The organism is Bosea sp. Tri-49, assembly GCF_003952665.1.
In the GTDB taxonomy this organism is placed as follows: Bacteria; Pseudomonadota; Alphaproteobacteria; order Rhizobiales; family Beijerinckiaceae; genus Allobosea.
Genome location: NZ_CP017946.1, coordinates 5,673,169 through 5,783,627, shown reverse-complemented (window position 1 = coordinate 5,783,627; position 110,459 = coordinate 5,673,169). Strand labels below are relative to the sequence as shown.

The 110,459-nt window shown below is 66.6% G+C and carries 115 protein-coding genes (2 of these 115 only partly in view); 53 read left to right on the top strand and 62 right to left on the bottom strand.

What is annotated here, in order from left to right; all coding sequences use genetic code 11:
• From BLM15_RS27915 to BLM15_RS27890, 6 genes are all read left to right on the top strand, one after another.
• Positions 1-152: the 3' portion of a DUF1902 domain-containing protein gene (locus BLM15_RS27915; RefSeq protein WP_126115801.1), read on the top strand. The gene continues 61 nt to the left of window position 1, outside the view; the window shows 152 of its 213 coding nt (coding positions 62-213); its start codon lies off the left edge, out of view; it ends in the stop codon at positions 150-152.
• Positions 152-346, top strand: coding sequence for a type II toxin-antitoxin system HicA family toxin (locus BLM15_RS27910; RefSeq protein WP_126115800.1), 195 nt, complete (start codon positions 152-154; stop codon positions 344-346). The genes BLM15_RS27915 and BLM15_RS27910 overlap by 1 nt, the downstream gene beginning before the upstream one ends.
• Before the next feature lie 58 nt (positions 347-404).
• Positions 405-1,409, top strand: a complete 1,005-nt coding sequence (gene bla, locus BLM15_RS27905; protein WP_126115799.1) for a class A beta-lactamase — start codon at positions 405-407, stop codon at positions 1,407-1,409.
• 226 nt (positions 1,410-1,635) lie between these two features.
• Entirely contained in the window at positions 1,636-1,845 is a 210-nt protein-coding gene (locus BLM15_RS27900) for a cold-shock protein (RefSeq protein ID WP_057191831.1), read from the top strand.
• A gap of 147 nt (positions 1,846-1,992) precedes the next feature.
• Positions 1,993-2,253, top strand: a complete 261-nt coding sequence (gene rpsU, locus BLM15_RS27895; RefSeq protein ID WP_126115798.1) for a 30S ribosomal protein S21 — start codon at positions 1,993-1,995, stop codon at positions 2,251-2,253.
• 23 nt (positions 2,254-2,276) lie between these two features.
• The gene (locus BLM15_RS27890) at positions 2,277-2,525 is read left to right on the top strand and encodes a hypothetical protein (RefSeq protein WP_126115797.1); all 249 of its coding nucleotides are present in this window, start codon (positions 2,277-2,279) and stop codon (positions 2,523-2,525) included.
• Between the two features lie 137 nt (positions 2,526-2,662).
• Here BLM15_RS27890 and BLM15_RS27885 read toward each other — a convergent pair whose 3' ends face one another.
• Positions 2,663-3,571 carry a DMT family transporter gene (locus BLM15_RS27885; RefSeq protein WP_126115796.1) on the bottom strand — a complete coding sequence of 303 codons (909 nt, stop codon included), beginning with the start codon at positions 3,569-3,571 and terminating at the stop codon, positions 2,663-2,665.
• Between the two features lie 113 nt (positions 3,572-3,684).
• On the opposite strand from BLM15_RS27885, the gene BLM15_RS27880 reads away from it, so the two are divergent.
• Positions 3,685-4,566, top strand: coding sequence for a type 1 glutamine amidotransferase (locus BLM15_RS27880; RefSeq protein ID WP_126115795.1), 882 nt, complete (start codon positions 3,685-3,687; stop codon positions 4,564-4,566).
• A gap of 127 nt (positions 4,567-4,693) precedes the next feature.
• Here BLM15_RS27880 and BLM15_RS27875 read toward each other — a convergent pair whose 3' ends face one another.
• Complete coding sequence (locus BLM15_RS27875; protein ID WP_126115794.1) at positions 4,694-5,299, bottom strand: NAD(P)H-dependent oxidoreductase; 606 nt, start codon at positions 5,297-5,299, stop codon at positions 4,694-4,696.
• 77 nt (positions 5,300-5,376) lie between these two features.
• Here BLM15_RS27875 and BLM15_RS27870 point away from each other — a divergent pair, with 77 nt between their 5' ends.
• Complete coding sequence (locus BLM15_RS27870; protein ID WP_126115793.1) at positions 5,377-6,033, top strand: TetR/AcrR family transcriptional regulator; 657 nt, start codon at positions 5,377-5,379, stop codon at positions 6,031-6,033.
• A gap of 194 nt (positions 6,034-6,227) precedes the next feature.
• Here BLM15_RS27870 and BLM15_RS27865 read toward each other — a convergent pair whose 3' ends face one another.
• Together BLM15_RS27865 and BLM15_RS27860 are read right to left on the bottom strand one after the other, a co-directional pair.
• Positions 6,228-6,686 (bottom strand): SRPBCC family protein, encoded by a 459-nt coding sequence (locus BLM15_RS27865; protein ID WP_126115792.1) that lies wholly within the window; start codon positions 6,684-6,686, stop codon positions 6,228-6,230.
• Positions 6,683-7,045: an ArsR/SmtB family transcription factor gene (locus BLM15_RS27860; protein WP_126115791.1), complete on the bottom strand. Its 363-nt coding sequence runs from the start codon at positions 7,043-7,045 to the stop codon at positions 6,683-6,685. Before BLM15_RS27860 ends, BLM15_RS27865 begins: the two co-directional genes overlap by 4 nt.
• A 307-nt stretch (positions 7,046-7,352) precedes the next feature.
• On the opposite strand from BLM15_RS27860, the gene BLM15_RS27855 reads away from it, so the two are divergent.
• Together BLM15_RS27855 and BLM15_RS27850 are read left to right on the top strand one after the other, a co-directional pair.
• Positions 7,353-8,975 (top strand): ABC-F family ATP-binding cassette domain-containing protein, encoded by a 1,623-nt coding sequence (locus tag BLM15_RS27855; protein WP_126115790.1) that lies wholly within the window; start codon positions 7,353-7,355, stop codon positions 8,973-8,975.
• Between the two features lie 234 nt (positions 8,976-9,209).
• Positions 9,210-10,892 (top strand): mucoidy inhibitor MuiA family protein, encoded by a 1,683-nt coding sequence (locus BLM15_RS27850; RefSeq protein WP_126115789.1) that lies wholly within the window; start codon positions 9,210-9,212, stop codon positions 10,890-10,892.
• Between the two features lie 110 nt (positions 10,893-11,002).
• Here the strand turns inward: BLM15_RS27850 and BLM15_RS27845 are convergent, their stop codons facing one another.
• The 3 genes from BLM15_RS27845 to BLM15_RS27835 all read right to left on the bottom strand — a co-directional run bounded on the left by BLM15_RS27845 (position 11,003) and on the right by BLM15_RS27835 (position 13,636).
• The gene (locus tag BLM15_RS27845; RefSeq protein WP_126115788.1) at positions 11,003-12,214 is read right to left on the bottom strand and encodes an amidohydrolase; all 1,212 of its coding nucleotides are present in this window, start codon (positions 12,212-12,214) and stop codon (positions 11,003-11,005) included.
• Between the two features lie 188 nt (positions 12,215-12,402).
• Positions 12,403-12,981, bottom strand: coding sequence for a tyrosine phosphatase family protein (locus tag BLM15_RS27840; RefSeq protein ID WP_126115787.1), 579 nt, complete (start codon positions 12,979-12,981; stop codon positions 12,403-12,405).
• A gap of 88 nt (positions 12,982-13,069) precedes the next feature.
• Positions 13,070-13,636 carry a dihydrofolate reductase family protein gene (locus tag BLM15_RS27835; protein WP_126115786.1) on the bottom strand — a complete coding sequence of 189 codons (567 nt, stop codon included), beginning with the start codon at positions 13,634-13,636 and terminating at the stop codon, positions 13,070-13,072.
• A 305-nt stretch (positions 13,637-13,941) separates the two neighbouring features.
• Between BLM15_RS27835 and BLM15_RS27830 the strand changes: the two genes are divergently transcribed.
• The gene (locus tag BLM15_RS27830; RefSeq protein WP_126115785.1) at positions 13,942-15,234 is read left to right on the top strand and encodes an adenylosuccinate synthase; all 1,293 of its coding nucleotides are present in this window, start codon (positions 13,942-13,944) and stop codon (positions 15,232-15,234) included.
• Between the two features lie 31 nt (positions 15,235-15,265).
• On the top strand, positions 15,266-16,489 hold the full coding sequence (locus BLM15_RS27825; RefSeq protein WP_126115784.1) for a histidine kinase: 1,224 nt from the start codon (positions 15,266-15,268) through the stop codon (positions 16,487-16,489).
• Between the two features lie 17 nt (positions 16,490-16,506).
• On the opposite strand, the gene BLM15_RS27820 is transcribed toward BLM15_RS27825, so the two are convergent.
• Both BLM15_RS27820 and BLM15_RS27815 read right to left on the bottom strand, forming a co-directional pair.
• Positions 16,507-17,883: a S41 family peptidase gene (locus BLM15_RS27820; protein WP_126115783.1), complete on the bottom strand. Its 1,377-nt coding sequence runs from the start codon at positions 17,881-17,883 to the stop codon at positions 16,507-16,509.
• 161 nt (positions 17,884-18,044) lie between these two features.
• The gene (locus BLM15_RS27815; RefSeq protein ID WP_126115782.1) at positions 18,045-19,667 is read right to left on the bottom strand and encodes a peptide chain release factor 3; all 1,623 of its coding nucleotides are present in this window, start codon (positions 19,665-19,667) and stop codon (positions 18,045-18,047) included.
• A 176-nt stretch (positions 19,668-19,843) separates the two neighbouring features.
• On the opposite strand from BLM15_RS27815, the gene BLM15_RS27810 reads away from it, so the two are divergent.
• Positions 19,844-21,526, top strand: coding sequence for a methyl-accepting chemotaxis protein (locus tag BLM15_RS27810; protein ID WP_126115781.1), 1,683 nt, complete (start codon positions 19,844-19,846; stop codon positions 21,524-21,526).
• A 17-nt stretch (positions 21,527-21,543) separates the two neighbouring features.
• On the opposite strand, the gene BLM15_RS27805 is transcribed toward BLM15_RS27810, so the two are convergent.
• The 4 genes from BLM15_RS27805 to BLM15_RS27790 all read right to left on the bottom strand — a co-directional run bounded on the left by BLM15_RS27805 (position 21,544) and on the right by BLM15_RS27790 (position 24,742).
• Positions 21,544-22,305, bottom strand: coding sequence for an ABC transporter permease (locus tag BLM15_RS27805; protein WP_126115780.1), 762 nt, complete (start codon positions 22,303-22,305; stop codon positions 21,544-21,546).
• Positions 22,302-23,228, bottom strand: coding sequence for an ABC transporter ATP-binding protein (locus tag BLM15_RS27800; protein WP_126115779.1), 927 nt, complete (start codon positions 23,226-23,228; stop codon positions 22,302-22,304). The genes BLM15_RS27805 and BLM15_RS27800 overlap by 4 nt, the downstream gene beginning before the upstream one ends.
• A 296-nt stretch (positions 23,229-23,524) precedes the next feature.
• Complete coding sequence (locus BLM15_RS27795) at positions 23,525-24,022, bottom strand: hypothetical protein (RefSeq protein WP_126115778.1); 498 nt, start codon at positions 24,020-24,022, stop codon at positions 23,525-23,527.
• A gap of 93 nt (positions 24,023-24,115) precedes the next feature.
• On the bottom strand, positions 24,116-24,742 hold the full coding sequence (locus BLM15_RS27790; protein WP_126115777.1) for a hypothetical protein: 627 nt from the start codon (positions 24,740-24,742) through the stop codon (positions 24,116-24,118).
• 151 nt (positions 24,743-24,893) lie between these two features.
• On the opposite strand from BLM15_RS27790, the gene BLM15_RS27785 reads away from it, so the two are divergent.
• Positions 24,894-26,189, top strand: a complete 1,296-nt coding sequence (locus BLM15_RS27785) for a DUF3422 family protein (protein ID WP_126115776.1) — start codon at positions 24,894-24,896, stop codon at positions 26,187-26,189.
• Here BLM15_RS27785 and BLM15_RS27780 read toward each other — a convergent pair.
• The 5 genes from BLM15_RS27780 to BLM15_RS27760 all read right to left on the bottom strand — a co-directional run bounded on the left by BLM15_RS27780 (position 26,186) and on the right by BLM15_RS27760 (position 30,962).
• Positions 26,186-26,743 carry a L,D-transpeptidase gene (locus BLM15_RS27780; RefSeq protein WP_126115775.1) on the bottom strand — a complete coding sequence of 186 codons (558 nt, stop codon included), beginning with the start codon at positions 26,741-26,743 and terminating at the stop codon, positions 26,186-26,188. The genes BLM15_RS27785 and BLM15_RS27780 overlap by 4 nt on opposite strands.
• Before the next feature lie 65 nt (positions 26,744-26,808).
• Positions 26,809-28,044 (bottom strand): FtsX-like permease family protein, encoded by a 1,236-nt coding sequence (locus tag BLM15_RS27775; protein WP_126115774.1) that lies wholly within the window; start codon positions 28,042-28,044, stop codon positions 26,809-26,811.
• Complete coding sequence (locus BLM15_RS27770) at positions 28,041-28,751, bottom strand: ABC transporter ATP-binding protein (protein WP_164547664.1); 711 nt, start codon at positions 28,749-28,751, stop codon at positions 28,041-28,043. The genes BLM15_RS27775 and BLM15_RS27770 overlap by 4 nt, the downstream gene beginning before the upstream one ends.
• Positions 28,744-29,160, bottom strand: coding sequence for a hypothetical protein (locus tag BLM15_RS27765; RefSeq protein ID WP_126115772.1), 417 nt, complete (start codon positions 29,158-29,160; stop codon positions 28,744-28,746). Before BLM15_RS27765 ends, BLM15_RS27770 begins: the two co-directional genes overlap by 8 nt.
• Positions 29,161-29,222: 62 nt before the next feature.
• Positions 29,223-30,962, bottom strand: coding sequence for an alkaline phosphatase (locus BLM15_RS27760; RefSeq protein WP_126115771.1), 1,740 nt, complete (start codon positions 30,960-30,962; stop codon positions 29,223-29,225).
• 212 nt (positions 30,963-31,174) lie between these two features.
• Here BLM15_RS27760 and BLM15_RS27755 point away from each other — a divergent pair, with 212 nt between their 5' ends.
• Positions 31,175-31,810: a class I SAM-dependent methyltransferase gene (locus BLM15_RS27755; protein ID WP_126115770.1), complete on the top strand. Its 636-nt coding sequence runs from the start codon at positions 31,175-31,177 to the stop codon at positions 31,808-31,810.
• Positions 31,811-31,963: 153 nt separating this feature from the next.
• Entirely contained in the window at positions 31,964-32,581 is a 618-nt protein-coding gene (locus BLM15_RS27750; RefSeq protein WP_126115769.1) for a glutathione S-transferase family protein, read from the top strand.
• Positions 32,582-32,587: 6 nt separating this feature from the next.
• Here the strand turns inward: BLM15_RS27750 and cynS are convergent, their stop codons facing one another.
• Both cynS and BLM15_RS27740 read right to left on the bottom strand, forming a co-directional pair.
• Positions 32,588-33,076: a cyanase gene (gene cynS / locus BLM15_RS27745; RefSeq protein ID WP_126115768.1), complete on the bottom strand. Its 489-nt coding sequence runs from the start codon at positions 33,074-33,076 to the stop codon at positions 32,588-32,590.
• Between the two features lie 101 nt (positions 33,077-33,177).
• The gene (locus BLM15_RS27740; protein WP_126115767.1) at positions 33,178-34,119 is read right to left on the bottom strand and encodes a pentapeptide repeat-containing protein; all 942 of its coding nucleotides are present in this window, start codon (positions 34,117-34,119) and stop codon (positions 33,178-33,180) included.
• A 243-nt stretch (positions 34,120-34,362) separates the two neighbouring features.
• Between BLM15_RS27740 and BLM15_RS27735 the strand changes: the two genes are divergently transcribed.
• The 4 genes from BLM15_RS27735 (at position 34,363) to rnk (ending at position 38,044) form a co-directional block, all read left to right on the top strand.
• Positions 34,363-34,731, top strand: coding sequence for a DMT family transporter (locus BLM15_RS27735; RefSeq protein ID WP_110488518.1), 369 nt, complete (start codon positions 34,363-34,365; stop codon positions 34,729-34,731).
• 122 nt (positions 34,732-34,853) lie between these two features.
• Positions 34,854-35,846, top strand: coding sequence for an NAD-dependent epimerase/dehydratase family protein (locus tag BLM15_RS27730; RefSeq protein ID WP_126115766.1), 993 nt, complete (start codon positions 34,854-34,856; stop codon positions 35,844-35,846).
• Positions 35,843-37,291, top strand: coding sequence for an aspartate aminotransferase family protein (locus BLM15_RS27725; protein WP_126115765.1), 1,449 nt, complete (start codon positions 35,843-35,845; stop codon positions 37,289-37,291). Before BLM15_RS27730 ends, BLM15_RS27725 begins: the two co-directional genes overlap by 4 nt.
• A 327-nt stretch (positions 37,292-37,618) precedes the next feature.
• Positions 37,619-38,044, top strand: a complete 426-nt coding sequence (gene rnk, locus BLM15_RS27720; protein WP_126115764.1) for a nucleoside diphosphate kinase regulator — start codon at positions 37,619-37,621, stop codon at positions 38,042-38,044.
• A 6-nt stretch (positions 38,045-38,050) separates the two neighbouring features.
• Here rnk and BLM15_RS27715 read toward each other — a convergent pair whose 3' ends face one another.
• From BLM15_RS27715 to BLM15_RS27705, 3 genes are all read right to left on the bottom strand, one after another.
• Positions 38,051-39,361, bottom strand: a complete 1,311-nt coding sequence (locus BLM15_RS27715; RefSeq protein WP_164547663.1) for an FAD-binding oxidoreductase — start codon at positions 39,359-39,361, stop codon at positions 38,051-38,053.
• Positions 39,358-40,248, bottom strand: a complete 891-nt coding sequence (locus BLM15_RS27710) for a UbiA family prenyltransferase (RefSeq protein WP_164547662.1) — start codon at positions 40,246-40,248, stop codon at positions 39,358-39,360. Before BLM15_RS27710 ends, BLM15_RS27715 begins: the two co-directional genes overlap by 4 nt.
• 172 nt (positions 40,249-40,420) lie before the next feature.
• A complete protein-coding gene (locus tag BLM15_RS27705) occupies positions 40,421-41,467 on the bottom strand; it encodes an MBL fold metallo-hydrolase (RefSeq protein WP_206438581.1) in 1,047 nt (348 codons plus the stop codon).
• A 93-nt stretch (positions 41,468-41,560) separates the two neighbouring features.
• Here BLM15_RS27705 and BLM15_RS27700 point away from each other — a divergent pair, with 93 nt between their 5' ends.
• Positions 41,561-42,487, top strand: coding sequence for a tyrosine recombinase XerC (locus BLM15_RS27700; RefSeq protein WP_126115761.1), 927 nt, complete (start codon positions 41,561-41,563; stop codon positions 42,485-42,487).
• Positions 42,488-42,568: 81 nt separating this feature from the next.
• Positions 42,569-43,150 (top strand): DUF4337 domain-containing protein, encoded by a 582-nt coding sequence (locus BLM15_RS27695; protein ID WP_126115760.1) that lies wholly within the window; start codon positions 42,569-42,571, stop codon positions 43,148-43,150.
• Between the two features lie 22 nt (positions 43,151-43,172).
• Here BLM15_RS27695 and BLM15_RS27690 read toward each other — a convergent pair whose 3' ends face one another.
• Positions 43,173-43,973: an SDR family NAD(P)-dependent oxidoreductase gene (locus BLM15_RS27690; protein WP_126115759.1), complete on the bottom strand. Its 801-nt coding sequence runs from the start codon at positions 43,971-43,973 to the stop codon at positions 43,173-43,175.
• 200 nt (positions 43,974-44,173) lie between these two features.
• Here BLM15_RS27690 and BLM15_RS27685 point away from each other — a divergent pair, with 200 nt between their 5' ends.
• From BLM15_RS27685 to BLM15_RS27665, 5 genes are read left to right on the top strand one after another with little or no spacing between them, the layout of a single operon-like run.
• Positions 44,174-44,497, top strand: coding sequence for an ArsR/SmtB family transcription factor (locus BLM15_RS27685; protein ID WP_126115758.1), 324 nt, complete (start codon positions 44,174-44,176; stop codon positions 44,495-44,497).
• Positions 44,494-44,925, top strand: a complete 432-nt coding sequence (locus BLM15_RS27680) for an SRPBCC family protein (RefSeq protein ID WP_126115757.1) — start codon at positions 44,494-44,496, stop codon at positions 44,923-44,925. Before BLM15_RS27685 ends, BLM15_RS27680 begins: the two co-directional genes overlap by 4 nt.
• 34 nt (positions 44,926-44,959) lie before the next feature.
• The gene (locus BLM15_RS27675) at positions 44,960-45,181 is read left to right on the top strand and encodes a hypothetical protein (RefSeq protein WP_126115756.1); all 222 of its coding nucleotides are present in this window, start codon (positions 44,960-44,962) and stop codon (positions 45,179-45,181) included.
• Between the two features lie 29 nt (positions 45,182-45,210).
• Complete coding sequence (locus BLM15_RS27670) at positions 45,211-45,675, top strand: DUF1801 domain-containing protein (RefSeq protein WP_126115755.1); 465 nt, start codon at positions 45,211-45,213, stop codon at positions 45,673-45,675.
• A 25-nt stretch (positions 45,676-45,700) separates the two neighbouring features.
• A complete protein-coding gene (locus tag BLM15_RS27665; protein WP_126115754.1) occupies positions 45,701-46,114 on the top strand; it encodes a DUF1801 domain-containing protein in 414 nt (137 codons plus the stop codon).
• Here BLM15_RS27665 and BLM15_RS27660 read toward each other — a convergent pair whose 3' ends face one another.
• The 5 genes from BLM15_RS27660 to BLM15_RS27640 all read right to left on the bottom strand — a co-directional run bounded on the left by BLM15_RS27660 (position 46,115) and on the right by BLM15_RS27640 (position 51,984).
• Positions 46,115-47,512, bottom strand: a complete 1,398-nt coding sequence (locus tag BLM15_RS27660; protein WP_126115753.1) for an amidase — start codon at positions 47,510-47,512, stop codon at positions 46,115-46,117. It abuts the gene before it with no gap.
• 28 nt (positions 47,513-47,540) lie between these two features.
• A complete protein-coding gene (locus BLM15_RS27655; RefSeq protein WP_126115752.1) occupies positions 47,541-48,398 on the bottom strand; it encodes an ABC transporter permease in 858 nt (285 codons plus the stop codon).
• Positions 48,395-49,342: an ABC transporter permease gene (locus BLM15_RS27650; protein WP_126115751.1), complete on the bottom strand. Its 948-nt coding sequence runs from the start codon at positions 49,340-49,342 to the stop codon at positions 48,395-48,397. Before BLM15_RS27650 ends, BLM15_RS27655 begins: the two co-directional genes overlap by 4 nt.
• 172 nt (positions 49,343-49,514) lie before the next feature.
• Entirely contained in the window at positions 49,515-51,005 is a 1,491-nt protein-coding gene (locus BLM15_RS27645) for an ABC transporter substrate-binding protein (RefSeq protein WP_126116392.1), read from the bottom strand.
• A 241-nt stretch (positions 51,006-51,246) separates the two neighbouring features.
• Positions 51,247-51,984 carry a GntR family transcriptional regulator gene (locus tag BLM15_RS27640; protein WP_126115750.1) on the bottom strand — a complete coding sequence of 246 codons (738 nt, stop codon included), beginning with the start codon at positions 51,982-51,984 and terminating at the stop codon, positions 51,247-51,249.
• 159 nt (positions 51,985-52,143) lie between these two features.
• On the opposite strand from BLM15_RS27640, the gene uxaC reads away from it, so the two are divergent.
• The 9 genes from uxaC to BLM15_RS27595 all read left to right on the top strand — a co-directional run bounded on the left by uxaC (position 52,144) and on the right by BLM15_RS27595 (position 61,001).
• A complete protein-coding gene (gene uxaC / locus BLM15_RS27635) occupies positions 52,144-53,547 on the top strand; it encodes a glucuronate isomerase (RefSeq protein ID WP_126115749.1) in 1,404 nt (467 codons plus the stop codon).
• Positions 53,544-54,395 (top strand): 5-dehydro-4-deoxy-D-glucuronate isomerase, encoded by an 852-nt coding sequence (kduI, locus tag BLM15_RS27630; protein WP_236846452.1) that lies wholly within the window; start codon positions 53,544-53,546, stop codon positions 54,393-54,395. Before uxaC ends, kduI begins: the two co-directional genes overlap by 4 nt.
• Positions 54,395-55,159 (top strand): 2-dehydro-3-deoxy-D-gluconate 5-dehydrogenase KduD, encoded by a 765-nt coding sequence (gene kduD, locus BLM15_RS27625; protein ID WP_126115748.1) that lies wholly within the window; start codon positions 54,395-54,397, stop codon positions 55,157-55,159. Before kduI ends, kduD begins: the two co-directional genes overlap by 1 nt.
• The gene (locus BLM15_RS27620) at positions 55,156-55,497 is read left to right on the top strand and encodes a cupin domain-containing protein (protein WP_126115747.1); all 342 of its coding nucleotides are present in this window, start codon (positions 55,156-55,158) and stop codon (positions 55,495-55,497) included. Before kduD ends, BLM15_RS27620 begins: the two co-directional genes overlap by 4 nt.
• 94 nt (positions 55,498-55,591) lie before the next feature.
• Positions 55,592-56,575: a TRAP transporter substrate-binding protein gene (locus tag BLM15_RS27615; protein WP_126115746.1), complete on the top strand. Its 984-nt coding sequence runs from the start codon at positions 55,592-55,594 to the stop codon at positions 56,573-56,575.
• Positions 56,576-56,748: 173 nt separating this feature from the next.
• On the top strand, positions 56,749-57,285 hold the full coding sequence (locus tag BLM15_RS27610; RefSeq protein WP_126115745.1) for a TRAP transporter small permease: 537 nt from the start codon (positions 56,749-56,751) through the stop codon (positions 57,283-57,285).
• Between the two features lie 3 nt (positions 57,286-57,288).
• Positions 57,289-58,569, top strand: a complete 1,281-nt coding sequence (locus BLM15_RS27605; RefSeq protein ID WP_126115744.1) for a TRAP transporter large permease — start codon at positions 57,289-57,291, stop codon at positions 58,567-58,569.
• A 13-nt stretch (positions 58,570-58,582) separates the two neighbouring features.
• The gene (locus BLM15_RS27600; protein ID WP_126115743.1) at positions 58,583-60,052 is read left to right on the top strand and encodes a mannitol dehydrogenase family protein; all 1,470 of its coding nucleotides are present in this window, start codon (positions 58,583-58,585) and stop codon (positions 60,050-60,052) included.
• Positions 60,053-60,104: 52 nt separating this feature from the next.
• Entirely contained in the window at positions 60,105-61,001 is an 897-nt protein-coding gene (locus BLM15_RS27595; protein ID WP_236846451.1) for a transporter substrate-binding domain-containing protein, read from the top strand.
• On the opposite strand, the gene BLM15_RS27590 is transcribed toward BLM15_RS27595, so the two are convergent.
• The 8 genes from BLM15_RS27590 to BLM15_RS27555 form a co-directional block, all read right to left on the bottom strand.
• Positions 60,956-61,399 carry a DUF983 domain-containing protein gene (locus BLM15_RS27590; protein ID WP_126115742.1) on the bottom strand — a complete coding sequence of 148 codons (444 nt, stop codon included), beginning with the start codon at positions 61,397-61,399 and terminating at the stop codon, positions 60,956-60,958. The two genes, BLM15_RS27595 and BLM15_RS27590, sit on opposite strands and share 46 nt — an antisense overlap.
• Before the next feature lie 152 nt (positions 61,400-61,551).
• A complete protein-coding gene (locus BLM15_RS27585) occupies positions 61,552-62,931 on the bottom strand; it encodes an aminotransferase-like domain-containing protein (protein ID WP_126115741.1) in 1,380 nt (459 codons plus the stop codon).
• Between the two features lie 97 nt (positions 62,932-63,028).
• Positions 63,029-64,015 carry a biotin synthase BioB gene (bioB, locus tag BLM15_RS27580; RefSeq protein ID WP_126115740.1) on the bottom strand — a complete coding sequence of 329 codons (987 nt, stop codon included), beginning with the start codon at positions 64,013-64,015 and terminating at the stop codon, positions 63,029-63,031.
• The gene (locus BLM15_RS27575; RefSeq protein WP_126115739.1) at positions 64,012-64,590 is read right to left on the bottom strand and encodes a biotin transporter BioY; all 579 of its coding nucleotides are present in this window, start codon (positions 64,588-64,590) and stop codon (positions 64,012-64,014) included. Before BLM15_RS27575 ends, bioB begins: the two co-directional genes overlap by 4 nt.
• A 387-nt stretch (positions 64,591-64,977) precedes the next feature.
• Complete coding sequence (locus tag BLM15_RS27570; RefSeq protein WP_126115738.1) at positions 64,978-65,754, bottom strand: ABC transporter permease; 777 nt, start codon at positions 65,752-65,754, stop codon at positions 64,978-64,980.
• Between the two features lie 25 nt (positions 65,755-65,779).
• Entirely contained in the window at positions 65,780-66,592 is an 813-nt protein-coding gene (locus BLM15_RS27565) for an ABC transporter ATP-binding protein (protein ID WP_126115737.1), read from the bottom strand.
• Between the two features lie 80 nt (positions 66,593-66,672).
• A complete protein-coding gene (locus BLM15_RS27560; RefSeq protein WP_126115736.1) occupies positions 66,673-67,728 on the bottom strand; it encodes an ABC transporter substrate-binding protein in 1,056 nt (351 codons plus the stop codon).
• 157 nt (positions 67,729-67,885) lie between these two features.
• Complete coding sequence (locus BLM15_RS27555; protein WP_126115735.1) at positions 67,886-68,272, bottom strand: hypothetical protein; 387 nt, start codon at positions 68,270-68,272, stop codon at positions 67,886-67,888.
• A gap of 187 nt (positions 68,273-68,459) precedes the next feature.
• On the opposite strand from BLM15_RS27555, the gene BLM15_RS27550 reads away from it, so the two are divergent.
• Both BLM15_RS27550 and BLM15_RS27545 read left to right on the top strand, forming a co-directional pair.
• On the top strand, positions 68,460-70,175 hold the full coding sequence (locus BLM15_RS27550; protein ID WP_126115734.1) for a lysine--tRNA ligase: 1,716 nt from the start codon (positions 68,460-68,462) through the stop codon (positions 70,173-70,175).
• A complete protein-coding gene (locus tag BLM15_RS27545; RefSeq protein WP_126115733.1) occupies positions 70,172-70,852 on the top strand; it encodes a nitroreductase in 681 nt (226 codons plus the stop codon). Before BLM15_RS27550 ends, BLM15_RS27545 begins: the two co-directional genes overlap by 4 nt.
• A 16-nt stretch (positions 70,853-70,868) precedes the next feature.
• On the opposite strand, the gene BLM15_RS27540 is transcribed toward BLM15_RS27545, so the two are convergent.
• Positions 70,869-71,729 (bottom strand): calcium-binding protein, encoded by an 861-nt coding sequence (locus tag BLM15_RS27540; RefSeq protein ID WP_126115732.1) that lies wholly within the window; start codon positions 71,727-71,729, stop codon positions 70,869-70,871.
• Between the two features lie 170 nt (positions 71,730-71,899).
• Entirely contained in the window at positions 71,900-72,421 is a 522-nt protein-coding gene (locus BLM15_RS27535) for a cysteine dioxygenase (RefSeq protein WP_126115731.1), read from the bottom strand.
• Positions 72,422-72,608: 187 nt separating this feature from the next.
• Here BLM15_RS27535 and BLM15_RS27530 point away from each other — a divergent pair, with 187 nt between their 5' ends.
• On the top strand, positions 72,609-73,085 hold the full coding sequence (locus BLM15_RS27530) for an Lrp/AsnC family transcriptional regulator (RefSeq protein WP_126115730.1): 477 nt from the start codon (positions 72,609-72,611) through the stop codon (positions 73,083-73,085).
• Here BLM15_RS27530 and BLM15_RS27525 read toward each other — a convergent pair whose 3' ends face one another.
• Positions 73,086-74,270, bottom strand: coding sequence for an acetyl-CoA C-acyltransferase (locus tag BLM15_RS27525; protein ID WP_126115729.1), 1,185 nt, complete (start codon positions 74,268-74,270; stop codon positions 73,086-73,088). It lies immediately after the preceding gene.
• A 71-nt stretch (positions 74,271-74,341) separates the two neighbouring features.
• Entirely contained in the window at positions 74,342-76,423 is a 2,082-nt protein-coding gene (locus BLM15_RS27520) for a 3-hydroxyacyl-CoA dehydrogenase NAD-binding domain-containing protein (protein WP_126115728.1), read from the bottom strand.
• A gap of 157 nt (positions 76,424-76,580) precedes the next feature.
• On the opposite strand from BLM15_RS27520, the gene BLM15_RS27515 reads away from it, so the two are divergent.
• Together BLM15_RS27515 and BLM15_RS31985 are read left to right on the top strand one after the other, a co-directional pair.
• The gene (locus tag BLM15_RS27515) at positions 76,581-77,333 is read left to right on the top strand and encodes an enoyl-CoA hydratase-related protein (RefSeq protein WP_126115727.1); all 753 of its coding nucleotides are present in this window, start codon (positions 76,581-76,583) and stop codon (positions 77,331-77,333) included.
• 107 nt (positions 77,334-77,440) lie between these two features.
• Entirely contained in the window at positions 77,441-78,247 is an 807-nt protein-coding gene (locus BLM15_RS31985; protein ID WP_126115726.1) for a transglutaminase-like domain-containing protein, read from the top strand.
• 33 nt (positions 78,248-78,280) lie between these two features.
• Here BLM15_RS31985 and BLM15_RS27505 read toward each other — a convergent pair whose 3' ends face one another.
• From BLM15_RS27505 to BLM15_RS27485, 5 genes are all read right to left on the bottom strand, one after another.
• The gene (locus tag BLM15_RS27505) at positions 78,281-78,532 is read right to left on the bottom strand and encodes a hypothetical protein (RefSeq protein WP_126115725.1); all 252 of its coding nucleotides are present in this window, start codon (positions 78,530-78,532) and stop codon (positions 78,281-78,283) included.
• 113 nt (positions 78,533-78,645) lie between these two features.
• Positions 78,646-79,494 (bottom strand): metal ABC transporter permease, encoded by an 849-nt coding sequence (locus BLM15_RS27500; protein WP_126115724.1) that lies wholly within the window; start codon positions 79,492-79,494, stop codon positions 78,646-78,648.
• Positions 79,491-80,345: a metal ABC transporter permease gene (locus BLM15_RS27495; protein ID WP_126115723.1), complete on the bottom strand. Its 855-nt coding sequence runs from the start codon at positions 80,343-80,345 to the stop codon at positions 79,491-79,493. Before BLM15_RS27495 ends, BLM15_RS27500 begins: the two co-directional genes overlap by 4 nt.
• Positions 80,342-81,235 (bottom strand): manganese/iron ABC transporter ATP-binding protein, encoded by an 894-nt coding sequence (locus BLM15_RS27490; RefSeq protein ID WP_269467521.1) that lies wholly within the window; start codon positions 81,233-81,235, stop codon positions 80,342-80,344. The genes BLM15_RS27495 and BLM15_RS27490 overlap by 4 nt, the downstream gene beginning before the upstream one ends.
• An 11-nt stretch (positions 81,236-81,246) precedes the next feature.
• A complete protein-coding gene (locus tag BLM15_RS27485; protein WP_126115721.1) occupies positions 81,247-82,158 on the bottom strand; it encodes a metal ABC transporter substrate-binding protein in 912 nt (303 codons plus the stop codon).
• 131 nt (positions 82,159-82,289) lie between these two features.
• Here BLM15_RS27485 and BLM15_RS27480 point away from each other — a divergent pair, with 131 nt between their 5' ends.
• Positions 82,290-82,748, top strand: coding sequence for a Fur family transcriptional regulator (locus BLM15_RS27480; protein ID WP_126115720.1), 459 nt, complete (start codon positions 82,290-82,292; stop codon positions 82,746-82,748).
• Positions 82,749-82,872: 124 nt separating this feature from the next.
• Here the strand turns inward: BLM15_RS27480 and acs are convergent, their stop codons facing one another.
• From acs to tsaD, 7 genes are all read right to left on the bottom strand, one after another.
• Positions 82,873-84,822: an acetate--CoA ligase gene (gene acs / locus BLM15_RS27475; RefSeq protein ID WP_126115719.1), complete on the bottom strand. Its 1,950-nt coding sequence runs from the start codon at positions 84,820-84,822 to the stop codon at positions 82,873-82,875.
• A 202-nt stretch (positions 84,823-85,024) separates the two neighbouring features.
• Complete coding sequence (locus BLM15_RS27470; RefSeq protein WP_126115718.1) at positions 85,025-86,209, bottom strand: DUF418 domain-containing protein; 1,185 nt, start codon at positions 86,207-86,209, stop codon at positions 85,025-85,027.
• Positions 86,209-86,733, bottom strand: a complete 525-nt coding sequence (locus BLM15_RS27465) for a TetR/AcrR family transcriptional regulator (RefSeq protein WP_164547661.1) — start codon at positions 86,731-86,733, stop codon at positions 86,209-86,211. The genes BLM15_RS27470 and BLM15_RS27465 overlap by 1 nt, the downstream gene beginning before the upstream one ends.
• Before the next feature lie 77 nt (positions 86,734-86,810).
• Positions 86,811-87,221 carry an EVE domain-containing protein gene (locus tag BLM15_RS27460; protein WP_126115716.1) on the bottom strand — a complete coding sequence of 137 codons (411 nt, stop codon included), beginning with the start codon at positions 87,219-87,221 and terminating at the stop codon, positions 86,811-86,813.
• Positions 87,221-87,550 carry a hypothetical protein gene (locus BLM15_RS27455; RefSeq protein ID WP_126115715.1) on the bottom strand — a complete coding sequence of 110 codons (330 nt, stop codon included), beginning with the start codon at positions 87,548-87,550 and terminating at the stop codon, positions 87,221-87,223. Before BLM15_RS27455 ends, BLM15_RS27460 begins: the two co-directional genes overlap by 1 nt.
• Positions 87,551-87,563: 13 nt before the next feature.
• Positions 87,564-88,562 (bottom strand): NAD(P)H-dependent glycerol-3-phosphate dehydrogenase, encoded by a 999-nt coding sequence (locus tag BLM15_RS27450; protein WP_126115714.1) that lies wholly within the window; start codon positions 88,560-88,562, stop codon positions 87,564-87,566.
• On the bottom strand, positions 88,559-89,602 hold the full coding sequence (tsaD, locus tag BLM15_RS27445; protein WP_126116389.1) for a tRNA (adenosine(37)-N6)-threonylcarbamoyltransferase complex transferase subunit TsaD: 1,044 nt from the start codon (positions 89,600-89,602) through the stop codon (positions 88,559-88,561). Before tsaD ends, BLM15_RS27450 begins: the two co-directional genes overlap by 4 nt.
• 165 nt (positions 89,603-89,767) lie before the next feature.
• On the opposite strand from tsaD, the gene hemC reads away from it, so the two are divergent.
• The 5 genes from hemC to rpoH all read left to right on the top strand — a co-directional run bounded on the left by hemC (position 89,768) and on the right by rpoH (position 96,644).
• Positions 89,768-90,718: a hydroxymethylbilane synthase gene (hemC, locus tag BLM15_RS27440; protein ID WP_126116388.1), complete on the top strand. Its 951-nt coding sequence runs from the start codon at positions 89,768-89,770 to the stop codon at positions 90,716-90,718.
• Between the two features lie 24 nt (positions 90,719-90,742).
• On the top strand, positions 90,743-92,707 hold the full coding sequence (locus BLM15_RS27435) for a uroporphyrinogen-III synthase (RefSeq protein WP_126115713.1): 1,965 nt from the start codon (positions 90,743-90,745) through the stop codon (positions 92,705-92,707).
• A 15-nt stretch (positions 92,708-92,722) separates the two neighbouring features.
• Positions 92,723-94,390 carry a heme biosynthesis HemY N-terminal domain-containing protein gene (locus tag BLM15_RS27430; RefSeq protein ID WP_126115712.1) on the top strand — a complete coding sequence of 556 codons (1,668 nt, stop codon included), beginning with the start codon at positions 92,723-92,725 and terminating at the stop codon, positions 94,388-94,390.
• 113 nt (positions 94,391-94,503) lie between these two features.
• A complete protein-coding gene (locus BLM15_RS27425; RefSeq protein ID WP_126115711.1) occupies positions 94,504-95,541 on the top strand; it encodes an RluA family pseudouridine synthase in 1,038 nt (345 codons plus the stop codon).
• 206 nt (positions 95,542-95,747) lie between these two features.
• Complete coding sequence (rpoH, locus tag BLM15_RS27420) at positions 95,748-96,644, top strand: RNA polymerase sigma factor RpoH (RefSeq protein ID WP_110491463.1); 897 nt, start codon at positions 95,748-95,750, stop codon at positions 96,642-96,644.
• Here rpoH and BLM15_RS27415 read toward each other — a convergent pair whose 3' ends face one another.
• A complete protein-coding gene (locus BLM15_RS27415; protein WP_164547660.1) occupies positions 96,645-97,700 on the bottom strand; it encodes a DUF2125 domain-containing protein in 1,056 nt (351 codons plus the stop codon). It abuts the gene before it with no gap.
• 140 nt (positions 97,701-97,840) lie between these two features.
• On the opposite strand from BLM15_RS27415, the gene BLM15_RS27410 reads away from it, so the two are divergent.
• The gene (locus tag BLM15_RS27410; RefSeq protein WP_126115709.1) at positions 97,841-98,398 is read left to right on the top strand and encodes a gamma-glutamylcyclotransferase; all 558 of its coding nucleotides are present in this window, start codon (positions 97,841-97,843) and stop codon (positions 98,396-98,398) included.
• A 4-nt stretch (positions 98,399-98,402) separates the two neighbouring features.
• Here BLM15_RS27410 and BLM15_RS27405 read toward each other — a convergent pair whose 3' ends face one another.
• The 5 genes from BLM15_RS27405 to BLM15_RS27385 form a co-directional block, all read right to left on the bottom strand.
• On the bottom strand, positions 98,403-98,888 hold the full coding sequence (locus tag BLM15_RS27405; protein WP_126115708.1) for a hypothetical protein: 486 nt from the start codon (positions 98,886-98,888) through the stop codon (positions 98,403-98,405).
• Positions 98,889-98,947: 59 nt separating this feature from the next.
• Positions 98,948-99,730, bottom strand: a complete 783-nt coding sequence (locus BLM15_RS27400) for a lysophospholipid acyltransferase family protein (protein WP_126115707.1) — start codon at positions 99,728-99,730, stop codon at positions 98,948-98,950.
• Positions 99,731-99,783: 53 nt separating this feature from the next.
• Positions 99,784-100,536 (bottom strand): YdcF family protein, encoded by a 753-nt coding sequence (locus BLM15_RS27395; protein WP_236846450.1) that lies wholly within the window; start codon positions 100,534-100,536, stop codon positions 99,784-99,786.
• A gap of 119 nt (positions 100,537-100,655) precedes the next feature.
• Complete coding sequence (locus tag BLM15_RS27390; RefSeq protein ID WP_236846449.1) at positions 100,656-101,633, bottom strand: cell division protein FtsX; 978 nt, start codon at positions 101,631-101,633, stop codon at positions 100,656-100,658.
• Complete coding sequence (locus tag BLM15_RS27385) at positions 101,620-102,243, bottom strand: cell division ATP-binding protein FtsE (protein WP_236846812.1); 624 nt, start codon at positions 102,241-102,243, stop codon at positions 101,620-101,622. The genes BLM15_RS27390 and BLM15_RS27385 overlap by 14 nt, the downstream gene beginning before the upstream one ends.
• 335 nt (positions 102,244-102,578) lie before the next feature.
• Between BLM15_RS27385 and BLM15_RS27380 the strand changes: the two genes are divergently transcribed.
• From BLM15_RS27380 to BLM15_RS27370, 3 genes are all read left to right on the top strand, one after another.
• Entirely contained in the window at positions 102,579-103,406 is an 828-nt protein-coding gene (locus BLM15_RS27380) for a zinc-ribbon domain-containing protein (protein WP_164547659.1), read from the top strand.
• Positions 103,407-103,550: 144 nt separating this feature from the next.
• Entirely contained in the window at positions 103,551-104,111 is a 561-nt protein-coding gene (hpt, locus tag BLM15_RS27375; RefSeq protein WP_110491471.1) for a hypoxanthine phosphoribosyltransferase, read from the top strand.
• 3 nt (positions 104,112-104,114) lie between these two features.
• Complete coding sequence (locus BLM15_RS27370) at positions 104,115-104,489, top strand: response regulator (RefSeq protein ID WP_057191730.1); 375 nt, start codon at positions 104,115-104,117, stop codon at positions 104,487-104,489.
• Between the two features lie 6 nt (positions 104,490-104,495).
• Here the strand turns inward: BLM15_RS27370 and BLM15_RS27365 are convergent, their stop codons facing one another.
• On the bottom strand, positions 104,496-105,005 hold the full coding sequence (locus tag BLM15_RS27365) for a TspO/MBR family protein (RefSeq protein WP_126115705.1): 510 nt from the start codon (positions 105,003-105,005) through the stop codon (positions 104,496-104,498).
• Positions 105,006-105,111: 106 nt separating this feature from the next.
• On the opposite strand from BLM15_RS27365, the gene BLM15_RS27360 reads away from it, so the two are divergent.
• Positions 105,112-106,266, top strand: coding sequence for a trans-sulfuration enzyme family protein (locus BLM15_RS27360; protein ID WP_126115704.1), 1,155 nt, complete (start codon positions 105,112-105,114; stop codon positions 106,264-106,266).
• A gap of 3 nt (positions 106,267-106,269) precedes the next feature.
• Here the strand turns inward: BLM15_RS27360 and BLM15_RS27355 are convergent, their stop codons facing one another.
• Positions 106,270-106,872: a glycoside hydrolase family 19 protein gene (locus BLM15_RS27355; RefSeq protein ID WP_164547658.1), complete on the bottom strand. Its 603-nt coding sequence runs from the start codon at positions 106,870-106,872 to the stop codon at positions 106,270-106,272.
• 131 nt (positions 106,873-107,003) lie between these two features.
• Here BLM15_RS27355 and BLM15_RS27350 point away from each other — a divergent pair, with 131 nt between their 5' ends.
• Entirely contained in the window at positions 107,004-108,296 is a 1,293-nt protein-coding gene (locus BLM15_RS27350) for an aminotransferase class V-fold PLP-dependent enzyme (protein ID WP_126115702.1), read from the top strand.
• Positions 108,297-108,414: 118 nt separating this feature from the next.
• On the opposite strand, the gene BLM15_RS27345 is transcribed toward BLM15_RS27350, so the two are convergent.
• Positions 108,415-110,459: the 3' portion of a TIGR02302 family protein gene (locus BLM15_RS27345; protein ID WP_126115701.1), read on the bottom strand. 655 nt of this gene lie beyond the right edge of the window; only the last 2,045 of its 2,700 coding nucleotides appear in the window; its start codon lies beyond the right edge, outside the window — the gene reads right to left on this strand; it ends in the stop codon at positions 108,415-108,417.

Genomic DNA, 110,459 nt, shown 5'->3' with positions numbered 1-110,459 from the left:
CGACCAGCGATGCCGGTATCGTCACCGAGGCCGAGACGATCGAAGCCCTGCGCGAGCGGCTGAAGCTGCTCGTGCCGGATTTCCTGGAAACCGAGGAAGAGCTTCGGCTCGATCTCGACATCAAGGTCTCGGACATCGTCCAGGCGGCCTGATGGTCGAGATCGGCCCGCGTCTCAAACGTATCCTGCGCAAGGCGGGCTACGAGTATTATCGACCGGCCAAGGGCGACCACGAGATATGGCGCCATCCGGAGACCCAGAAACAGGTCTCGCTCGACGCCGGCACGAAGTCCCGGCACACTGCCAATGAGATCCTGAAACAGGCAGGTCTGCCGAAAGCCTTTTAAGCGCCCAAACCGCGCCGCAATCACCCTCCCCTGTGGCGTCCGCCACAGGGGATTTTTCATGCCGACCCGCCTAGCCTGCGCCCTCGCCTTCACTCTCGCCGGACTTGCCGCCTCCCCCGCCTTCGCCGACTGGGACAAGGCCAGGCTCGACAGCGGCATCAGAACGATCGAGCAGGGCACGAAGGGCCGCCTCGGCGTCGGCCTGATCGATCTCAAGGACCGCAAGAGCTGGTCGCATCGCGGGAGCGAACCCTTCCCGCTGCAGAGCGTGTTCAAGCTGCCGCTGGCAATCGGCGTGCTGCAGGCGGTCGAGGCCGGAAAACTAAAGCTCGACCAGACAATCACCGTTACCCGCAACGATCTCTCGCTCTATCACAGCCCGCTCGCCAAGGCCTTCAAGGGCGAGCGCAACGACTATCCGCTGCGCGAGCTCCTGACCCGCTCGACCGCCGAGAGCGACAACACCGCCGCCGACCTCTTGCTGCGCCTGATCGGCGGGCCGCAGGCGCTGACGGCCATCCTCAAGGATGGCGGCGTCAGCGGCATCTCGGTCGACCGCTATGAGCGCGTCTTCCAGCCCGAGATCCTGGGGCTTCCCGGCTATGGCTGGGACCAGGCGATCGACACCGCCAGGTTCTATGCGGCGATCGGTGCAATTCCCGCGGCCGAGCGCAAGAAGCGGCTCGCGGCGACGCTGACCGACAAGCGCGATGCTGCGTCGCCCGAGGCCTCGATCGCCTTCCTCGAAGGCCTCGCCAAGGGCACCTGGCTGCGCGATCCCGCCCATGCCGCTCTGCTCGACAAGATCATGCTCGAAGCTAAGACCGGCCCGAACCGTATCAAGGCCGGCCTGCCGAAAGGCGCGCGCTTCGCTCACAAGACGGGCCTCGGACCGAGCGCCGACGGGCTCAACCACGCCACCAACGATATCGGCATCGTCACCCTGCCAGATGGCCGCCGCTTCGCCATCGCGGTCTATCTCGCCGGCGCTCAAGTCGGCGAGATAGACCGCGAGGCGGCCCATGCCGCAGTGGCGCGGCTGGCGGTGGAGAGTTTGCGCTAGCACCATTGAATCGGCAGGAGCCGCGGCGAGCAGCCGTTGCACTCCGATGATGCACGACAAAGTTGCATTGACAAATCAGGGACAAACCCCCATTTGTAGCATTCGATGTAGGCCGAACGAATTGGCCCGCGCTTCTGCGCACCGCTGACGACCTTCCTGCTCAAATCGAAAACATGCGCGGCATGCGGCTGCGTGTGAATTACCACTCGCAAGAAGGAATATGACTATGGCCAGTGGCACAGTGAAATGGTTCAACGGGACCAAGGGTTTCGGCTTCATTCAGCCGGATGATGGCGGTCAGGACGTGTTCGTTCACATCAGCGCCGTCGAGCGCGCTGGCATGCGCGACCTCCGCGACGGTCAGAAGATCTCGTACGAGCTCGTCCAGGACAAGCGTTCGGGCAAGATGTCGGCCGACAATCTCCGCGCCGAGTGAGCTGACGCGCTGTCCAGCATAAGAGATCAGGGGCAGGCGACCGCGGATGTACCGGCGCCAGACCCGCTCCGCGCAGGATAGCTGAGGAAGGGTCGGGATCACCCGGCCCTTTTTTGTTTCAAGAGACATTTACACGAGGAAGTCCGAATGCAGGTTCTCGTCCGCGACAACAATGTCGAACAGGCGTTGCGCGTCCTGAAGAAGAAGATGCAGCGCGAGGGCGTGTTTCGCGAGATGAAGCGGCGTTCGGCCTATGAGAAGCCGTCCGAGAAGCGCGTGCGCGAGAAGGCTGACGCCATCCGGCGCGCGCGCAAGCTCGCCCGCAAGCAGGCCCAGCGCGAGGGTCTGATCGCCGCGCCCAAGCCGAAGCCGCGTCCGGTTCGGCCGCCGCGCCCGGCCGTCGCCTGATTTAGATCAGAGGAGCCGCAGCCATGGCAACCAAGGGACTCTCCGCCGAGGACGCCAAGCTTCGGGCGGAACGGAACTTCGCCAAGGTCGAGAAGCGGCGGGAAGAAGCGGAGAGCGCGCTCGAATCCGTGCGCGCCGAGCAGCGCGCCGTCGCCGAGAAGACCGTAAGGCTGCGCGCTCTGCGGCTCGCCAAGGAGGCGGCCGATGCCGCAGCCGCGGCGTTGCTCCCAAGCGAGCCGGCGAAGAAGCCGCGGGTCCGGCGCGCCAAGTAAAACTCTGTCCGATCGGCAGCGTCGGGCTGCCAGCGCCCATCGATGCCGGCGAGACCGGCGCGCCTAGCGCACGGCTCTATCACCGACGCGCCCGCCCCTCTCCTGAACTCGCGCTTGCCGCGGTCGCCGCACCGGCCTCAGCGTAGCTTGCGCTCGGCGATCCAGATGCCGCCGAGCACCAGCGCCAGCGCGAGGCCGTGATAGAGCGCGATCTGCTCGCTGAGGATCGCGACGGCGAGCAGCGGCGCGAACACCGGCACAAGGTTGACGAAGACGCCGGCGCGGCCGGGGCCGATCAGTTCGATCGCCCGCATGAAGAAGAGCTGCGACAGGATCGACGGACCGATCACGACATAGATCAGGATGAGCCAGCCCTTCACCGTCGGCCAGAAGGCCTTGCCCGTCGCGATCTCGACGCCGAGCAGCGGAAGCGAGACCGCGCAGGCGACAATCGCCATGGCGGTGAAGAAGATCAGCCCCGGCATCGGTGGGCGCGTGCGGATGCCAACCGTGTAGCCGGCATAGAACACGCAGGCGATGATCATCCAGAGATCGCCGGGCACGAAGCTGAGCTGCGCGAGGATGTGCCAGTCGCCGCGGCTCGCCGTGACCAGAACGCCGAGGATGGTGACGGTGACGCCGAGCGCCTGCAGGCCGCCGATCGGCGTGCGGAAGGCGAGGAAGGCGCCGAGCAGCACGAAGACCGGGATCGAGCCCTGAAGAATGCCGATGTTGATCGCCGTGGTCGAATAGGCGGCGATGTACATCAGCGTGTTGAAGGCGGTGAAGCCGAAGGCGCCGAGCAGGATCACCTTGAGCCAGTTCGCCCTCAGTGCCGGCCAGTGCTCGCGCAAGCCCTGGCGGAACAAATAGGGCATGACGGCGCAGACCAGGACCCAGCGCAGCGCGGTCAGCGTCATCGGCGCGATCTCGCCGACGGCGAGCCGGCTGGCGACGGCGTTACCCGCCCACATCAGGGTCGTCAGCGTCAGCAGGACATAGGCATTGGCCCAGATTCGCTGCGGGAGGGAGGCGGCCGGCTGCAAGATGCATGATCCTCATGTCAGCGAAGCGCTTGCATAGCCTTGCACGCCGCGCTTCTCCTATGAGAGGAGGCGCAATGCAGCCCGTCGCCGCACGCAAACGTGCCGAGGACCCCATGAACGTGTTCAGCCCCAAGCCGCTGCGTGTCCTCGTCATCGACGGCTACAAGCGCGAGCAGCGCGAGGAATATGCCCGCGACTGGAACGCAACTCCGTCTGAAGCCTATGCGGCGGAATTGCGCCGGATCGAGCCATCGCTGGTGACAGATATCTGCCTGCCGGCCGACGAGGGCGCCAATCTGCCCGATGGGGCCGGCCTTTCCTCCTATGACGGCATCGCCCTGACCGGCTCCTCGTTGCACATCCACAGCCCCGAGCCGGCGGTAACGCGCCAGATCGAGCTGATGCGGGCGATCTACAAGAGCGGCACGCCCTGCTTTGGCTCGTGCTGGGGCATCCAGATCGGCGCCGTCGCTGCCGGCGGGACGGTTGCGCTCAATCCGAACGGGCTCGAGATCGGCTTTGCCCGCCGGATCAGCCTGACGGAAGCCGGTGCCCGGCATCCGCTGCTCGCCGGCCGGCCCGCCGCCTTCGATGCGCCGGCGATCCATTTTGACAGCATCGTCGCGCCGCCTACGGATGCGACCATCCTCGCCTCGAACGCGATGAGCCCGATCCAGGCCGCCGAGTTCCGCCAGGACGGCGGCAGCTTCTGGGGCGTGCAGTACCATCCGGAATTCTCGCTCAGCCTCGTCGCCACGATCCTGCGGCGGCACAGCAAGATCCTGATCGAGCGCGGCTTCCGCAAGGACGAGGCCGATACAGAGGCCTGGCTCGCCGATCTCGACGCGCTCGACGCCGATCCTTCTCGCCGTGATCTCGCCTGGGCTCATGGCCTCGACGAGGAGGTGCTCGATCCGGTCAGGCGCGTGACCGAGCTGCACAACTTCATCGAAATGCGGGTGAAGCCGCAGGCGAGCGTGCGCGGACGGGCTTGAGCTTTCCCGTCATGCTCGCCCTTGTGGCGAGCATCCACGTCTTGAACTCAGGTCTCGACCAGCGAAGACGTGGATGGTCGGGACAAGCCCGACCATGACGGACATCGCGGCGTCTGGAACGACAGAACTACGCCGCCTCGGCTGTCTTGCTCGCCGCCAGACCAAACACCTTGCCGCCGAGCGCCCGCGCCGTGTCGAGATGGTCAGACATGTCCGGAACCGGCACCAGGAATTCCGAGGTCACGACCGGCGCGCCGCAATAGCCGAAGATGCCGTGGTCGATCTGCGTCTTCATCGCGCCGTAATAGCCGTGGCGGGCGAACGTACGCATGTCGGCGCCGGCGAGCGCGACGAGATGGACCGGCAGATGCCCGAGCTTCTTGATCGTCTTCATGTCCTTGAGCTCGTCATAAGCCCAGCCATTGGCGAAGACGCGGTCAATCCAGCCCTTCATCAGCGCCGGCATCGACCACCAGTAGATCGGATAGACCAGCACCAGCGCATCGGCTCGGTCGATCCGCGCCTGCTCGGCAGCGATGTCGGCGGGCTGCGCAATCTCGCGGCGATGGACGGAAAGATCGTTTAGCGAAAAGCGCGGGTCGAAGCCTTCCCTGGCGAGATCGGCGATCTCGACGGTATGGCCGGCGCCGGAGACGCCGTCGGCCAGCGCCTGCGCAACGGCATGGCTGAGCGAGGCTGGATCGGGATGAGCGACGACGACGAGGGCATGCATGGGATGTCTCCTGTGGTGATTGCGATCGGCCAGCAATCGCTATATACTCGTAGTAAGTTACTTTTGGTACATAAGATATGTCAAGCCTTGAAACCGATCGGCCGCGCCGTCAGCGCCTGACGCGCGAGGATCGCCAGCGCCAGCTCATCGCGACCGCCTGGCGGATCGTCGGGGAGGAAGGCACCGATGCCTTGACGCTCGGCCGCCTCGCCGAGCGGGCCGGCGTCACCAAGCCGGTGGTCTACGACCACTTCACCACTCGCAGCGGCCTGCTGATCGCGCTCTATCGCGACTTCGACCTGCGGGAGTACGCGGTCATGGGTGCGGCGCTCGACAGCAGCGAGGCGAGCCTTGCCGGCAAGGCCGGGGCGATCGCCTCCTCCTATGTCGACTGCGTGCTGACCCAGGGGCGCGAGATCCCCGGCGTCGTCGCCGCCTTGGCGGGCTCGCCCGAGCTCGCTGCGGTCAAGCGCGACTGCGACGTGATCTTTCTGGAGCGCTGCCGCGCCCTGCTCGCACCCTTCGCCGAAGGCCGGACGATCCCGACCGCGGGCTTGCGCGCCATGCTCGGCGCCGCCGAGGCGTTGTCGCATGCCGCCGCGACCGGCGAGGTCGGCGCCGACGAGGCCAAGCGGGAGCTGTTCGAGACGATCACCGCCATGGTCGCGCGCAGCGCAAAGAACCAGATTCTGGACCTACAAACAGCCAGTCACCCCAACGATTGCTTCGAGTAGCAGACGTTGACGGAATACGGAGAATGACCGCAGCGCAGACGGAGTGGTCATTCAATGATTTTAGGCCGCCAGCGAAGCAGCACGTTCAGCGGGGTCAAGTTCTTCGAGCACGGACACCTCTGGCGGTGCAGCACCCAGGCGCGATGCGCAATGCCCCTGTGACAGGCACTCGACGGCTTTAAGGCGAAAAGCCGTCATTCCGCGGTCAGCAACACCTCGAGCTTGCCATAAACGTCGTCCAGGCCGTCGGTCATGCCGATCGCAATCGCGGCGGCCCGCGCCTCGGCATTTGCATAGCGCATCACCTGGGTCATGCGAGTCCCGGTTCCACGCGCGACCAGATCGGTAATGATTGTGGCACCCGAAGCCGTGTCGCCGTTGAAGTATTCGACATGGGTCATATGGTGCGGGGCATCAACGGCCAGGATCGGCCCCGAGAAAAAGAACTCTTCCCATTCATAGTGAAAAGCCCCGCCCGGACGCAGGTCCATCTCGCAGCTTTTCATCGCGCCCATCCACTGGGGGATCAACGCTGGCTCGGTCAAACCCCGCCAGACGCGGGCGGGGGAATGGCTGAAATCACGACGGACGATGATATCGGTTTCGCCGTCCAGTACGAGCTGCAGCTTAGCCAGGTCCGGGGTCATGTTCATGATGTGTTCCTTTCAGGGTTGTCGGAAGGTGTTTGGTCCGTTTCGTCTGACAAGCCGTCGAGAACCGCATCCAGCTTCAGGAACTGAGTCTCCCAAAGCGCGCGGTATTGGCCGAGCCAGTCCCAGAGCGCCTCGACTGCGTCCGGTTTCAGGCGGCGGGGGCGGGCGGTGCCTTCGATGCGGGTTTCGATCAGTCCCGCCTCCTCCAGCACCTTCAGATGGTGGCTGATCGCGGGCTGGCTGATGGAAAATGGGCGGGCGAGGTCCTGCACCGTCGCCTCACCCTCCGCCAGCCGCGCGATGATGGCGCGGCGAGTGGGGTCGGCCAGAGCGGCGAAGGACTGATCGAGGGTGGTCATGGCGGGCGCCTAATATGTAATCAACCATTTATATAATTTAATACTTATCCAAATAAACCCCAAATTGCACCGGGATGGTGGGCCAGTCTGAACGGCCGCTCTGCGGACATTTCGCTGCTGTCCTCATCCTTCGTCATCCGTGGCAGCACCAGCTAAGCGCACGCAGACATGACCCGCTCGACCGATCTTGCGGTTTTTCGCAGGTCGCAGACTGTTGCTACGAACCGTTTGCGGGCACCGGGCTTTCGCCCGCGCCGTCGGCCCTGTAAGTCCGCGGCAACTCCAGCCTCTCAGCGCCCCGGACACCATGATTCGCCTCGAAAGCATCAGCAAGCAGAACGGTCAGCAGATCATCTTCATCGAAGCCTCGGCGGCGCTGCAGAAGGGCGAGAAGGTCGGCCTCGTCGGCCCCAACGGCGCCGGCAAGACTACGCTGTTCCGGCTGATCACCGGCGAGGAAGCGCCGGATGAGGGCCAGGTCTCGGTCGATCGCGGCATCACCATCGGCTATTTCAGCCAGGATGTCGGCGACATGGCCGGGCGCAGCGCCGTCGCCGAGGTCATGGATGGCATCGGCCCGGTCAGCGCCATCGCCGCCGAGCTGAAAGAGCTAGAGGTCGCACTGGGCGATCCGGGTCGCGCCGACGAGATGGATGATCTGATCACCCGCTATGGCGAGGTGCAGGGCCGCTTCGAGGAGCTCGACGGCTATGCGCTCGACGGCCGCGCCCGCGAGGTTCTGGGCGGCCTCGGCTTCAGCCAGGAGATGATGGAGGGCGATGTCGGCGCGCTCTCCGGCGGTTGGAAGATGCGTGTCGCGCTCGCCCGCATCCTGCTGATGCGGCCCGACGCCATGCTGCTCGACGAGCCGAGCAACCATCTCGACCTCGAAAGCCTGATCTGGCTGGAAAGCTTCCTCAAGGGCTATGACGGCGCCCTGCTGATGACCTCGCACGATCGCGAGTTCATGAACCGCATCGTCGGCAAGATCGTCGAGATCGATGGCGGCACGCTGACCAGCTATTCCGGCGACTATGAGTTCTACCAGCAGCAACGGGCGCTCGCCGAGAAGCAGCAGCAGGCGCAGTTCGAGCGCCAGCAGGCCATGCTCGCCAAGGAGGTCGCCTTCATCGAGCGTTTCAAGGCCCGCGCCTCGCATGCCGCGCAGGTGCAAAGCCGGGTCAAGAAACTCGACAAGATCGAGCGCGTCGAGCCGCCCAAGCGCCGCCAGACCGTCCAGTTCGAGTTTCAGCCGGCGCCGCGTTCGGGCGAGGATGTCGCCACCCTGAAGGGCGTGCATGTCCGCTACGGCAGCAAGACGATCTATGAGGGGCTCGACTTCCAGGTCCGGCGCAAGGAGCGCTGGTGCGTGATGGGCGTCAACGGCGCCGGCAAGTCGACGCTGCTGAAGCTCATCGCCGGTGTCACGCAGCCGAACGAGGGCACGGTCGTTGTCGGTGGCACCGTCAAGATGGGCTATTTCGCCCAGCACGCCATGGAGCTGCTCGACGGCGACGAGACCATCTTCGAATCGCTCGAAGGCTCGTTCCCGCAGGCCGGCCAAGGCTCGCTGCGTGCGCTCGCCGGCTGCTTCGGCTTCTCCGGCGACGATGTCGAAAAGCGCTGCCGCTTCCTCTCGGGCGGCGAGAAGGCGCGGCTGGTGATGGCCAAGATGCTCTACGACCCGCCGAACTTCCTCGTGCTCGACGAGCCGACCAACCATCTCGACATCGCCACCAAGGAGATGCTGATCACGGCGCTCGCGCAATATGAGGGCACCATGCTGTTCGTCAGCCACGACCGCCATTTCCTGGCGGCGCTCTCCAATCGCGTGCTCGAGCTGACGCCGGACGGCGTGCACAATTACGGCGGCGGCTACACCGAATACGTCGCCAGTACCGGCCAGGAGGCGCCGGGATTGCGGAGCTGAGGAGGAGCCAGGCACCGCTTGCAAGCTGATTCCGTCCCGGCTGCCACCAATTTTTACGACACTGGCCGGCCGCTGACGTAGCGAAAACCGCTCTGGTACCGGCAATGGGCAGCCATCGTCGCCGGGCGGTGACTGCGCCCTCGCGGCGCCTTTCCACCTTCCGGCCCAATTCCGCCCTCGCCGCGCCGAAATCCACCGGGCAAATCGCGGCCATGTGATTTGTCGGGGGACAGCATGATGAAGACCGGACTGGCCGCAGCCTTGATTTTCGCGCCGAGCCTCGCTGGCGCCGCCGAGATCGAGTTCGCCTCTAAGATCGATCGCGTCACCGTCTATCCGGATGGCGCGGTGGTGACCCGGCTCGGCAAGGCCGCGCTGCTGCAAGGCGCCTCGCAGATCGTGTTGCGCGGCCTGCCCGCCAGCGTCGATCCGGCCTCGATCCGCGTCGAGGCGCAGGGCGACGGCGCCTTCGCGATCGGCGCGGTCGATGTCCGCCAGGTTCCGGGAGACGCCCGCCCTGCCCTCGACCAGGTCCTCGAAGGCAAGATCCGCACGCTTCAGGGCGAGAAAGCCAAGCTTACTGGCGAGATCAGCGCGATCGAGGCCAAGCGCGCCACCATCGAGAATTTCGGCAAGGTCGGCCCGGACAAGCTCGGCGAGGGCGGCAAGGTCCTCCCCGTCAGCGACTGGCCGGCAGTGTTCGACGCGATCGGCACCGCACTGGTCAAGGTCCAGGGCGAACTGCTCGCGCTGCGCAATCGCATTTCCGATCTCGACGCCGAGATCGCCGCGCTGGAGAAGGCAAGGCCGTTGGCGCCGCGCGCCAGCCAGCCCAAGCGCGACGTCGCCATCGCCGTCGAGGCGAAGGCGCCGGTCGCGGCCGATATCTCCGTCAGCTACCGCGTCTCCGGTGCGAGTTGGTTGCCGGTTTACGAGGCGCGGCTGACCACCGGCAGTGCCAATGACGCCGCCGAGATCGCCTTCACCCGCCGCGCCGACCTGCGCCAGCGCACCGGCGAGGACTGGAGCGAGGTTGCAGTCGAGCTCTCGACCACGCGTTCGGCCCAGGGCACCCGTGCACCGGAGCTCAACCCGTTGCGCATCGCCTTCTATGAGCCGCCAGTGGTCTATGAGGAGCGGCTCCGCCGTAGCGCCCCCGCGACAGCGCGACCGATAGCGCCTCTGGGCGCAGCGCCGGAAGTCGATGCGGTCATCGCCCCCGCCCCCAAGGAAGCCGAACAGCAGCGCGCCGAGGTCCAGACCGCGACCGTGACGGCCGGCGCCTATCAGGCGAGCTTCAAGGTGCCCGGCCGGGTCAGCATCCCGCTGGACGGCTCCAGCAAGGCGGTGGTACTGACGCAAGCCAAGATGAAGCCGGAGCTCTCAGCCCGCGCCACGCCCGAGCTCGAGGAAAAGGCCTATCTCGAGGCGAGCTTCAGCCATGAGGACGAGGCACCGCTGCTCGCCGGCGAGGTCTATCTCCACCGCGACGGCGCTTACATCGGCAAAGGTCGGCTCGGGCAGGTCGCGCCCGGCGACAAGGTCGAGCTCGGCTTCGGCGCTGATGACCGCCTCAAGGTGACGCGCGTGCCGGTCCGCCGGCGCGAGAACGATTCCGGCTGGCTCGGCTCGACACGAACCGACCAGCGCGAGTTCAGGACGGTGGTGAAGAGCCTGCACGCCCAGCCGGTCAAGCTCACCGTGATCGAGCGCGTGCCGTTCTCGGAGAACAGCGCGATCACGGTCGAGCTCCTGTCGCAGAGCACGCCGCCGACCGAGAAGCAGGTCGGCGACAAGCGCGGCGTCTCGGCCTGGAGCTTCGAGCTCGCGCCCGGCGCGCAGAAGGAAATCCGCCTCGCCTACCGGATCAAGTATCCGGGCGACCGCGAGGTGGTTTTCGACCAGACGCGGCGGTAATCCCTGTCATTGCGAGCGCAAGCGAAGCAATCCAGGGGCATAGAGCTCTGCTGCCCTAGATTGCTTCGTCGCTGCGCTCCCCGCAATGACGGGTTAGCCCGTCACCGGCTCTACTCGGCCGCGATCGCTTGCCAGCCCTGGCCGAGCTCCTGATCGACCAGTCCGACCCAGTAGCGCACGCCGGCCGGGATGATCTCGTCGTTGAAGTCGTAGAGCGGCGTGTGCAGCCCCTTGAACGAGCCGTCCGCCTCTACACCGTTGCCAATGCGCATGAAGGCGCCGGGGCAAACCAGCATCATCTCGGCGAAATCCTCGCCGCCCGTGCCACGCCGCATCTCGCCATCGACATGCGCAGCCCCGGCCGCGGCGGACGCCGCTGCGACAGCGACCTTTACCTGCTCGGCCGCATTCACCAACGGGCTGGTGCCGCGATGATAATGAGCCTGCGCCTCGCAACCCCAGGCCTGCGCCGTCGCCGCCGCCAGCTCGGCGATGCGCCGCTCGATGAGATCGCGCACCTCCTTCGAATAGGTCCGCGCGGTGCCGCCGATGACGAGTTCGGAGGGGATGACGTTCGAGGCGTTCACGTCGCCGCCATGGATAAAGCCGACGCTGATCACGGCTGTGTCGAGCGGCGCGACATTGCGGCCGACGATGCCCTGCAGCCCAAGCACGAAATGCGCCTGCGCATAGGTGATGTCGGTCGAGCGATGCGGCTGCGAGCCGCCATGGCCACCGACACCATGGAAGGTCACGCGCCAGGAGTCAGCCGACGCCAGGAAGGGACCGACCGCCGTGCCAAAATGCGAGGCGGGCACGCCCGGCGTATTGTGCAGCCCGTAGATCGCATCGCAGGGGAAGCGCTCGAACAGCCCGTCGGCGAGCATGGCATTGGCGCCGCCGCGGCCTTCCTCAGCCGGCTGGAAAATCAGGTTGACGGTCCCGCCGAAATCCCGGTTTTCGGCGAGATAGCGCGCCGCCGCGAGCAGCATGGTGGTGTGTCCATCATGGCCGCAGGCATGCATGCGGCCGGGGAACTTCGAGGCATGCGGCAGCTCCGTCAGCTCCTCCAGCGCAAGGCAGTCCATGTCGGCGCGCAGGCCGATGGCGCGCTGGCCGGGCCCATTGCCGCGGATGACGCCGACGACGCCGGTCTGGCCGACGCCTTCAGTGACCTCGACGCCCCATTCGCGCAGCTTGTCGGCGACGAGTTTGGCGGTGCGATGTTCCTCGAGGCCGAGCTCGGGATGGGCGTGGATGTCGCGGCGGATCGCCGTGAACTCGGCGTGGTGCGCGCCGAGCCAGTCATCGAGCTTCGTCATGATTGTCGTTCCCCAGCCTGCGGCGTTCTTTTGCAAGCATGGCTCATGCCAGTGCCGTTCGCCGCCCCCTCGACTTCATAAGGCCAATCATCACCAAGGTACTCTGCAAACATAGCAAAACAGCCATGCTTCGGGCGATTGGCCACAGGAAAAAGGCCCTGCTGACAAGAAGGCTGAGGGCAGAGACCTCAGCCTGCCATCGCGACTTCGGCGCCACGGCCGAGATCGGCCATCCACTGGCGATAGCGCGGCTGGGCCTCAAGCTGATGGGCATAGTGTCGGCCGAGCGCAGCGCTAAGCCGGCCGCCACGCTTCAATTGCGTATCGGCGAAGCCGATCATCACCGAATTCGGCCAGGCCTGCGGCCGGATGATGCGCAGGCGCGCGAACAGAGCGTCCTCGCTTTCGTCGGCATGGACCTGCGCCATCAAGGACAGCATCGCCGCGGTCGAGCGCGAGATGCCCATATGGCAATGGACGAGCAGGTGCCCTTCCTGCCGCTTCAGCGCCGTCTCGCGCAAGCTGGCGCCGAAGTCGAGGATCTCGGCGACATGTGCCTCCGTCGGATGCACGCGGCCTTCTTGCGGCGTGATGATGTCGTGGAAGCGCAGCGTCACGCGCTCATGAGCGTTGTAGGCCGAGAAGGATTCAAGCTCCGGCAGGTCGGGATCGAGCAGCGAGAGGACATGGCTGACCTTGCGCGCGCTCTGCGCCGGCAGTTCCTCGATCCCGCAGATGGTGAGGATGGAAATGGCGATCGGCTGCATCGGCTTCGGTCCCGCAGGTTGATGGCGCCGGGTTAAGCCTCCCGGCGCTCGCCTGCAACCGCCGCGGCCGCAAGGCTGCCCTGCCCCGTCAGCGCCTGACCTCGTAGCGCAGCCACTGGATGCCGTCGCCCAGGGTCTTTGCCTCGGCAAGCGCAAGATTGCTGCGCGCGCCATCGGCAAAGAGCCGCCCGCCGGCCCCGAGGGCGACTGGATAGACCATCAGGTTGTAGGCATCGACCAGCCCGGCGCGCTGCAGGCCATGAACGAGCTTCAGGCTGCCATAGACCAGGATGTCGCCGCCCGGCTGCTCCTTCAGCGCCGCGATCGCGGCTAGCGCATCGCCCGCCAGGATCGAGGTGCCCTGCCACTCGGCGGTCGTCAGTGTGGTCGAGGCGACGTGCTTCGGCAGCGCGTTGATCTGGTCGGCGAAGGGGCTATCGGTGACGTGCGGCCAGACCGCGGCAAAGGCGTCATAGGTCCGGCGGCCGAGCAGCAGTGAATCCGCGGCATCGAGCTCTTCCTGCTTCAGCCGCTCGCCTTCCGGCCCGCGCGAGAACGGCCCGGTCCAGTCGCCGAGGCCGGAATTCTCCATGCCGACCGGGTCCTCGATGACGCCGTCGAGCGAGATGTACTGGGTAACGACGAGCTTGCGCATGCTGCTTCTCCGGTGATCCGCCGAGCAGCGCTGCGCTGCCCCTTCTGCCCAGACGTCGAAGGAGAAACGGCGGAATCGACAGCGGTCCGAAAAATTCTTTCTCCGGCTTTGCCGCCGTCAGCCTTGACCTTGCCATGCTCTTGGCCGAAGAGGGCTTGCAAGGACCCACCCGAAACCCCGGCCTTGCGCCGGGGTTTTTGTTCGTGCGGGCGCTTGCGTCAGTGTGGTTTCCGACATCGACCGATCCCGATCGGGCGATTGGAGTTCGCGCTGGCCCTGTAAGTCAGCGAGAGGGAATCACCACCATGGCGAACGTGGTCGTGGTCGGCGCCCAGTGGGGCGACGAGGGCAAGGGCAAGATCGTCGACTGGCTGTCGAGCCAGGCCGATGTGGTGGTGCGCTTCCAGGGCGGCCATAATGCCGGCCATACTCTCGTCATCGACGGCACCGTCTACAAGCTCTCGCTGCTGCCCTCCGGTATCGTGCGCCCGGGCAAGCTCTCGGTGATCGGCAACGGCGTCGTCGTCGATCCCTGGCACCTGGTCGAGGAGATCGCTCGGCTGCGCACCCAGGGCGTTGCCATCTCGCCTGAGAACCTCCGCATCGCCGACAATGCGACGCTGATCCTGCCGCTGCACCGCGAGCTCGACCATTTCCGCGAGACCTCGAACTCAGCGCTGAAGATCGGCACCACCAAGCGCGGCATCGGCCCGGCCTATGAGGACAAGGCCGGCCGCCGCGCCATCCGCGTCATCGACCTCAAGGACGAGACGATCCTGAAGGCCAAGATCGAGCGCCTGCTCGCGCACCACAACGCGCTGCGCCGCGGGCTCGGCATCGCCGAAGTCGACGGCGGCGAACTGCTGAAGCAGCTGACCGAGATCGCGCCGCAGGTGCTGCCCTATGCCGACACCGTCTGGGCCCTGCTCGATGCGCAGCGCCGCGCCGGCAAGCGCATCTTGTTTGAGGGCGCGCAGGGCGCGCTACTCGACGTCGACCACGGCACCTACCCTTTCGTGACCTCGTCCAACATCGTCGCCGGCCAGGCCGCGACCGGCTCGGGGCTTGGCCCCTCCGCCGTCGGCTATGTGCTCGGCATCGCCAAGGCCTACACCACCCGTGTCGGCGAAGGTCCGTTCCCGACCGAGCTCTTCGACGAGATCGGCGAATTGATCGGCCAGAAGGGCAAGGAATTCGGCGTCGTCACCGGCCGCAAGCGCCGCTGCGGCTGGTTCGATGCCTGCCTGGTGCGCCAGACAGTCAAGACATCCGGCATCGACGGCATCGCGCTGACCAAGCTCGACATCCTCGACGGTTTCAAGGAGATCAAGGTCTGCACCGGCTACAGGCTCGATGGCGAGATCATCGAGCACCTGCCCGCCGGCCAGAGCGACCAGGCCCGGGTCGAGCCGATCTACGAGGTGATCGAGGGCTGGGAAGGCTCGACTGCCGGCGCCCGCTCCTGGGCGCAGCTTCCGGCGCAGGCGATCAAATACGTCCGGCGCATCGAGGAACTGATCGGCGCTTCCGTGTCGGTGCTCTCCACCAGCCCGGAGCGCGACGATACGATCCTGGTCCAGAACCCGTTCGAGGGTTGACGGACCCGTACAACGCGGACATGTGAGGCCAATGGCCGATTTCCACCCCATTCTGGCGCGTGCGATCGCTGGACTGACCGACAAGTCTCCGGAAGCGCGCCGCTCCGTCTACGACCGGGCGCGCACGGCGCTGCTCGGCCAATTGCGCAGCCTCGATCCGCCGCTGTCGGAAGCCGACATCACCCGCGAGCGGCTTTCGCTCGACGAAGCCGTGTCGCGCATCGAGGCCGAGATCGCGCTCGCTGAGGCGATCGAGCCGAGCCTGCCGCCTTTGGCCACCGACGAGCCGGTGTCCGCGCCTGCGTCTCCCATTACCCGCCCACAACCCGAACCGAAGCCGCGCCAGGCCCTCCCGCAGGAGACACCGCGCTTCGACGAGCGGGCAGCATCCCAAGATGATACGCAGCCGATCCGACCGCGCGTCGCGCCGCCGCGCAAGCGCAGCGTCGACCCAGGCCATGTCCGCACCGCCATCGTCGGCGGTGGCGTCGCACTCGCCGTCGCGGTGATCGCCGGCTCGGCCTATTACGTCAACAAGATCGCACCGCAGGACCAGCCGGTGCGGCAACGGGTCGAGGCTCAAGCGCCGCCGGCGCAGCAGGACCAGGCCGGAAAGATCAGCGAGCGCGCAGGCGGCGAACCGACACCGACGCCGACGCCACAGACCGGCCAGCGCCCGAACCAACAGGCCGGCGCCCAGCCTGGCAGCGACATCGCCGTGGCTCAGCGCGCCATCCTGTATATCGAGGTGCCGGACGCGCAGCCGCGCATTGTCCAGGGTCGCGTCCTCTGGCGGCTCGACAGCGATATCACCGGCCCCGGCCAGCCGGTCGAAACCATCGTCCGCAGCACCATCGAGGTCGCCGATGCCGGGCTGGCGCTCGACTTCACCATCCGGCGCAACACAGATCCGGCCTTCCCGGCCTCGCACATCATCGGCATGCGCTTCACCACCACCGGCGAGGCTGCGAACGACGCGATCCGCGAGGTCGGCGTGCCGCAGTTCAAGCTCGAAGAGGGCGAGCGTGGCGCCCCGCTCTCGGCCATCTCCTCGGCGCTGGGCGAGAACCTGTTCGTCGCAGCCCTCTCGAATGTCCCGGTCGAGGCCGAACGCAATCTCGACCTGCTGCGCAACCGCAACTGGATCGACCTGCCGGTGCGCTTTGCCTCTGGCCGGCGCGGCATCATCACCTTCGAGAAGGGCGGTGCCGGCAACCGGACCATCGCCGAGGCGCTGAGCCGCTGGCAGGGCTAAGGCGCGAGTACGACGCCTCAGCGCCCCTGGCCTGTTGCCAGCTGGCGCATGACTTCGACCATCACGGGATCCTTGCCGGCGGCATAGTCGGCGAAGTTCGGCGCTGATGTCACCGCAGGCTGAAGCGACCCTGCCGGCACACCATACAGGTAGTTCAGCAGGAAGCAGGTCGTGATCTGGGACAGGCCGCAACCGTGTTCCCAATCGTGGAAGGCGGTCGTGTAGCGGATCGCAATCTTCGCGTTAGGCAGCAAGGTGAGCCCGCCCTCGCCCCAGAACTGCGAGCGGTCGCCCACCGGCTCGCCAACGAGAACGGCACGCGTGCCGGCGAAATGCTTCAGCATCGCCGCCGTGCTGATCGCGGCCGAGAAGGTGTTGGCGCTGGTCAAGATGAAAAGCTTGCCGTTCGTAGGCAGAAGCTGCGGCAGCCGGCGGGCGAAATCAGCCGTCAAGGTATAGTCGCCGCCGCGATTGAGGCGCAGGTCGACGATCGCGTTGCGAATGGGCTTCTTCGCAGCTTCATCGAGTATGTCGGAGAGATAGCGGGATGCACCAATCGGCGCCTGATCAGCCACGCGGTTGATCTGGAGATAGAGCAGATCGGCCGCCGGATAGTCGTGCCAATAGTTCGTGTCAGGGCGTGAGAGATAGGCCGGGAGGGCGACCCCGTCGAGGACATGCCGCCACCGGACCGGGCGGGCAGCTTCTGCAGCCGGGCTGAGATTGCGCTTGGGCCAGAGCTGGGCGGCCAAGGGCGGGTGCTTGGCAGCCTCGGCAGCGAGGTCGACTGAAACTGCACTCCCCTCTGCGAGGCGAATTTCAAAGGCGCCGCCGTCTGCTGTTTCGCCAAGACTAGCTGCATGGAGAAGCGCGGGCGAGATCAGAAAGTTCGGCACGAACTCCCGAGAGAGATTGGCGGGGCCGCCGACATAGGAGCGCAGCGCCTCCACCAGCGCCGCAATCGCACGCCCGTTCACGCCGAGCACCTGGCCCCCGAGGAGAGCGCGTCGCTCCTCGTCAGCGGCGATCACGAAGAGCCCATCGGCAAACCAGCCAAGACGGATCGGCACTGCGTTGAAGCCGTAGTCGCCGGCGAGCCCGAGTACGTTGGTATGGCCATTGTCTGCCAGGGCCACCGCCATCGCCGCCGCCATGGCCAGGCCGGCCCGGTCGAGACCACCAGCCCGCGGCTCGATCGCGGCCACCGCCCGCTCGAATGCCGCCCGGTTCTCGGCCGTGAAGCTGCGCTCGACCTCCGGCAGACGCCGCAAATGCGCGAGGTCCTGCAGGTTCCTGTCCCGCGGCGATGCAGCGACAGAGACACTCGCCTTCGGGTAAGACTTCAGCGTCGGGTAGAGAATGACGGCAAGCGGCGCCGCGATGAGAACAAGCAATGCCGCGGCGATCACCAGGAGCCCGAGCCCGCGTCGGCGCCACGATCGCCTGGGAACGTCACCATCTCGTCGCATGGGCCTGACCGAACTCCGCCAGCTTCACGCTTACAATCGGTCCGGACAGGTAATGGCAGCACGAAACCGCACTGCGGCCCGGCGGCTCAGCCCCCAGCGACCTTCTGATAGTCCTTCACATCGGAGAAACTGATCTCCGGGGCGCGCTCGGCATCGTATTTCAGGGTGAACTGCGACGAGGCCATGAAGACCGGGTCGCCGTCGAGATCATCCGCCATGGACGAGGGCTTGGCGCCGACGAACTTCTGCAGGGCAAGCTTGTCGTCGCTCGATATCCAGCGCGCGATCGCGAACTGACAGGGCTCGAAATCGACCGGCAGCGAATACTCCGCCTCCATGCGCTCCTTCAGCACGTCGAGCTGCAGCGCGCCGACGACCCCGACGATAGCCGGGGCGCCGTCATGCGGCAGGAAGAGCTGGACCACGCCCTCCTCCGCCATCTGCTGCAAGGCCTCGCGCAGCTTCTTGGCCTTCATCGCGTCCTTGAGCTTGACGCGGCGCAGGATTTCCGGCGCGAAGCTCGGCACGCCGCGGAAGACGATGTCCTCGCCCTCGGTCAGCGTGTCGCCGATGCGCAGCGTGCCATGGTTCGGCAGGCCGACGATGTCTCCGGCATAAGCTTCCTCGGCGATCGAGCGGTCACGGGCAAAGAAGAATTGCGGCGCATTCAACGGCAGCGGCTTGCCGGTGCGCACCAGCCTGGCCTTCATCCCACGCGAGAGCTTGCCCGAGCACACCCGCATAAAGGCGATGCGGTCGCGATGGTTCGGGTCCATGTTCGCCTGGATCTTGAAGACGAAGCCGGTCATCTTCGGCTCGTCCGCCTCGATCGCCCGCTTGTCGGCCTGCTGCGCGCGCGGGCTCGGCGCCAGGCGCCCGAGCGCGTCGATCAGGTCGCGCACGCCGTAATCGCGCAGCGCCGCACCGAAATAGACCGGCGTCAGATGGCCCTCGCGGAAGGCCTCGAGATCGAAGGGCTTGCAGCCTTCGCGCGCCAGGAAGACCTCCTCGCGGAAGGTATCGACCGCGCCATTGGGCAGGAGCTCGTCGAAGAGCTTGTCGTCCTCGCCTGCGACCGCTTGCCCGGCATCGCTCTCGTCGCCCTTCTGGTTGCGGCGCAGCGTATTGGAGGCAAGGTCGAGCGTGCCGACGAACTCGCGCCCGCGCCCGACCGGCCAGGTCATCGGCGCGACGTCGAGCGCCAGCGTCGTCTCGATCTCGTTGAGAAGGTCGAAGGGATCGCGCGTCTCGCGGTCGACCTTGTTGATGAAGGTGACGATCGGGATGTCTCTGAGACGGCAGACCTCGAACAGCTTCTTGGTGCGCGCCTCGATGCCCTTGGCGGCGTCGATCACCATCACGGCCGAGTCGACGGCGGTCAGGGTGCGATAGGTGTCTTCCGAGAAGTCCTCGTGGCCGGGCGTGTCGAGCAGGTTGAAGACGTGCCCGTCATATTCGAAGGTCATCACCGAGGTGACGACCGAGATGCCGCGCTGGCGCTCGATCTTCATCCAGTCGGACGAGGTCTGGCGCCGGCCGGCCTTGGCGCGGACCTCGCCGGCGAGCTGGATGGCGCCGCCGAAATAGAGCAGCTTTTCGGTCAGCGTGGTCTTGCCCGCGTCTGGGTGCGAGATGATGGCGAAGGTGCGTCGGCGCGCATGGGGTGCCGCGGCCTCGGCCGGGATGTCGAGGGTCGAGAGATCGGTCATGGCGTGGTGAAGACAGGATGCGCCGCGCAAGTCAATCGGGCGAAGCGTCATCGCGGTATCGCCGCCCGCGCATCACGAACCCTCCAACGCTAATTTAACCAAGCTGCGCGTAGATCGGTGCCGGGTTCCCTGCCGCGCACCGTGACGAAGCCGTGGCCTCCTGACGCGCGACACAGATGGCCACCCTGCGCACGATCTCGAGCCAGATTCTCGGTGCGATCTCGCTTCTCGTCATCGCGGCTGCGATCGCTATCAGCCTCGGAGTCTACAGCCTCAGCCGTTATGCGACGATGACGGACGAGATGCAGTCGATCACCCATCGCTCGGCCCTCGCCGAGCGGATCAATGGGCTGGTGAACGCGGTCGTGATGGAATCGCGTGGCATCTATATGAGCGAAGGCGCCATCGGAGCAGAGCGCTTTGCGCCGCCGCTGCTGCAGAACCTCGTCGAGATCGAATTGCTGATGGCCGAATGGCAACCGCTGGTCGAGGACCAGGAGCGGGCCGATTTCGACAACCTCAAAACGCGCGTTCAGGAATTTCTCCACTTCCGGCGCGACATCGTCCGGCTTGGCCGGCAAGGCGCCACGATGGCGGCGCGAGCAGCCGGCAATGACGACGCCAATCGCGACAATCGCAAGGCGCTCAACGAAACGCTGAAGCGCATCGCAGGCAGCTATGACGGGCGCAGTACTGCGCTCGACGCCAGGCTCGAAGCGATGCAGCGCGACAGCGTCAACCTGCAGATCGGTTTCGGCGTCCTCTCGATCCTGACCGGCCTCGGCCTCACGGTCCTGGTCGTGTATCGCCGGGTCTCTCGCCCACTGCGCCGGCTCGCGACGACCATGCGCAGCCTGGCAGCCGCCGAACCCGTCACGAACATTCCGCTCCTGCGCCGCCAGGATGAGATCGGCGACATGGCGCGAGCGGTCGAGGTCTTCCGCGACAACGCCCTCGCCCGCGAGGCCCTGGAAGCCGCCGCCGCGCATAACGAAGCTGGACGGACCGCGCGCCAACAGCGGATCGCCGAAATCGTCGCCGCCTTCGATGCCAGGCTCGCCGATGCGCTCGAAACCGTCGAGATCGGTGCCCATACACTCGAGGGCGCCGCGCGGGCGGTGAGCGAGATCGCAAGTGCCCGGACCGTCCAGATCGGCGGAGCGCAGAACGCCTCGCAGGATGCATCCGGCAAGGTCCAGCACGTCGCAGCTGCAGCCGAGGAGCTGTCGAGCTCGATTGCCGAAATCGCCGAGCGCGTGACGCAGGCAAGCGCCATGGTCGGCAGCGCCGCCACAGACGCTCAAGGCGTGAGCCGACGTGTCGACGGGCTCGCGCGTGCCTCCGAGCGCATCGTCAGCGTCATCGACCTGATCCGCGACATTGCCGAGCAGACCAATCTACTGGCGCTCAACGCCACGATCGAAGCCGCTCGTGCCGGCGAGGCCGGGCGCGGCTTTGCCGTGGTTGCCGCCGAGGTCAAGACATTGGCGAGCCGCACCGCCGAGGCGACGAACGGCATCGCCAGCCAGATCGAGGCCTTCCGGGGCGAAGCGAGGGACGCGGTCGCGGCTATCGGCGCGATCGCTGCGACGATCACCGAGGTATCGCAGCACACCAGCGCCATCGCCGCCGCGACCGAGCAGCAGAAGAGCACGACTTGGGAGATCGCCCGCAACGCCCAGGCGACCGCCGACGGCGCCGCGACCGCGGCCATGGCGCTGGACAGCCTCGCCGCGGCCTCAGGGGAGGCGACCGGCGCCGCGTCCGACACGCTGCGTACCGCCGAGAACCTGGCGCGCGAGGCCGAAGCCTTGCGCGGCGCGGTCGCGACCTTCTTCGGCCAGATCAAGGCCGCCTGACGCCCCTCCGCCGGAGCTCAGTTCTTCAGCCGGTAGCCGGTCTTGAAGATCCAGGCGATCACCGCGATGCAGGCGGCGAGGAAGACCAGCGTCATCGCCAGGCTGACGGCGATGCCGACATCAGCGACGCCGTTGAAGCTCCAGCGGAAGCCGCTGATCAGGTAGACGACCGGGTTGACCAGCGTCACCGCCCGCCAGAACGGCGGCAGCATGTCTATCGAGTAGAACGAGCCACCAAGGAACGTCAGCGGCGTGATGATCAGGAGCGGAATCGCCTGCAGCTTCTCGAAACCATCGGCCCAGACGCCGATGATGAAGCCGAACAGACTGAAGGTCGCGGCCGTCAGGATCAGGAAGAGCAGCATCCAGATCGGATGCTCGATTTTCAGCGGCACGAACAGGAAGGCGGTGGCGAGGATGATCAATCCCAGGATCACCGATTTCGTCGCTGCCGCCGCGACATAGGCGAACACGGCCTCCCACCAGGCGACCGGCGCCGAGAGCAGTTCGAAGATCGTGCCGACGAATTTCGGGAAATAGATCGCAAAGGAGGCGTTGGCGATGCTCTGGGTCAAGAGCGAGAGCATGATCAGGCCGGGGACGATGAAGGCGCCATAAGGGACGCCGTCGATCGCGCCCATATGCGAGCCGATCGCCGCGCCGAAGACGACGAAATAGAGCGAGGTCGAGATCACCGGCGAGAGGATGCTCTGCAGCGGCGTACGCCAGGTGCGGGCCATCTCGAAGCGGTAGATCGCCTTGATTGCGTGCAGGTTCATGCGTTCGCCCTCAGAAGGCCGACGAAGATGTCCTCGAGCGAGGATTGGCTGGTGCGCAGGTCGCTGAAGCGGATCCCTGCGTCGGCGAGGCCCTTCATCAGGGCAGTGATGCCGGTGCGCTCGGCCTTGGTGTCGTAGGTGTAGACGAGCTCCTCGCCCTCAGCCTGGAGGGTCAGGCCGTAGCCGGAAAGGGCCTCCGGGACCGCCGCGAGCGGCGCCTGCAGGTGCAAGGTAAGCTGCTTCTGGCCGAGCTTACGCATCAGCTCGGCCTTCTCCTCGACCAGGATGATCTCGCCCTTGCTGATCACGCCGACCCGGTCGGCCATCTCCTCGGCCTCCTCGATATAGTGCGTGGTCAGGATGATGGTGACGCCGCTGTCGCGCAGGCGGCGCACCAGCTTCCACATGTCCTGCCTGAGCTCGACGTCGACGCCGGCGGTCGGCTCGTCGAGAAAGAGGATCTGCGGCTCGTGCGCCAGCGCCTTGGCAATCAGCACGCGCCGCTTCATGCCGCCGGACAGCGTCATGATCTTGCTGTCGCGCTTGTCCCAGAGCGAGAGGTCACGCAGCACCTGCTCGACGATTGCCGGGTTCTTCGGCTTGCCGAACAGGCCGCGGCTGAACGACACCGTCGCCCAGACCGTCTCGAAGGCGTCGGTGGTCAGCTCCTGCGGCACGAGGCCGATCTGGCTGCGCGCGGCGCGGTAGTCGCGGATGATGTCGTGGCCATCGGCGAGGACCGTGCCGGTGCTCGGGTTGACGATGCCGCAGACGATGCTGATCAGCGTCGTCTTGCCAGCGCCGTTCGGCCCGAGCAGGGCGAAAATCTCGCCGCGCCTGATGTCGAGCGTGACGCTCTTCAAGGCCTGGAAGCCCGAAGCATAAGTCTTCGACAGGCCGGATATCTGGATGATGGGTTGCATGGGCGAAAGCTATACTCGCAGCACGGCAAAGGGGTGAAGGCGGGATGGTGCCGTTTCGCCCTGCCGGCACGACATCCCGCGGAACAAGAATGGCCGGGCAAGCCCGGCCATAGCAAGTCCTTCTACCAGTTCCTGTCAGCGCATGAAGAACCAGAGCAGGATGATGATCGGGATCGGAACGCCGACCAGCCACAGAATGATTGAACGCATCGACGCTAACCCTTTGATTGTCATCGGATGAAGATGACGGGACAACGTCGCGAGCCGGCCGGCGGTTCCCTCGCGCGAAGCGGATCTTATTTGTAGGCGATGCTGTCGATGATCGCCTTCATCGCCGCGTCATGCGTCTTGTGACCGTCGAGCGAGGCCCAATAGGTCATCATGATGATCTTGCCGCTCGCAACGTTCGGGTTGATCGCGACATAGCGGATGAGCGAATCGCCATCCTTGCTCTTGGCCTTGAGCTCGGTGAACGACCAGGCCTTGCCCTTGACCTCCTGCTTGATCGTCTCGGAAGCGCCGGTGATGGTGACGCCTTCCTTGTCGAAATAGCCGTTGTGCTCCTTCTGCAACGTGTCAATCTGGTCCGGTGCCACGAGCTCGAACCAGAGATAGATCTCGTCGTCCGGCGTCTTGATCTCGACGCCGCGCTTGATCTTCGCAGTCGTCCAGGCGTCAGGCACCGTGACCACGGCGACCGGGTCCTCATCGGTGATCTGGAGCGCTCCGGCAAAGGCCGGCAAGCCGCTGAAACCGACCAGCGCGACAGCGAGCGCAAAAACAATCTTCAGCATCGAAACTCCCCCAGGATCTGCTCGGCCCGCGAGCCCACAGGGCGGGACGTTGCGCTGTCGCCCTTGAGGCTGACAAGCCGCGCAAACCGCGTTTCAGGCCAGTTCGGCGGCCGTAGGGTGCCAGAGCGGTTGATAGCCGTTCACAAGCGCGGCCAGCGATGACGGCGGGGTGACGGCAGTCACCAAACCGGCCGGCCGCTTCCGCGTCGCGACATAGCCGGAAGGCGACCAAAGCAGGGCGTTGTCCCCGCGCAAGACGAGGAACTCGCCCTCGCCCGCGGCGATCATCGCCCCGTCAGGAAGGCTCTCCGCCGCAAACCGGTGCAGGCGCTTCGCCTTGCCGTCGCGCCGTTCGCGATCGAGCCGCTCGTCGATCACGGGGAAAAGCGGCACCTCGGCCAGCCCGAGCCCCGCGACCAGCGCCGCCCGGTAGGCATGGGCATCGGCGCGCCGGCATTCAACGCAAGGGCGATGTCCGGCGGCGAGCGCCGTCACCTCGTCGCAAAAGAACAGCTCGGTGTAATAGCGGCCCCAGACATTGCGCTGGCGGCCCTTGAACGAAAGCACACAGCAGATCCACTGGTTCGTCGCATAGAGGCGTGCCGGCAGCGCTTTCGTCGCAGGATCGTGGAACTTGCCGCCGCGGTTGCCGAACAGCAGGCCGCGAGCCGGATCGGCGAAGAGCGAGCCATCGGGGCGGATGCGGTTGGGTAGTGGCATGAGACGAGCCTAGGCGGCGGCGACGCCGGATCATGTCACCAGCGCGCTGCCCTTGCGACACCGTGCCCGACTCGTAGCGCTCTTCGCTTTCCGGCAAGCTTCCCGATGCGCGGACAAGCCGAAGGGCGAGCGTGCAAAGGGGCAGGACGGTATGGACCAGACGACCGAGAGCGTTGTTGCGCCGCTCGTCGCGCACCCGTCGCGCGGCACGATCCTCGGCGAGATCCATGCCCGCCCCTTCGCGCCGCTGGCAACGCCGCAGCGGCTGCTGCACTTCGCCTTCATGACCGACCAGGCGCAGGCCACCGCCGATCGCGAGGCACTCGCCCGCTTCTGCGCCGAGCGCGGCGTGCCCGGCCCGGCCGAGGGCGCCAAGCATCATCGTGCCCGGCTCGGCGATGTCAGCCTGCGCTGGGAGCAGCACAGCGAGTTCACCACCTATACTTGGGAACTGCCCTCACCCGGCGCAGACCCGTTCCTGCCGGCAAGCACCGTCCTGCCGCACGGCATGCACGCTCTGCCGCAGCCGGGAGCGCATCTGGTGGCGGTCGACCTGCATCTGCTGCCCGAAAAGGCCGCCCCCGATCTGGGGGCGCTCTTCGATGCGGCGAGCCTTGCCGCATCGCTGGTCGACGGCGAGGCCGGCGTAGCGGCGACCGATTTTCGGGCCGGCGCCGATGGTTTCGTGCGCATCCTCGTCCTCGACCGCGAACTCACCCCGGCGCGAGCCGGCGCACTGGCCCAGCGACTGCTCGAGGTCGAGACCTATCGCATCCTGGCTCTGCTCGGCCTGCCGGAGGCGCACCGCCTCGCGCCCTCCGTGCGCCGCACCGAGGAGGTGCTGGTGCGCATCGCCGGGACGATGACCCAAACCGACGGGCTCGCCGCCGACAATGCGCTCCTCGACGAGATGACCGCCATCGCTGCGACGATGGAATCGGAAGCCGCCTCGTCGAACTATCGCTTCGGCGCCAGCCGCGCCTATGACAGCATCGTCGGCCAGCGCCTGGAGGCGATCGGCGAAGCGCCGTTCGGTGGCTGGCCGACCATCGCCGCCTTCCTGTCACGACGCATGGCGCCGGCGATGCGCACCTGCCAGATGCTGCAGCAACGCCAGCTCGACCTGTCGCGCCGGCTCGCCCGTGCCGCCAATCTTCTGCGCACCCGCGTCGACATCGCGCTCGAACAGCAGAACGGGGACCTGCTCGCGGCGATGAACGACCGCACCCGCCTGCAATTGCGCCTGCAGCAGACGGTCGAGGGGCTCTCGGTCGCGGCGATCGGCTACTATGTCGTCAGCCTGTTCGGCTATCTCGCCAAGGGCGCCAAGGATGCCGGCTTCCTGCCGATCGATATCGGCATCGCGACCGCCCTGTTCGTACCGGTCGCGATCCTCGGTGTCTGGCTGATGGTCCGGCGCATCAGGCGCGGCCACAGCGACAGCTAGCGCTGCACGATGACCTTGGTGCCTGGCCTGACGCGGTCATAGAGATCCGTCACGTCGCGATTGGTCATCCGGATGCAGCCCGACGAGACTGCCGCTCCGATCGTGTCGGGCTCGTTCGAGCCGTGGATGCGGTAGAGGCTCGATCCCAGATAGATCGCCCGCGCACCGAGCGGGTTCTCCATGCCACCCTCCATATGGCGCGGCAGATCGGGCCGACGCTTCAGCATTGCCGCGGGCGGGCGCCAGTCCGGCCATTCGCGCTTGCGCGTGACGGTCTTGGTGCCGGACCAGCTGAAGCCCTGCCGGCCGACGCCGACGCCGTAGCGGATCGCCTGCCCTCGTCCGAGCACGTAGTAGAGCCGCCTTTGGCTGGTCGAGACCACGACCGTGCCGGGCGCCTGCTTGCCGCTCCAGGCCACGGTCTGGCGCGGCACCGGCTGTTCGCTGAAGATGTTGAGGAAGTCCGCGAGCCCGCGGCTGATCGGGTTGGAATAGGCCGATGCAGGCGTAGCGAAGGCGAGAACCGTGGCAGTCAGTATAATGGCGCGCAGCATGATGATCCCTGCAACGCCCCCCACCGGGATTTAACCGGAAGAGGCAAAGCGGGGTCAACCCCGGCTCAGCCGCGCAAGCCGGCGGTGATCGAACGGCGATAGGACAGCGCTGCCGGAATCAGCGCTGCCAGCGAGCCGAGCAGCAGGATCAGCCCGACCTGGGCCAGCTCCGGCCGACCAAGCGCGAGCGAGAGCCGTAGGCCAGTCTGCGCCTCGAACAGGCCGGAGACCGCGAGCGTCGCGACGGCGCCGAGCCCGAGGCCGAGGGCACACCCCGCCGCAACCAGCCCGGCCATGCCGAGCCAAACCACCAGCAGCACATAGGCCCGCGGCGCGCCGAGGGCGCGCAGCACGGCATAACGCCGCCGCCTCAAACCAGTGACCGCAACGAGCAGCAGGAAGATCGCCGCCAGGATCAACACTGCATTCAGCACCGAGGCGACGCTCAGCACCTGACCGACATCGCCGAGCGTGCGATAGAGCCCGACCAGCACCTCCGCCGGGAAGAAGGCCATGGTGCCGCCCTGCCGGTAGCGCGCCCTGAGCGTATAGGCGTCGGCGACGGCTCTCGGCTTCACCACCAGCGCCGGCACGCCGGGAATGCGCTGGCCGTCGAAGGGCGGGCCGAGCGCGGCGCCATCGCCGGCATGGCCATTGCCGAGCCCATGCACCTCCCAGACGCTCTCGATCGGCACCAGAATGGCGCGGTCGAAGGGCGAGCCGAGCCGCGGCAGGCGGCCGACCGCGATATAGGCATGGCCCTCATGGCGATGGCTCGCCTCTTCGGCATCGGCGACGCCGCGCTTCGGCCAATGCCCGGCGATTGCATGCGACGGTTCGATCTTGTCGCCTAATTTGTAGGTGACGTCGGCGCCAAGCACGGCCTCGCCCTCGCGCCCGAACAGGCGGCCCTCGCTCGGCTGCAGGCGGCCCCAGCGGCCGGCGAAGGCGAGCGTGGTGCCGATCACCGGATGGCCGCGGGCGATGTCGCCGAAGGCGAGCGGCGCGACGGCCGCGACGCGCGGATCGCGGGCGAGCTCGTTGATCAGGCGCCCGTCGATCAATGGCAGCGCCTCGGGCTGCAGGTAGATCGCCGACATCAGCAATTGCATCTGGCTGCCGGGCGCGCCGACCAGCAGGTCGAAATCATCGGCCGCCCGGGCCGAGGACTGGCGCAGCGCCCGCTCCTGCGCGCCGATGGAAACGCCGATCGCCACTGCCAGCGCGACCAGCGCCACGATCGCCGCAGCGGTCCAGCGCAGCGCCCGGAGATCGGCGATGACCATCGGCAGCGGGTTCATGCGGCAGCTTTCAGATGAAGCGGCCCATCGCCGATCGCTACGACATGCTGCATCCGCGCCAGCAGTGCCGAGTCATGCGAGGCGCAGAGCAGCGTCGCGCCGCTCTCTTTGGCCACTTCGACCAGCAACGATCCGACCTCGGCCGCATGGGCTGGATCGAGGCTCGCTGTCGGCTCGTCGGCGAGGATCAGCGCCGGCGCGTTGAACAGAGCCCGGGCGATCGCGACGCGCTGCTGTTCGCCGCGCGAGAGCACGGCGGCACGCCGGCGCAGATCGGTCAGCCCCATGCGCCCCGCGAGCGCAGTCGCTCGCGAAACCTGGCTTTCCGTCCGCCGCCAGCGCGAAAAACTCGCCGGCAGCGTGATGTTGGCGAGCACGTCGAGCTCGGGCACGAGATGGAAATCCTGGAAGACGAAGCCGACCGTCTCGCGCCGCCAGCGGTCGCGCTTCGCACCCGGCAGCGTGGAGACCGCGACATCGCCCCAACCGACGCTCCCAGCATCGGGCGAGAATAGCCCGGCAGCAAGGTGCAGCAGCGAGGTCTTGCCCGAGCCGGACGGACCGCGCAGGCCGATCAAAGTGCCGGGCGGCGCGACGAATTCGGGGATGTCGAGCACGCGAAAGGGCCGCCCGTCGCCATCGCGATGGTCGACCTGGACGCCGGAGAAATGTAGGGACCGAACCGCGCCGGCCGCTCGCTCAGACACTGTGGAAGCCGGCATCGACCAGCCTGACCTGGCTGACGAAGCCGGTTTCGGCATCGGTCGACGAACCGATCTCGAGTCGGCCGCTGACCGCAACCTTCTGGCCGGCGCTGACCATCGGCGTCGCCGCGCGCATGAAGACCACGACAATGTCGACCGGCCAGTCGGCATCCGACTGGCAGAACGGGCAGATCGCCAGTGGCTCGCGCGTCAGCACGAAGAAATGGCTCTCCGGCTTCAGTGGCGGTGCCATATAGCCGAGCATCCTGACCGGCTTGCCGCGCAGCGAGGTCGCCCGGTCGGAGAACTGGAAGCCGAGCACGCCGAAGGATTTGTAGAGCCCGTCGAAGGTCAGCATCTCCGCCTCGGTCGCGAACGCGCGCAGCGAGACGGGCAACGCCGCGAGCCCCATGAGGAGCCCGCGGCGGGAGAGCGTGCGGCGCCCGATGGGGCGCCGATCGGACGAGCGATCGCTCACTTGCCGCCGAGGGCCAGCGCCTCCGCCATGACGCGGAAGACGAAGACGTTCGGCTTGTGGCCACGGAAGCGCTCCGAGCCCGGGCCCATGGCGGTGAGCAGCACGTCGTCGGCCGCGTGGACGCCGGAGTTGGCGTCGAAGGGCAGGTTGCCCTGCTTGCGGGTGGCGAGCGGACCAGTGCAGTCCTTCTCGTTGGCGATGTTGGTCTTGCCGTCCGGGCCCTTCACGGCCGGGACGCGCTCGCCGTCGAGATAAGGCCGGCCGGTGTCGCAGGTGTCGGGATAGCTGCCGAAAGCGACGGCGAGACGGCGCGAGGTGTCGACCTTGGTCGGGTAGCCGTCGGCATCGCGCGGGCCGTAATTCGGCGGCAGCGACTCGTGGTAGGTGCCGAGCTTGTCGCGCAGCAGCTGGCCCGGGCGATCGTCGTCATAGGTGCCGATGATCGAGATCGGATGGGCGTGGTCGGGCACGACGATGATCAGCGTGTCGTTGCGATCGCCAGCGAACTCCTTGGCGGCCTTGACGGCGTTGTCGAGCATGATCGTGTCGAACACCGCGCGCTCCCAGTCGAGCGAGTGGCTGTACTTGTCGATGCGGGCCGATTCCACCATCAGGAAGAAGCCGTCCTGCGCGCCCTTGAGCATCTCGATCGCAGCCTTGGTCTGCTCGACCACGTCGGGCTGATCGGGGAACTTCGAGATCGAGCCCTTCTTGGCGAGGCGCAGGTCGAAGGCGCCGTCGATGTTCGAGGTGTTGTAGAGGCCGAGCAGCTTCTTGGAGCCGCCGGCGACCGCAGCGTTCATCTCGGTCTTGGTGGTGGCGAGCGTGTAGCCGGCCTCCTTGAACTTGGCGATGAAGTCGAGATCGTCGGTGCGCTTGGTGCCCGGGGTCGACTTCGGCAGGAAGTTCGGCGAGCCGCCGCCCATGATCACGTCGGGCTGCACGTCGAAGAACATCTTGACGATGTCGTTGTAGTCGGAGCGGCGGCGGGTGTGGGCGACCATCGCGGCCGGGGTCGCATCCTCGATCTCGGCGTTGGTAACGACACCGATCGCCATGCCGGCGCGCTTGCGCTTGATCACCTCGGAAATGGTCTCGACCTTGGGGTGGTCGAGCGTCAGGGCGTTCTTGGCGCAGTAGATGCCGAGCGCGTTGACGCAGGACTTGTGGCCGGTGGTGTAGGCGCTGGCGGAGTTGGCGCTGTCGGTCACGACCGAGTCGGTGCCCGAGGTCGAGATCAACGCCATGTTCGGCATGTCGTCGATGGCGAGCTCGCCGCCGTAGAGACCCTGCTCCCAGCCCTTCGACAGGATCCGCGCCGCGGTGCGATGCGCGATCGACATGCCGTCGCCGACGAAGAGGATGACGTTCTTGGCCTTGCGCTCAGCCGTCGGGTAGACGGTCCAGTTGACGGTGGCCTTGTCGCTGCCCTGCGTCGCCTCGACGACGTACTGGCCGGCCGGCAGCTGCGCGCCACGCAGCCAGAGGGCCGAATGCTTCTGGCCTTCCTCGTTCTGGACGAACTGGACTTCGCGGCCGAAGGCTTCGGCGACGGGCTTGCCGTTGATCGTGACCTTGACGTCGGCCGAGGTCGGCGCGTTGGGGAACTCGACCTTGAAGTCGAAGCGCGAGCCTTCGAGTATCTCGGCGCGGGTCAGCGGGTAGATGGTCTGCGCCGTCGCCGGCGCCGCGCTGGCGAGCATCGCCGCCGCCATCAGCCAGGTTCGCTTCTGCATGATCTTCTCCGCCCCATGGGAAAGCCAGGTCGGCGGAGCGTTAGGAGCGTCAGATGACACTATGATTACTGCGCTCGGGGCAATAATGTTACGTTATAACACTCAATTTATTGTGGCCTGTGAACTTGGATTTCGGACCAACTGCCCCTGCAGCGGGCAACGAACTGTTGCAGGGCCTGTGCTAAGCCCGCATCGCGCAGGAGAGACGCAGCATGAGCACGGCAAGCGATGCCCGCTTCTGGGACCGGTCCTCGAAGAGCTACGCCAGATCGCGGATCTCGGACCAGGCCGGATATGAGCGCACCCTGGAACGGACGAGCGCCCTGCTGAAGCCGGACGACGGCGTGCTCGAAGTCGGCTGCGGCACCGGGACAACGGCGCTCCGGCTCGCGAGCGGGGTCAAGAGCTATCTCGCAGCGGATCTCTCCGCCGGCATGATCGCCATCGCGCAGGAGAAGCACACTGCAAACCCGATTGCGGGTCTTACCTTCCGCACCGCGACCGCCGAGGCGCTCGCTTCCGAAGCTGCTCGGTTCGATGCGGTTCTCGGCTTCAGCTATCTGCATCTGGTCCGCGACCTCACCAGCACGTTGCGCAGCATTCACTCTGTGCTCGCGCCCAGCGGCCTGCTCATCACCAAGACACCCTGCCTCGGCGACATGAACCCGCTGATCAGGCTTGCCCTGCCGCTCATGCAGATGATCGGAAAGGCACCCTATGCCGGCGTCTTCAGTGCGCAGGAACTGAGCGATCTCATCGCCGCCGCGGGCTTCGAGATCCTGGGCACGGAACGCCATGCGAGCAAAGGCAAGGACAGCCGGCCTTTCATCGTGGCGCGCAAGATATAGCGCTGGAAGCTTGGGCTGAGTGGAGCAATCCTCACTCAGCGACGTTTCGTTCCAAACGATCGGGCAAGTACAGGCCGCTCCTGACAGCTGCTGACACACAACACCCCTATCAGCCCGTCCATCGCTTGAGGAAACGCCAAAAGGGACATCGCTATGCTGACCTTCTATCATTCGCCGCAGTCGCGCTCCTTCTCGATCCTCTGGTTGCTCGAGGAGCTCGGCCAGCCCTATGAGATGAAGCTCGTCGACATTCGTGCCGAGGACGGCCCACCGGAGAGCTATCGCGCCATCCAGCCGCACAAGAAGGTTCCAGCGATCGTCCATGACGGCACCACCGTCACCGAGCGCGCCGCGATCTGCCTCTATCTCACCGAGCAGTTTCCGGAAGCCGGGCTGGCGCCGGCCGTCGGCGATGCCGATCGCCCGACCTTCCTGACCTCGCTGGTCTATACCGACGCCGTGCTCGACCCGATCATCGCCACCTCCATGCACAAGTTCCAGTACGAGGCGCGCGGCTTCTCCTTCGGCTCTCATGCCGACACGGTCGCCAATCTCGCGAAGAAACTCGGCGAGCACCCCTATGCCGCCGGCGAGCGTTTCACCGCCGCCGACACCCAGCTCGGCGCCGGCATCCATTTCGGCATGAACATCGTCGGTGTGCTGCCGCGCCTGCCGGTGTTCGAGGCCTATATGGGGCGGATGATGGAGCGGCCGGGGCTGCAGCAGACCCTGCAGAAGGATGGCACGCTCGAGCCCGGCCAAGTGCCCTGAGCCGGATCACTCCTCCTTGAAGCCGTAGTCGGGAATGCCCTGCTCGTTGCCGTAATATTTGTACGGCAGGAACTTGCCGGACATGGCGATCCTGACCCGATCGCCCTTGGGGTTCGGCTCGCGTTCGAAGGCGATGTTGAAGTCGATCGCCGACATGATGCCGTCGCCGAACTCCTCCTCGATCAAGGCCTTCCAGGCCGGTCCGTTGACCATCACCATCTCGTAGAAGCGGTAGATCAGCGGATCGGTCGGCGGCATCGGCGTACCGGTGCCGCGATAGGGCACCTCGTTGAGCATGCGCTTCTCGGTCTCCGACAGGCCGAACAGCGTCGCCGCCTTCTCGGCGAGCGGCTTCACCAGCTTCATCTGGCCGAGCAGGGCGCCGATCACCAGCACCTCCGACATGCCGCCGATCTCGTCGGTGATGTGTTTCCAGCTCCAACCTTTCTCGCGCTTGATGTCGAGAATCTTCTCGGTGAGCTCTTCGCGCTTCATCTCGTCCTCGCTGACCGTAACCGCTCATGGCGGTCGTCAGAGGAAGAGCTAGCAAGGCGCGGGCCAGAAGCGGCCGGGGCGATGAAGCGGCGACCGCTCGGTCAGCGTCGGCCGAATTGCAGGCGCTCCAGCGCCGCGATCTGCTGCGCGACCGGGGAGACCTGGGTCGCCAGCGAAATCCCCTCGAAGTGCCGGCGGCCGCGGAAGCGGGCACGCTCGAAATTCGAGCGGCCGTCGAAGGCGGCGTTGCTGAACCAGGCGCCGCGGTCGAAGCGGGCGCCGGCGAACGTTACCAGCTGCCCGAAACGGGCCTCCTCGAAGCCGGCATTGCCGGCGAACTCGACCTCGCCGAAATCGGCGGCTCCGGCGAACCGACACTCTCCGAAGCCGGCCTCACCGGCATGGCGCACGCCGCGGAACTGCGTCACGCCGTCAAAGCGCGAGCCACGGAACCAGGCGTCGCCGGTGAACTCAGCCTCGACGAAACAGGCCGTGCCCTCGCAGCGCATGTCGCGGAACTCGGCGGTGCCGTGAAGGGTCGCCGCACCGAAATCGGCATCTCCGGCAAAGTGCGCCCGATCGAAGAAGGCGTCGCTGCGGAAGCTCGCATCGCGGAAGCTGGCGGGGCCGTGAAAATGCGCCTCGGAAAACCAGGCATCACCGCAGAAGGCGCTGCCGGCGAAACGGGCTGCGGCCGGGAAGATGATGCCGGCGACGTTGAACTCGCCCTCGAAGATCTCGTCGACCAGCTCGACGTCGGCAAGCAGGCGCCAGAGCGAAAGGAGCGGCCCGTCAGCACCGATCCGGCCGCGCAGCCGCGCCATCTCGCCGGCCCAGCCATTCCAGCTTGCAGCCCCCTCTCCGAGCCGCGCCAGCGTCGTCTCGCGCCGTGCCGCCATGAAGGCGGAGGCCTCCGGCCCGGCCGCGCCATAGCGCGCCGCACGCTGCGCAGCGGCAAAGCCAGCCTGATGCGGCCGCGCCCAGGAATTCACCTGCAGCAGTTCGGCGCGCATATCAGGCACGAGCCGGAACAGACTGGCCATAACGGAGGGCACTCTCGGTTAACGATTCATTAGCCATAAGCGAGCCGGCGACATGGTTCAATCGTCGCGTTGTCCGCCAGCACCGCCTCCCGCTCGCCCAGGCGCGCGCATCTCCTGCGGGTTTCACCGTTCGGCGCAGGACACTCTTAAGGTTACAGGCCGATAACCTTCTGTAGCGTAAGGCATTTGAAGTAGTTTTCGCGCGATCCAAGGTTGCATCTGCCACGCGGAACTCCAGCGCCGATGAACGCCTACCTGCCGTTGATCCTGTTCACGGTGCTGACCAACGCAGCGGCGCAGTTGATGCTGAAGCGCGGCATGGGCGGAGTCGGGGCGCTCGACGTCGGCAATGACGGACTGATTCCCACCGTCTTCCGCGTCGTCTTCAACCCCTTCGTCTTCGCTGGATTGTGCACCTTCGTGGTCAGCATGGCCTCGCATCTGATCGTGCTATCGAAGGTTCAGATCAGCTACGCCTACCCGTTCTTGAGCCTCGCCTACGTCGTGGTCGCGGTCTACGCCTACTTCGTCTTCCAGGAGGATCTGAGCCCGGCGCGCATCGCCGGCATCGGCTTCATCGTCCTGGGCACCATTTTCATCGCACAAAGCTGAGGGACGTCATGGACCTGTTCGCCCGCTTCATTCTCCGTCTCGGCGCCCTCTTCGCTCCGGCGCAGCCGCAGCTGAAGCCGATCCCGGTGCCGGCGCGCCGCCCCGACCAGCGACGCTGATCCATGAAGCACATCATCATCGGCGGCGACGGTTTCGTCGGCTCGCATCTGGCGGCGGATCTCGCGGCCATGGGCGAGGACGTCCTCGTCTGCGACATCCAGCAGAGCGCGCATCCGCACTACAGCGAGGTGCCCTTCCAGCGCGCCGACGTGACCGATCCGGCGAGCGTCGAGGCGATCTCGCTGACGCCTGATGATCTCGTCTACAATCTCTCGGCCAAGATGCTGTCGCCGATCGTGACCCGGAAGGAGCGCCACGACTTCTTCTGGCCGGTGAACTACCACGGCACGCAGAACGTCCTGTCCTGGATGGAGAAGAACGGCGCCAATCGGCTCGTCCACTTCACCACCGACATGATCTACGGCCATTCGGTCACCGTGCCGCAGGACGAGACCCATCCGGCCAAGCCGCTGGGCGAATATGGCGAGAGCAAGCTCGCGACCGAAACGCTCTGCCAGAGCTATCGCGACAAGGGCTTCCGCATCCCGATCTTCCGGCCGCGGCTGATCATTGGCCCGGGCCGCCTCGGCATCCTGGTCAAGCTTTTCCGGCTGATCGACATGAACCTGCCGGTGCCGATGATCGGCTCAGGGAACAACCCCTACCAGTTCATCTCGGTCTTCGACTGCGCCAGCGCCTGCATCGCCGCCTGGAAGGCCGATTTCCCGAACAGCGCCTATAATCTCGGCTCGGACGATCCGCCGCCGGTGAAGAAGCTGCTCGGCGACCTGATCCGCCATGCCGGCTCGAAGTCGATCCTGCTGCCGACGCCGGCCTCGCTGGTCAAGCTGACGCTGAACGGCCTCGATGCGATCAACCTGCCGATCATGGACCCCGAGCAGTATATGATCGCCGATGAGATCTGCATCCTCGATACGTCGAAGGCCAAGCGCGAACTCGGCTGGGCGCCGCAACATCGTGACGAGGACATGCTGATGGCGGCCTATACCGAATACCGCAAGGCCAAGGACGAGCTGAGGAGGAAGGCCGCATGAGCATGCCCGCCTACAAGCCTGACGAGGCGGCTCCGCAGCCCTCGCGCCCGCAACTGATCAGCGTCGAAGCCGCCAAGCAGCTCGATGCCCAGCAGGTCAAGGAGCTCTTCACCGCCCATATCAATCCGGGCCAGGTGCATTTCCTCAAGCTGCTCGGCTTCGACAGGATCATTGTCGATCGCGCCGAGGGCATGCACTACATCACCCGGGACGGCCGCAAGATCCTCGATTTCTTCGGCGGCTTCTGCTCGGTCGCCTTCGGCCACAACCATCCGCGCATCGTCGGCGCCCGGAAGAAATTCCAGGACGAGAACCGCCATGAGATCTGCATGGCGTTCATGTCGCAATACGCCTCGGCGCTGGCAAAGAACCTCGCCACCATCGCGCCGGGCGATCTCGACATGGTCTTCCTCGGCTCGACCGGCTCGGAGGCGATGGAGGCGGCGCTGAAAGTCGCCGAGCAGGTTCAGGGACCGGCCAGGTCCAAGATCCTGCACGCCGCCAACTCCTTCCACGGCAAGACCAAGGGTGTGCTCTCGGTCACCGATTCCAGCCTCTATCAGTCGCAGTTCAAGCTGGTCGAGAACCGGGTGAAGGTGCCGTTCGGCGATATCGAAGCGGTGCGCCAGGCGCTCGAGAGCGATCCTTCGATCGGCATCGTGGTGATGGAGACGATCCAGGGCGGCGGCGGCATCGTCGAGGCGCCCGAGGGCTTCTGGCGGCAATTGCGCGCACTCTGCGACAAGCACGGCGTGCTCTGGGTCGCCGACGAGGTGCAGTGCGGGCTCGGCCGCACCGGCCAGTTCTTCGCCTTCGAGCGTGACGGCGTCGTCCCCGATGTCACCGCCCTCGCCAAGGCGCTCGGCGGCTCCAAGGCGGCAATGGGCGCGATGATCGCCCGCCGCGAGCTCTACATGAAGGCCTATGGCAAGCCGAAGACGGCGCTGATCCACGCCCAGGCGACCTTCGGCGGCATGGGCGAGGCCTGTGTCTCGGCGATCGAGGCCCTCAACGTCCTCTATGACGAGGACCTGATGGGCAACGCCAAACGCCAGGGCGACTATCTGATCGAGCGCCTGAACGAGCTTCGCACCAAGCACCCGACCCTGCTCAAGGAAATCCGCGGCCGCGGCCTGATGATCGGCGTCGAGTTCCAGGACATCAGCGAGACCATGCCCTTCGGCGTGAAGCACATGGTCGCGCTGCTCGACGACAAGCTGAAGGGCTCGCTCTGCGGCTTCATCGGCGCACTGCTGCTGAAGGACTACGACGTGCTCGTCGCCTTCACCGAGTACAACCGCAACGTCATCCGGCTGGAGCCGCCGCTGATCGTCACGCGCGAGCAGTGCGATCAGTTCATCGATGCACTCGATGACCTGCTCTCGCGCGGCATCACCCGCATCGTCACCGATTATCTGCGCAAGGTCGCGGTGGCGAAGGGCTGAGCAAGAAGGTTACCCCGCTTGTCGAAGGGCCGGCCTGCGCCGGCCCTTTTGCTTTGGGCATGAAGCTTCAGCCAGCCTTGACAGCAAGGCCTCAGCCCCCAAGTCTATGGGTATGAAGACGAAGCACCGCTCTGTATTCCGGGTCGCCCCGATCGCGGAATTCTAGCCCCGGACTCGGCCCGAGCGCGCCCCGAGTCCAGGGGCGCCGTCGATGCTGTCCCTTCCCGGTGCAGCACGGCCTCCAAGGCGTCTCTCCCCAGAAATCCCAGAATCTGCCGGTCGCGCTCTGTCGCCGCCGTCGCGCGCGTCATCGCAGGATGAAAGCCCATGACCCAACCGACCCAGAAGACCCACCGCAAGCCGAAGATCATCGTCGGCGAGATCGACCATGAGCGCCTGACCGGCCTCGCCACCACGGCCCTCGAGCGCGTGCCCGAGGTCGCAGAGGAGCTGCTCGCCGAGATGGACCGCGCCAAGGTCGTCGCGCCCGGCAAGCTGCCGGCCGACGTCGTGCGCATGGGCTCCTTCGTCACCTTCGATTCAGACAGCGCCCAGCATCGCCGCGTCCAGCTCGTCTATCCCGGCGAGGCGGATATCGAGCAGGGCCGGGTCTCGGTGCTGACTCCGATCGGTGCGGCCCTGATCGGTCTCGCCGCTGGACAGTCGATCGCCTGGACCGCCCGCGACGGCAAGAAGCACGTCCTGACAGTGACGGCGGTCGAGCAGGTGGAGCCCGCACTGGCGGCCTCGTAGGCGGGGTCAGGCGGCGGTCACCCGCCGCCAGAAGCTCGACGAGAAGGCCGGATCGATATGGCGCGCGAAGTCGCGCCAGTGCGGGAACGAGGCCTCGAAGGTCGCAGCCGACATGCGGGCATCCTTGTAAGGGTTGACCCGCCCGCCGGCCTCGATCGCGATACGGTCGAGCCCATCAAGCAGCTTCAGCGTGCGCTCGCCGCGATGCGGGAAATCAAGCGTCAACGTCGCGCCGGGGATCGGAAACGACATCATCCCCGGCGAGGGCACGTCGCCGAACAGCTTCAGCACGGTGAGGAACGAGCTCTCGCCTGCCCTCAGCGTCAGCCGCAACATCTCCTCGACTGCTTCGCGAGCAGTACTCATCGGCACGGCGCATTGGAACTGGCGCAGGCCCTTCGGCCCATAGGCGCGGTTCCAGTCACGGACGCGGTCGAGCGGATAGAAGAACGGGCGATAGGCGATGCGCCTTGGCTCCGGCGTCCGCGGCTGGGCAGCGCGATAGAGCGCGTTGAAGGCCCGCAGGCTCAACCGGTTGATCAGCGGGAATGGCGGCTTCAGCGGGAACGGCAGGATCGGCCCAGCCTTCGCCGGCGGGGCATCGGACGCCGGCGCATGATTGGCTCGGAAGAACACACCACGGCCGAAATGCCGGCCCACGGCAAGAGAATCGACCCAGGCGACGGTGTAGTCATGTGTCGCGTCGGATTCGGCGGCGATGGCGAAGAAGGCATCGAGCCCGTCGAAATGGATCGCCTCCTGCAGCATCTCTGCGGAATCGACGGGCATCAGTTGCAGCTCGATCCGTGTGATCAGCCCGGTCAGCCCCATCCCGCCGACCGTCGCCGCGAAGAGCTCGGCGTTCTCAATCGGTGAGCAGGTCAAAATCGAGCCGTCCGATCTCGCCAGCTCGAAACTGCGCACATGCCGGCCGAAGGTGCCGGCACGGTGATGGTTCTTGCCGTGTACGTCGTTGGCGAGCGCCCCGCCGATGGTGACGAGGCTGGTGCCCGGCGTCACCGGCGGAAACCAGCCGGCGGGGACGCAGAGCTTCAGCACCTCGTCGAGCAGCACCCCGGCCTCGCAAACCATGATCCCGGTCTCGATGTCGAAGGAGAGGATGCGGCCGAGCCGGCGCGCCGCGATCAGGCCGCCGCCATCGTTCAGGCAGGAATCGCCATAGGAGCGGCCATTGCCATAGGCCAGCACCGGCTGATTGCTCCGGCGTCCGGCGAGCCAGTCATCCGGTTCAATCAGCGCGGAATCCCTGGCCTCCAGCCCGCCCCATGAGCGCCAGACAGCGCGCTCCTCGCTCACGGCAGCACTTTCGCTCCGAGCATGATCAGCACGACGACCGCGCCCATCAGCTGGCTGCGCCAATCCCGGATCATGAACATCAGCGGATCGTCCGGCATGTTGCCGCGCCGGGCCAGGAACCACATGCGCGCGATCTGGTAGAGGATGATCGGGCAGACCAGCCAGATCATCTCGGGATGGCGGTAGAGCTGCTTGACCGCAGCGCTGTCGACATAGAGCGCCATGATCAGCGCGCAGGTGCAGCCCGAGGCCATGCCGAGCTGTGACAGCGCCTCGATATCCTCGGCCTGATAGCCGCGGCCCGCCTTCTTCAGCCCGGACTGGTCCTGGGTGATGCGCAGCTCCGCATAGCGCTTCATCAGCGCCAGACTCAGAAACAGGAACATCGAGAAGGCGAGCAGCCAGGACGAGATTGGAATCGCTGCCGCCGCATTGCCGGCGATGATGCGCACCGTGTGCAGGGCGGCGAGCCCGAGCACGTCGACCAGGAGCTTGCGCTTCAGCACGAAGAGATAGGCCAGCGCCAGCACGAGATAGGCACCCCAGGCCATCAGATAGAGATCAGGCCGTGGCAGCAGCGCCGTCAACGCAACCGAGACGATCAGCAGGCCCGGCACCATCGCATAAGCCTGGCCCGTGGTGATCTCGCCGGCCGCGAGTGGGCGCTTACACTTGGTCGGGTGGCGCCGGTCGGCCTCGACGTCGATGATGTCGTTGAGCAGGTAGATCGACGACGCCATCAGTGAGAACGAGACGAAGGCGACGAGGCCGTAGAGCAACGCTTTGGATGCGAAGACGTCGTGGTTGAGCAGAATCGGCACGAAGACGAGGCCGTTCTTCGCCCAATGATGCGGCCGCATCGCCCGAAGCATCGCCGGTAGAGCCATCGTCCCGAGTCTTCGCCACCTGCCGAACATGACACGGCCCGGTTCGGATTCTTCCGAACCGCCCGCGCTCATCACGTGCATTGATGCGCCGGGGAATCCTAATTCCGCGTGGACCGGCGAGCCCGGCCGGGCCGCCTTCTCGGATCATCCTTAATTTTCAAATGCTCTGGCCTCAGCCGGCCGCTATCACCCGCATGATGTCGGCCTGCGGCTCGGCCCAACGCAACTCGCCCTGCCGCAGCATCGCGTTCACATGCGCGAACACCTCACTGAAGGCGAAGGAGAGCTGGTGCGGATCGAGCGGCCGCGTGAACATCACCGGCACCAGCTCGGCGACCGAATGCGGCCCCTCGGCGACCGCCCCGGCGATCAGCCGGCAGCGCTCGCCATGATGGGCGGCGAGCGCGGCGCAGCGCTCGGCGAGCCCGTAGAACGGCAGCTGGTGCCCGGGCAGGACCAGCGTTCCCGACGGGATCGCCTGCGGCAGAACCGTCAACGAGCGCAGATAGAGGCCGAGCGGATCGCCCTCGGGATCGACCGCCCAGACGCTGATGTTCGGCGTGATCTTGGCCAGCACCTGGTCGGCCGCCAGGAGGACATTCGCCTCCGGGCAATGGAACATCAGCTGCTCCGGCGCATGGCCGTCGCCCGACAGCACGAAGAAATCGCGCCCACCGATCCGCAGCACATCGCCGGCGACCACCCGGGTGAAGGTCGGCGGCAGCGGCGTGACCTGCTTGAGATAGCCATGACCCAAAGTCGCGACGACCGAAGTCACCTCGGCCGAGAGGCCGTGGCGCAGATAGAACTCCTTGTAGACCGGCGCTTCGGAGGCGCCGGGGCTCAGCGAAATATTGAGGCAGCCGAGATAGCTCGTCTGGCTGGTCAGGAGCGGCGTGCCGAAGCGCTCATGCAGCCAGCCGGCGAGACCGATATGGTCGGGGTGGAAATGCGTGACGAAGAGCCGGGTCAGCCGCTTGCCGGCGAGCGCGCCAGCCATCAGTCCAAGCCAGGCCTGTTTGGTCGCCTCGTCGCCGATGCCGGTGTCGATCACCGCAAAGCCGTCGCCATCCTCGATCAGGTAGATGTTGACGTGGTCGAGCCGGAACGGCAGCGCGATCCTCGCCCAGAAGATGCCGGGCGCGGCCTCTATCAGCTGGCCGGGTGCCGGCGGTTCGGGAAAAGGAAAGGTCAGGCCGTGCGGATCGGGAGCGTGCAATTTGGTCAGCCCTGAACAATATCTGCAGGGTTCATAGCAGGCGATGATCGGGCCCGACAACGGTTGTTAAGCCTCGCGCGGCAAGATCGCACCATGAGCGATTTCGACACCCTCCGGCGCGACTGGCTCGCCCATCTCGGCCATGAGCGCCGGCTTTCGTCGAAGACGCTCGAGGCCTATGGCCGCGACATCGACCAGTTCGCCATCTTCCTCACGCATCATCTCGATGCCCCGCCGACGCTGAAGGCAGTCGCCGCCCTGAAGCCTGCAGATCTGCGCGCCTTTCTCGGCTATCGCCGCCGCGACGGCGTCGGCAACCGCACGCTGATGCGCCAGCTGGCGGCGCTGCGCTCGCTGGCCCGTTTCGGCGAGCGCAGCGGCCGCTTGACCGCAGCCGCCTTCGCCGCGACGCGCGGGCCGCGGCTCGGCAAGGGCCTGCCCCGCCCGCTCGATGCGAAAGCGGCGGCGGCGGTGACCAGGGCCGACAGCCGCGCCGGCGAGGAGCGGCCCGATTGGGTTCTGGCGCGCGACGCCGCCGTGCTCTCTTTGCTCTATGGCAGCGGCCTGCGCATCTCCGAGGCGCTCGGCCTCAAGCGTTCGGATGCACCGGTGAGCAGCGCCGATGCGCTGACCGTGCTCGGCAAGGGCGGCAAGACACGGATGGTGCCGGTGCTGCCCATCGTCATCGAGGCCATCGCCACCTATCTCGCGCAATGCCCCTGGCGGCTTGCGCCGGAGGGGCCGCTCTTCGTCGGCGTCAAGGGCGGGCCGCTCTCGCCGCGCATCATCCAGCTCGCGGTCGAAGGCCTGCGCGGCTCGCTCGGCTTGGCCAGCAGCGCGACGCCGCATGCGCTGCGCCATTCCTTCGCCACCCATCTGCTCGGCCGTGGCGGGGACTTACGCGCCATCCAGGAGCTGCTCGGCCACGCCTCGCTCTCGACGACGCAGATCTATACCCGCATCGATTCCACCCGCCTGCTCGCAGCTTACGACTCCGCGCATCCGCGGGCTCGGGGATAGTCCGCGCTCATTCCGTAAAATCGTCTTGATTCCGTCACGCGAACCGGCGATCTGGCGCGACCATTCCGGGGGGAATCACGCATGGCCTCAGCCGCACCAGACGTCACCGAAGACAACCAGCCGACCAGCAAGATCAACAAGCGCATCGCCCTGTTGATCGGCATTCTTGCGCTGCTGCTCGCCTTCTCCGAGATCGGCGGCAAGAACGCCGAGCAGGACGCGCTGTCCAAGAACATCGAGGCCTCCAATCTCTGGGCCTTCTTCCAGGCCAAGACGATCCGCGGCACGACGCTGCGCACCGCCGCCGAGGCGATGGAGATCGAGCTGGCCAACGCCACCGAGCCGGCCGCGCGCGAACGCCTGCAGAAGCGTATCGACGGCTGGAAAGCGACGATCGCCCGCTACGAGTCCGAGCCCGAGACCAATGAGGGCCGCAAGGAGCTGATCGTCCGCGCCAAGGCCGCCGAAGCCAAGCGCGACGTCTCCAGCGCCCGCGACGACAAATACGACATCGTCTCGGGCCTGCTGCAGATCGCCATCGTCGTCGCCTCGGCTGCGATCATCACCGGCGTCGCCCTGCTCGCCTGGACCGGCGTCAGCCTCGGCGCGCTCGGGCTCGCGCTGATGATCATCGCCGAGGTCGCGCCGACCGCGCTGTTCTAAAGTACCGACTGGGCGCGACCGCTCAATAGTGGATCGCGCCCTTCGAGCCGCCGCCGCAGGCGATCGCGTCGCCATTGATCGCGACGCTGCGCGGTGAGGCGAGGAAGGCGACGATGTCGGCGACCTCGGCCATGTCGACCAGCCGGCCGATCGTGACATTGGCGGCCATCCGGCGCTCGACCTCCTCGGCCGCCAGCCCTGAAGCTGCCGCCCGCGCCGCGACCACACCCGGCGTCTTCTCGGTCCGCGTCGTGCCAGGATGTACCACGGTGACGTTGATGCCCTGCGGGCCGAGCTCGTCGGCGAGGTTCTTGGTCAGCGCCGCCACCGCGACATTGCGGATCGAGCCGATGGTCGAGCCGGTCAAACGCGCCGCCAGCCCGCTGATGTTGATGATCCGGCCCCAGCCATTGGCTTCCATCACCGGCGCAGCCTCGCGCGCCATGCGCAGATAGCCCATCACCTTGACGTTGACGTCGTCGAAGAACAGCGCGTCGGTAATCTCGGCGAGCTTGGGCGGCGTCGCCTGCCCGCCCGGCTTGGCGGCGGCGTTGACGAGGATGTCGAGCCCGCCGAGCGCCGCGACGGTGCCGGCAACGACTGCCTTGACCGAGGCGTCGTCCTGCGTGTCGACGGTCAGGCCGACGATCTTGCGGCCGGTCTCCTGCGCCATCTCGGCCGCGGCAGCATCGAGTTCCGCCTGGTTGCGCGCGGCGATGACCACGTCGACGCCCTCCAGCGCCAATTGCCGCGCAATGGCGCGGCCGATCCCCTTGCTGCCGCCCGCGACCAGGGCGCGCTTGCCGTTCAACATCAGATCCATGGTGAGTTCCTCGAAGGCAGGATGACGGAGCGTGCAAACAGCTACGGCTCCGCAGTTTCATGCGGCATCCTGCGGGAACGGGCTTGTCTGGTCCAGCGCGCCTGCCGCGCCCCAGTCCCGCTCTGTTCGCGAGGGCACTTGACCAATTCATATCTCCATGGTTATGAATAAACTCATAGCCAACGGGTTATCGATTCCAGATGCCAGACGCTCACGACATGCTGTTCAGGACGCTTGCCGACCCGACGCGGCGCGCGATCTTCGAGCGTCTGTGCCGGGACGGCGAATTGACGGTCGGGGCGCTGACCGCGCAGGCCGGCGTCTCGCAGCCGGCCGTCTCCAAGCATCTCGGTGTGCTGAGGCAGGCCGGGCTGGTGCGCGATCGCCATGAAGGCCGGCAGACCCATTACAGCGCCCAGCTCGGCGCACTCTCCCCGCTGATCGACTGGACCAGCCAGATGGCCGGGTTCTGGGAGGCGCGGTTCGATGACCTCGAAAATTTGCTCACAAGGATGGATCAATGAGCACCGCCGCAACGCAAACGCGCTCCGTCACCGTCGAGCGCGAGATCGCCCATCCGCCGGAAAAGCTCTGGCGCGCCCTGACCCAGCCGCACCTGATCGCGGAATGGCTGATGAAGAACGATTTCGCACCGGTCGTCGGCCATCGCTTCAACCTGCGCGGCGAATGGGGCGGCGTGCTCGATTGCGAAGTCCTCGACATCGAGCCGAACCGGACGCTGTCCTACACCTGGGACTTCGCCCATGACGACCCCGCCTTCGACATGAAGAGCGTGGTGACCTTCACGCTCACCCCGACGGCCAAGGGCACGCTGCTGCGCATGGAGCAGGCGGGCTTCCGGCCGGAGCAGAAGCAGGCTTTTGGCGGCGCCAAGGCCGGCTGGCAGGAATTCTTCGGCAAGCTGGAACAACTGCTGGAGCGGGCGGAGTGACCATGTCGATTCTCATATTTGCAAGGAGCTTCTCGTGACCTGGAGCAGCGTTATTCGGCAGGCCCATCGCTGGCTCGCCATCATCTTCACGGCGACTGTCATCGCCAATTTCGTCGCCATGGCCCTGGGGCCGCCACCAGCCTGGATCGTCTATTCGCCGCTGCTGCCGCTGTTCCTGCTGATCTTCTCGGGCCTCTATATGTTCGTGCTGCCCTACACCGCCGGCTGGCGGAGCGGGCAGCGGGTCGACGGGTAGGAAGCGGGTCGACGGGTAGGAAGCGGGACATGGCGGGCAACACCACCAAAGCATCGGCGAAGAAGACAGCGATGAAGGCCAGCGCGAGCGCGGAACCGGTTCTCCTCTCCGGCGGCAATCCGCAGATCGCCAAGGGCTATGGCGAAGAACCGGTGCAGGCCTACATCGCCGCCATGCCGGGATGGAAGAGCGGGCTCGGAGCCCGCCTCGACACGCTGATCACCAGCGCCGTCCCGGAGGTTAGGAAGGCGGTCAAATGGAACTCGCCGCTCTATGGCGTCGAGGACGGGCACTGGTTCCTCGGCATCCACGTCTTCGCGAAATATGTGAAGGTCGCCTTCTTCCGCGGCGCCGCGCTCGATCCCGTCCCGCCCGGCACCTCCAAGCAGAAGGAGGTGCGCTATCTCGACATCCGCGAGGATGACGCACTCGACGAGGCCCAGTTCACCGCCTGGGTGAAGCAGGCCGCCGCCTTGCCGGGCGAGAAGATGTGATGACGACTACGAGGATATCGGCCCGATGAAGACAGCGAACGACAAGACCGGCGATACAGCCTCGGCCTCCGAGCAGATCGACGCCCGGATCGCGGAACTGACCGGCTGGCGCGGTGCGGCGCTGGCAAAGGTACGCGCCATCATCCGGCAGGCCGATCCCGAGGTGGTCGAGACATGGAAATGGCGCGGCGTCCCGGTCTGGGAACATGCCGGCATCGTCTGCACTGGCGAAACCTACAAGAGCGCGGTGAAGCTGACCTTCGCCAAGGGCGCTTCGCTGCCCGATCCCGCCGGCCTGTTCAACTCCAGCCTCGACGGCAACACCAGGCGCGCCATCGACATTCATGAGGGCGCTGTGATCGACGAGGCGGCGCTGACAGCGCTCATCCGCGCCGCCGTGGCGCTGAACACGGCCGGGAAGAAGTCCAAGAAGGCCTGATCAACCTGCGTTCTGAGGCGTGCGCGGCCACTCCGGCCCCTGCCCGCGCAGGTGCTCCCAGGCCCGCGCCATCTGAAGCACGCCGAGATCGTCGAAGCGTTTTCCGGTGATCTGCAGGCCGATCGGCAGGCCGGATGCGGTCATCCCGGCATGGACCGAGATCGCCGGCTGGTCCGACATATTGGCGGCGACGGTGAAGACGATGTGCTCGAAGGGCCGCTCGGGATCGTGCAGCGGCGAGGCCAGCTCAGCCGCGAAGCTCGGCACCGGCGAGACCGGCGAGAGCGTATAGTCGAAGGGCGCGGCTGCCTTCAGTGCCGCATGGCGGATCGCCAGCATCTGGCTCATGCCGCGATGCACCTGCGCGCCGGTCAGCGAGCGACCACGCTCGGCCCAGGCGTAGATATAAGGCAGCACCTTGTTCTGCCGCTCGCGCGGCAACGCCCCGATCTCGGCCCAGGCGCGCTGGCGCCAGAAATCGTCGAGCCCGTCGAGCATGTCCTGCGTCAGGAAGGGCGGCGCCAGCTCGACGACCGCCCCCGCCTTGCGGAAGGCATCGGCCGCCCTGGCGATCGCCGCCCGCACCTCCGGTTCGACCGGCAGGCCGATGCCGGCTTCGAGCTGAAGTCCGATCCTGAGCCCGCGCGGCTCGCGCTCCAGCTCGCCCCAGGCGATCTCCTGCGGCGGCAGGCTCATCGGGTCGCGCTCGTCGGGCTTCGACAGTTCGCGCATCATCAAAGCGGCGTCGGCGACGGTGCGCGTCATCGGCCCGGCGACGCGGCCGTAATAGGTCGGGTCGATCGGCACCCGGCCGAAGCTCGGCTTTAGTCCAACCAGCCCACACCAGCCGGCCGGCAGCCGGATCGAGCCGCCGATATCGGTGCCGACATGAAGTGGCCCGTAGCCGGCCGCTCCCGCCGCGCCCGCTCCGGCCGAGGAACCGCCAGGGTTCTTGGAGAGGTCGAACGGGTTGCGCGCCAGCTCGTGGAAGCTCGACAGGCCGGAGGAGAGCATGCCGTAATCCGGCATGGTCGTCTTGGCGAGGATGACGCAGCCGGCCTCGCGCAGGCGCTGCGCCGGCGGCGCATCGACTTCGGCGGGGCTGAGCTCCATCGCCGCCGTGCCAAGCGGTACGGCCGTGCCCTTGGTCGCGATGTTCTCCTTGATCGTGCAGGGCACGCCATCGAGCGGCAGCGCCTCGCCGCGGCGCCAGCGGCCCTCGCTTTCCTTGGCAGCGGCGCGGGCGCCCTCGGGATCATAGGCATAGAGCGCCTTCAGCGAAGGCTCCCAGATCTCGATGCGCTGGATCACCGCCTCGGTGACCTCGACCGGCGAGAGTTCGCGCGAGCGGAAAGCCCGGAGCATGTCGACGGCGCTGAGGTCGGCGAACTCGATCATGAGGAAAGCTCCGCAAGCATATTGATAGTCAGTCCCGGGACCGGCGCATGCGCGGGTCGACCGCGTCGCGCAGGCCGTCGCCCAGCAAATTGAAGGCCAGCACCGACAGCGCGATCGCCGCGCCCGGAAAGATCGCGAGCCAGGGCTGCGCTGCCATGAAGGTCTGCGCCTCGTTCAGCATCCGGCCCCAGGACGGCGCCGGCGGCTGCGTGCCGAGACCAAGATAGGACAGGCCGGCTTCGGCGAGGATGGCAAGCGCGAACTGGATCGTCGCCTGCACCACCAGCACACCGGCGATGTTGGGCAGGACATGCTGGCGCGTGATCGCCATCTCGGTCAGCCCGGCGGCGCGCGCCGCCAGCACATAGTCGAGCGCCCAGCATTGCAGCGCCGCCCCGCGCGCCAGTCTGGCGAAATACGGCAGGCTGAACAGCGCGATCGCGATCACGGCATTCATCATGCCCGGACCCCAAACCGCGCTGATCATGATCGCCGACAGCACCGCCGGAAAGGCGTGGCTGAAATCGGCCATGCGCATGATCAGATTATCGAGCCACCCGTCGCGCCGGATCGCCGCGATCAGCCCGAGCGCGCTGCCGGCCGTCAGGCCGAGCCCGACCGCGCCGAGACCGACCGCCAGCGAATTGCGAGCTCCGACCATGATCATCGAGAACACGTCGCGGCCGAACTGGTCGGTGCCGAACCAGTGCTCGGCCGAAGGCGGGCGCAAGCGCTTCAGGATCGCCATCTGGGTCGGCTCGTAGGGCGTCCAGAGATAGGAGATCAGCGCAATCGCGACGACGAGCCCGCCGAGCAGCAGGCCCGCCAGGAAGGATGGCCCGGCCCACCAGCGTCGCGGGCGGGAACGTGGCGCGACAGCGCTCATGACGCCTGCCGGAGGCGCGGATCGATCAGCCCGTAGAGCAGTTCGATCGCGAAGTTGATGAAGACGACCAGGGCGGAGAACAGCATCACCAAATCCTTGACCACGATCAGGTCATGCTGGGCGATCGACTGGAAAACCAGTCGCCCCAGTCCCGGCAGGGCGAAGACGTTCTCGATGATGATCGCTCCGGCCAGCAACACAGAGAATTGCAGGCCCAGCACGGTCACGACCGGGATCAGCGCATTGCGCAGGACATGGCGCAGCATGGTCCGCCGCCGGCTGACGCCCTTGGCGCGGGCGGTGCGGACGTAGTCCTCCTGCATCGTCTCAAGCATGGCCGAGCGGGTGACGCGGGCGAGGATCGCCGCCTGCGGTAGAGCGAGCGCGATGGCCGGCAGCAGCAGCGATTTGAGCGCCGGCCAGAAGCCGGCCTGCCAGCCCGGAAAGCCGCCGGCCGGGAGCCAGCCGGCACCGACCGCGAAGACCAGCACCAGCAGCAGGCCGAACCAGAAATTCGGGATGGCGAGCCCGGCCTGGGCGAAGACCATCACTGCCGCATCGCCGGCGCGGTTGTGATTGGCGGCGGCGAGCGCGCCGAGCGGAATGCCGATGGCCGAAGCGAGCAGGATCGCCATCGAGGCCAGCGGCAGCGTCACCACCATGCGCTCGCCGATCAATTGCGTCACCGGCACGCGATAAGTGTAGCTGAGGCCGAGATCGCCGGTGAGGAGGCCGCCGATCCAATTGAAGAAACGCAGCAGCGCCGGCTGGTCGAGCCCCATCTCGGCCCGCAAGGCCGCGAGCGCTTCCGGCGCCGCGTTGAGGCCGAGCGTCACCGCTGCGGGATCACCCGGCAGGATTTCCAGCACGAGGAAGATGACGATCGCAGCACCGAGCAGCGTCGCGAAGAAGGAGGCGAGGCGTCTCAGGATGTACATGGTCATCCCTCGCCCTCCCTCCACTTCGAAATACAACCAGCGTCGTCATCCCGGACGCAGCGAAGCGGAGATCCGGGATCCATTCCAGAGCCTTTCCGAAAGGGGTTCCGGAATGGATCCCGGGTCTCCCTTTGGTCGCCTGGGACGACAGGGAATGTACGAAAGCGCACGACGCCTTCTATCGCCAGCGCACTTCCGCCAGCGGCGTCAGCGGCAGCGGCCAGTCGGTCCACATGCCGTCGAGATCGGCCTTGGTCACCGTGATCTTCGGCAGGATGAAGAGGAAACCGTTGACGGCGTCGCGTGCCAGCATGCGCTGGGCATCGCCATAGAGCTTGTTGCGCTGCGCCTCGTCGACGGTGCGGTCGATTGTCTCGATCAGCGCCTTGAACTCGGGATTCCTGTACTGGAAATAGTAGTCGTCCCGGGCGTAGTTGGCGATGTCGAGCGGCTCGGTGTGCGAGATGATCGTCAGGTCGAAATCGCGCGCCTTGAACACCCGCTCCAGCCATTGCGGGAATTCCAGCGGCTCGATCTTGGCGGTGATCCCGATTTGCGCCAGCAGCGCCGCGACGATCTCGCCGCCGCGCCTCGCATAGGCCGGCGGCGGCAAACGCAGCGTGCATTCGAAGCCCTTCGGGAAACCGGCAGCCGCCAGCAAGGCCCTCGCCTTGGCGAGATCGACCGGATAGGTCCCGGTCAAATCGACATAGGCCGGGTGCAGCGGCGAGAAATGGCTGCCGATATAGTCGAGATCGAAGCCGTAGATGCCGAGCGCAATCGTCTTGCGGTCGAGCACATGCGAGATCGCATGGCGCACGCGGACATCGCTGAACGGCGCTTTGGCGTTGTTGATGGCGAGAATGGTCTCGCCCTCGGTCTTGCCGAGCGTGACCTTGAGCTTGGGATCGGCCTTGAGCTGCGGGATTGCCTCAGGCGCCGAGAGATTAGTGAAGACGTCGATGTCGCCCGCCCTGAGCGCCGCGACCTGCGCCTGCGGATCGGAAATGAAGCGGAAGGTCGCCTTCGCCAGGGAAGGCTTGGTTCCCCAATACTCGTCGTTGCGCGCCAGTTCGAGCCGGTCGCCACGATTCCAGCGTGCGAATTTGAACGGCCCGGTGCCGACCGGATTGGTCTTGTTGTTCGCTGCGGTCGCCTGCGAGACGATGATCGCATCGCCCCAGCTGAGCCCGTAGATGAAATTCGCCGTCGGCTGCTTCAGCTTGACGATGACGGTGATCGGGTCCGGCGTCTCGATGCTCTCGATCGGCATGAAGATCCAGCGCTGGGCATTGGTCGAATCCGGCGCGACCGCGCGCTCGAAGGAGAATTTGACGTCGCGCGAGGAAAACGGCGTGCCGTCATGGAAGCGCGCATTCGGCCTGAGCTTGAAGGTGTAGGTGAGGTTGTCGGGCGCAAGCGTCCAGCTCTCGGCCAGCGCCGGCACCAGTTTGCCGGTACGGTCCATCGCCACCAGCCCTTCGAAGATGTTCTGCAGCACGACCTCGCGGATCGCCTGGGCCGCGCCCGAGGTCGGGTCGAGCGTCGGCGGCTCCAGCGTCATGCCGATGGTGACGCTATCTTTCGCCTGCGCGAAGGCGGCGAGCGGAAGCTGGGTTGCGAGGGCGGCCAAGCCCGCTCCGGCCAGAAGATCGCGCCGCGTCGTCATCATGCCTGCTCCCTGATGTGGCGGGGCAAGATGGCGCGGGAGATGGGAGCGAGGCAAGTGAGTAGGGCGCGAGAGCCCTCCCCCCTTGTGGGGGAGGGTTGGGAGAGGGGTGACTGGGTGAGCGTTGAATCGCCTACGATCAGCCTCACGGCTGACTACCCCCCTCTCCAGCTCTCCCCCACAAGGGGGGAGAGAGCAAATCGCGCCACACCATCCCGAGTTGCGCAGCCTGAGCAAAAGCTCACACGAAGTAATCCGGATAGCTCGCCTTGAGATGCACCAGATCGGGCAGCAGCGTGCCGAGATGTTGGCGCATTGCGACGACCGCCGCGCCGGCATCGTGCCGCCTGATCTCGTCGACGATGGCGAGATGCTCGCGGATCACCATCGCCATCCGCCCCGGCACCGGCAGCGTCATCCGCCGGCAGCGATCGATCTGGCTCTTGGCGGCCTGCGCGAGCTTCCAGACGCCGGGATAGCCGGCAATGTCGGCGAGCGCCTCGTGGAACGCCTCGTCGGCGAGGTGGAAGCGCTCCTGGTCACCAGCCTCATGCGACTCGTGCAGCACGGCGATCGTCGCGTCGAGCCGGGCGATGTCGCCTGCCTTGGCCATTCGCGCCAGCACCTCGACCGTGGCGCATTCCAGTGCCTGGCGGATGAACACCGCCTCGGGGATCGCTCCCGCCGGGATGCGGGCGACGAAGGTGCCGGCCTGTGGAAAGATTTCGACGAGCCCCTCTTCCTTCAGCCGAATCAGCGCCTCGCGCACCGGCGTGCGGCTCATGCCGAAGCGGGCAGTAAGGTCCTTCTCGGAGAGCGGCACGCCGGGCCGGAGCACCATGTCGAGGATCTCGCGGCGAAGCTCGTCCTGCACCACGGAGGCGGCCGTGGCACGGCCTGCCGACGCTCCGGCCAAGCGCTGCGGCTTGCGCTCGCGGCGCAAGGCCCCGGTCTCGCCTATTCCTAGCGCCTCAGACATCGTCCTATCCCGGCCATGATCACTCCCTTATTGGATCACGATGCGCGCTGCGCGGCCAATCGGGACGTAACACGGCCGGTCAACGCATACTAGTATATTAGTATATTGACATCATCAACGCCGGCCCTATGGTCCGGCCCGATAGAGGAAACGCCAGCGATGCTGCTGCACGACGATCGCCTTTTGCCTGCCGAACCGGTGACGCGCGGCATCGCGCGCCGCCTCTATGCCGGCGTCCGCGACCTGCCGATCATCTCGCCGCATGGCCATACCGATCCGCGCTGGTTCGCCGAGAACAAGCCCTTCCCCGACCCGGCGACCCTGCTCGTCAAGCCGGACCACTACATCTTCCGCATGCTCTATTCGCAGGGCATCCGGCTCGAACAGCTCGGCATCGCCCGCAAGGACGGCGGCGAGGTCGAAGCCGATCCGCGCAAGATCTGGAAGCTCTTCGCCAGCAACTGGCATCTGTTCCGGGGCACGCCGACCAGGCTCTGGTTCGAGCACGCCGCCTTCTCGATCTTCGGCATCACCGAGCGCCTCTCCGCCGAGAGCGCCGACCGCATCTATGACCGCATCGCCGAACAGCTGGAGCAGGACGCGATGCGTCCGCGCGCACTGTTCGAGCGCTTCAAGATCGAGGCGATCGCCACGACCGAAGGCGCGCTCGATCCGCTGAAATGGCACGACATGATCAAGGACTCAGGCTGGGGCGGCAAGGTCGTCACCGCCTATCGTCCCGACAGTGTGGTCGATCCTGAATTCGAGGGCTTCAAGGACAATCTCGATCAGTTCGGCGAATTGACCGGCGAGGATGCCACGAGCTGGAACGGCTATCTCGAAGCCCATCGCAAGCGCCGCGGCTATTTCATCGAGCGCGGCGCGACCTCCTCCGACCACGGCCATGCTACGGCCCGCACCGCCAACCTGACGCCGGCAGAGTGCGAGAAACTCTTCGCCAAGATCCTGAAGGGCAAGTTCTCGGCCGAGGATGCCGATCTCTTCCGCGGCCAGATGCTGACCGAGATGGCGAAGATGAGCCTCGATGACGGGCTCGTCCTGCAGATCCACCCCGGCTCCCATCGCAACCACAACCCGCATCTGTTCGAGCAGTTCGGCCGCGACATGGGCTCCGATATCCCGCGCGGCATGGACTATGTCTCGGCGCTGAAGCCGCTGCTCGACGCGGTCGGCAACGAGCCGAACCTCACCGTCATCGCCTTCACCCTCGACGAGACCAGCTATTCGCGCGAGCTCGCCCCGCTCGCGGGCCATTACCCAGCGCTGAAGCTCGGACCGGGCTGGTGGTTCCTCGATGCGCCCGAGGCGATGCTGCGCTTCCGCGAGCTGACCACCGAGACCGCCGGCTTCTACAACACCGTCGGCTTCAACGACGACACGCGCGCCTATCTCTCGATCCCCGCGCGCCACGATGTCGCCCGCCGGATGGACTGCCACTACCTCGCGAAACTCGTCGCCGAACACCGGCTTGACGAAGAGGAGGCGGCCGAAGTCGCCCATGATCTCGCCTACCGCCTGGCCAAGGAGGCCTATCGCCTGTGACCAGCACTGCGAAAACCATCGACGAACGCCAGGCCGCCCATCCGCGCGATGTGCGTGGCTATGACACCGAGACGCTGCGTGAGGACTTCCTGATCGAGCGCATCTTCGTGCCCGGCGAGGTCGCGCTGACCTATAGCCACTACGACCGGATGATCGTCGGCGGCGCGACCCCGGCGGCCAAGCCGCTGACGCTCGATCCGTTCGCGCCGACCGGCACGCCTTTCTTCCTGGCGCGCCGCGAGCTCGGAGTGATCAATCTCGGCGGCGCCGGCTCGGTCACCGTCGATCGCGAGCGCTTCGAGCTGCCCTCGCTCGATGCGCTCTATGTCGGGCTCGGCGCCAAGGAGGTTTCCTTCGCCAGCGCCGATCCGGCGAACCCGGCCAAGTTCTACCTGACCAGCGCTCCGGCCCATCGCGAAGCCAAGCACCAGCTCATCCGCAAGGAAGACGCCAACACCATCCATCTCGGCGCGAGCGAAACCTCGAACAAGCGCACCATCCGGCAATACATCATGCCGAACACCACCGGCACCAACCAGCTGGTGATGGGCATGACCGCGCTGGAGCCGGGCTCTGTCTGGAACTCCATGCCCTGCCACACCCACACCCGGCGGATGGAGGCCTATCTCTACTTCAACCTCGACCCGGCCCACCGCGTCTTCCATTTCATGGGCGAACCGCAGCAGACCCGCCACCTCCTCGTCGCCAACGAGCAGGCGGTGATCGCGCCGAACTGGTCGATCCATTGTGGCTGCGGCACCTCGAACTACGCCTTCGTCTGGGCCATGGCCGGCGACAATGTCGAGTTCACCGACATGGATGCCGCCCCGGTGGAGACGCTGCGCTGATGGCGACGGCCTCGCCCTTCTCGCTGGACGGCCGGACGGCGCTGGTCACCGGCGCCAATACCGGCATCGGCCAGGGCATTGCGCTGGCGTTGGCGCAGGCTGGCGCCAGGGTCGTCGCGGCCGGGCGCTCGAGCATGGCGGAGACGGAAGCCCTGATCGCGGAGGCGGGCGGCACCTGCTTTCCGCTTCAGGCCGATCTCCAGCAGGAATGCATCGCTGCGCGCGTGATCGAGCAGGCTCAGGAGCTGGCTGGCCCGCTCGACATCCTCGTCAACAATGCCGGCATCATCCGTCGCGCCGATGCGCTCGATTTCAGCGAGAGCGACTGGGACGAGGTGATGAACCTCAACCTCAAGGCCAATTTCTTCCTGGCCCAGGCCTTCGCCAAGGCGGCGCTGGCGGCGGGTCGCGCCGGCCGCATCGTCAACATCGCCTCGCTGCTCTCCTTCCAGGGCGGCATCCGCGTCGCCTCCTACACGGCGAGCAAAAGCGGGCTTGCCGGCCTGACGCGGCTGCTCGCCTGCGAATGGGCGGCAAAGGGCATCAACGTCAACGCGATCGCGCCCGGCTATGTCGAGAGCAACAACACGGAAGCTTTGCGCGCCGATCCCGGCCGCAATGCCGCGATCCTCGCCCGCATCCCGGCCGGGCGCTGGGGCATGCCGTCCGATATCGGCGGCGCGGCGGTGTTCCTGGCAAGCGACGCGGCCGCCTACATCCATGGCGCGGTCCTCCCCGTCGACGGAGGCTGGCTGGCGCGATGACGAACCGTCTCAACTCCTTTTTCCAGCACGACGCCGAGATCGCCTGGGAGCCGACCGAGCCCGGCGTGAAGCGCAAGATCATGGCCTATGGGCCGGATCTGATGGTGGTGCGCGTCGTCTTCGAGCAAGGCGCGATCGGCAAGGCGCATCAGCATCCCCACCGCCAGGCTTCCTATGTCGAGAGCGGCGTCTTCGACGTCACCCTCGACGGCAAGACAAGCCGGCTTGCCGCCGGCGACACCTTCTTCGTGCCCGAGAACCTCGTCCACGGCGTCGTCAATATCGAGGCCGGGCAATTGATCGATTCCTTCACACCGATGCGGACAGAATTTTTGTGAAAGACCGCTGTGCCGGCCGTGCCGGCGCAGCTCCCATCACGGGACAAGAACGACCGGAAAAAGCCGGCGACTTTATTGGGGAGAGGACAAGACCATGCTCAATCGACGGAGTTTCTCCGCGCTCGCCGGCGTCGCCTTCGCCGCGATGCTCGCGACCTCGGCACAGGCGCAGAACGTCACCCTGCGCTCGACCGACATCCACCCGGACGGCTACCCGACCATCGAAGCCGTCAAGTACATGGGCCAGCTGCTCGAGCAGCGGACGAACGGCAAGGTCAAGATCAACGTCTTCCACTCGGCCCAGCTCGGCCAGGAGAAGGACACGATCGAGCAGACGCGCTTCGGCGTCATCGACATCAATCGCATCAACATGGCGCCGTTCAACAACCTGATCCCGGCGACCAATGTCCCGTCCCTGCCCTTCATCTTCCGCTCGGTCGATCATATGCGGAAGGTCATGGACGGGCCGATCGGCGACAACCTGCTGAAGGAGTTCGAGAAGCACGATTTGATCGGCCTCGCCTTCTACGATTCCGGCTCGCGCTCGTTCTACAACTCCAAGCGCGCGATCAATTCGCCGGCCGACATGAAGGGCATGAAGATCCGCGTGCAGCAGTCCGACATGTTCGTCGCGCTGGTCCAGGCGCTCGGCGGCAACGCCACGCCGATGCCGTTCGGCGAGGTCTATTCGGGCCTGCAGACAGGCGTGATCGACGGCGCCGAGAACAATTGGCCGAGCTTCGAATCCACCCGCCATTTCGAGGTCTCGAAGTTCTATTCGCTGACCGAGCATTCGCTTTCGCCGGAGGTGCTGGTCATCTCCAAGCGGAGCTTCGACAAGTTCAACGCTGCCGACCAGGCGCTGATCAAGGCAGCGGCGAAGGAGTCCGTCCTCAAGATGCGCGAGCTCTGGGACGCCCGCGAGAAGGCCTCGGAAGCCAAGGTCAAGGCCGGCGGCGCGGTGGTCAACAGCGTCGACAAGCAGCCCTTCATCGACGCGATGAAGCCGGTCTACGACAAGTTCGTCACCGACGCGAAGCTCAAGGACATGGTTGCCGCCATCCAGGCGGTGAAGTGAACCGTTAGATCATAGCGGGGCGGCTCGGCCGCCCCGCGCTTACTTTTCGAGCCCTCATCCTGAGGAGCCGTGCAAGCGGCGTCTCGAAGGATGCTCCAGTGCACTCTGGACCATCCTTCGGGACGCGCCTGATGGCGCTCCTCAGGATGAGGGCTGAGCAAGCAAGGCTTCTCATGCACGCATTCACACTCGCCTTGTCCCGGCTCGCGGCGAAGATCACGCTCGTCGTGCTGATCGTGGCCGGCTTCGGCATCATGCTGATGACCGCACTGATCGCCTGGGGCGTCTTCGGCCGCTTCGTCCTCAACGATACCCCGACCTGGGTCGAGGCCGGCTCGCTCCTGCTGATGGCCTGGTTCATCTTTCTCGGGGCTGCCGTCGGCGTGCGCGAGAGCGATCACATGGGCTTCGAGAGCCTCCTCGCCTTCGTGCCCAGGGGGGTCGAGGCGGTGCTGGTCCTGATCATCCAGGGCCTGATCCTGCTCTTCGGCGCCGCCATGGTGTTCTACGGCCTGCAACTCGTCGAGAAGGCCTGGGTCGACCGCATCCCGCTGATCGGCATCGCCAAGTCCTGGGACTACATGCCGCTCGTCGCCGGCGGCGCGCTCATCGTCTTCTTCAGCATCGAGCGCGTGCTGCTGATCCTGACCGGAGTCGAGCGCGCTCCCTTGCGCGTCCGGGCCGACCGTGTCGGCGGCGGGGAGCTCTGAGCCATGGAGATCTGGATTCTCTTCGGCACCTTCGCCACGCTGCTCTTCATCGGCGCCCCCGTCGCCTTCTGCCTCGGCCTCTCCTCGCTGGCGACCGTGCTCTACATGGGCATCCCGCCGGTCGTGGTCTTCCAGCAGATCAACTCGCAGGTCGCTGTCTTCTCGCTGATGGCGATCCCGTTCTTCATCTTCTCGGGCGACCTGATGATCCGCGGCGGCATCGCCGAGCGCATCATCGCCTTCGCCGCCTCGATGGTCGGCCATCTGCGCGGCGGCCTCGGCCAGGTCAACGTCGTCGCCTGCACGTTGTTCGGCGGCATCTCCGGCTCGGCCGTGGCCGATGCCTCGGCGATCGGCGGCATCATGATCCCGCAAATGGTGAAGCGCGGCTATGCCGCCGACTACGCCGTCAACGTTACCGCCAACGCGGCGATCATCGCGCTACTGCTGCCGCCCTCGCACAACATGATCCTCTATTCGCTGGCGGCCGGCAGCGGCATCTCGATCGCCGACCTGTTCACCGCCGGCATCGTGCCCGGCATGATGCTCGCCGGTGCGCTGATGCTGACCGCATGGTTCGTCGCGACGCGGCGCGGCTATCCGGCCGGGATCTTCCCGGGGTTCGCCGCGATCCTGCGCTATTTCGTCGTCGCCATCCCCGGCCTGATGCTGATCGTCATCATCTTCGGCGGCGTCCGCTCCGGCATCTTCACCGCGACCGAATCCTCCTGCATAGCGGTCTGCTACGCGCTCTTCATCACCTCGGTGGTCTACCGCCATCTCGACTGGGACAATTTCGTCCACGCTCTGCTCGGCGCGGTGCGCACCACCTCGATGGTGCTGCTGATCATCGGCACCGCCGGCGCCTTCGGCTGGCTGATGGCCTTCCTGCAGGTGCCGGCAGCGACGATCAACGCGATGAAGGCGATCTCCAGCGATCCGCTCATCATCCTGCTTATGATCAACATCATTCTGCTGGTCCTCGGCACCTTCATGGACATGGCGCCGATGATCATCATCTGCACGCCGATGTTCCTGCCGGTGGTCAAGGCGATCGGGATGGACCCGATCCATTTCGGCGTGGTGCTGATCCTCAACGCCGGCATCGGCCTCAACACGCCGCCGGTCGGCTCGGTTCAGTTCGTCGCCTGCGCCGTCGGCAAGATCACCATCATGGAGTCGATGAAATCGATCTGGCCATTCTACGGCGCGAGCGTAGCCGTGCTACTGCTGGTGACCTATGTTCCGACCTTCTCCCTGTGGTTGCCGAGCCTGTTCCGGTGAAGAGCCTGTTCCGATGACACGACTTTCGACTGCGGCACTGGCCTCCCTGCCGGCGTCGGTCCGCCGCCCCGCCTACGACCGTGCCGGGCTCAAGCCCGGCATCGTCCATCTCGGGCTGGGCGCCTTCACCCGCGCCCATCTCTGCGAGTTCACCGACGACGCGCTGGAGCAGGATTTCGGCGCCTGGGGCATCATTGGCGCCAGCCTGCAGCGGCCCGACCAGCGCGACCGGCTGAAGCCGCAGGACGGGCTCTACACCTTTCTGAAGCGAGCGCCCGCCGGCCCGGAGCTGCGCGTGATCGGCTCGGTGCTCGACGTCCTCGTTGCACCGGAGAGCCCACAGGCACTCGTCGCACGCCTCGCCGCGGCGGAGACGAAGATCGTCTCGCTCACCGTGACCGAGAAGGGCTATTGCCATGATCCGGCTACCGGCAGGCTCAAGGCAGACCATCCCGACATCGTCCACGATCTCGCCAATCCCGCTGCGCCGCGCTCGGCGGTCGGCCTGATCGTCGCCGGCCTTGCCGCCCGCAAGGCCGCGGGCCTCGGCCCCTTCACCGCGCTCTGCTGCGACAACCTCCCCTCCAACGGCCATGTGCTGGCTGGACTCGTCCGCGACTTCGCCGCGCTGCGCGACGATCAGCTCGCCGCCTGGATCGAAGCCAACGGCGCCTTCCCCTCGACCATGGTCGACCGGATCGTGCCCGCGACGACCGAGGCCGACATCGCCGAAGTCGCTGGCCTGCTCGGCCTCGACGATGCCGCCCCGGTGATCGGCGAGCCCTTCCGGCAATGGGCCGTCGAGGACGTCTTCGCCGCCGGCCGGCCGCGCTGGGATCAAGTCGGCGCGCAGATGGTCTCAGAGGTCGCGCCTTTCGAGTTCATGAAGCTGCGCCTGCTCAACGGCGCGCATTCGAGCCTCGCCTATCTCGGCTATCTCGCCGGGCACGAGACGGTCGCGGCCGCGAGCGGCGATCCGGTCTTCGCCCGCTTCCTCCAAGGCCTGTGGGGTGAGATCATCCCGACCGTACCGGCCCCGCAAGGCGTCGACCTCGGGGCCTATGCCGGCGACCTGCTCGCCCGCTTCCAGAACCCGGCGATCAGGCATCGCACCTGGCAGATCGCCATGGACGGCTCGCAGAAGCTGCCGCAGCGCCTGCTCGGCACCATCCGCGAACGGCTGAAGGCCGGCGCCCCCATCGAGCATCTCGCGCTCGGCGTCGCCGCCTGGATGGCCTATGTCACCGGCACCGACGAGAAGGGCGCCGAGATCGACGTTCGCGATCCGCTCGCCACCGAGTTCGCGCTGCGCGCCAAGGCACTCGGCCGGGATGCCGCGGCGCTGAGCACGGCCCTGTTCGGCATCGGCGCGATCTTCGGCGACGACCTGCCGCGCGAGCAACGCTTCACGCAGGTGGTGGCCGGCCATCTCGACAGCCTGTTCCAGAAGGGCGCGACGGCGACGGCTGCAGCGCTGGGATAAAGGATGCGCGTCATGCTCGGGCTTGACCCGAGCATGACGCGCATCGTCCCTCTTGATCCTCGCCATCCACTGGCGCCAGATGCCGACAATGATCGCCCGCTTCGCCAACGCCCTGGCCACGAGCGCCCTCGCCGCGTTGCTGCTCCTGCCCTCGTGCGGAGCGAAGGCCCAGGCCCAGCCGCCGTCCTCCTATGTCGTGCCGAACTACTGGGACCCGAATGTCCGGGTTGAGCGGCCTGATCTCGGGCCGCCGCGGGTGATCCGCTTCCTGACCGACGACGACTTCCCGCCGATGCATTTCGCCACGCCGGAAGGCGGCATCACCGGCTTCTCGGTCGAGCTTGCGCGCGCGGTCTGCGAGAAGCTGGTCTTGAGCTGCACCATCCAGGCCCGCCGCTTCGACACCTTGCTGGATTCCCTCGCCGAGGGCCGCGGCGACGTGCTCGCCGCCGCGATTCCTGTCACGGCGGAGCTGCGCACCCGCTTCGCCGCGAGCCAGATCTACCATCGCTCGCCGGGCCGACTGCTGACGACGCGCGGCAATGCGCAGCCGGAGCTCGAATTGATTGCGCTGCGCGGCAAGCGTGTCGCCGTGGTCGCCGGGACGGCACATGAAGCCTTCCTCGAGCGCCTCGCGCCTTTCGTCCAGCGCCGCTCCGCGCCGGACCTGCAGGCAGCTCTCGCCTTGCTGCGTAGCGGCGATGCCGAATACGTCTTCAGCGACGGGGTCTCGCTGTCGCTGACAATCGCCGGTCGCGGCGGCAGCGAATTCGCCTTCGCCGGTGGCCCGTATCTCGAAGCGCGCTATTTCGGCGAGGGTATCGGCTTCCTGCTGCGCAAGGACGACCTCGCTTTGAAGCGGGCGGTCGACTACGCGCTGCAGGGCCTCTGGGACGATGGCACTTATGCCAGGCTGTTCATCCGGTTCTTCCCGGTGAGCCCGTTCTGAGCCTCATCCTTGGCGGGCGGGTTCGGCTTGGCCAGCCGACCCTCCTCGGCCTTGTAGAAAAACTGCGAGGCGACGAGCCAACCCTTGAGCGGCCGCAAGGGCGGGATGCAGGTCAACAGCACCAGCGGCAGGGTCGTGACCAGATGCACCCATGTCGGCGGCTGGTAGCTCAGCTCCAGCCAGAGCGGGAAGGCGACCGCCGGCACGCAGACGAACATCATCACGAAGAAAGCCGGCCCGTCCGCCGGATCGGCGAAGGAATAATCGAGCCCGCAAGCCTCGCAGCGCGGCTTCAGCGTCAGGAAACCGTCGAAGAGCTGCCCCTCACCGCAGCGTGGGCAGCGGCCACGCAGACCGGTCTTGAGCGGAGATAGCGCCGGCCAATGCTGATGTGCCATGTCGTCCTCCTAGCGGTGACGCAACATCATTGACTGCATTCACCAGAGATTGAATGCTACATAGAGTCATAATTGATTGCAGTCAATATTGGCAAGCGTGCAACACTGTCGCAGGCCATGCGCCTGGCGCCGATCCGTTACGTCCTGGACGGCTACAGCGCGCGGGCGTTGACTTCCGGCGCCTGCTCGAGCGCATGCGCCATGAAGGCGAGCACATCGCCGAGCGCCTTGCGGCCGATCGGCCCGCCCAGGCAGATGCGGGCAGCCTCGGGCGCCGGTCCCTTCGTGGCGAAGGCATCGCTGGCGACGATGCCGATCCCGGTTGCCTGCATCTGTCCGACGAAGGCGGAGCGGGTCCAGGGCGGCGGCACTTCGAGCCAGAGATTGAAGCTGAGCGGATCGACGCGATAGGAGCCTGCCGGTAAGATCTCGGCAGCAAGCCGCTGCCGAGCCGTCGTCTCCGCCCTGAGAAAATCGAGCAGCGCGTTGGCGCTGCCATCCTCGATCCAGCGGGTTGCGAGCGCGGCGGTCAATGGCGAGGCCATGATGCAGCTGGCGCGTAGACCAGCGGCAAAGGGCCAGCCGGACCGGAGATCAGGCACCACGACATAGGCGAGCCGCAGACCCGCCCCGAGACATTTCGACAGGCCGGCGATGTGCCAGCTCAGCTCGGGCGCGAGCGCGGCAAAGGGGGTAGGCGCCGCCACGGGCACGAAGCCATAGGCATCATCCTCGATGATAGCCACGCCATGGCGGCGGGCGATCGCCACGACCTCCGCGCGCCGCGGCTCCGGCATGGTGATCGTTGTCGGATTCTGCAGGATCGGATTGAGATAGAGCGCCTTCGGCTTCAATCGCGTGCAGGCCTCGGCGAAAGCCTCGGGATCGAGCCCGTCACGATCCATCGCCAGGCCGGCCAGGGAAAGGCCGAGTTGCGCGCAGATCGAGCGGATGCCGGGATAGGTCAGCGCCTCGCACAGCACGGCGTCGCCCGGCTTTGCCAGACTGGTGAGGATCGCCAGCAGTGCCGCATTCGCGCCCGGCACGACGAAGAGTTGTTCGGGCGCCGGCGCAAGCCCGCGCCGCCCGAGCCACACCCCGGCTGCTGCCTTATCAGCCGGCGCACCGCCGAGCGGCTGGTAACGCAGCAGGCTGACCAGCCGCTCGCTGACCTCCACCATGCCCTGCTGCAGCCGGGCGATCAGCGCCGGGTCATCAGGCTCCGGCGGCAAGGTCATCGAGAGGTCGACCAGTTCCGGCGAGGCCGCGCGCGGCGCGGCTGGCCTTGCCGGAGCGACCTTGACGAAGGTGCCCTGCCCGATCCGCGACTCGACCAAGCCGCGCCGCTGCGCCTCGACATAGCCGCGCGCCACGGTGGTGAAGTCGACGGCGAGCGCCTCGGCCAGCCGCCGTTGCGGCGGCAGCCGGTCACCCGCCGCCAACGTCCCCGCCGCGATGTCGGCGGCGATGCGGTCGGCGATGGCGAGATAACGCGGCTTGTCGCTCTGGGTCAGATCCGGAAGCCAATCCATCGACGCGATCCGTAGTGAGGCGAAGCACTGAATGGATTGACTGTATATTGTTGCGAGAGATCGTTGTCACCTGTCTGCAAAACGCTTGCGAGGCAGGTTACCCCGCCTGCGCCAGCGACGGCGCCTCGGCCAAGCCGCCAATCGCTGCAAACAGCCCGGCGTCCGCACCGATGTCGGCATTCGGGGCCGTCAGCAATGTCTCACCGTAGAAGAGAGAATTGGCGCCGGCGACGAGGCAGAGGATCTGCGCCTCGCGCCCCAGCGATGCCCGCCCGGCCGACAGGCGAACCGTCGCCGCCGGCATGACCAGCCGGGTCGTCGCGACCATCCGGACGAGATCGAGCGGATCGACCGGCGAGCGCCCGGCCAATGGCGTGCCCGCGACCGGGATCAACGCATTGATCGGCACGCTTTCCGGGTGCGGCGTCAGCACGGCCAGCGCCTGCAGCATCGCGGACCGGTCGCGCACGCTCTCGCCCATGCCGATGATGCCGCCGCAGCAGACCTCGATACCAGCCGCCCGCACCGTCGCCAGCGTATCCAGCCGGTCCTGAAAGGTCCGGGTCGTGATGATGCTGCCGTAGAATTCCGGGCCGGTATCGAGATTGTGGTTGTAGGCGGTCAAGCCCGCCGCAGCCAGGCGCTCGGCTTGATGCGGCTTCAGCATGCCGAGCGTGACGCAAGCCTCCATGCCGAGCGCCCTGACGCCCCAGACCATATCGATGACCGCGTCGAACTCCTTGCCGTCGCGCACCTCGCGCCAGGCCGCCCCCATGCAGAAGCGCGACGCTCCCGCCGCCTTGGCCTTGGCTGCCAGCGCAACCACCCGCATCGGGTCCATCAATCGCTCGCGGGTCAGCTCGACCTCGCGATGATGCGCCGATTGCGGGCAATAGGCGCAGTCCTCTGGGCAGGCCCCGGTCTTGATCGACAGAAGGCTCGCCCTCTGCACGGCGTTCGGATCGTGATGGTTGCGATGCACGGCATTGGCCCGGCCGATCAGCTCGAGCAGCGGCAATTCGTATAGCGTAACGATCTCCTCGCCCGTCCAGTCGTGACGGATATCCCCGTCGGCCGAACTCATCGACGCCACCAGGCGCTCGGACCGGAGAGGACGATCGGCAGCAGCGCGGAGCCGGCGGCGACCACGCAGAGCTTGAGCAGGTCGCCGAGCAGGAACGGCCAGAGGCCGACAGCCGTGAGCTGCGAGGCAGGCACGAACAGAGCGAGCCAGGCCAGGCCGACCGCATAGACCAGCACGAGCCCGACGAGCATGGCGAAAAGCTGCCCGGGCACGCCCCTGCCCCGCGCGAGCGTGCCGACCAGCCAGCTCGCCGCCAGATAGCCGGCGAGATAGCCGCCGGTCGGCCCCACCAAATAGGCGAGACCGATGCCGCGCTCCGGCGAGCCGGAGAACACGGGAAACCCGGCCGCGCCCACGGCCAGATAGGCCGCGACGATCGAGACCGCCCTCTGCGGCCCGAGCGCCACCGCGAACGCCATGACGGCGAGCGTGTGCAAGGTCATCGGCACCGGCCAGAACGGGATTTGCGTCTTAGCCGCGAGCACCATCAGGCCGACGCCGGCAATAACGACGGGCGCGTGCCGAGCGATCGACGTGAAGCGGACTGCCCGAGCCTCTATCAGGGTGGAAGGCATTGCGATCTCCTAAATTATCTATAATCTGGATATTAGTCGATAAATGACTCCACAAAAGCGACAACTTGGCAAGCCTCTGCAACACGACCCGTTCGACGGCCAAGCCAGGTCGCAGGGATAATTCGACGATGTTAACAAAATTGCCCAGCTATTGGCGCTTTACGGCCACTTAGCGGCCAGAAATGTCCGGTCGATTCTTTATAGATAATTTGATCGTAACCGCTTTTCACCCGAGAGATTCGTCGGAGAGACCCCGCCCAACCGGACAGCAAAAAGCCTTCGCAACTCGTGCGGGAACGAGGCACGGCCGCTTGTGCCCATTCGAGCGGCCCGAGAGATCGGGAGGCTAGAACTCGTCCGTTACGACGATCGAGACTCGCGGGTGGCTCAGCCCACGATCTCGCCGCGGAAGGCCCAGCGCGTCATGCGGCGCTCGACCAGGGCGCAGGCGGCGTACATCAGCACGCCCATGATCGCGATGGCGAAGAGGCCGGCGAAGGTCGTGGCGGAGTCGTTGCGGGCTCCGGCCGAGAGCATCAGGAAGCCGATGCCGCGATTACCGCCCACGGTCTCGGAGATCACCGAGCCGATGAAGGCGAGCGTCACCGCCACTTTCAGGCTGGCGAAGAGATAGGGCATGGCGCGGGGAACGCCGACCTTGGTCAGGATCTCCCACTGGCTGGCACCGAGCGAGCGCATCACGTCGCGCATCTCCGGCTCGATCGTGGCGAGCCCGGTCGCGACGTTCACCACGATCGGGAAGAAGGAGATGACGAAGGCGGTGATGATCGCCGGCAAGGCGCCGACGCCGAGCCAGATCATCAGGATCGGCACGATCGCGACCTTGGGCACGGCATTGAAGGCGATCAGCAGCGGATAGAGCCCGGAATAGACGAAGGGCGAGGCGCCGACGGCGAGGCCGAGCAGGACGCCGAAGCCGATCGCCAGCACGAAGCCGATCGCCGTCGTCCACAAGGTCTCCAGGCAGTATTTCAGCAGGATGTCCCAGCGCAGGACCATTACCTCGAAGATGCGCGTCGGCCGCGGCGCCAGGATCTCCGGCACATCGAAGACGATGCAGGCGAGTTCCCAAAGGATCAGCAGGCCCGCCATGGCGAGCCAGGGCATGGCGACGAGCAGAAGCCGCCTCTGCGTCTCAGTCATTGTCCTGGTCCTGCCCTGAGCCGCATCACGCATGCTCCATATGGATGCGTTCGCGCAGATCGTGGACGATGTCGACGAACTCGGCGGTGAAGGTCGTCTCCAGCGTCCTCGGTCGCGGCAGCTCGATCTTGCTGACCTTGACGATCCTGCCCGGCCGGCGGCTCATCACATAGACGGTGTCGGCGAGGTAGACCGCCTCGCGCAGATCATGCGTCACCAGCACCGCGGTGAAGCGCCGCTCAAGCCAGAGCGCCTGCATCACGCCCCAGAGCTCCTCGCGCGTGAAGGCGTCGAGCGCGCCGAAGGGCTCGTCGAGCATCAGGATATCGGGCTCGTGCACCAGCGCCCGGCACAGGCTGGAGCGCTGCTGCATGCCGCCGGAGAGCTGCCAGGGGAACTTGTCGCCGAAGCCGCCGAGGCCGACCGAGGCGAGCAGCTTCTCGACCCGCTCGATGTACTCGGCCTTATTCCTGCGGAAGCGGCGCTTGTGCGGCTCGACCACTTCGAGCGGCAAGAGGATGTTATCGCGCGTCGTGCGCCAGGGCATCAGCGTCGGCGCCTGGAAGGCCATGCCGACACCACGGATCGGCCCCTTGACCGGCTGGCCGTGGACGCGGACCTCGCCGCCGCTCGGCGGCAGCAGGCCGGTGACGAGCTTCATCAGCGTGGACTTGCCGCAGCCGGAGGGACCGACCACGGCGATGAACTCGCCCTTGGCGATGTCGAGCGTCGCATCCTCCAGCGCCAGCATGCGCGCGGGGCCGCTGCCATAGGCGAGGCTGACCTTGCGCAATTCAACGAGGGGCGTGTCGGTGGAAGCCGGCATGAAGAGCGTCATTCTCGGGCTTGTCCCGAGAAGCTCAGGACGAGGAAACTCCAGGAGATGGCCGGGTCAAGCCCGGCCATGACGACTGGGTGTCACGGCGCGACCATGCGCTCCGCCTTGGGCGGCAGGTACTTGTTGGTGAACACCTTGTCGGGCGCCGGCGCAGCCGGCAGGCCAAAAGCGTCGGCGACGTCGACGACCGAACGGGCGAAGCGCGCCGGATCGACATCGCCCATGCCGTTCTCCTTCACGAACGGCGTCAGGATGTTCATCTTCAGCGACAGGTCGAGGCGCTCGGTCTCGAGCTTCTCGTCGATCAGCGGGTCGCGCTTCTTTACCGCGGCGAGACCGACGGCCGGATTGGCGGCGACTTCCTTCCAGGCCTTGGCCGTGGCGCGCAGGAAGCCTTTGACCACCTCCGGCTTCTCGGCGAAGGCCGGCGAGACGATGATGCCGTTGCCGTACACGTCCATCTTGTAGTCGGAGTAGTTGAAGGAGACGATGTCCTCCTGCTTCACGCCGCGTGCCTTCAGGTCGAGCACCGACGAGAAGTAATGGCCGCTGATGAAGTCGACTGTGCCCTGCACCATCGACTGCTCGCGCAATTGCGGCGTCAGGTTGACGTGATTGACGGTCTTGGCGTCGATGCCGACCTTCTTGGCGAAGGCGGGGAAGAGCCGGAACGAGGCGTCGAACACCGGCGCGCCGAGCTTCTTGCCGGCGAGATCGGCCGGCTTGGTGATCCCGGTCTTCTTCAGCGTGTGCACGCCGAAGGGCGGGAAGTCATAGGCCATGAAGACGCAGAGGATCTCCTTGCCGGCATTCTTGGCGTTGTACTCGATCAGCGAATTCACATCGGCGAAGCCGATATCATAGGCGCCGGTGGCAACGCGCTGGACCGCGCCGGCCGAGCCCTGGCCGGGATCCATGGTCACATCGAGCCCCTCGGCCTTGTAGTAGCCCTTCTCCAGCGCCACCAGGAAAGGCGAGGTCGGCCCCTGGAACACCCAGTCGAGCGTGAACTTCACCGCAGTCTGCGCCTGCGCCGGCGACATCGCCCCCAGGGCCAGCGCCGCAGCACCCGCCAGGGCGACGCGCCGGCTGATTGCCCACGCCAAACCCTCGCCGGCCCGCTGCGAGCCGGACATCCCCCACTTCACATCACGAAACATCGAAGCCGACCCCTGCTTATGTTGTACGACGACGCTAGCGGGGACCGGTTTGGAGTCAATCGACCGGCCGGGGTTGTCTGCCGCTTTTTTAGGCGCGCGCATGCGGGCCGCAGGCAAACCGGTCCAGTCCGGTTCAGGATGGGCTCGCGGTGATGATCTTGAGCTTGAAGACATGCGGCCGATTCGGCCGGGTCATGAAGCCGTAGTCGACCAGATCGAGCTTGTCCTGCGGCTTGAACCAGGGGCGGAACTGCGGCGGCCGCGGCCGGCCGATCCAGGCATCGTTGCCGAGGAAGAGCACGTCGCGCGACAGCGTCTCCTGCAGCAACAGCGCCGGGTTATCCGAATCCCAATGGCAAACGCCGTTATTCGGCCCGATCGGCCCGCCCTTCCAGTTCCAGGTATAGGCCGGGGCCTTGCTGGGCTCGACCGTCTCGATGACCTCCAGCGTGCCGGCATGCTTGCCGTTCACGCCGTGAAACACGCTCAGGCGATCGGTTCTGACGATGACCTCCGACATGGCAAACCCTCGCGAGCTGCCCCGTCCCGACCGCGACCATAGACCGATCCCTGACGAGCGTAAGCAGCCAGGAGCGGAACATGAGCTCCACGCGCAGTCGCCAGACCGCCGGCCTCATTGACGCAGCCCCTGCATATCTGCGAAACCGCCCGCTTCCCTGCCCTATCCAGCGAGACCTGAAGCCAAAATGCCCGCTTTCGACCCCGCGCTCATCGAAGCCGCCCGCGTCTCGGCCGCCTGGCCGTTCGAGGAAGCCAAGAAGCTCGTGGCGCGGCTGCAGAAATCCGGCAAGCAGGAGGCGGTGTTCGAGACCGGCTATGGCCCCTCCGGGCTGCCGCATATCGGCACTTTTGGCGAGGTCGCGCGCACCTCGATGGTGCGCCACGCCTTTCAGGTGCTGACCGACGGCGCCATCCCGACCCGGCTGATCGCCTTCTCGGACGACCTCGACGGGCTGCGCAAGGTGCCGGACAACGTCCCGAACAAGGAGCTTCTGGCGCAGCATCTCGGCAAGCCGCTGACCGAGGTGCCGGATCCGTTCGGCACGCATGACTCGTTCGGCCGGCACAACAATGCCCGGCTCTGCGCCTTCCTCGATCAGTTCGGCTTCGACTACGAGTTCAAGTCCTCGACCGACGCCTATCGCGCCGGTGAATTCGACGCGACCCTGCTCAGGATGCTGGCGCGCTTCGACAAGATCATGTCGATCATGCTGGCGACCCTGCGCGAGGAGCGCGCCGCGACCTATTCGCCCTTCCTGCCGATCCACCCGAAGACCCGGATCGTCATGCAGGTGCCGATCGAGGCGCGCGATGTCGAGGCCGGCACCATCACCTGGACCGATCCAGCGAGCGGCGAGCGCTTCACCACGCCGGTCACCGGCGGCCATGCCAAGCTGCAATGGAAGCCGGACTGGGCGATGCGCTGGGTCGCGCTCGGCGTCGATTACGAGATGGCCGGCAAGGACCTGATCGACTCGGTCAAGGTCTCCTCGCAGATCGCCCGCGCCATCGACGGCACGCCGCCGGAGGGCTTCAACTACGAGCTCTTCCTCGACGAGCAGGGCCAGAAGATCTCGAAGTCGAAGGGCAACGGCCTCACCATCGAGGACTGGCTGAGCTACGGCCCGCCGGAGTCGCTGGCGCTGTTCATGTACTCGCGTCCGCGCGAGGCCAAGAAGCTGCATTTCGACGTGATCCCGCGCGCGGTCGACGACTACCTGCAGTTCCTCGGCGGTTATGACCGGCAGGACTGGAAGAATCGCTTGGGCAACCCGGCCTGGCACATCCATGCCGGCGAACCGCCGCAGCCGGAGGTGATCGCCGCCGGCGCGGGCGACAATGCGGTGCGCACGCAGATCACCTTCTCGCTGCTGATGAACCTCGTCGCCGTCGCGAACTCCGAGGACAAGGCCGTGCTCTGGGGTTTCCTGCAGCGCTATGCGCCCGGCATCTCGCCTGCGACCCATCCGCAGCTCGACGCTCTCGTCGGCTACGCGCTCGCCTATTTTCGTGACTTCGTGAAGCCGGCAAAGCATTATCGCCCGGCCAACGAGACCGAGCGCGCAGCCTTCACGGCACTCGATGCCGCTATTGCCGCTCTGCCGGTCGATGCGAGCGCCGAGGCGGTGCAGGATGCAGCGCTCGACGTGGCCCGCGCCATCCCGCGCTACCAGAACCTCACGGCCAAGAATGCGACGCCGGAACGGCCGGGCGTCTCGGGCGATTGGTGGAAGGCGATCTACCAGGTGATGTTCGGCGAGGATCAGGGCCCGCGCTTCGGCTCTTTCGCCGCGATCTACGGGATCGACAACACCCGCAGGCTGATCGCCAAGGCGCTCGACGGTGGCTTGATCCGCGAGCACGAGGCCTTCCTGGCGGCGCGCCAGCCAGTCGACGGATGACCATGGCGGCGGAGGCGGTCGAAAAGGCCATCACCGGCCGCCGCGCCGTGCGTGCCTTCCTGCCCGATCCGGTCGAGCCCGCACTGGTACGCCGTCTGATCGAGCTGGCGGCGCGGGCGCCGAGCGGCACCAACATGCAGCCCTGGCGCCTGCGCGTGCTCGGCCCCCGATCGCGCGCTGGGCTGGAAAAGGCGCTGCTCGCCGCGCTCGACGATCCGTCCCCGCGCGAGGAGGAATACCGCTACTATCCGGCGACCTTTCGCGAGCCCTATCTTTCGCGCCGCCGCAAGGTCGGCTGGGATCTCTACGGCCTGCTCGGCGTCGCCAAGGGCGACCATGCCGGCATGCGCCGGCAGACCGAGGCGAATCTGCGCTTCTTCGGCGCCCCAGTTGCGCTGATGCTCACGGTCGACCGCGATCTCGAGATCGGCTCCTGGCTCGATCTCGGCGGCTTCATCCAGACCCTTTTGATCGCGGCGCAGGGCCACGGCCTCGATTCCTGCCCACAGGCGATCTTCGCCAGCTTCCACGGGGTCGTCAGGCGCGAGCTCGCCATTCCCGAGAGCGAGGTCGTGGTCTGCGGCATCGCGCTAGGTAAGGCCGATCCGGATGCGCCGGCCAACCGGCTCGTGCCGGAGCGCGAGCCGGTCGAGGGCTTCACCAGCTGGCTGGATTAGCCCAGGCTCATTCTGCTCAGAACATGAAGTCCGAAGCCGAGAGGTTGATCTCGCCCACAAGCTCGATCTCGAAATCGGCCAGGCTGTCGCCGTTCACGTCGCCGGTGACGAAGGTGTTGCCGTTCGAGATCTCGTAACGAAGCTGACCGGCCTCGCCGCTGAACGCATCCGTCCCGATGAAGACGAAATCCTCCTGCTCGGCCGTGTTGGCATCGGCGTCCATAGCCAGCTGGATGTCGTCTGCGCCCTGCGTGAAGTTGTAGATGATGTCGCGCCCGGCTGGTCCTGGAGCACTGTCGCTGGCGTTCCAATAGAAGAAGACGTCGCGGCCTAGATCGCCGTAAAGGAAATCCTTGCCGCCATCGCCCTGCAGCTCGTCCGTGTAGAAAAAATTGCCGGAATTGTCGCCGCCGCTATGGATCGTGTCGGAGCCGTTGCCGCCTATGAGGTAGTCGGCGCCATTGCCGCCCTGAAGCGTATCGTTGCCGTCGCCGCCAACGAGGATGTCCCGCTCGTCGCTACCGTAGAGGATATCGTTGCCGGCCTCGCCATAGGCGATGCCGCCGCCGATCACCACGTCGTTGCCATTGCCGCCATAGAGCAGGTCGTACTGCCCGCCGCCGTCGATGAGGTCGTTGCCGTCACCGCCGTAGAGCTGGTCCTGGCCTTCGCCTCCGTAGAGGCGATCATTACCGCCGCCGCCATAAATGACGTCGAAGCCGTCACCGCCGGACAATGTATCGCCGAGCGAGCCACCCTTGAGATGGTCATCGCCGCCATTGCCGTAAGCGGCCCAACTTTTCGTCATGTCGTCGGCCACCCAGGAATCGTTGCCCTCGGTGCCTTCCCAACGGCTTGGTCGAACGTTCAGGCTCATGCCTCAAGTCTCCTTGACAGCTAGCCCACCCGTTTTGATTTCCCCGCCGACAGGCTCGGCGCAGGTTACGACATCATGATGGCAGAGAAGCAGAATTTGGGAATCCTCCAGGCATGGTCGCAAGTGCGGCCGGCCTCCGCGCCGGCGCTTTTGCCTAGCTGCCCGGAGTTTCAGCCCGCCACGGCGGTGTACTCGGTCTCGACCGAGGAATCGTGGAGATGGTGGTCGTAGCCGTAGATGTGGATCGAGATCGCATCCCCCGTGCCGCGGTTCTGCATGCGGTGGATGTTCGGACCGGTCGGCACCATGCAGGCGACGTAAGCCGCCTGGCGCTCCTGCTCCTCGGTCGGCACTGCGCGATTGGCGTCGATGGCGCGATACCAGGTTTCCGTGACCGTACCCGAGACGACACCGAAGCAGCACGAGCAGTGATGGTCGTGGATGCAGGTCGTGGAGCCTTCGCCCCAGACGATCGCCCAGACGCTGACGGCCTCGTTGCCGGCGAGGAGGTTGCGGGTATAGCCGCCGGGCTTGCGCAGCAGCGGCAGGCGCTGGATCAGGTCAGGGATGGCGACGAGTTCGTTGAGGACAGCGCGGGCCGCAGCAAGATAATCGCGCGAGCAGGTTCCCTCATGAGTCCGCAGCGCATTCAGGACCGCCCCGCGCCGCTCCTCGCCCAGAAAGCCCTGCATTGTCCCTCATCTCCGGTCACGTCCAATGACGGAAGAATGATAGGCCGGGCACAGTGGGAATGGTTTGCGATCCTCCGCTCCAAGCAGGGCAAACTTAGAAACTAATACCAACCTTGATCATAATATGAGAAAGAAATTTCTATTCGCGTATAGCGAGTGATATTCTGTTCCGAGGAGCCCCTCAGCCGTGGCCAAGCTCGACGCCTTCGATCTGCGCATCCTCGCCTTGCTGCAGGAGGATGTGAGCAAGCCGCTGGCCGAGATCGCCGAGACCGTCGGACTGTCGCCGACGCCATGCTGGCGACGCATCCAGAAGCTCGAGGCGGAAGGCTACATAAGGCGTCGGGTCGCGCTGCTCGACCGTGGCAAGCTGAAGGCCGGCGTCACCGTCTTCATCGCAGTGAAGACGGCGCGCCATACGATGGAATGGCTGGAGCGCTTCCACGCCGCCGTGCACGATTTGCCCGAGATCGTCGACTTCTACCGAATGAGCGGCGACATCGATTATCTGCTCAAGGCCTATGTCTCGGATATCGCCGCCTATGACGCGCTCTACAAGAAGCTGATCGCCCGCATCGAGCTCAGCGACGTCACCTCCATGTTCGCCATGGAGGAGCTGAAGGCGACCACGGCGATCCCGCTCAGCTTCGCCGCCGAGGGGTGATCAGCGGTTGATTTCGAACAGGCCGGCGCAGCCCATGCCACCGGCGACGCACATGGTGACAACGGCATAGCGCGCCTTGCGGCGGCGGCCTTCCAGCAGCGCATGACCGACGAGGCGTGCGCCACTCATGCCGAAGGGGTGGCCGATCGCGATCGCGCCGCCATTGACGTTGACCTTCTCGGGATCGATGCCGAGCGTGTCGCGGCAATAGAGCGACTGCGAGGCGAAGGCCTCGTTCAGTTCCCAGAGATCGATGTCGGAGACCTTGAGGCCGTTGCGCTGGAGCAGGCGCGGCACGGCGAAGACCGGGCCGATGCCCATTTCGTCAGGCTCGCAGCCGGCCGAGGCGAAGCCACGGAAGATGCCGAGCGGCGTGAGGCCACGGCGCCTGGCTTCCTCGGCCGACATCACCACGCTGGCCGAGGCACCGTCCGAAAGCTGGCTGGCATTGCCGGCAGTGACGAACTTGTCCTCGCCGCGCACCGGCTTGAGCTTGAGCAATCCTTCAAGCGTCGTCTCGGGCCGGTTGCCCTCGTCCTTGGAGAGTGTCACCGACTCCTGCCGAACCTCGCCGGTCGCCTTGTCGGTGACGGCCATCACCGCGCTCATCGGCGCGATCTCGTCATCGAAAAATTGGCGCTGCTGGGCAGCAGCAGTGCGGCGCTGACTCTCGACCGAGAATTCGTCCTGCGCCTGCCGCGAAATGCCGTAGCGTTCGGCGACAATGTCGGCGGTCTCGATCATCGTCGTGTAGATCGTCGGCTTGTTGGCCTTCAGCCATTCGTTCTCGGTCAGGTCGCGCCGTACCACCGGCCCAACCAGCGAGATCGACTCGACGCCGCCGCCGATCGCGACCGGCACGCCGTCCATCACGACGCGGCGGGCCGCATGCGCGATCGCCTCCAGCCCCGAGGCGCAGAAGCGGCTGACGGTGACGCCGGCCGATTGCACCGGGATGCCGGCGACGAGCGCGCCATGGCGGGCGACATTGCCGCCGGTCGCTGCTTCCGGATAGCCGCAGCCCAGCACCACCTCTTCGACCGCTTCCGGCTCGAGCTTTGCCCGCGCCATGGCGTGCCTGATCGCATGGGCCGCCATGTCGGCGCCGCGGACCTGGTTGAAGGCGCCGCGATGGGCCTTGCCGATCGGGGTGCGGGCAGTCGAGACGATCACGGCTTCGGTCATGGCGCTTCACATCCTGTCTGGCATTGCGGCCACGGCCGCCATTCGAATTATTGGCTCGTGCCGGGCCGCCTTCAGGCGGCCGCAGCCTTCACGCTGGAGAAGCCTTTGCCCTCGGCTGCGAGCTTGCGCAACAGCGGCGCGGGTTCGAGCGAGGCATCACCGCTCTCCGCCGCCTGCTGTTCCAGCCGCCTGGCGATCACATCGAGCCCGACGCTCTCGGCCCAGTGCATTGGTCCGCCGCGCCAGGCCGGCCAGTTGTAGCCGTTGAGCCAGACCGTATCGATGTCGCCGGCGCGCGTCGCGATGCCCTCTTCGAGGATGCGCGCGCCCTCATTGACCATCGGGTCGAGCAGCCGCGCCAGGATCTCCTCGCTGGTGAAGCTGCGCCGCGTCACACCCTTCTGCGCCGAGACCTCGGCGATCAGGGCCTCGACCTCGGGGTCGCGCTCGCCGCTGCGGGCGCCCTCCGGGTAGCGGTAATAGCCACGCCCGGTCTTCTGGCCGAACCAGCCGCGCTCGCAGATCGCATCCGCCACCGCCGCGCTCTTGCCGCGCGCCTTGCGGCTGCGCCAGCTGATGTCGTTACCCGCGAGGTCCGACATGGCGAAGGGCCCCATCTTGAAGCCGAAGCTGGTCAGCGCCGCATCGACCTCGTGCGGCAAGGCACCGGCGACGAGCAAGCGCTCGGCGGCGCGGGTGCGCGCTTCCAGAATGCGGTTGCCGACGAAGCCGAAGCAGTTGCCGACCACGACCGGCACCTTGCCGAGCTTGCGGCCGAGCGCGATCGCGGTCGCGATAACATCGCTTGCGGCGCCAGCCGGGCGGACGATCTCGAGCAGCTTCATCACATTGGCTGGGCTGAAGAAATGCATGCCGAGCACATCGTTCGGTCGGCCGGTGATTGCGGCAATCTCGGCGAGATCGAGATAGGAGGTGTTGCTGGCGAGGATCGCGCCGGGCTTGGCGATTTTGTCGAGCGCGCCAAAAATCTCGCGCTTGACGCCCATCTCCTCGAAGGCGGCCTCGACCACGATATCGGCCTCCGCGGCAGAAGCGAGCCCGACTGCCGGCGTGATCAGGGCCATGCGCTGCTCGCGCACCGCCTCGGTCATCGAGCCGCGCTTGACCGAGAAGCCATAGGTGTCGCGCACCCGCGCATAACCCTTGTCGATCTGCTCCTGCGTGGTCTCGATCAGCGTCACCGGGATGCCGGCATTGGCGAAGCACATGGCGATGCCGCCGCCCATGGTGCCGGCACCGATCACGGCAGCGCGCGCGATCGGGCGCGGCTTCACGCTATCGTCGATGCCAGGGACCTTCGCGGCCTCGCGCTCCGCAAAGAAGGCATAGCGCAGCGCCTTGGAACGCTCATCGGCGAGGAGCTTTACGAACAGCGCGCGTTCGTTCGCATGGGCCTCCGTCGGTGCCAGTTTGAAAACGCCGCGCACCGCCTCGACCAGCGCCGCGACGTTCGGCATATCGCCGGACTTCGCCAGCGCATCCTTCGCCAGTGCCTCGAAAGCCTCGCGGTCGGCGGCCTTCAGCTTGTCGGCGCGCTCGCCGGTCTTCGCTGGCGCGCCCTTACCCGCCAGCTCCTGCGCCAGCGCAACGGCTGCTCCCACGGCATCGCTCTCGACGAGCTTGTCGACCAGCCCGAGCGCCTGCGCCTTCTGCGCCGGAATCGGCTCGCCCGAGAGCATCATCGGGAAGGCGGCGGCCGCCCCGATCAGGCGCGGCAGGCGCTGCGTGCCGCCGGCGCCCGGAATCAGGCCGAGCTTGATCTCCGGCAGGCCGAGCCTGGCGGCAGGCATCGCCACGCGGGCATGGCAGGCGAGCGCAACTTCGAGCCCGCCGCCGAGAGCTACGCCCTCGACCGCTGCAACGACCGGCTTGGCCGCGTTCTCGATGGATGCAAGCAGGTCGGGCAGGATCGGCGGGACCGGTGGCTTGCCGAATTCGCTGATGTCAGCCCCAGCGATGAAGGCTTTGCCCTGCGCGGCAATGACCAGCGCAACCACATCGCTGTCAGCCATCACCTGCGTCAACGCCTGCAGCAGGTCGGCCCGCAGCGCGGCGCTCAAGGCGTTGACCGGCGGATTGTGCAGCGTCGCGATCGCCACCTGGCCTTGGCGGGTGAGGGTGACGGTCTGCATGTCTGCCTCCATTTGTCTTGCGCGCCGCAAGGAGCCGGGCGGGAGGCATGCTGTCAAGCCGGGATAGCTTTGCCCCCGCCCCGCTTCCTTGACCGACCAGCTTGCCTCGCCCATCGTCTGCCGCCCGCTTTCGGCGGGATGAGGCGAGAAAGCTGGCATGACGCAGACCGTTCTGAGCGAGACCCCGGCCGAGGGCATCAGGCAGATCACCATGAACCGCCGCGACCGGCGCAACGCGCTCGACCGCGCCACCTATCAGGGGCTGATCGATGCGCTCGCTGCAGCCGACGCAGACGCCTCGGTGCGCGCCGTCGTCCTCACCGGCGCGGGCGGCTGCTTCACCAGCGGCAACGACATCAAGGATTTTGCGGTAGCAGCTGCAACCGGCGTCGGCGCCGAGATCGCCATCGATTTCCTCAACGCGATCTCGACGGCCAGGAAGCCGATCGTCGCGGCAGCGGAAGGATTCGCCGTCGGCATCGGCACCACCATGCTGCTGCATTGCGATCTCGCCTTCGCCGGGCGCAGCGCCAGCTTCCGCATGCCCTTCGTCAGCCTCGGCCTCTGCCCGGAAGGCGGCTCGAGCTATCTCCTGCCGCTCATCGCCGGCAGCAAGCGCGCCGCCGAACTGCTGATGCTGGGTGAAGCCTTCGGCCCCGAGTTGGCGCAGGAGGCCGGCTTGATCAACGGCGTCACCGACGAGGGTGGAGCGCTCGGACTGGCGCTCGATAAGGCCAAGGCATTGGCAGCGTTGCCGCCGCAATCGGTGGCACTAACCAAGGCCCTGCTCAAGCGCGGCAGCGCCGCCGCCGTCGCCGAGACCATCGCGACCGAGGCGCGCCATTTCGGCGAGAGGCTGCAATCGGCCGAGGCGCAGGCCGCCTTCATGGCATTCCTCACCAAGCGCTGACGGCGGGCGTGAATCCTTCGCACGGCTGTCGCGGAAATCACGGAACATCCTGTCCCCCGTCACGTTGACGCCCGCGCCTCCAGGCGCGGTCGCGCAAGGAGCAGGTTGTGCAGCTGAAGGTCGTCGCCACTCTCGTCTATCGCTTCGACCATGAAACGCCGGTGATTGTCGCGATCGAACCGGCGCGGTCCTCGGACCAGACCATCCTCTCGGACCGCCTGCTGATCGACCAGGCGGCCGAGCTGATCCGCGATGAGGATCCCGCTACAGGTGTACGCCGCTTTCGTGCGGTACTCTCCGGACAGGTCTCAATCCAGTATCAGGGCGTGATCGACAATGGCGCGCGCCCCTTCCTGCAGGCCGGCGCGCACCAGCACGCCTGGGCCGAATTGCCGGCCGAGGTGCTGCCCTATCTGCTGCCAAGCCGCTTCTGCCCCTCCGACAGCCTGATGCGCTTCGCCCAGCGCGAATTCAGCGATATCGAGGCTGGCGGCGCCAAGGTGCTCGCGGTCGTCGACTGGCTGCAGGAGCATGTCGACTACGTCCATGGCGTCAGCAACGCCCAGACCACGGCCGAGCAGACCTTCATCGACCGCGCCGGCGTCTGCCGCGATTTCAGCCATCTCGGCATCGCGCTCTGCCGGGCGCTCAACCTGCCGGCGCGCGCGGTCAGCGTCTACGCCGCCGAGCTCAACCCGCCGGATTTCCACGCCGTCTTCGAGGTCTTCCTCGACGGGCGCTGGTGGCTGGTCGACCCGACCCGGCTAGCGCCGATCGAAGGCATGGTCCGCATCGCCGCCGGGCGCGACGCCGCCGACATCGCCTTCCTGACCAGCGGCAGCCTGTGCCAGTGCCTCAGCCAATGGGTCGAGGTCACGCGGACTGAGGACAGCGAACCCGCCGAGGCGGCCTGACCCGGCGATGAGCCGGCCGCTCAGCCGCTGCGATCAATCATCGTCGTCGTCACGACGGCGGCGGCGCCTCCGCCAGCGATAGTAATCGTCATCGCGCCAGCGCCGCAGGTAGCCATCGTCGTAATAGCGGCGGCGATACCAGCGTCGACGCCGACGATCATCGTCGTCATCATCATCGTCGGCCCGTGCCGTCGTCGCGGTCAGCACTGAGCCGGCGATCGCCATGGGCAACGTAAAAAGCGCCAGCCGCAGCAGCGTTCGTCGCTCTTTGTCGATCTCGGACATCATCGCCTCCTCCAAGTCCGCCATGTCCCATCCCAGCGGGACAACTTGGCGGATTTGGGAAGAACGAGTGGCGATCGGCCTTATTTCGGAGGAGACGATTTTCGCAGTGCGATTCAGGCCGGCCGCACTGTGACCAGCCTTCGCGCCCTGAGGAGGCTGCGCGCCAGCGCAGCCAGGAAAAGCACCGCCTGCACCACGACGATGCAGGGTCCGGTCGCGACATCGAAATGGAAGCTGAGGATCGTGCCGGCGACACTCGACGTCACCGCCGCCGCGATCGCGACCAGCAGCATCAGGTCGAAGCGGCGCGTCGTCAGGTAGCCGATCGCGCCGGGCGCGATCAGCATGGCGACGACGAGGATGATGCCGACCGCCTTCAGCGCCGCGACGATGGTCAGCGCCAGCATGGCGAGCAGCCCGAAATGCAGCGCCCTCACCGGCAGGCCGATCGCTCGCGCATGCGCCGGATCGAAGGCGTGCAGCAGGAAATCGCGTCGTTTGACCAGCATGAAGCCGGCGACCGGCAAGGCGACCAGCGCGGTCTCGGCAATGTCGCCCCAGGTCACGCCAAGCATGTTGCCGAACAGGATGTGCAGGAGGTGCTGGTCACTATCGACCTTGACGAAGAGCACGAGGCCGAGCGCGAACATGCCGGAGAAGACGATGCCCATCACCGTATCCTCCTTCACCCGGCTGTTCTCCTTGAGATAGCCGATACCGAAGGCGCAGGTGAGGCCTGCTGCGAAGGCGCCGATGGCGAGCGGCAGGCTGGCGATGTGAGCCAGCACGATGCCGGGCAGCACCGCATGCGAGACCGCATCGCCCATCAGCGACCAGCCCTTGAGCACCAGAAAACAGGACAGGACGGCACAGACGAAACCGACCATCACGGCGATGGCGAGCCCGCGCAGCATGAACTCATGGGCGAAGGGTGCGAGCAGCCAGTCCTGGATCAGGTTCATGCCACACCTCCCGCACTGGCGGCGCGGCGCGCGCCGAGCCTTCCATGCTTGGGCGCGAACAGGAAGGCGAGCAGGAACAGCGCTGTCTGGAACACGACGATCAGCCCGCCGGTCGAGCCGTCGAGGAAGTAGCTGGCATAGGCCCCAACAGCCGAGGTCGTGACGCCCATGGCAACCGCGATCGCGATCAGCCTCCCGAAGCGGTCGGTCAGCAAGTAGGCGGTCGCGCCCGGCGTCACCACCATGGCGATGACGAGGCAGGCGCCGACCGTCTGCAAGGCCGCGACGGTGCAGGCCGAGAGCAGCACGAAGAACAGGATCTTGAGCCGCGTCGGCGACAGGCCGACGGCGCGCGCCTGGTTCTCGTCGAAGAAGACCAGCATCAGATCCTTCCAGCGCAGCAGCAGGATGGCGAGCGAGACGAAGGCGATGATCGCGACCTGGATCACGTCCTCATCGGAGATGCCGAGGATGTTGCCGAGTACGATCGACTGGACGTTGACCGAGGTCGGGTTGATCGAGACGATCAGCAGGCCGACGGCGAAGAAGCTGGTGAAGACGATGCCGATGACGGCATCCTCGCGCAGTTGCGTGCGCACCCGGACCAGCGCCATGGCGAGCGCCGCCAGCAGGCCGGAGAAGAAGGCGCCGGCGGCATAGGGCACCTTCAGGAGATAGGCGAGCGCGACGCCGGGCACGATCGCGTGCGCCAGCGCATCGCCCATCAGCGACCAGCCCTTCAGCATCAGATAGCAGGACAGGAAGGCGCAGACGCCGCCGACCAGGGCCGAGACCCAGATCGCCTTGACCATGTACTGGTAGCCGAAGGGTTCGAGCAGGAGCTCCATCATGGCTGCCCGTCCTTCCTGCCGGCAGCGGGCTTCTCATGGTCGCGGTCGCCATAGAAGACGAGCGGGCGCTCGTCGTCGGTGATCACGGTGACGCGGCGGTCGTCGGCGTCGGCGTGCAGGCTGGCGCCTTCCAGGCGGAAATGCCGGAGCGCGCCGCCAAAAGCCTTCTGCAGATTGTCCTGCGTGAAGGTCGTCTCGGTCGGTCCGGCTGCGAGCACGGTCTTGTTGACGATCACGACCTGGTCGCAGAAATCCGGGATCGAGCCGAGATTATGGGTCGAGACCAGCATCAGCCGGCCTTCCGCCCTGAGTTCGCGCATCAGCCCGACGATCTGGTCCTCGGTCTTGACGTCGACACCGGTAAAGGGCTCGTCGAGCAGGATCACCTGCCCGCCCTGCGCCAGCGCGCGCGCCAGGAAAACGCGCTTGCGCTGGCCGCCGGAGAGCTCGCCGATCTGGCGGCGGCGGAATTCCAGCATGTTGACCCGTTCGAGCGCCTGCTCGGCCGCCTCGCGATCGGCTCGCCGCGGCAGGCGCATGAAGCCCATATGGCCGTAGCGCCCCATCATCACGACATCGTCGACCAGCACCGGGAAGGTCCAGTCGACCTCCTCGGCCTGCGGCACATAGGCGACGAGGCCGCGCTTCAGCGCCTGGCGGACCTCCATGCCGGCGATGCTGACCAGCCCCTGCGCCGGCTTCAGGAAGCCCATCAGCGTCTTGAAGATGGTCGACTTGCCGGAGCCGTTGATCCCGACCAGCGCGCAAATCGTGCCGGGGCCGAGTGCGAAGGAGGCGTCGTTCACCGCGGTGACGCCATTGGCGTAACGGACGGTGACGCCGCTGATCACGATCGAAGGCGTCGGCCCCTGCCCCGCGCGGATCTCCACGGCCTCCCGGTTCACTGGCCGAACCCCTTCGCAATGGTGTCGACGGTAACTTCGAGCAGCTTGAGATAGGTCGGCACTGCGCCACGCGCATCGGAGAGCGAGTCGACATAAAGCACGCCGCCATATTTAGCGCCGGTCTCGCGCGCGACCTGCTTGGCGGCCTTGTCCGAGATCGTGCTCTCGCTGAACACGGCCGGGATCTTGTTCTTGCGGACGAGGTCGATCAGCCGGCGCACCTGCTGCGGCGTGCCCTGTTCGTCGGCATTGATCGGCCAGAGATAGGCTTCACGCCAGCCATAGTCGCGAGTGAGATAGCTGAAGGCACCTTCGCTGGAGACGAGCCAGCGCTTATCGGCCGGCACCTTGTCGAGCCGGGCGCGCAGGGGCCCGTCCATCGCCTTGATCAGCGTGGCATAGTCCGCGGCATTCTTCGCATAGGTCGCGGCATTGGCCGGGTCGGCCTCGGCCAGCGCCCTGCGGATGTTCTCGACATAGATCAGCGCGCTTGCCGTCGACATCCAGGCATGCGGGTTGGGCTTGCCCTCATAGGGGCCCTCCTTGATGCCCATCGGCGCGATGCCATCGGTCACCACCGCACTCTTCACGTTCTTCACATTGTCGAAGAACTTCTCGAACCAGCGCTCCAGGTTCATGCCGTTCCAAAGCACGAGATCGGCCGATTGCGCCTTCACCACGTCGAGCGGCGTCGGCTGGTAGTCGTGAATCTCGGCGCCGGGCTTGGTGATCGATTCGACGATCGCCGCCGTGCCCGCGACGTTCTGGGCGATGTCCTGGATCACCGTGAAGGTGGTGACGACGCGCAGGGGCTTCCCCGGCGTGGTCTGCGCAAAGGCAGAACCGGCAAGGCCGAAGGCCAGTGTCGTGGCGGCGGCAAGGCCAAGGAAATAGCGGCGCGGCGACATGGTCTCTCCGATAGCGAAACAGGGGATAATGTAACGCTATTGCAAACCACTTGCATTTGTCAACGCAGTTGCAAACGAATTGCGACAAAGCAGTTTTTGCAAATGCCTCTCAGGGTTGCTACCTCTCGCGCATGAAGGGAATCGACCAGCGCGTGGCGGCATTCGAGCTCCAGCTCCGCAAGGCGGGGCTGCGCATGACCCAGCAGCGCCGGCTGATCCTGCGGGTCCTCGCCGAAGCCGACGACCATCCCGATGCGAAGGGCATCTTCACGCGCGCCTTCGTGCACGACCCGACGCTGTCGCTCTCGACCGTCTACCGCACGATGAAGCTGCTGGAGACGCAGGGCGCGATCGAACGCCACGCCTTCGAGGACGGCGTCTCGCGCTACGAGCACGCCGACCAGCAGCACCATGACCATCTGATCGATGTCGAGACCGGCCAGGTAGTCGAGTTCTCCTCACCCGAGATCGAAGCGCTCCAAGCCAAGATCGCAGCCGAACTCGGCTACGAGATCGTCCGGCACAAGCTGGAGCTGTATGGGCGCAAGACCAAGCCGGCGCGGCGCAAGCCCGGCAAGAAGGACGCGTAACGCCCCCTTCCGTCATGGTCGCCCTTGTGGCGACCATCCACGTCTTCCTTCGTGAGAAGCGGTGGTCAAGACGTGGCTGCTCGGGACAAGCCCGAGCATGACGTCGCGGCCGCTATTCCCAAACTCACCCCGCCTTGCGCTTGTTCTGGCGGTTGGCGATCAGGTCGTCGACGACGGCCGGATCGGCGAGCGTCGAGGTGTCGCCGAGCGCGCCGAACTCGTCCTCGGCGATCTTGCGCAGGATGCGGCGCATGATCTTGCCGGAGCGGGTCTTGGGCAGGCCGGGCGCGAACTGGATCAGATCCGGCGAGGCGATCGGGCCGATCTCGTTGCGGACGTAAGAGACCAGTTCCTTCTTCAGGTCGGCCGAGGGCTTCTCGCCCGCCATCAGCGTGACATAGGCGTAGATGCCCTGCCCCTTGATGTCGTGCGGATAGCCGACGACCGCGGCTTCCGAGACCTGGGGGTGCGCGACCAGCGCCGACTCGACCTCGGCCGTGCCCATTCGGTGGCCGGAGACGTTGATCACGTCGTCGACGCGGCCGGTGATCCAGTAATAGCCGTCGGCGTCGCGCCGGCAGCCATCGCCGGTGAAATACTTGTTCGGATAGGTCGCGAAATAGGTCTCCTCGAAGCGCTTGTGGTCGCCATAGACCGTGCGCATCTGGCCGGGCCAGCTCTCGGCGATGACGAGGTTGCCCTCGGCCGCGCCCTCCAGCACCTTGCCCTCGGCGTCGACCAGTTCCGGCTTGATGCCGAAGAAGGGCCGCGTCGCCGAGCCAGGCTTCAGCTTGGTCGCGCCCGGCAGCGGCGAGATCAGGATGCCGCCGGTCTCGGTCTGCCACCAGGTGTCGACGATCGGGCAGCGGCGCTCGCCGACGACGCGGTGATACCATTCCCAGGCCTCCGGATTGATCGGCTCGCCGACCGAACCGAGCAGGCGCAGCGACTTGCGCCTGGTCTTCTTCACCGGCTCCTCGCCAGCGCCCATCAGCGAGCGGATCGCGGTCGGAGCGGTGTAGAAGATGTTGACCTTGTGCTTGTCGATGACCTCCCAGAAGCGCGAGATCGTCGGATAGGTCGGGATGCCCTCGAACATCAGCGTCGTCGCGCCGTTGGCGAGCGGCCCGTAGAGGATGTAGCTGTGGCCGGTGACCCAGCCGACATCGGCGGTGCACCAGTAGATGTCACCGTCATGGTAGTCGAAGACGTATTGATGCGTCATCGCGGTGTAGACGAGGTAGCCGCCGGTGGTGTGCAGCACGCCCTTCGGCTTGCCGGTCGAACCCGAGGTGTAGAGCAGGAACAGCGGGTCCTCGGCCTTGACCTCGACCGGCGGGCAATGGCCCGAGACCTTGGCTGCCTCATCATGATACCAGACGTCGCGGCCATCCTTCATGGTGACGTCGCCGCCGGTGCGCTTGACCACGATCACCGTAGCGATGCCGCCCTTCACCTTGTCGTCGGCGGCATCGACATTCTTCTTCAGCGGCACAGCACGGCCACCGCGCAGGCCTTCATCGGCGGTGATCACGATCTTTGAATCGGAGTCCTCGATCCGGCTGGCCAGCGAGTCCGGCGAGAAGCCGCCGAACACCACCGAATGCATCGCGCCGATGCGGGCGCAGGCCAGCATCGCATAGGCCGCTTCCGGGATCATCGGCAGGTAGATCGTGACCCGGTCGCCCTTCTTGACGCCCTTGGCCTTCAGCACGTTCGCGAACTTGCAGACCTCGGTATAGAGCTGGCCGTAGCTGATCTTCTTGGACTCTGAGGGGTCACCCTCCCAGATGATCGCCGTCTGCTTGGCCCGCGTCGCAAGGTGCCGGTCGATGCAATTATAGGCGACGTTGGTGGTGCCGTCCTCGAACCACTTGATCGAGACCTTGCCCGGCTTGTAGCTGACGTTGCGGACCTTGCTGTAAGGCTTGAACCAGTCGATCCGTTTGCCCTGCTCGGCCCAGAACTTGTCCGGATCCTTGATCGAGGCCGCATACATCTTCTTGTACTTGGCGTCGTTCAACCATGCCTTCTTGGCCCAGGAAGCCGGCACATCGTAGATCATCTCGGTCATAACAGGCGTCTCCCCAGACTTGGGCCGTCGTCGGGACCGGCGTGCAGATTGCGACGGCGATGCCACCCCGATCCGACCGGCCTTTTTCGAGTTGGTCGCATCATAGGGCGCGAAGTCACGCCGACAAGCGCCGCGGGCTCGCACTTTCGTTGCTGCGACTTTCGGCGAGGTTGTGCAGTGCGAAAGGAGCAAAAAAGCGAGCCTATCCGGCGGTTTCGAGCGCCATCCTCGGCGGCCGGCGCGGCCCCGCCATGCGCTCGACGAACCATTCGAACGGCCCTTTGGCAAAGACCCTGCTCCAGAGCGAGGCTGCAATCAGCAACCCGAAATAAACCAACACTGCCAAGCCGATACAGGCCGCCGGGCCGATCCGACCGTAAAGGCCGAGGCCGTAACCGAGGAAGATCAGAGCGCAGGCAATCGATTCGCAGATATAGAGCGACAGCGACAGCCGGCCATCGGCCTGGAAAATGCGCCCGATCCGGGCACCGAGCGGGCTGCTGAAGAGGCTTAGGCCGGCGCCGATCAGGACGAGGCTGAGCAGCGGCGGGAACACCCCGCGCAGGATCAACTCGACAGCCACGAAAGCCGGCTTCGCCGCGCCGGGAGGCGCCATGGCTGCCGCCGCGTAGACGACATTGCCGACGAGCGCAGGCAACCAGAGCAGGCGCGCCATTGCAGCGCCCCGCCCCGCGAGACTGCTCAGCGAGTTCGCTCCGAGATGGCGGAAGGCTGCCATGCCGAGGAAGAACATGGCCGCGACATGCGGCAGCGTGCTGAACGGCGCCAAGCCGTAGAACACCGCCCATTCGAACAGCCGGTAACGGGCGATCCCGAGGAAATCAGCGGAACGGTGCACCGCGACAGCGGCGTTGCCGCCGGTATTCAGCGGCTCGACCTCGATGATCCCGATGATCGCGAGCAAGGTATGCGTCAGGATCGCGAGCAGCCACATCAGCGCAGCCGCCTTGAGACGTCGGACGACGGACCAGCCTGCCGCGAAGGGCAGGATCATTCCCAGCAAGGCGTAGGCGAGAAGGATATCCCCAGCAAAGAGCAGGAGCGCATGGGCAACGCCCAGCATCCCGAGCGCGAGCAACCGACGCCGATAACGCCCAGCGCCATTGGCCGCGATCTGGCGTGCCGCGCCATAGCCGAACAGGAACGAGAAGATCAGGATGAACTTCGCCTCGAACAGCGCCTGGATCAGGAAAACCGCGAACCAGTCGAGCGCGCCGGGAAAGGCTGAACGCCACCAGTCACCGGCGAAGCCGAACGGCATGGCGAAGAACGGCATGTTGACGACGAGGATGCCGAACAGCGCGACACCGCGGATCATGTCGATCGCCGGCTCGCGCCCGGCGGCAGGGCTCGGAGCAGACGTCATCACGCCTGCTCCGTCAGCTTCAGCAGGGTTGCGCGCGTCGCGGCGGCATCGCCCTCGTCGAGTCTGGTGAAGAAGGCGCCATCGACCGCGAGCCGGATCGCGATCGCAAGACCGCGGGGCAGCCCGTCAGCGCAAGCCGCCTCGAGCCAGCGCCGGTCCGCGGCGATGAGCGGCACAAGTGCGGGCGAGTCCGGCGGCAGGGCTGCGATCAGTACGCCGAGCAGCCGGTCGATCTCGTCGCCATTGGTGAAGGCAACGCCAATATAGGCGCGCAGCCAGCGGCCGGGTTGTGCCGGTTCGGGCTCGCTTTGCACGGCATCGGCGATAGCGAGATCGGTCAGCGCGACGATGCCCTCGACCAGCGCGACGAGCAGCCGCTCCTTGTCGGGGAAATGATAGAGGATGCCGCCCTTGCTGACGCCGGCGTCGGCTGCGAGGCGATCGAAGGTCAGCGCTTCGACGCCGCTGCGGACGATGATCGCCCCGGCCGCTTCGAGCAGCTCGGATTTCTTGCTTCGGCGCACAGGTGCATCTCCGTAACTAAACCGTCCAGACGGTATAGTTACGGAGTTTGTCGTCGGCCAGCAAGGAGGGCTGACTGCTACAGCCCGCCCATCTTGCAGACGAGCGCCCATTCCTCGTCCGTCACCGGCTGCACCGAGAGGCGGAAGGAGGTGACGAGCGCCATCTTGGCGAGCTTCGGTTCGGCCTTGACCGCGGCGAGCGAGACCGGCTTCGGCAGTGGCTTTACGGCCTTGAAGTCGACCAGAACCCAGGGCGGGCCGGCCTCGACCCAGGGATAATGCTCCTTGATGACCTCGACGATGCCGACGACCTCGAGACCCTCATTGGAGTGGTAGAAGAAGACTTGGTCGCCCTTCTTCATCGCCATCAGGTTGAGCTTGGCGGTGTGGTTCTTCACCCCGTCCCAATGCGTGCCCTTGGCTCCGGCCTTGACCTGGTCGTCCCAGGAAAAGACCGAGGGTTCCGATTTGATCAACCAGTGCGCCATCAGCCCTCATCCTCTTCCTGCAAAGGCACGGGTGGCCGCGACGCCGCCTCGCCCTGTTCGTTCCAGAAGCGCACCATCTCGCGGGTCAGTGCGGCATAGTCCTGCGGGCTGAGCTCGATCCTCGTCTCGCCTTCGCCGAAGGGCAGGATCAGCACGAAGCGATGCGTGTCCTCGCGGCGCCGGCGACGCAGCTCGATCACCCGCCCCGCAATGCGCCCGGCAAGCGGCACCGGCTGGCTCTCGGCGACCAGCTCAGCCCCGGTCGTCTTGCGCACCTCGGCGATACCGCGCGCCACGCGCTTCGTCAGATCGGACCAGTCGTTGGCCATGCGCCCTCTCCGCTCAATTTTCCGCCCGCACCGGCCGGGCCAGCAAGTCGGCTACCGCCTCGCGTACGCCGACGGTACCGGCGATGACGCTTGCGACCGCCTCGGCGATCGGCATGTCGATCTCCTGCGCCCGCGCCATCTGGACCAGCACGGAGGCGGTGAAGGCGCCCTCCGCAAGCCTGCCGCCGGCGGCTTCAGTCGGCGACCTGCCCTGCCCCAGCGCCTGGCCATAGGCGAAGTTGCGCGACTGCGCCGTGGCGCAGGAGAGCACAACGTCGCCCAGTCCCGAAAGCCCCATCAAGGTCTCGGCCTGGGCGCCATGGGCTTCGCCGAAGCGGCGCAATTCCGAAAAGCCGCGCGCCACCAGCGCGGCACGGGCGCTCTCGCCAAGCCCGAGGCCGATCGCGATGCCGGCGGCGATGGCGAGCACGTTCTTGGCGGCACCGCCGATCTCGACGCCGCGTGGATCATTGCTGTGATAGATGCGCAGCGCGGATGAGTTCAGCGCTTCGGCCAAGCCCTTCGCCAATCCGGCATCGGCACAGGCCAGCGTCAGCGCCGTCGGCAGGCCGCAGGCGATGTCGGCGGCAAAGCTCGGCCCTGACAGCACCGCCGGGACCGCCTGCGGCAAAGCCTCGGCGATGATCTGCGTGGTGAAGCGTCCACTGCTCTGCTCGATGCCCTTGGCGGCCGAGATCACCGGCAATCCTTGCGGCAGCGCCGAAGCCAGCAGCGTCGAGGCGGAACGCAACGCCTGCGTCGGCACCGCCAGGATCAGCGCTTCAACGCTTCCTAGCGCGGCGATATCCGACACCGGTTCGATGGCATCCGGCAACCTGGCACCCGGCAAGCGCGGCGCCTCGCGCCTATCGCGCAGACTCGCCACAGTCTCCTCGTCGCGGGCCCAGAGCAGCACACGGCACCCGGCTCGCGCCGCGGCGAGCGCCAGTGCCGTACCGAAGGCGCCGGCGCCGGCGACGCCGATCGTCTCGTAACGAGCTTGTCCGCTCACGCCTTCGCCCTGAGTTCGTCGAGGGGCCAACGCGGGCGCGCCACTGCGGTCATATCGTCGACGAGGCCGAGCCGCAGGCGCTCCAGCCCGGCCCAGGCGATCATCGCGCCATTGTCGCCGCACAGCGCTATTGGCGGCGCGACCATCGGCAGTCCAGCCTCGGTCGCGAGGCGCACAAGACCATTGCGGATCTGCTGGTTGGCAGCGACGCCGCCGGCCACGACCAGGGAGGTCGGCTTGATCCCGGCCTCACGGCAGGCGCGCAAGCCCGCCCGCGTCCGGTCGACCAGAACGTCGACCACCGCGGCCTGGAACGAGGCGCAGAGATCGGCAACGTCGCGGTCGGAGAGCGGCGCGATCCGCTCGGCGACCAGCCGCACCGCCGTCTTCAGGCCCGACAGCGAGAAATCCGGATTCGGCCGCCCGCTCATCGGCCGCGGGAACTCGAAGCGCTCGGGATCGCCGGCCTTCGCCTCGCGCTCGACCGAGGGACCGCCCGGATAGGGCAGACCGAGCATCTTGGCGATCTTGTCGAAGGCCTCGCCGACCGCATCGTCGATCGTGGTGCCGAGCCGGAGATAGTCGCCGACGCCACGCACCGCGAGCAACTGCGTATGCCCGCCGGAGACCAGCAGCAGCAGATAGGGAAAGGCGATGTCGTCGGTCAGCCGCGCCGTCAGGGCATGGCCCTCGAGATGGTTGATCGCGATGAAGGGCCGCCCGGTCACCAGCGCGATCGCCTTGGCGGTGGTGAGGCCGACCATGACGCCACCGATCAATCCCGGCCCAGCCGCTGCGGCGATGCCGTCGATCTCGGACGGCTTCATGCCGGCGGTCTCGAAGGCGCGCATCACGATCCGGTCGATCGCCTCGACATGGGCCCGCGCCGCGATCTCGGGCACGACGCCGCCATAGGCTGCATGCGCCGCGATCTGGCTGAGGACCTCGTTCGACAGGATCTTCGCTTCACCGGAGCGTTCGACGGAGACGATCGCGGCGGCCGTCTCGTCGCAGGTCGTCTCTATGCCCAGAACTCGCATGCTCATCGTGACGTTGGGCGGACATCGACCCTGATGGCCGGGCTGCCGCCGAGGTGCGCGGTTTCGCGCGGGGATTTCCTCCGTATAGTGCTGCATGAAGGCGAAGGCCAATGGCCAGCGCCAGTTGATTGCGCGAAAGCGGAGACCTCGCAGCGAATGACCGACATGCCGACCCCGCCGCGCGAAACCCGGCTTCCGGGCCGCTTCGTCCTCGGCACGCGTGGCAGCCCATTGGCCCTGGCGCAGGCGCACGAACTCGCGCGCCGGCTCGGCGCCGCCCATGGCTGGGACAGCGCTGAACTGCCGCTCGACGTGATCCGCACCACCGGCGACGCGATCCAGAATCGGGCGCTCTCGGAAGCCGGCGGCAAGGGGCTCTTCACCAAGGAGATCGACGCCGCCCAGCTCGCCGGCACCATCGATTTTGCCGTCCATTCCGCCAAGGACCTGCCGACCGCGCTGCCCGATGGCCTCGTCATCGCCGGCTACCTGCCGCGCGAGGATGTCCGCGACGCGCTGATCGCGCGTGGCATCTCACGGCTCGCCGACCTGCCGCAGGGCGCGGTCGTCGGCTCGGCTTCGCTGCGCCGCCAGGCGATCCTGAAGCGGGCGCGGCCCGATCTCGAAGTCACCCTGCTGCGCGGCAATGTCGGAAGGCGGCTGGAGAAGGTCGCGAGCGGCGAGATCGACGCCACCTTGCTCGCCCTCGCCGGACTGCGCCGCCTCGGCCTCGCCGACAAAGCGAGCGGCATCCTCTCGCTCGAGGAGTGCCTGCCCGCTGTCGGCCAGGGCGCCATCGCCGTGGTGATTCGCGCCGGTGACGCAGCAGCCGCAGCAGCGCTTGCAGCCATCATCTGCCGCGACACCGGCCATGCCCTCGCGGCCGAGCGCGCCTACCTGACCGAACTCGACGGCTCCTGCCGCACGCCGATCGCCGGTCACGCCACCGTCGATGGCGAGCGCCTGCATTTGCGCGGTTTGCTGCTTTCTCCCGACGGCACGGCGAGCGCCGAGGGCGAGCGCCTTGGTTCCGTCACGGAGGCCGCGCAACTGGGAGCCGATCTTGGGCGCGAATTGCGCGCCCGCGCCCCGGCCGGCATCTACGATCCGGCCTGAGCGAAGTTCGCACGAGGAGACGATATGCGCGTTCTGGTGTTCAGACCTCAGCAGGATGCCGAGCGCAGCGCGCAAGCCTTGCGCGAGCGCGGCAAGGATCCGGTGGTCGCGCCGCTGTTCCAGATCGTTGCGAGCAGCGAGAAGCCGCCGAAGGGGCCGTTCGACGCTTTGGTGCTGACCAGCGCCAATGCCGTGCCGGCGCTGGAAAGCCTGCCGAAGACCTGGCGCAGCACGCTGCCAGCCTTCTGCGTCGGCACGCGCACGGCGGACATCGTCGGCAAGCTCGGCTTCACCGCGCACAGCGCTCAGGGCGGGCGCGCCGAGCTGCTGGCACTGATCCTCGAGCGCCTGCCGAAGGGCCAAAAGCTCCTCTTCGTCGCCGGCCGCGACCGCCACGAGGACCTGCCGCAGCAATTGCGCGAGGCCGGTCACGAAGTGGCGCTGTGGACGGCCTACGAGGCCAAGGCGATCGATGCCCTGCCTGCCCCGGCCGCAGAGGCTTTGCGCGACGGCTCGGCCGATGCTGCCCTGCATTATTCACCACGCAGCGCCCAGATCTTCCTCGATCTGGCCGGCAAGGCCGGACTGGCCGAGCAGGCGCAGGCGCTGCCCCAACTTGCACTCTCGATCGAGGTCGCCGCGCCCCTGATCGCGGCCGGCTCCGATACCGTGCTCGTCGCGGAGCACCCCGAGGAAGCAGCCCTCTTCGCCGCTCTCGACCAGCTTCCCGCTCGCACTTTGCTGACCGGCGATGCTAAGGAGCCCGTAGCGGCAGATGACAAGGCGGACGACAGCGGCATGACGGCAGAGCCGAGCAGCGAACAGGGCCCGGCCGGCAAGCGCCGCAATCGCTCCGGCAGGACACCACCGACCATCGAGCTTGCGGCTACCGAAACCGTCGAGACCTCCTCTGCCGAGGCTACCGCTTCGGCAACAAGCGCGACCGAGGCCGAGCGCACCGAGACGCAAGCTGAAGCGGTGCTGCCAACGGAAGCGCTCGCCCAGGAATTCACGCCACCCCCGGTGCCCGAGCATCAGCGCCGCTACAATCTGCCGACCGTCGCGCTCGCCGGCCTAGCCGGTGGCGTGATCGGCGCCGGCCTGGTGCTGCTGGGCATCCGGCTCTCGGCTCCCGATGACGGTGCGCGGCTGGCCGAACTCACCAAGCGCGTCGAGACCTTGCAGGCTCAGAGCGCAGCTTTGCCCAACCGCGCTGCGCTCGACGCCATTGACCGCAAGGCGTCGGCAGCGGCCGAGAGCGCCGCCAAGGCGAGCGGCGAGGCGCAAGCCAATGCCACCCGCCTCGCCGAACTGGCCAAGGCCGCCCCCGCAGTTGGCGCGAACATCCCCCAAGGGCTGAACGAGAAACTCGACCGCGCCGACAGCACCGCCGCCGCTGCGCGCGACGCAGCTACGTCGCTGGGCCAGCGCCTCGCCGGCGTCGAAGCAGCGGCCAAAAGCGCTGCCCAGCCAAGCCGGCAGGCGCTCGCCGCCGCACGCGTCGTCCTTGCCGAGCGCATCCGCGACGCGATCGGATCGGGCCGGCCCTTCCAGCCCGATCTCGCCGCCCTCGGAGACATCCCGGCCGAGCAGCGCGCAGCACTCGCCGCGGTAGCCGGCACTGGCGCCGCGACCCGCGACCAGCTGCTGACGCAATTCGGGAGCCATCGCGCTCTCTTCGTGCGCGAGACCGCGCCGGCCGCGAACAGCTGGGAAGACAAGCTCCTCGGGCTGGCGAGCCGCATCGTCACCATCCGCCCGGTCGGCGAGTCCGGCTCGACCGATCCCGCGACCCTGCCGATCCGACTGGAAGCGGCGCTCACGCAGAACGAGGTTGTGAAGGCGGCGGAGCTCTGGACGCAATTGCCCGAGCCGGCACGGCGTGGCAGCGAAGCTTTCGGCCTGGCGTTGAGGCTGCGGGCGATCGCGGAATCGACGATCAACCGCATCGCGCAGGATGCGGTCGCGGCGCTGGGTACGGCAGGCTGAGAAGGATAGATCCCGATGGTTCGCGTACTGGTCTATCTCTTCATCATCGCGCTCGTCGCCGTCGGCGCGGTCTGGCTCGCCGACCGGCCGGGCGAAGTCTCGATCCTCTGGCAGGGCTACCGCATCGAGACCAGCGTCGCGATCGCCGCGATCGGCGTCGTCGTGCTCGCCTTCCTCACTTTGGTCGCCTGGGCGATCATGCGCTTTGTCTTCGGGCTGCCCTCCGCCTTCGGCTTTGCGTCACGGGCACGGCGCCGGGCACGCGGTTTCGAGGCGATTTCGCGCGGCATGGTCGCGATCGGCGCAGGCGATCCCATCGCCGCCGGACGCCATGCCGTCGATGCCCGCAAATTCGTGGCCAATGAGCCGCTGACCTTGCTGCTCGAAGCGCAGTCGGCCCAGCTCTCCGGTGATCGCGGCCAGGCCGAGGCCGCCTTCAAGGCGATGCTCGACAAGCCGGAAACCCGCGTGCTCGGCCTGCGCGGCCTCTTCGTCGAGGCGCGCCGGCGCGGCGACATGACCGCGGCCCGCGCCTTCGCCGACGATGCGGTGCGCCGCTCGCCCTCGCTTGCCTGGGCCAATGATGCTCTGCTCGATTTTCACACCGCCGCAGGCGACTGGCAGGCGGCTCGCACCGCGGTCGAGCGCCGGGCCGCGCTGCGCCTCGCCGACAAGGGCGAGGCCAAGCGCCAGCGCGCCGTCCTGCTCGCAGCCGAGGCGCTCGACGCCAAGGATCGCGAGCCCGAGAAGGCCCTCGCCGCCGCGCTCGAAGCGGTCAAGCTCGCGCCCGGGCTGACACCTGCTGCCGCGTTGGCCGGCCGGATGCTGTCGGAACGCGGCGACATCAAGAAGGCGGCACGATTGCTGGAAGCGGCCTGGAAGCAGGTCTCGCATCCCGATGTCGCCAGCGCCTATCTCGATGTTCGGCCCGGCGACAGCGCCCGCGACCGCCTTGCCCGTGCCGAGACGCTGACCAAGCTGCGCCCAGCCGATCCCGAAGGCGTGCTGGCGCTAGCCGGCGCGGCTATCCACGCCCAGGATTTCGCCCGCGCCCGCTCCACGCTGAAGCCGCTGCTCGCCGGCGGCGCATCGGTCCGCGCCTGCCTGCTGATGGCCGAACTGGAAGAGGCAGAGCACGGCGCCACCGGCCGCGTGCGCGAATGGCTGGCGCGTGCCACCCGAGCCCCGCGCGACGCCGCCTGGGTCGCCGATGGCCTCGTCTCCGACCAATGGCTGCCGATCTCGCCGATCTCCGGCCGGCTCGATGCCTTCGTCTGGACCGTTCCTCCGGCGACGCTCGGCAGCCAGGGCGCCCATCTCAACGATGACGTGCTGGCCGATCTCGACGAACCCTCGGCGCCATTGCTGGAAGGCAAGGCCGAGGTTGCGGAGGCCGTGACGGTGCCTGCTCCGGCCGGGCTTGCCCCGCCCGTGACGCTCGAGCAGCCGAAAGCCGAGGCAAAGCCGGAGCCCAAGATCGAGACCAAAGCGGAACCGCCTGTCGCGCCAACTCCGCCTCCGGCCGAGCCTGTCGTCGAGATCGCACCGGTGACGACGAAGCCGGCGCCCCAGCAGGCTAAGCCCGCCCCGGTCGTCTTCCCGGTCGCGCATGCGCCTGACGATCCTGGCCCGGAACAGCAGGCGCCGGGCGAGGCCAAGGGGCGGTTCCGGATATTCAGCTGATACCACCGGATACGTCATTCTCGGCCGGAGCGAAGCTAGAGGGCCGAGCATGACGTGCAGCTGCCTTGCACACCGGGGGTGCGGTTTTCTATCCGCACGCCTATAGACGGCGCATGACCACGTCCGAGAACACCACCTCAAAGTCTCCCGCCACCGAGCTCGTCATCGAGCCGGAACAGGCGGGCCTGCGCCTCGACAAGGCCCTCGCTCTGCTCGGCGGCGAGGTCTCGCGCGCCCGCCTGCAGCAGGTGATCAAGGAGGGGGGCGTCAGCGTCGACGGCGCGGTTGTCGTCGATGGCAGCCGCAAGGTTGTCGCCGGCCAGCGCCTCTCCCTCGTCATGCCAGAGGCCAAGCCGGCCGCACCGATCGGCCAGGACATCCCGCTCACCGTCGTCTTCGAGGACGAGCACCTGATCGTCATCGACAAGCCGGCCGGGCTCGTCGTCCACCCCGCCGGCGGCCATGAGGACGGCACGCTGGTCAACGCGCTGATCGCCCATTGCGGCGAGAGCCTCTCCGGTATCGGCGGAGTGCGCCGGCCCGGCATCGTCCACCGGCTCGACAAGGACACCAGCGGCCTGCTCGTCGTTGCCAAGAACGACAAGGCCCATCGCGGCCTCGCCAAGCAGTTTGCCGACCATGGCCGCACCGGACCTCTGGAACGGGCCTATCTTGCGATAGTCTGGGGTTCGCCACGTCGGCAGACCGGCACAATCGATGCCGCGATCGAGCGCTCCAACCGCAATCGCGAGAAGATGATGGTGGTCGGCGAGGGGCGCGGCCGCGAGGCGATCACCCATATCGAGCTGATCGAGCGCTACCCGCCACTGCTACGTGGCCATGAGGAGATCGAGGCACTGGCCAGCTTGGTCGAGTGCCAGCTCGAGACCGGTCGTACCCACCAGATCCGCGTCCATATGAGCCATATCGGCCACCCGCTGCTCGGCGACCAGCTCTACGGCTCCGGTTTCATGACCAAGGCGAGCCGTTTGCCGGAAAAAGCCCAGGCCGCGCTCGCCGATCTCGGCCGTCAGGCGCTGCATGCCCGCCTGCTCGGTTTCGAGCATCCGGTCACCCGCGAGGAATTGCGCTTCGAGTCGGAACCGCCGGCCGACTTTGCACGTTTGCAAGCCGAGCTCTCGATCCTGTGACGGATTTTTGCTGCGCTGCCCACTTTCCGCCACCCTCGCATCGTCTATACTGCGCTGCGAAAGCGGATGGCTAAAGGGGCGCCGCTGAGGTGCTGGACTAGCGACTGGACGGAGGTCGTCGCTGGAGGGTGCACCGAAAATCCTGCCCGATGGAACATCGGGTGGTTGGCTCGCCGCGAAGCGGGAGCCGGAAAAGGAGTACGAGCATGGCGATTGCATCGCTGCCCGTCATGTCCGCGGAGGGCGGACTTTCACGTTACCTGGATGAGATTCGTCGGTTCCCGATGCTGGAACCGAACGAGGAATTCATGCTGGCCAAGAGCTGGCGCGAGCATGGCGACCGCGACGCGGCCCATCGGCTCGTGACGTCACATCTGCGCCTCGTCGCCAAGATCGCCATGGGCTATCGCGGCTATGGGCTGCCGATGGGTGAAGTCGTGTCGGAAGGCAATGTCGGCCTGATGCAGGCGGTCAAGCGCTTCGAGCCCGACAAGGGCTTCAGGCTCGCGACCTATGCGATGTGGTGGATCAAGGCCTCGATCCAGGAATACATCCTGCGTTCCTGGTCGCTGGTGAAGATGGGCACCACCGCGAACCAGAAGAAGCTGTTCTTCAACCTGCGCAAGGCGAAGAGCAAGATCTCGGCGCTTGGCGAGGGCGATCTCAAGCCCGACCAGGTCAAGAGCATCGCGACCAAGCTCGGCGTCAACGAGCAGGACGTGATCGATATGAACCGCCGCCTCGGCGGCGACGCTTCGCTGAACACGCCGCTGCGCGAGGATGGCGAAGGCGAGTGGCAGGACTGGCTGGTAGACGACAGCGAAAGCCAGGAGCGCCGCCTCGCCGATTCCGAAGAGAGCGACAATCGTCATCTCGCCCTGCGTGAGGCGCTTGGCGTGCTGAACGATCGCGAGCGCCGCATCTTCGAGGCGCGCCGCCTCGCCGAAGATCCGATCACCCTGGAGGAGCTCTCCGAGGAGTTCGGCGTCTCGCGCGAGCGTGTCCGCCAGATCGAAGTCCGCGCCTTCGAGAAGGTGCAGGACGCGGTCAAGAAGGCACTGGTGAAGATCGAAGCGCCGCGGGCCGCCCTGCCCGCAGCCTGATCAGTAGAGTGGTAGCAGCGGCTGCAAGGGCAGCCTGAGCGGCCCGAGGAAGACCCTGCCTTCGCGCAGGACCAGCGGCGGCAGCGGCGAAAGCCCTGCCGCCGCATTGCTTTGCCCGCCATCGCTGCGCCCGCCGAGCAGGGCGCCGAGGCCCGCGGTCAGGCCGCCGACCTTGATGCCGGCAATGCGATCGACACCGGCCACTGCAGCCGAAACCTTCCCGGCCGGACGGTGCGCCTCGTCGAGCGCGATCAGGCCCGTCGCCTCGAGCCGCGTCGGCCCCTTGGTCAGCGCGAGCTTGGTCACCTCCAGACCGCCGCCTGATGTCCGCCAGGCTTCGAGCGCATCGGGATTGAAGCCGCGCCGGAAGGCTGGCGCCCGCGACAGGCTGGCCTGCAGGTCGAGATCGGCGAGTTGGCCGTTGCCGAGCAGCGCCTCCAGCGCCGGCAGCACCCCGCCCTTGGCGTTGACGGCGAGATCGACCGTACCCTCACTGGCGAAGCGTTGCGGGTTAGGCCGCAGATGCGCTTCGGCAGCAGTCGCTCGCCAAGTCTCGGCGGCAGCCTGCCCGGGTTCGGTGACGGTGAGCACCGGTTCACCCAGCACCAGCGAGAAACGCTCGAAGGCGAGCCCGCTGAGATGCAGGCTGGCGGCGAGCCCCTTCCAGTCGAGCGCGGCTTTCCGCCCTTGCGGCAGGTTGGCCAGCATCGGCCCAGTCATCTGCAGGATGATGTGACCTGGGGTCCAGACCTGCGCAACTGCCACCGCCTGGCCGGCATCGACCTTGACCTCGTCGCCCCAGCGCGAGGAGGTCAGCGTCAGGCTGGCGCAGCGCACCTCGATGCGGAAGGGATAGCCGCCGACGTTGCGACCCCGGCAGGTCCAGTTGCGTCCGGCGCGGGCCTCGCGGGCGATGCCGGCATCGAGTTCCTGGTCGACCTTGCTGCGCGCGAAGCCCCAGATGCCCGACCAGCCGGCCGCGAGCAGCGCTAGCAGCGCGAAAGGCGCATAGAGCCAGAAGCGACTGTGCCGGCGCACGGGCGTGATATCGGACATGCGCGGGCGCTCCATTGCGAAAACCTCGGCAGGTTGATAGCGACCGGGGCCGCAACGCGCCAGCGTTGGCGGAGGTCACCAGCAACGGATCGCGAAGGCCCTCTCTGGCGAGGCAAGCAGGCTAAATTATGAGGAACGGGATGACGGCGCCGCTTCCGCCGGAAGATCTCTGGGTGTTCGGCTACGGCTCGCTGATCTGGCGCCCGGGCTTTTCCTTCGTCGAGCGCGTCGGCGCGCGCCTGCACGGCTTCCACCGCGCGCTCTGCATCTACTCGCATGTCCATCGCGGTACGCCAGAGCTGCCGGGCCTGGTGCTCGGCCTCGATCGCGGCGGCATCTGCCGTGGCGTTGCCTTCCGCGTTCCCGCCGAACAGGCCGAAGAGACGATCGATTATCTGCGCGCCCGCGAGCAGGCGACCGCGGTCTATCTCGAACGGCGGCTCGCTTTACGGCTCGACGACGGCCAGCGTGTCAATGCGCTGACCTACATCGCCGACCGCAACCATCATCAATATGCGGGTCGCCTGCCGGAAGAGGCGGTACTCGCGCTGGTGCGTCAGGGGAAGGGCGTCTCGGGCGAGAATCCGGACTATGTCCGCCGCACCCACGAGCATCTGCACGAGATGGGCATCCACGACCCGCTGCTCGCCCATCTCGTGGCCGAACTCGACAGGACAGGGCAGCCGGCGCCGATCTGATCGCTCACGCCTCGGGCATCAGGTCGAGCAATGCGGCGCGGCGGCTGGTGGCGTCCTCGGCGAGCAGATGGACATGGATCTCGCTCGCGCCGGCCATGGCGACGGCATCGCGCCAGCGTGTCAGTGCCGCATCGATGCCGAACGGCCCGCTGTCGCGCGCCGCGACGATCTTGCGATCAGGCGAGACCGCCAGCAGCACCACATCGCTGAAGCCGAGCGCATGCCCGTCCTGGACAGCGAAGACCGAGGCGACATAGCGCCGGCCCGAGCGGCCGCGCCAAGCGGTGAAACGGCGCTCGGCGAGATGGGCGGTCGCGCGCAGCGGCATTTCCCGCACCTGCCCCGGCACGACCTCGTCGTCGCCGAATGGCGAAACGGCGCGCTCCACCTTTGCAGGTTGCAGCGCCTCCAGCAGGTTGAGCTGGCGCGGCATCTTGTCGATCGACCGGTTGCGGTCGAATGGGAACCGGGCTCGGGCGAGAGCAGCCATATCGTTCCTCCTTTGTTCTAGAACAAAATCGGAACAGCGCGGTCCATTGTCAAGGCCGATCAGGCTTGGGGTTGCGGCTCCTGCCGTATGCTGACAGGAGCAGGCACGCCGAGCCGATCGAGTTCGGCCAGCCCATCCGCCAGGAGGCGGTTGCTCGCGGTCTCGATCTGCTCCTGCAGCAGGGTGTGAAATTCCATTTTGGCTAGGCCAGGTGGAATCGCCGGCAGGATCTCGACGCGGATCGTGCCAGGCCGCTTGATCAGGCTGCGGCGCGGCCAAAACAGGCCGGCGTTGAGCGCGACCGGCACGCAAGGTACGCCGAGTTCGGTGTAGAGATGGGTGACACCATATTTGTAGGCCGGCTCGGCCCCCGCCGGACGGCGCGTGCCTTCCGGAAAGATCATCAGCTGCCGCCCGTTCTGGCCGAGTTCGATCTTGGCCCGCCGCGTCACCTCCTGCAGCGCCCGGCTGCGCGCCCCGCGATCGACCGGGATCATCCTGAGCTTGATCAGGCACCAGCCGAAGAAGGGCAGCCAGGTCAATTCACGCTTGAGGATGTAGACGGGATTAAGGAATACCGTCACCAGCGCGAAGGTTTCCCAGGTCGACTGGTGCTTGGCGGCCATAATGATGCCGCCGGGCGGAATGTTCTCGGCTCCGACGATCTCGCAGCGCGTGCCGACGATCACCCGCATCAGCCAGATCGAGCTCTGCCCCCAGAGCTGCGCGATCCTCAGCAGGAAGCGCGGCGGCAACACCATCGTCACCATGGCTGCGAGCAGCCAGAATGCGAGGTTCAGGTAAAAGGCGACGTTGAAGAGGAGCGAGCGGATCAGCAGCATGGTCCGCAAGAACCCCGACAGCCGGAATGCGTCAAGAGCCCTCTTGCATCGGATCAGGCTCCGCGGGCCGGCGCAGCCGCCCGAGAGCGCTTGTCGTGCTCGGGGCCGATCTGGTCGCCGGGCTTAGGCGACACGGGCTTGCGGCCGCCGATGATCACGGACAAGCGCGAGGTCTCGGGGTCCGTCTCAAGCTTGCTGCGCACGCCGGCGACGAGATATTTGAGGTATTCCGGCACCAGCAGGCGGATCGCGTGCCAGTCGCGCCACCAGGCGGCGACGTCGACTTGGTCGGTCACCACCGGATGCGGCACGAAACGCACGCCGGGCATCGCATGCTCAAGTTCGAGCAGCGTGCGCGGCATGTGGTAGTTCGAGGTCACCACCAGCAGCGAGCGGAAATTGTGGCGACGGACCCAGCGCCGCGTCTCGATGGCGTTGCCGATCGTGTTGCGGGCGCGATAATCGAGATCGACACAGCAGGCCAGCGCCTCGCGCGCGCTCGGGTTGAGCTTGGCCAGCTCCTCGCGCCCGGTCTTCTCGTTGACGCCGCTGATCAGCAGTCGTCGCCCACGTTCAGCATTGAGCAGGCTGACGGCATCGCCGATCCGCTGCGCCCCGCCGGTGACGACGACGATCGCGTCCGTACGGGGCGGAGTAGCTGCTTCGGTCACTGAGAGGCGCGTGGCGAAGCGGACATACCCCGCAGCCAGAACCATCGCCCCGACAAGGCAAGACCAGAGCAGGACGCGGCCTAGCCAGCGCCGCCATGTCGAAGCGCCGGCCGTCATCGGTCGCAGGGCAGCCAAGCTGTCCTCAACAGGGGAAAGATGACCTTGCCGGGTTCCAAGCAGCACCATCAAGTTGGGAAACTAACCGCCCAATCGGGCACAATGACGGCACTCTCACAACCCCGCCGCGAAGCGAGTCAGCCCATTGCCCGCAGATAATGCCGCACCGTCAGCCGCGAGACGAGTCCTGCGATCGCTGCGACCACGGCTGCAACGAGCACGACGACCGCATAGCCCGACCAGCCGATCTCGAAGGCCCCGAACAGGGCCTGCAACTGATCGGCCTCCGGAGTCGCGCTCCAGGCCGACGACAAAAGACCGAGCAGCGCGATCGCAAGGATCGCCGCCAATCCGCCGGCTGCGCCACCGCGCAGGCCGAGCGCGACGAAACGCGTCTGGAATTCGCGGGCAATGAACTCGTCGGTCGCGCCGACAAAATGGAGCACCTCGACCGAATCGCGGCTGCCCGCCATGGCGCCGCGCGTGGCGAAGGCGACCGCGAGTCCGGCCGCGACCAGCACGAGCAGAACCACCGCGACACCAGCCAGGATGATGGTGCTCGCCATGGTCGAGAGGCGGCGCACCCAGAGCCGGTGATCGTCGAGCGTCGCGCTCGGCACTTCGCGCCGCAACGTCTGGCCGAACGTGACGAGATCATTAGCGACGGCCGAGGAGAGCCGCAGCACGATTAGCCGCGGCACCGGCAACTCGACGAGATCGAGCCCGGCACCCAGCCAGGGCTCGAGCAGCTTGTCCGATTCGGCGCGCGGCATCGGCCGCGCTTCGGCCACGCTCGGCACCGCCCGGGCAAGCTCGACTGCGCGCGCAATATCCTGCTCGATGTTCCGACGCGGATCGGGCCTGACCTGGATGGTCATCTCGTTCGCGACCGCACCGCGCCATTGCTCCGAGGCGCGGGCGGCGAGCAAGGCCGCTCCGGCGCTCAACGCCGCAAGGAAGGTCAGGATGGCAATGACGACGACAAGCGCGCGCCCGGCAACCGAATCGACCGGCACCAGGGGCTGATCGCGCCGCAGGCTGGCCGGCAGGCGCTGACCGCCGCGCGGACGCTCCTCCTCCGCCTCGTCCATATCGAGGTGCTCAGGCATCGACATGCAGATGTCCGTCCGCCAGCACGAGGCGGGGCGCGTCGTAGAGCTCCATCAGAGCGATGTCGTGGGTCGCGATCACCACCGCCGTCCCCAGCGACTGCAACTCCATGAAAAGCCGCAGCAGCCGCCGGCCGAGACCAGGATCGACATTGCCGGTCGGCTCGTCGGCGAGCAGCAGCTGCGGTCGGCTGATCAGGGCGCGCGCAATCGCGGCGCGCTGCTTCTCACCGCCGGACAAGACGGCGGGCACCGCATGCATCCGTTCGCCGAGCCCGACCCAGCGCAAGAGCTCGACGACCTCGGCGCGATAGCTCGCCTCCTCCTTGCCGATCACGCGCAGCGGCAGGGCAACGTTCTCATAGACCGTCAGATGGTCGAGCAGCCGGAAATCCTGGAAGACGACACCCATGCGCCGACGAAAATCGGTGAGCGTGGCGGCTTCGAGGCGGGAGACGTCCTGGCCGAACAGATTGACCAGGCCGCGCGTAGGCTTGAGCGCCATCAGGACGAGCCGGATCAGCGTGGTCTTGCCGGCTCCCGACGGCCCGGTCAGGTACTGGAACGAGCGCGGCGCGATGCTGAAGTTGATGTCCTTCAGCACCTCCGGCCCCATCCCGTACCGCAACCCGACATTCTCGAACCGAACCAACGCTGCTCCTCTCGCTCACTCAAATCCGAATCGTGCCGGACGGGCGCCAAGCCAGCGCGATCCTACACCCAGACGATAGCCCGGCGGGAAGCGCCGAACGTGTTTTCCTCAATCACGCATGGATCCCTTTCGATCGGGGTGGACCCGGGCCCGAAGCGAAAGGTGGCTTTACGCGACATTAACCATAAATCGACCCTATGAAGCGTGGAGCCGCGTGCCGCTTCCGCTTCTGCTTGCTTGAGGCGGCGAGAGGATCAGGCTTCGCACCGATACCGCGCGGAGCAACCGTTTTCTGGGCCATGCTGATCGTCTGCCCCAATTGCGCCAGCCGATATGAGATCGCCGAGGCCAAGATCGGGGCCGGCGGTCGCAAGGTGCGTTGCGCCAGCTGCCAGATGACCTGGCAGATCGAAGCCCCTCAGGCTGCCGAAGCGCAGCCGACGGACGAGGTTCTGCGGTCCGACCTGGAGGCCGCAATCCCGGACCTTCCCACTGCTCCCAGCCCCGAGCAGACAGCGGCGGAGCTTGAGGAAGAGCTGCGCCGCGCCGCCGAGATCGATGCCGATATTTCGGCAATCGCAGCCGAGCGGACCGAGCCCTCGCAGTCGGATGCAGCACCGTTGCCGCCGCCTCCTCGGAAGCGAAACTGGGCCAGTGCCCGCAACCCGCTTGCGCGCCTGCCGTCGGCTGCCGCGAGCGTCCTCGCGGTGGCAGGCGTCGCCATTCTCGGACTCGGTGTCTGGCAACGCGAGCACGTCGTTCGGGCAATACCGCAACTTGCCGGCCTCTATGACAAGATCGGCCTGCCGGTGAATGTGCGCGGACTCGCCTTCAGTGCCGTCGAGAGCGAGCTGGTTCAGGACCCGCAGGGGCGTTTCCTGGTGGTCACTGGCGACGTCACCAACATCACCAGGGGCACGGCCAAGGTGCCGCCGATCACGGTGACGGTACAGGCTGAGGATGGCAAGGTGCTCTACAGCTGGACGACGGAGCCGCCGCGCCCATCGCTCGAATCGGCCGAGCTGATGCATTTCCGCGCCCGCCTCGCCTCGCCACCGGAGAACGGTCGCTCGGTCCAGCTGCGCTTCGGCACGACTAACCCCAACGGCATCGCCGCTCTCTACTGATTTCCCACACCTGGTTTCCCGCCTCCGGGGCACCGGCCGCTTCAATTGTCGGCGCATGGACGCTATGACTAGGGCCTAAACAGTTTAGCCCGCGATCACGGGGCTGCGCGGGCATGGGCCCGCGCCTATAAGGAATGGTCGTCGATGTCCCAGCCCCAGCGTATCCGCGTTCTCTACGACGAGGCTGCGATCGCCGCCCGCAATGCCGAAATGGCTGCCGAGATCGCAGCCGATTCCGGCGAGGACCTGCTCGTCGTCGCGGTGCTGAAGGGCAGCTTCATGTTCGTCGCCGACCTGATTCGGGCCATGCATCGTACCGGCATGACCCCGCAGGTCGAGTTCGTGCACCTCTCTAGCTATCGCGCCGCCACCATCTCTTCCGGCCAGGTCGAGATCCTGCGCGACGTCCAGAGCGATGTTCGCGGCAGGCAGGTGCTGCTCGTCGACGACATCCTCGAATCCGGCCGCACGCTCGCCTTCGCTAAGGATCTGCTGGCCGCGCGGGGGGCCGCCCGGGTCTCCACCGCCGTCTTGCTCGAGAAGCCGGCCAAGCGCGCCGTCAATATCCAAGCGGACTATGTCGGCTTCGAGTGCCCCGATTATTTCGTCGTCGGTTACGGCATGGACGTCGCTCATTCCTACCGCCAGTTGCCCTATGTCGGCGTGATCGAGACCGCCGATCAGGCCGGCCTGCCGGGGATCTGAACGATGTCGCGCATTCTCGTGGTTGACGACGAAGAGAGCCTGCGCTCGCTGGTCGCGCGCGGCCTCGCCATGGACGGGCATGATTGCCTGACCGCCGGCGACGGTGCCGAGGCGCTCGACATCCTGATGGCCGAGCAGGGTCGGTTCGATCTGCTGCTCACCGACATCCGCATGCCATTGATGGACGGCATCGCCCTGGCGCTCGCCGCAAAGCAGCAATTCCCCGACCTCACCATCATGCTGATGACCGGTTATGCCGAGCAGCGCGAGCGGGCCAAGAGCCTCGAGACGATCGTCGAGGAGGTGATGACCAAACCCTTCACCATCGCCGAACTGCGCGAGACGGTGCTGCGCGTGATCGAGCGCTCGATCGGGTGAGTTGGCTCAGCGATTCAGCCACCAGATTGACGCGTTGAGGAGGGTCGCGAACGAGACCCAGGCGAGATAGGGCACGAACAGCGCTGCAGAGAGCCTGTCGCCCAGCCCAGCGAAGCGCCGCATCGTCCAGACTATCGCCACCAGCAGCAGCGCGATCACGACGAGCCCGCCGGCCGGGCTGTTCAGGCCGAAGAACACGCAGGACCAGAGCATGTTGAGCGCAAGCTGGACGTGGTAGGCGAGCAGCGCCTGCACCCTGTCCGGCGTATCATCCGGCAAGCGCAAGACGCGAAAAGCAACCAGCGCCATCAGTGCGAACAAAGCCGTCCAGACCGGAGCAAAGAGCCAGTTCGGCGGATTGAAGGATGGCTTGGCGAGGCCGGCATACCAGCCGGGAATCTGCGGCACCGTCACCGCGCTGCCGATCAGCGAAGCCGCCACCACCGGCAGGATGGCAATGAGGACGGAAATCCATACTGTCGGCTGACGGCCGGCTCGATCTGTCGATATGTTCATGCGGCAAGGATGGGGTGTCTCTGCGCTCCGGACAAGGCGAGCCTCTTGCACTGCAGCAAACCGAATGAGATGAATCGTCTCTCATAGTAGAAAAATTGGATCACCCATGACCGCGCGCCCGCTGCACCCCCGTTCGCTCGCTGCTCAAGCGATGGGCAAGATCGATCCATTGACCAAGGCCGTGGTGCCGCCGATCCATATCTCGACCACCTATATCCGTGACGAGGACAACGCCTATTCCACCGGCTTCATCTATGGCCGGCCGGACAACGAGACGGTGCACGAGGCGCAGGCCGTCCTCGCCATGCTGGAAGAGGCCAAGGCCGGCGCCCTGTTGTTCAGCTCGGGCATGGCGGCGGCGACTGCCGTGTTCCAGGCCCTGTCCCCTGGCGATCACGTCGTCGCCTCCAAGGTGATGTACTGGGCGCTGCGTTCCTGGCTGCTGACCGAGGCGACGCGCTGGGGGCTGAAGATCGACTTCGTCGAAAGCGACGATCTCGCCAAGCTGAAGGCCGCCGTGCAGCCCGGCGTCACCAAGCTGGTCTGGATTGAAACGCCATCCAACCCGCTCTGGACCATCACCGATATCGCCGCAGCTGCCGAGATCGCCCATGCAGCCGGCGCCAGACTCGCGGTCGACTCGACCTGCGCCTCACCCGTGCACACCCGCCCGCTCACACTCGGCGCCGACATCGTCATGCATGCCGCCACGAAGGTGCTGAACGGCCATTCCGATGTGATCGCGGGCGCGCTGTGCGCTCGACAGGATGATGAGTTCTGGGCGCGCATCAAGACCGTGCGCAAGGGCCAGGGCGGCATTCTCGGCCCATTCGAGGCCTATCTGCTGATGCGCGGCATGCGCACGCTCCATGTCCGGCAGGAGCGCCAGTCGGCCTCGGCCATGGTCTTGGCGCAGAAGCTTTCCGCCCACCCGCTGGTCTCGCGCGTGCTCTACCCCGGCCTGCCGCAGCATCCCGGGCACGACATCGCGGCGCGCCAGATGGAGGGCGGCTTCGGCTTCATGCTCTCGGTCCAGGTCACCGGTGGCGAGTCGGCGGCGATCAAATCGGCTGCCCATGTCGAGCTCTACAAGCGCGCCACCTCGCTCGGCGGCGTCGAGAGCCTGATCGAGCACCGCGCCTCGATCGAAGGCGCGGGCTCGCCTTGCCCACCCGATCTGCTGCGTCTCTCGACCGGCATCGAGGATGTCGACGATCTCTACGACGATCTCGACCAGGCGCTGAAGGCCGGGCACCGCTGAGACCTAGAACCAGATCCCCTTCGCCGTCGTCAGCAATTGCCGGCGGTCGGCGAGGCCGTTGGCGCCGCCATTGATCAGCTGGGTGACGCGGACTGCATCGTCGCGATCGGCAGCCGCGTTGATCTTGCGGTCGCGCCAATAGGCGAAGGCGATCTGGACCGAGACGCGCGGGTCGAGCGCGAGCTCCGGCCGCCCTTCCAGGTCGACGTTCAGCATCCGGCCGATGCGCTTGTAGTTGGCCCGGCCAGTCAGCTGGAAAATGCCGCGCCCGTGATAGCGCGCACCGTCGCCGGGCTCGGTGTTGCCGAGATCGGCACGGCCTTCGTAGCGAGCAAACTGCTTCTTCCCGCCCTTCTCCTCCAGCGTGCGGAAGCGGTCGCTCTCATGCGCGGCTTGAGCCAGGAAATGGCAGACGCGCAGCGGCGTCGTCAGATCGGCCTCGGCGGCGAGCCGATCGAAATGCAAGGCGATGTTGTTCATGATTTCTGCCTTGCCCATCGGCGCCAGGCGGGCGAGCCGCGTGACCGTTACGGCAAGATCCGGCACCCGCGGAGCCTGCGGCTCCTCGACGGGGACTTCCTCGGCTGGCGATCCTTGCATCGACATGGCGGCACTCCGGTTGCGCTTTGCGCCAGTATGCATCCGTTTCGCAGTGCGGGGATAAATCCACCTGGCAGTCGTCATGGCCCTGAAACAGGCGGCGGCTAGCGAAGGCGACCGCCTCAGGAAAATCCGCCATGACCGACCAGACCGCCCTCAGCCGCCGTACATTGCTCGCTGCGCTCGGCACCGCCATCCTCGCCGCGCCCGCCCTCGCCCGCTCGCTTCCGGCCCTGCCGACGCGCGGCCTCGGCACCGACACCGGCTATTGGGACGCGGTCCGGCGCCTCTACAGCGTCACCCCCGACATGGTGAACCTCGAGAACGGCTATTGGGGCATCATGGCCGAGCCGGTGAAGGCTGAATACAAGCGCCTGACCGATTTCGTGAACTTCGAGAACACGGTCTACGCCCGCACCAAGATCGGCCAGGACCTCGACAATGTCCGGACGCCGCTGGCCGATTTCCTTGGCGTGGCTCGCGAGGAGATCGCGCTGACCCGCGGCGCGACCGAGGCGCTGCAGACCCTGATCGCCGGCTACAACAAGCTGAAACCCGGCGACGGCGTGCTCTATGCCGATCTCGACTATGATTCGATGCAGTACGCGATGAATTGGCTGAAGGGCCGGCGCGGTGTCGAAGTCGCCAAGTTCGACATCCCCGAGCCCGCGACCAAGGCGAATGTGCTCGCGGCTTATGAGGCCGCGCTCAAGGCCAATCCGAAGACGAAGCTGCTGCTGCTCACCCATATCAGCCACCGCACCGGGCTGATGATGCCGGTCAGGGAGCTTGCCGCCATGGCCAAGGCGCGCGGCATCGACGTCATCCTCGACGCCGCCCATAGCTGGGGTCAGGTCGACTTCAAGGCCAAGGACCTCGGCGTCGATTTCATCGGCTTCAACCTGCACAAATGGATCGGCGCACCGCTCGGTGTCGGCGTCATGTACATCGCCCGTGATCGGCTGGCCGATATTGATACTCATTACGGCGACGAGGACTTCAAGGCCGACGATGTCCGCTCGCGCATCCACACCGGCACGCCGAACTTCGCCGCCCAGCTCGCCGTTCCCACCGCGCTCGCCCTGCATCAGGAGGTCGGCCCGCAGGCCAAGGAAGCGCGCTATCGGCATCTGCGCAACTACTGGGTCGCCAAGGCGCGCGAGCTCAAGGGGATCGAAATCCAGACTCCGGACGATCCGGAGATGGTCGCCGGCATCACCTCCTTCGCGTTGACCGGCAAGCGTTCAGCCGCCGACTGCAACGCCGTCGTCGCGTCGCTGCGCGACCAGCACAAGGTGATGACGGTGCGCCGCGGCGGCGTTGCCAAGGGCAACACCATCCGCGTCTCGCCAGCGCCCTATCTGACCGAAGCCGATCTCGACCGCTTCATTGCAGCGCTCGCGATCGTCTCGGGCAATCGCGCGGGCTGACCAAGCTGAGCGTCATTCTCGGGCAAAGCGAAGCGCAGACCCGAGAATCTCAGGACCAGAGAATGCTGGTTTCCGAGATGCTCGGGTCAAGCCCGAGCATGATGGGAGACGTCGGCGCTCAATTCCGCCGCAGCAGGCGCTCGAGATAGTCGAGTTCTTCGGTCGGACGCAGCGGATCGCCAAGACGCCGGCGCAATTCTTCCAGGATGCGTCGCGCCCGCTGTGTAGCGCTCTCGTCGGCGCCGGGCACACGCACGCGGCCATCGGCCCAGTCGCGCTGACGCTGCGGCCGTCCGAGCGGGTCGTTGTTGTCGCGCTGCTGTGCCGAAGGTCGGCCGGCCGGGCGCCCATCCGGTTCGCCATAGGCGTTCTCGTTGCCCTCGCCCTCGCCAGGTTCGCCCTGCATCTGCTGGGCCAGATTCTGGCCGCCCTTGCGCAGCGCTTCGAGCGCGCGCCCCTGCGCGTCGATCGCCTGCCCATCCTGACCCTGGCCGAGCTGGCCTTCCGCCTCGCGCATGGCGTCCTCGGCCTCGCCGAGCTCGCCCGGGTCGGCGCCCATGCCGCGCATGCGCCGCTGCAGATCCTGCAGGCGTTCGCGCAGCGCCTGCTGGCGCTGCGACAGGCCCTGACCCTGGCCCTGCCCACCTTCAGCGTTCTGGCCGTCCTCGCCCTCGCCGTCTTCGCCGTTCTCGCCAGGCTGTTGTCCGGGTTGCTGGCCACGCTGCCCGCGCTGGCCCTGCTGCCCTTGCTGGCGCTGGCCCTGCTGGCCGGGACGCGCCTGCTGCTGGCCGGGGCGCTGGCCGCGCTGGGCCCGGTTCTGGCGCTGCTGGTCCTGTTGATAGGTCTCGTCGCGCAATTGCTGCTGCTCGCGAGTCATCCGGTCGAGATCGCCGAGCGCCTGGTTCATCTCGCGTTGCCGCGGATCCTGCTGGCCGGGGCGCGCCGTCTTGAGATTGTTCAGGAGGTTGTTGAGCTCCTCCATCAGGCGCTGCGCCTCGGCCATGTCGCCGCGCTTCGACAACTCCTCGATGCGGTTGAGCATGTTCTGCAGGTCGCGCGGCGTCACCGTGCGGAAATTCTCGGGCAACTGCGCCTGGTTCCGCTCGCCATTCTGCTGCTGGCGCTGCATCTGCTGAGCTAGCTCGCGCATGAATCGGTCCATGGCGCGGCGCATCTCTTCGGTGAGCTTCTTGATCTCGTCCTCGGTGGCGCCGCGATCGAGTGCCTGCTGCAAGTTCTCCTGCGCGGCCCGCAGCGCCTTTTCGGCATCCGACAGGTCGCCATCCTCGAGCTGCAGCGCCAGCACCCACATCATCTCGGCGGTATCGCGCAGCTGGTCGTCGCTGGCGGCACGGCGCAAACGCTCGCTAATCATGCGCATGCCAAGATAGACGCCGGTCTCCTTCATGAAGCGGTCGGGCTCGATCATCATCGCGTCGAGCGCAAGCTGGACCTTCTTGCGCGTATCGACGTCCATGATCAGCTTGCGACGCTGCTCGACCAGCGCCTTGGCCAACGGCTTGGTGAAAGTCCGCTGCGGCAGCGTGACCTCGACTGTCTCGCTGCGCCCCTCCTGTCCGGTCTCGTCGCGCGCCAGGAGGCTCAGATTGACCTTGGCGCCGGCCCAGGGATGGGCTGAGAAGTCGACCGTGCTCTTCATCTCGTCTTCGCCAGAGCCGGAGGATGGCACCGGCAGGATCTGCTTCGGCGCCTCCACCAGCGAGCGACCGCCCGCGAGGGGGGCGACGCGCGAGACGATGACCTCGGCCGAGGCGATGCCGTAATCGTCCTTGGCGCGGTAGCTGATGCCGAGCCCGCCTTGCACGCCGCTGACCGGCTTGGGTGGCTCGGCAAAAGCGATCTCAGGCTTCTGGTCGATGATGGCGTGCAGGCTCAGCGTCTGGGCGGGAGCGCCCGAGCCGGTGATGCGCAAGGTGCCGTCGCCGGCGAGCAGATAGCGTTTCTCCGTCACCGCGACCGTGTTCACCGGTGCAGCCTTGGCATCAGCCGGTTTGGCTTCGCCAGGCTTGCCCTCGACAGGCACGACATCGAGCCGGCCGGTGGTCGCGACATCCATGCCGCTGCGCCCGGCAATGCGCACTACCACCGTCGACTTCTCGGGCACGTTGAAATTGGGGCTCGCCAGCCTGGCGAAGTCGATCA

Excerpts from the sequence above, each read along its gene's own strand:
- BLM15_RS27365 (WP_126115705.1), bottom strand. The coding sequence starts at position 105,005 with ATGAACATATCGACAGATCGAGCCGGCCGTCAGCCGACAGTATGGATT.
- BLM15_RS27560 (WP_126115736.1), bottom strand. The coding sequence starts at position 67,728 with ATGTCCGGCTCGCAGCGGGCCGGCGAGGGTTTGGCGTGGGCAATCAGC.
- BLM15_RS27360 (WP_126115704.1), top strand. The coding sequence starts at position 105,112 with ATGACCGCGCGCCCGCTGCACCCCCGTTCGCTCGCTGCTCAAGCGATG.
- BLM15_RS27430 (WP_126115712.1), top strand. The coding sequence starts at position 92,723 with ATGGTTCGCGTACTGGTCTATCTCTTCATCATCGCGCTCGTCGCCGTC.
- BLM15_RS27855 (WP_126115790.1), top strand. The coding sequence starts at position 7,353 with ATGATTCGCCTCGAAAGCATCAGCAAGCAGAACGGTCAGCAGATCATC.
- BLM15_RS27470 (WP_126115718.1), bottom strand. The coding sequence starts at position 86,209 with ATGACGTCTGCTCCGAGCCCTGCCGCCGGGCGCGAGCCGGCGATCGAC.
- BLM15_RS27840 (WP_126115787.1), bottom strand. The coding sequence starts at position 12,981 with ATGCAGCCGATCGCCATTTCCATCCTCACCATCTGCGGGATCGAGGAA.
- BLM15_RS27500 (WP_126115724.1), bottom strand. The coding sequence starts at position 79,494 with ATGAACCTGATCCAGGACTGGCTGCTCGCACCCTTCGCCCATGAGTTC.
- BLM15_RS27655 (WP_126115752.1), bottom strand. The coding sequence starts at position 48,398 with ATGAGCGCTGTCGCGCCACGTTCCCGCCCGCGACGCTGGTGGGCCGGG.
- BLM15_RS27570 (WP_126115738.1), bottom strand. The coding sequence starts at position 65,754 with ATGACTGAGACGCAGAGGCGGCTTCTGCTCGTCGCCATGCCCTGGCTC.
- BLM15_RS27865 (WP_126115792.1), bottom strand. The coding sequence starts at position 6,686 with ATGAACATGACCCCGGACCTGGCTAAGCTGCAGCTCGTACTGGACGGC.
- BLM15_RS27805 (WP_126115780.1), bottom strand. The coding sequence starts at position 22,305 with ATGAACCTGCACGCAATCAAGGCGATCTACCGCTTCGAGATGGCCCGC.
- BLM15_RS27535 (WP_126115731.1), bottom strand. The coding sequence starts at position 72,421 with ATGCAGGGCTTTCTGGGCGAGGAGCGGCGCGGGGCGGTCCTGAATGCG.
- BLM15_RS27555 (WP_126115735.1), bottom strand. The coding sequence starts at position 68,272 with ATGTCGGAGGTCATCGTCAGAACCGATCGCCTGAGCGTGTTTCACGGC.
- BLM15_RS27750 (WP_126115769.1), top strand. The coding sequence starts at position 31,964 with ATGCTGACCTTCTATCATTCGCCGCAGTCGCGCTCCTTCTCGATCCTC.
- BLM15_RS27795 (WP_126115778.1), bottom strand. The coding sequence starts at position 24,022 with ATGCTGAAGATTGTTTTTGCGCTCGCTGTCGCGCTGGTCGGTTTCAGC.
- BLM15_RS27665 (WP_126115754.1), top strand. The coding sequence starts at position 45,701 with ATGAAGACAGCGAACGACAAGACCGGCGATACAGCCTCGGCCTCCGAG.
- BLM15_RS27780 (WP_126115775.1), bottom strand. The coding sequence starts at position 26,743 with ATGCTGCGCGCCATTATACTGACTGCCACGGTTCTCGCCTTCGCTACG.
- BLM15_RS27685 (WP_126115758.1), top strand. The coding sequence starts at position 44,174 with ATGCCAGACGCTCACGACATGCTGTTCAGGACGCTTGCCGACCCGACG.
- BLM15_RS27390 (WP_236846449.1), bottom strand. The coding sequence starts at position 101,633 with ATGTCGATGCCTGAGCACCTCGATATGGACGAGGCGGAGGAGGAGCGT.
- BLM15_RS27735 (WP_110488518.1), top strand. The coding sequence starts at position 34,363 with ATGAACGCCTACCTGCCGTTGATCCTGTTCACGGTGCTGACCAACGCA.
- BLM15_RS27600 (WP_126115743.1), top strand. The coding sequence starts at position 58,583 with ATGACACGACTTTCGACTGCGGCACTGGCCTCCCTGCCGGCGTCGGTC.
- BLM15_RS27410 (WP_126115709.1), top strand. The coding sequence starts at position 97,841 with ATGACGGCGCCGCTTCCGCCGGAAGATCTCTGGGTGTTCGGCTACGGC.
- BLM15_RS27660 (WP_126115753.1), bottom strand. The coding sequence starts at position 47,512 with ATGATCGAGTTCGCCGACCTCAGCGCCGTCGACATGCTCCGGGCTTTC.
- BLM15_RS27525 (WP_126115729.1), bottom strand. The coding sequence starts at position 74,270 with ATGACCGAAGCCGTGATCGTCTCGACTGCCCGCACCCCGATCGGCAAG.
- acs (WP_126115719.1), bottom strand. The coding sequence starts at position 84,822 with ATGACCGAGATGATCTACGATGTGCCGGCTTCCTGGGCCAAGAAGGCA.
- BLM15_RS27725 (WP_126115765.1), top strand. The coding sequence starts at position 35,843 with ATGAGCATGCCCGCCTACAAGCCTGACGAGGCGGCTCCGCAGCCCTCG.
- BLM15_RS27565 (WP_126115737.1), bottom strand. The coding sequence starts at position 66,592 with ATGACGCTCTTCATGCCGGCTTCCACCGACACGCCCCTCGTTGAATTG.
- BLM15_RS27790 (WP_126115777.1), bottom strand. The coding sequence starts at position 24,742 with ATGCCACTACCCAACCGCATCCGCCCCGATGGCTCGCTCTTCGCCGAT.
- BLM15_RS27880 (WP_126115795.1), top strand. The coding sequence starts at position 3,685 with ATGAACGTGTTCAGCCCCAAGCCGCTGCGTGTCCTCGTCATCGACGGC.
- BLM15_RS27815 (WP_126115782.1), bottom strand. The coding sequence starts at position 19,667 with ATGACCGATCTCTCGACCCTCGACATCCCGGCCGAGGCCGCGGCACCC.
- BLM15_RS27495 (WP_126115723.1), bottom strand. The coding sequence starts at position 80,345 with ATGATGGAGCTCCTGCTCGAACCCTTCGGCTACCAGTACATGGTCAAG.
- BLM15_RS27355 (WP_164547658.1), bottom strand. The coding sequence starts at position 106,872 with ATGTCGATGCAAGGATCGCCAGCCGAGGAAGTCCCCGTCGAGGAGCCG.
- BLM15_RS27370 (WP_057191730.1), top strand. The coding sequence starts at position 104,115 with ATGTCGCGCATTCTCGTGGTTGACGACGAAGAGAGCCTGCGCTCGCTG.
- BLM15_RS27415 (WP_164547660.1), bottom strand. The coding sequence starts at position 97,700 with ATGTCCGATATCACGCCCGTGCGCCGGCACAGTCGCTTCTGGCTCTAT.
- BLM15_RS27385 (WP_236846812.1), bottom strand. The coding sequence starts at position 102,243 with ATGGGGCCGGAGGTGCTGAAGGACATCAACTTCAGCATCGCGCCGCGC.
- BLM15_RS27775 (WP_126115774.1), bottom strand. The coding sequence starts at position 28,044 with ATGAACCCGCTGCCGATGGTCATCGCCGATCTCCGGGCGCTGCGCTGG.
- BLM15_RS27460 (WP_126115716.1), bottom strand. The coding sequence starts at position 87,221 with ATGGCGCACTGGTTGATCAAATCGGAACCCTCGGTCTTTTCCTGGGAC.
- BLM15_RS27765 (WP_126115772.1), bottom strand. The coding sequence starts at position 29,160 with ATGGGGCTCGCGGCGTTGCCCGTCTCGCTGCGCGCGTTCGCGACCGAG.
- BLM15_RS27670 (WP_126115755.1), top strand. The coding sequence starts at position 45,211 with ATGGCGGGCAACACCACCAAAGCATCGGCGAAGAAGACAGCGATGAAG.
- BLM15_RS27425 (WP_126115711.1), top strand. The coding sequence starts at position 94,504 with ATGACCACGTCCGAGAACACCACCTCAAAGTCTCCCGCCACCGAGCTC.
- BLM15_RS27740 (WP_126115767.1), bottom strand. The coding sequence starts at position 34,119 with ATGGCCAGTCTGTTCCGGCTCGTGCCTGATATGCGCGCCGAACTGCTG.
- BLM15_RS27590 (WP_126115742.1), bottom strand. The coding sequence starts at position 61,399 with ATGGCACATCAGCATTGGCCGGCGCTATCTCCGCTCAAGACCGGTCTG.
- uxaC (WP_126115749.1), top strand. The coding sequence starts at position 52,144 with ATGCTGCTGCACGACGATCGCCTTTTGCCTGCCGAACCGGTGACGCGC.
- BLM15_RS27515 (WP_126115727.1), top strand. The coding sequence starts at position 76,581 with ATGACGCAGACCGTTCTGAGCGAGACCCCGGCCGAGGGCATCAGGCAG.
- BLM15_RS27875 (WP_126115794.1), bottom strand. The coding sequence starts at position 5,299 with ATGCATGCCCTCGTCGTCGTCGCTCATCCCGATCCAGCCTCGCTCAGC.
- BLM15_RS27455 (WP_126115715.1), bottom strand. The coding sequence starts at position 87,550 with ATGGCCAACGACTGGTCCGATCTGACGAAGCGCGTGGCGCGCGGTATC.
- BLM15_RS27690 (WP_126115759.1), bottom strand. The coding sequence starts at position 43,973 with ATGGATCTGATGTTGAACGGCAAGCGCGCCCTGGTCGCGGGCGGCAGC.
- BLM15_RS27645 (WP_126116392.1), bottom strand. The coding sequence starts at position 51,005 with ATGACGACGCGGCGCGATCTTCTGGCCGGAGCGGGCTTGGCCGCCCTC.
- BLM15_RS27520 (WP_126115728.1), bottom strand. The coding sequence starts at position 76,423 with ATGCAGACCGTCACCCTCACCCGCCAAGGCCAGGTGGCGATCGCGACG.
- BLM15_RS27545 (WP_126115733.1), top strand. The coding sequence starts at position 70,172 with ATGACCATGGCGGCGGAGGCGGTCGAAAAGGCCATCACCGGCCGCCGC.
- BLM15_RS27650 (WP_126115751.1), bottom strand. The coding sequence starts at position 49,342 with ATGACCATGTACATCCTGAGACGCCTCGCCTCCTTCTTCGCGACGCTG.
- BLM15_RS27910 (WP_126115800.1), top strand. The coding sequence starts at position 152 with ATGGTCGAGATCGGCCCGCGTCTCAAACGTATCCTGCGCAAGGCGGGC.
- BLM15_RS27800 (WP_126115779.1), bottom strand. The coding sequence starts at position 23,228 with ATGCAACCCATCATCCAGATATCCGGCCTGTCGAAGACTTATGCTTCG.
- BLM15_RS27680 (WP_126115757.1), top strand. The coding sequence starts at position 44,494 with ATGAGCACCGCCGCAACGCAAACGCGCTCCGTCACCGTCGAGCGCGAG.
- BLM15_RS27380 (WP_164547659.1), top strand. The coding sequence starts at position 102,579 with ATGCTGATCGTCTGCCCCAATTGCGCCAGCCGATATGAGATCGCCGAG.
- rpoH (WP_110491463.1), top strand. The coding sequence starts at position 95,748 with ATGGCGATTGCATCGCTGCCCGTCATGTCCGCGGAGGGCGGACTTTCA.
- cynS (WP_126115768.1), bottom strand. The coding sequence starts at position 33,076 with ATGAAGCGCGAAGAGCTCACCGAGAAGATTCTCGACATCAAGCGCGAG.
- BLM15_RS27585 (WP_126115741.1), bottom strand. The coding sequence starts at position 62,931 with ATGGATTGGCTTCCGGATCTGACCCAGAGCGACAAGCCGCGTTATCTC.
- bla (WP_126115799.1), top strand. The coding sequence starts at position 405 with ATGCCGACCCGCCTAGCCTGCGCCCTCGCCTTCACTCTCGCCGGACTT.
- BLM15_RS27505 (WP_126115725.1), bottom strand. The coding sequence starts at position 78,532 with ATGTCCGAGATCGACAAAGAGCGACGAACGCTGCTGCGGCTGGCGCTT.
- BLM15_RS27485 (WP_126115721.1), bottom strand. The coding sequence starts at position 82,158 with ATGTCGCCGCGCCGCTATTTCCTTGGCCTTGCCGCCGCCACGACACTG.
- BLM15_RS27350 (WP_126115702.1), top strand. The coding sequence starts at position 107,004 with ATGACCGACCAGACCGCCCTCAGCCGCCGTACATTGCTCGCTGCGCTC.
- BLM15_RS27480 (WP_126115720.1), top strand. The coding sequence starts at position 82,290 with ATGAAGGGAATCGACCAGCGCGTGGCGGCATTCGAGCTCCAGCTCCGC.
- BLM15_RS27900 (WP_057191831.1), top strand. The coding sequence starts at position 1,636 with ATGGCCAGTGGCACAGTGAAATGGTTCAACGGGACCAAGGGTTTCGGC.
- BLM15_RS27610 (WP_126115745.1), top strand. The coding sequence starts at position 56,749 with ATGCACGCATTCACACTCGCCTTGTCCCGGCTCGCGGCGAAGATCACG.
- BLM15_RS27755 (WP_126115770.1), top strand. The coding sequence starts at position 31,175 with ATGAGCACGGCAAGCGATGCCCGCTTCTGGGACCGGTCCTCGAAGAGC.
- BLM15_RS27825 (WP_126115784.1), top strand. The coding sequence starts at position 15,266 with ATGGCCGATTTCCACCCCATTCTGGCGCGTGCGATCGCTGGACTGACC.
- BLM15_RS27890 (WP_126115797.1), top strand. The coding sequence starts at position 2,277 with ATGGCAACCAAGGGACTCTCCGCCGAGGACGCCAAGCTTCGGGCGGAA.
- BLM15_RS27760 (WP_126115771.1), bottom strand. The coding sequence starts at position 30,962 with ATGCAGAAGCGAACCTGGCTGATGGCGGCGGCGATGCTCGCCAGCGCG.
- BLM15_RS27400 (WP_126115707.1), bottom strand. The coding sequence starts at position 99,730 with ATGCTGCTGATCCGCTCGCTCCTCTTCAACGTCGCCTTTTACCTGAAC.
- BLM15_RS27620 (WP_126115747.1), top strand. The coding sequence starts at position 55,156 with ATGACGAACCGTCTCAACTCCTTTTTCCAGCACGACGCCGAGATCGCC.
- BLM15_RS27870 (WP_126115793.1), top strand. The coding sequence starts at position 5,377 with ATGTCAAGCCTTGAAACCGATCGGCCGCGCCGTCAGCGCCTGACGCGC.
- BLM15_RS27695 (WP_126115760.1), top strand. The coding sequence starts at position 42,569 with ATGGCCTCAGCCGCACCAGACGTCACCGAAGACAACCAGCCGACCAGC.
- BLM15_RS27640 (WP_126115750.1), bottom strand. The coding sequence starts at position 51,984 with ATGTCTGAGGCGCTAGGAATAGGCGAGACCGGGGCCTTGCGCCGCGAG.
- hpt (WP_110491471.1), top strand. The coding sequence starts at position 103,551 with ATGTCCCAGCCCCAGCGTATCCGCGTTCTCTACGACGAGGCTGCGATC.
- BLM15_RS27575 (WP_126115739.1), bottom strand. The coding sequence starts at position 64,590 with ATGCCTTCCACCCTGATAGAGGCTCGGGCAGTCCGCTTCACGTCGATC.
- BLM15_RS27405 (WP_126115708.1), bottom strand. The coding sequence starts at position 98,888 with ATGGCTGCTCTCGCCCGAGCCCGGTTCCCATTCGACCGCAACCGGTCG.
- BLM15_RS27810 (WP_126115781.1), top strand. The coding sequence starts at position 19,844 with ATGGCCACCCTGCGCACGATCTCGAGCCAGATTCTCGGTGCGATCTCG.
- BLM15_RS27830 (WP_126115785.1), top strand. The coding sequence starts at position 13,942 with ATGGCGAACGTGGTCGTGGTCGGCGCCCAGTGGGGCGACGAGGGCAAG.
- rpsU (WP_126115798.1), top strand. The coding sequence starts at position 1,993 with ATGCAGGTTCTCGTCCGCGACAACAATGTCGAACAGGCGTTGCGCGTC.
- BLM15_RS27605 (WP_126115744.1), top strand. The coding sequence starts at position 57,289 with ATGGAGATCTGGATTCTCTTCGGCACCTTCGCCACGCTGCTCTTCATC.
- tsaD (WP_126116389.1), bottom strand. The coding sequence starts at position 89,602 with ATGCGAGTTCTGGGCATAGAGACGACCTGCGACGAGACGGCCGCCGCG.
- BLM15_RS27615 (WP_126115746.1), top strand. The coding sequence starts at position 55,592 with ATGCTCAATCGACGGAGTTTCTCCGCGCTCGCCGGCGTCGCCTTCGCC.
- BLM15_RS27860 (WP_126115791.1), bottom strand. The coding sequence starts at position 7,045 with ATGACCACCCTCGATCAGTCCTTCGCCGCTCTGGCCGACCCCACTCGC.
- kduD (WP_126115748.1), top strand. The coding sequence starts at position 54,395 with ATGGCGACGGCCTCGCCCTTCTCGCTGGACGGCCGGACGGCGCTGGTC.
- BLM15_RS27550 (WP_126115734.1), top strand. The coding sequence starts at position 68,460 with ATGCCCGCTTTCGACCCCGCGCTCATCGAAGCCGCCCGCGTCTCGGCC.
- bioB (WP_126115740.1), bottom strand. The coding sequence starts at position 64,015 with ATGAGTTCGGCCGACGGGGATATCCGTCACGACTGGACGGGCGAGGAG.
- BLM15_RS27710 (WP_164547662.1), bottom strand. The coding sequence starts at position 40,248 with ATGGCTCTACCGGCGATGCTTCGGGCGATGCGGCCGCATCATTGGGCG.
- BLM15_RS27835 (WP_126115786.1), bottom strand. The coding sequence starts at position 13,636 with ATGCGCAAGCTCGTCGTTACCCAGTACATCTCGCTCGACGGCGTCATC.
- BLM15_RS27845 (WP_126115788.1), bottom strand. The coding sequence starts at position 12,214 with ATGACGAAGCTCGATGACTGGCTCGGCGCGCACCACGCCGAGTTCACG.
- rnk (WP_126115764.1), top strand. The coding sequence starts at position 37,619 with ATGACCCAACCGACCCAGAAGACCCACCGCAAGCCGAAGATCATCGTC.
- BLM15_RS27785 (WP_126115776.1), top strand. The coding sequence starts at position 24,894 with ATGGACCAGACGACCGAGAGCGTTGTTGCGCCGCTCGTCGCGCACCCG.
- BLM15_RS27730 (WP_126115766.1), top strand. The coding sequence starts at position 34,854 with ATGAAGCACATCATCATCGGCGGCGACGGTTTCGTCGGCTCGCATCTG.
- BLM15_RS27700 (WP_126115761.1), top strand. The coding sequence starts at position 41,561 with ATGAGCGATTTCGACACCCTCCGGCGCGACTGGCTCGCCCATCTCGGC.
- BLM15_RS27435 (WP_126115713.1), top strand. The coding sequence starts at position 90,743 with ATGCGCGTTCTGGTGTTCAGACCTCAGCAGGATGCCGAGCGCAGCGCG.
- BLM15_RS27850 (WP_126115789.1), top strand. The coding sequence starts at position 9,210 with ATGATGAAGACCGGACTGGCCGCAGCCTTGATTTTCGCGCCGAGCCTC.
- hemC (WP_126116388.1), top strand. The coding sequence starts at position 89,768 with ATGCCGACCCCGCCGCGCGAAACCCGGCTTCCGGGCCGCTTCGTCCTC.
- BLM15_RS27540 (WP_126115732.1), bottom strand. The coding sequence starts at position 71,729 with ATGAGCCTGAACGTTCGACCAAGCCGTTGGGAAGGCACCGAGGGCAAC.